103 protein-coding genes (1 of these 103 running past the window's edge) are annotated in these 115,343 nt (G+C 65.0%); 60 read left to right on the forward strand and 43 right to left on the reverse strand.

What is annotated here, in order from left to right; genetic code table 11:
- From ispD to AWC27_RS09080, 12 genes are all read left to right on the forward strand, one after another.
- Positions 1–241, forward strand: the 3' portion of a protein-coding gene (gene ispD, locus AWC27_RS09025) for a 2-C-methyl-D-erythritol 4-phosphate cytidylyltransferase (RefSeq protein ID WP_085670159.1). 437 nt of this gene lie to the left of the window's left edge; only the last 241 of its 678 coding nucleotides appear in the window; its start codon lies beyond the left edge, outside the window; the stop codon is at positions 239–241.
- The gene (ispF, locus tag AWC27_RS09030) at positions 238–717 is read left to right on the forward strand and encodes a 2-C-methyl-D-erythritol 2,4-cyclodiphosphate synthase (RefSeq protein WP_083115949.1); all 480 of its coding nucleotides are present in this window, start codon (positions 238–240) and stop codon (positions 715–717) included. The genes ispD and ispF overlap by 4 nt, the downstream gene beginning before the upstream one ends.
- Positions 718–774: 57 nt before the next feature.
- Positions 775–2,181: a cysteine--tRNA ligase gene (cysS, locus tag AWC27_RS09035; RefSeq protein WP_085670160.1), complete on the forward strand. Its 1,407-nt coding sequence runs from the start codon at positions 775–777 to the stop codon at positions 2,179–2,181.
- Positions 2,182–3,114, forward strand: coding sequence for a 23S rRNA (guanosine(2251)-2'-O)-methyltransferase RlmB (gene rlmB, locus AWC27_RS09040; RefSeq protein ID WP_085670161.1), 933 nt, complete (start codon positions 2,182–2,184; stop codon positions 3,112–3,114).
- Between the two features lie 473 nt (positions 3,115–3,587).
- Entirely contained in the window at positions 3,588–3,887 is a 300-nt protein-coding gene (locus AWC27_RS09045; RefSeq protein WP_085670162.1) for a PE family protein, read from the forward strand.
- 29 nt (positions 3,888–3,916) lie between these two features.
- Positions 3,917–5,128: a PPE family protein gene (locus tag AWC27_RS09050; protein WP_085670163.1), complete on the forward strand. Its 1,212-nt coding sequence runs from the start codon at positions 3,917–3,919 to the stop codon at positions 5,126–5,128.
- Between the two features lie 64 nt (positions 5,129–5,192).
- Positions 5,193–6,410 (forward strand): PPE family protein, encoded by a 1,218-nt coding sequence (locus tag AWC27_RS09055; RefSeq protein WP_085670164.1) that lies wholly within the window; start codon positions 5,193–5,195, stop codon positions 6,408–6,410.
- A gap of 138 nt (positions 6,411–6,548) precedes the next feature.
- Positions 6,549–9,491, forward strand: coding sequence for an AfsR/SARP family transcriptional regulator (locus tag AWC27_RS09060; RefSeq protein WP_085670165.1), 2,943 nt, complete (start codon positions 6,549–6,551; stop codon positions 9,489–9,491).
- A gap of 119 nt (positions 9,492–9,610) precedes the next feature.
- Positions 9,611–12,808 carry a PPE family protein gene (locus tag AWC27_RS09065; RefSeq protein ID WP_245846947.1) on the forward strand — a complete coding sequence of 1,066 codons (3,198 nt, stop codon included), beginning with the start codon at positions 9,611–9,613 and terminating at the stop codon, positions 12,806–12,808.
- Between the two features lie 55 nt (positions 12,809–12,863).
- Positions 12,864–14,420, forward strand: coding sequence for a PE family protein (locus AWC27_RS09070; RefSeq protein ID WP_085670166.1), 1,557 nt, complete (start codon positions 12,864–12,866; stop codon positions 14,418–14,420).
- Positions 14,421–14,514: 94 nt separating this feature from the next.
- Positions 14,515–17,694 carry an adenylate/guanylate cyclase domain-containing protein gene (locus tag AWC27_RS09075; RefSeq protein ID WP_085670167.1) on the forward strand — a complete coding sequence of 1,060 codons (3,180 nt, stop codon included), beginning with the start codon at positions 14,515–14,517 and terminating at the stop codon, positions 17,692–17,694.
- A gap of 24 nt (positions 17,695–17,718) precedes the next feature.
- Entirely contained in the window at positions 17,719–18,954 is a 1,236-nt protein-coding gene (locus tag AWC27_RS09080) for a glycosyltransferase (protein ID WP_085670168.1), read from the forward strand.
- A 26-nt stretch (positions 18,955–18,980) separates the two neighbouring features.
- Here AWC27_RS09080 and AWC27_RS09085 read toward each other — a convergent pair whose 3' ends face one another.
- Genes AWC27_RS09085 through AWC27_RS09100 form a run of 4 tightly spaced genes read right to left on the reverse strand, consistent with a single transcriptional unit; the run spans position 18,981 to position 25,132 of the window.
- On the reverse strand, positions 18,981–22,166 hold the full coding sequence (locus AWC27_RS09085; protein WP_085670169.1) for an ATP-binding protein: 3,186 nt from the start codon (positions 22,164–22,166) through the stop codon (positions 18,981–18,983).
- A gap of 43 nt (positions 22,167–22,209) precedes the next feature.
- Positions 22,210–23,451 carry an SLC13 family permease gene (locus AWC27_RS09090; RefSeq protein ID WP_085670170.1) on the reverse strand — a complete coding sequence of 414 codons (1,242 nt, stop codon included), beginning with the start codon at positions 23,449–23,451 and terminating at the stop codon, positions 22,210–22,212.
- A 2-nt stretch (positions 23,452–23,453) separates the two neighbouring features.
- Positions 23,454–24,374 (reverse strand): MBL fold metallo-hydrolase, encoded by a 921-nt coding sequence (locus AWC27_RS09095; protein WP_085670171.1) that lies wholly within the window; start codon positions 24,372–24,374, stop codon positions 23,454–23,456.
- On the reverse strand, positions 24,374–25,132 hold the full coding sequence (locus AWC27_RS09100; RefSeq protein WP_085670172.1) for a LamB/YcsF family protein: 759 nt from the start codon (positions 25,130–25,132) through the stop codon (positions 24,374–24,376). Before AWC27_RS09100 ends, AWC27_RS09095 begins: the two co-directional genes overlap by 1 nt.
- A 209-nt stretch (positions 25,133–25,341) precedes the next feature.
- Between AWC27_RS09100 and AWC27_RS09105 the strand changes: the two genes are divergently transcribed.
- Positions 25,342–26,247, forward strand: coding sequence for a hypothetical protein (locus AWC27_RS09105; RefSeq protein WP_085670173.1), 906 nt, complete (start codon positions 25,342–25,344; stop codon positions 26,245–26,247).
- 8 nt (positions 26,248–26,255) lie between these two features.
- Here AWC27_RS09105 and AWC27_RS09110 read toward each other — a convergent pair whose 3' ends face one another.
- Genes AWC27_RS09110 through AWC27_RS09125 form a run of 4 tightly spaced genes read right to left on the reverse strand, consistent with a single transcriptional unit; the run spans position 26,256 to position 29,518 of the window.
- On the reverse strand, positions 26,256–26,969 hold the full coding sequence (locus AWC27_RS09110; RefSeq protein ID WP_085670174.1) for a sensor domain-containing protein: 714 nt from the start codon (positions 26,967–26,969) through the stop codon (positions 26,256–26,258).
- 35 nt (positions 26,970–27,004) lie between these two features.
- A complete protein-coding gene (locus AWC27_RS09115; RefSeq protein ID WP_085670175.1) occupies positions 27,005–27,859 on the reverse strand; it encodes a metal ABC transporter permease in 855 nt (284 codons plus the stop codon).
- On the reverse strand, positions 27,856–28,614 hold the full coding sequence (locus AWC27_RS09120) for a metal ABC transporter ATP-binding protein (protein WP_085670176.1): 759 nt from the start codon (positions 28,612–28,614) through the stop codon (positions 27,856–27,858). Before AWC27_RS09120 ends, AWC27_RS09115 begins: the two co-directional genes overlap by 4 nt.
- A 7-nt stretch (positions 28,615–28,621) precedes the next feature.
- The gene (locus AWC27_RS09125; protein WP_211281594.1) at positions 28,622–29,518 is read right to left on the reverse strand and encodes a metal ABC transporter solute-binding protein, Zn/Mn family; all 897 of its coding nucleotides are present in this window, start codon (positions 29,516–29,518) and stop codon (positions 28,622–28,624) included.
- Between the two features lie 91 nt (positions 29,519–29,609).
- Between AWC27_RS09125 and AWC27_RS09130 the strand changes: the two genes are divergently transcribed.
- Entirely contained in the window at positions 29,610–30,689 is a 1,080-nt protein-coding gene (locus tag AWC27_RS09130) for an Rv3575c family transcriptional regulator (protein WP_085670177.1), read from the forward strand.
- On the opposite strand, the gene kstR is transcribed toward AWC27_RS09130, so the two are convergent.
- Positions 30,686–31,285, reverse strand: coding sequence for a cholesterol catabolism transcriptional regulator KstR (gene kstR / locus AWC27_RS09135; protein ID WP_083115182.1), 600 nt, complete (start codon positions 31,283–31,285; stop codon positions 30,686–30,688). The two genes, AWC27_RS09130 and kstR, sit on opposite strands and share 4 nt — an antisense overlap.
- Before the next feature lie 235 nt (positions 31,286–31,520).
- Here kstR and AWC27_RS09140 point away from each other — a divergent pair, with 235 nt between their 5' ends.
- Positions 31,521–33,653: an acyl-CoA dehydrogenase family protein gene (locus AWC27_RS09140; RefSeq protein WP_085670178.1), complete on the forward strand. Its 2,133-nt coding sequence runs from the start codon at positions 31,521–31,523 to the stop codon at positions 33,651–33,653.
- 102 nt (positions 33,654–33,755) lie between these two features.
- The gene (locus tag AWC27_RS09145) at positions 33,756–34,613 is read left to right on the forward strand and encodes an endonuclease domain-containing protein (RefSeq protein ID WP_085670255.1); all 858 of its coding nucleotides are present in this window, start codon (positions 33,756–33,758) and stop codon (positions 34,611–34,613) included.
- A gap of 9 nt (positions 34,614–34,622) precedes the next feature.
- Here AWC27_RS09145 and AWC27_RS09150 read toward each other — a convergent pair whose 3' ends face one another.
- Together AWC27_RS09150 and AWC27_RS09155 are read right to left on the reverse strand one after the other, a co-directional pair.
- A complete protein-coding gene (locus tag AWC27_RS09150; RefSeq protein WP_083115157.1) occupies positions 34,623–35,153 on the reverse strand; it encodes a hypothetical protein in 531 nt (176 codons plus the stop codon).
- Positions 35,154–35,173: 20 nt separating this feature from the next.
- Positions 35,174–36,250 (reverse strand): ferredoxin--NADP reductase, encoded by a 1,077-nt coding sequence (locus AWC27_RS09155; RefSeq protein WP_139836864.1) that lies wholly within the window; start codon positions 36,248–36,250, stop codon positions 35,174–35,176.
- Positions 36,251–36,423: 173 nt separating this feature from the next.
- On the opposite strand from AWC27_RS09155, the gene hsaA reads away from it, so the two are divergent.
- The 4 genes from hsaA to hsaB are packed head-to-tail and all read left to right on the forward strand — an operon-like array spanning position 36,424 to position 39,968.
- A complete protein-coding gene (gene hsaA, locus AWC27_RS09160; RefSeq protein ID WP_085670180.1) occupies positions 36,424–37,608 on the forward strand; it encodes a 3-hydroxy-9,10-secoandrosta-1,3,5(10)-triene-9,17-dione monooxygenase oxygenase subunit in 1,185 nt (394 codons plus the stop codon).
- A gap of 4 nt (positions 37,609–37,612) precedes the next feature.
- Positions 37,613–38,488 (forward strand): 4,5:9,10-diseco-3-hydroxy-5,9,17-trioxoandrosta-1(10),2-diene-4-oate hydrolase, encoded by an 876-nt coding sequence (gene hsaD, locus AWC27_RS09165; protein ID WP_085670181.1) that lies wholly within the window; start codon positions 37,613–37,615, stop codon positions 38,486–38,488.
- Positions 38,485–39,399, forward strand: a complete 915-nt coding sequence (gene hsaC, locus AWC27_RS09170) for an iron-dependent extradiol dioxygenase HsaC (protein WP_085670182.1) — start codon at positions 38,485–38,487, stop codon at positions 39,397–39,399. Before hsaD ends, hsaC begins: the two co-directional genes overlap by 4 nt.
- Before the next feature lie 2 nt (positions 39,400–39,401).
- A complete protein-coding gene (gene hsaB, locus AWC27_RS09175; RefSeq protein WP_085670183.1) occupies positions 39,402–39,968 on the forward strand; it encodes a 3-hydroxy-9,10-secoandrosta-1,3,5(10)-triene-9,17-dione monooxygenase reductase subunit in 567 nt (188 codons plus the stop codon).
- Positions 39,969–40,060: 92 nt separating this feature from the next.
- Here hsaB and AWC27_RS09180 read toward each other — a convergent pair whose 3' ends face one another.
- Positions 40,061–40,744: a hypothetical protein gene (locus tag AWC27_RS09180; protein ID WP_245846948.1), complete on the reverse strand. Its 684-nt coding sequence runs from the start codon at positions 40,742–40,744 to the stop codon at positions 40,061–40,063.
- A 184-nt stretch (positions 40,745–40,928) separates the two neighbouring features.
- Between AWC27_RS09180 and AWC27_RS09185 the strand changes: the two genes are divergently transcribed.
- Complete coding sequence (locus AWC27_RS09185; protein WP_085670184.1) at positions 40,929–41,537, forward strand: hypothetical protein; 609 nt, start codon at positions 40,929–40,931, stop codon at positions 41,535–41,537.
- A gap of 13 nt (positions 41,538–41,550) precedes the next feature.
- Here the strand turns inward: AWC27_RS09185 and AWC27_RS09190 are convergent, their stop codons facing one another.
- Positions 41,551–43,263 carry a GMC oxidoreductase gene (locus AWC27_RS09190; RefSeq protein ID WP_085670185.1) on the reverse strand — a complete coding sequence of 571 codons (1,713 nt, stop codon included), beginning with the start codon at positions 43,261–43,263 and terminating at the stop codon, positions 41,551–41,553.
- A 361-nt stretch (positions 43,264–43,624) separates the two neighbouring features.
- On the opposite strand from AWC27_RS09190, the gene AWC27_RS09195 reads away from it, so the two are divergent.
- The 10 genes from AWC27_RS09195 (at position 43,625) to AWC27_RS09240 (ending at position 53,553) form a co-directional block, all read left to right on the forward strand.
- Positions 43,625–44,434, forward strand: coding sequence for an MlaE family ABC transporter permease (locus AWC27_RS09195; protein WP_139836865.1), 810 nt, complete (start codon positions 43,625–43,627; stop codon positions 44,432–44,434).
- Positions 44,434–45,288 carry an MlaE family ABC transporter permease gene (locus tag AWC27_RS09200; RefSeq protein WP_085670186.1) on the forward strand — a complete coding sequence of 285 codons (855 nt, stop codon included), beginning with the start codon at positions 44,434–44,436 and terminating at the stop codon, positions 45,286–45,288. The genes AWC27_RS09195 and AWC27_RS09200 overlap by 1 nt, the downstream gene beginning before the upstream one ends.
- A 3-nt stretch (positions 45,289–45,291) precedes the next feature.
- Complete coding sequence (locus tag AWC27_RS09205) at positions 45,292–46,257, forward strand: MlaD family protein (RefSeq protein ID WP_085670187.1); 966 nt, start codon at positions 45,292–45,294, stop codon at positions 46,255–46,257.
- On the forward strand, positions 46,254–47,264 hold the full coding sequence (locus AWC27_RS09210) for an MlaD family protein (RefSeq protein WP_085670188.1): 1,011 nt from the start codon (positions 46,254–46,256) through the stop codon (positions 47,262–47,264). The genes AWC27_RS09205 and AWC27_RS09210 overlap by 4 nt, the downstream gene beginning before the upstream one ends.
- A complete protein-coding gene (locus AWC27_RS09215; RefSeq protein WP_245846949.1) occupies positions 47,255–48,268 on the forward strand; it encodes an MlaD family protein in 1,014 nt (337 codons plus the stop codon). The genes AWC27_RS09210 and AWC27_RS09215 overlap by 10 nt, the downstream gene beginning before the upstream one ends.
- A 1-nt stretch (position 48,269) precedes the next feature.
- Entirely contained in the window at positions 48,270–49,412 is a 1,143-nt protein-coding gene (locus AWC27_RS09220) for an MlaD family protein (protein ID WP_085670189.1), read from the forward strand.
- Positions 49,409–50,446, forward strand: coding sequence for an MlaD family protein (locus tag AWC27_RS09225; RefSeq protein WP_085670190.1), 1,038 nt, complete (start codon positions 49,409–49,411; stop codon positions 50,444–50,446). Before AWC27_RS09220 ends, AWC27_RS09225 begins: the two co-directional genes overlap by 4 nt.
- Positions 50,443–51,405 carry an MlaD family protein gene (locus AWC27_RS09230; RefSeq protein ID WP_085670191.1) on the forward strand — a complete coding sequence of 321 codons (963 nt, stop codon included), beginning with the start codon at positions 50,443–50,445 and terminating at the stop codon, positions 51,403–51,405. The genes AWC27_RS09225 and AWC27_RS09230 overlap by 4 nt, the downstream gene beginning before the upstream one ends.
- A gap of 16 nt (positions 51,406–51,421) precedes the next feature.
- Positions 51,422–52,015 carry a hypothetical protein gene (locus tag AWC27_RS09235; protein WP_085670192.1) on the forward strand — a complete coding sequence of 198 codons (594 nt, stop codon included), beginning with the start codon at positions 51,422–51,424 and terminating at the stop codon, positions 52,013–52,015.
- 140 nt (positions 52,016–52,155) lie between these two features.
- A complete protein-coding gene (locus AWC27_RS09240; protein ID WP_085670193.1) occupies positions 52,156–53,553 on the forward strand; it encodes a CYTH and CHAD domain-containing protein in 1,398 nt (465 codons plus the stop codon).
- 78 nt (positions 53,554–53,631) lie between these two features.
- Here the strand turns inward: AWC27_RS09240 and AWC27_RS09245 are convergent, their stop codons facing one another.
- The gene (locus AWC27_RS09245) at positions 53,632–54,048 is read right to left on the reverse strand and encodes a hypothetical protein (RefSeq protein WP_085670194.1); all 417 of its coding nucleotides are present in this window, start codon (positions 54,046–54,048) and stop codon (positions 53,632–53,634) included.
- A gap of 260 nt (positions 54,049–54,308) precedes the next feature.
- Between AWC27_RS09245 and AWC27_RS09250 the strand changes: the two genes are divergently transcribed.
- Positions 54,309–55,160, forward strand: a complete 852-nt coding sequence (locus AWC27_RS09250; RefSeq protein WP_085670259.1) for an arylamine N-acetyltransferase family protein — start codon at positions 54,309–54,311, stop codon at positions 55,158–55,160.
- Here AWC27_RS09250 and AWC27_RS09255 read toward each other — a convergent pair.
- The 5 genes from AWC27_RS09255 to fadD3 all read right to left on the reverse strand — a co-directional run bounded on the left by AWC27_RS09255 (position 55,125) and on the right by fadD3 (position 60,930).
- Positions 55,125–56,291 (reverse strand): pyridoxal phosphate-dependent aminotransferase, encoded by a 1,167-nt coding sequence (locus AWC27_RS09255; RefSeq protein ID WP_085670195.1) that lies wholly within the window; start codon positions 56,289–56,291, stop codon positions 55,125–55,127. The genes AWC27_RS09250 and AWC27_RS09255 overlap by 36 nt on opposite strands.
- A complete protein-coding gene (ipdE2, locus tag AWC27_RS09260) occupies positions 56,284–57,237 on the reverse strand; it encodes an acyl-CoA dehydrogenase IpdE2 (protein ID WP_085670260.1) in 954 nt (317 codons plus the stop codon). Before ipdE2 ends, AWC27_RS09255 begins: the two co-directional genes overlap by 8 nt.
- 75 nt (positions 57,238–57,312) lie before the next feature.
- A complete protein-coding gene (locus AWC27_RS09265; protein ID WP_139836860.1) occupies positions 57,313–58,257 on the reverse strand; it encodes an acyl-CoA dehydrogenase family protein in 945 nt (314 codons plus the stop codon).
- Positions 58,254–59,387 (reverse strand): acyl-CoA dehydrogenase family protein, encoded by a 1,134-nt coding sequence (locus AWC27_RS09270; protein ID WP_085670196.1) that lies wholly within the window; start codon positions 59,385–59,387, stop codon positions 58,254–58,256. Before AWC27_RS09270 ends, AWC27_RS09265 begins: the two co-directional genes overlap by 4 nt.
- Before the next feature lies 1 nt (position 59,388).
- On the reverse strand, positions 59,389–60,930 hold the full coding sequence (fadD3, locus tag AWC27_RS09275; protein ID WP_085670197.1) for a 3-((3aS,4S,7aS)-7a-methyl-1,5-dioxo-octahydro-1H-inden-4-yl)propanoate--CoA ligase FadD3: 1,542 nt from the start codon (positions 60,928–60,930) through the stop codon (positions 59,389–59,391).
- Positions 60,931–60,977: 47 nt separating this feature from the next.
- Between fadD3 and ipdE1 the strand changes: the two genes are divergently transcribed.
- Together ipdE1 and ipdF are read left to right on the forward strand one after the other, a co-directional pair.
- Positions 60,978–62,126 (forward strand): acyl-CoA dehydrogenase IpdE1, encoded by a 1,149-nt coding sequence (gene ipdE1 / locus AWC27_RS09280; protein WP_085670198.1) that lies wholly within the window; start codon positions 60,978–60,980, stop codon positions 62,124–62,126.
- Positions 62,123–62,911: a (5R,7aS)-5-hydroxy-7a-methyl-1-oxo-2,3,5,6,7,7a-hexahydro-1H-indene-carboxyl-CoA reductase gene (gene ipdF, locus AWC27_RS09285; protein ID WP_085670199.1), complete on the forward strand. Its 789-nt coding sequence runs from the start codon at positions 62,123–62,125 to the stop codon at positions 62,909–62,911. The genes ipdE1 and ipdF overlap by 4 nt, the downstream gene beginning before the upstream one ends.
- Positions 62,912–62,927: 16 nt before the next feature.
- Here ipdF and AWC27_RS09290 read toward each other — a convergent pair whose 3' ends face one another.
- The 3 genes from AWC27_RS09290 to AWC27_RS09300 all read right to left on the reverse strand — a co-directional run bounded on the left by AWC27_RS09290 (position 62,928) and on the right by AWC27_RS09300 (position 68,348).
- Entirely contained in the window at positions 62,928–64,562 is a 1,635-nt protein-coding gene (locus tag AWC27_RS09290) for a PPE family protein (RefSeq protein WP_085670200.1), read from the reverse strand.
- 303 nt (positions 64,563–64,865) lie between these two features.
- The gene (locus tag AWC27_RS09295; protein WP_085670201.1) at positions 64,866–66,536 is read right to left on the reverse strand and encodes a PPE family protein; all 1,671 of its coding nucleotides are present in this window, start codon (positions 66,534–66,536) and stop codon (positions 64,866–64,868) included.
- A gap of 132 nt (positions 66,537–66,668) precedes the next feature.
- On the reverse strand, positions 66,669–68,348 hold the full coding sequence (locus AWC27_RS09300) for a PPE family protein (RefSeq protein ID WP_085670202.1): 1,680 nt from the start codon (positions 68,346–68,348) through the stop codon (positions 66,669–66,671).
- A 164-nt stretch (positions 68,349–68,512) separates the two neighbouring features.
- On the opposite strand from AWC27_RS09300, the gene kstR2 reads away from it, so the two are divergent.
- Both kstR2 and fadA6 read left to right on the forward strand, forming a co-directional pair.
- Positions 68,513–69,112, forward strand: a complete 600-nt coding sequence (kstR2, locus tag AWC27_RS09305) for a TetR family transcriptional regulator KstR2 (RefSeq protein WP_085670203.1) — start codon at positions 68,513–68,515, stop codon at positions 69,110–69,112.
- A gap of 54 nt (positions 69,113–69,166) precedes the next feature.
- Positions 69,167–70,327, forward strand: a complete 1,161-nt coding sequence (fadA6, locus tag AWC27_RS09310; protein ID WP_085670204.1) for a steroid 3-ketoacyl-CoA thiolase FadA6 — start codon at positions 69,167–69,169, stop codon at positions 70,325–70,327.
- On the opposite strand, the gene AWC27_RS09315 is transcribed toward fadA6, so the two are convergent.
- On the reverse strand, positions 70,324–70,743 hold the full coding sequence (locus tag AWC27_RS09315) for a nitroreductase family deazaflavin-dependent oxidoreductase (protein ID WP_085670205.1): 420 nt from the start codon (positions 70,741–70,743) through the stop codon (positions 70,324–70,326). The genes fadA6 and AWC27_RS09315 overlap by 4 nt on opposite strands.
- Before the next feature lie 508 nt (positions 70,744–71,251).
- Here AWC27_RS09315 and AWC27_RS09320 point away from each other — a divergent pair.
- Positions 71,252–71,674: a hypothetical protein gene (locus AWC27_RS09320; RefSeq protein WP_211281595.1), complete on the forward strand. Its 423-nt coding sequence runs from the start codon at positions 71,252–71,254 to the stop codon at positions 71,672–71,674.
- A gap of 69 nt (positions 71,675–71,743) precedes the next feature.
- Here AWC27_RS09320 and AWC27_RS09325 read toward each other — a convergent pair whose 3' ends face one another.
- Complete coding sequence (locus tag AWC27_RS09325) at positions 71,744–73,765, reverse strand: fatty acid desaturase (protein WP_085670206.1); 2,022 nt, start codon at positions 73,763–73,765, stop codon at positions 71,744–71,746.
- Positions 73,766–74,058: 293 nt separating this feature from the next.
- On the opposite strand from AWC27_RS09325, the gene AWC27_RS09330 reads away from it, so the two are divergent.
- Positions 74,059–75,120 (forward strand): fatty acid desaturase family protein, encoded by a 1,062-nt coding sequence (locus AWC27_RS09330; RefSeq protein ID WP_085670207.1) that lies wholly within the window; start codon positions 74,059–74,061, stop codon positions 75,118–75,120.
- 13 nt (positions 75,121–75,133) lie between these two features.
- Here AWC27_RS09330 and AWC27_RS09335 read toward each other — a convergent pair whose 3' ends face one another.
- The 5 genes from AWC27_RS09335 to echA20 all read right to left on the reverse strand — a co-directional run bounded on the left by AWC27_RS09335 (position 75,134) and on the right by echA20 (position 80,332).
- On the reverse strand, positions 75,134–76,732 hold the full coding sequence (locus AWC27_RS09335; protein ID WP_085670208.1) for a PPE family protein: 1,599 nt from the start codon (positions 76,730–76,732) through the stop codon (positions 75,134–75,136).
- 174 nt (positions 76,733–76,906) lie between these two features.
- Complete coding sequence (ipdC, locus tag AWC27_RS09340) at positions 76,907–77,974, reverse strand: (3aS,4S,5R,7aS)-5-hydroxy-7a-methyl-1-oxo-octahydro-1H-indene-4-carboxyl-CoA dehydrogenase (RefSeq protein WP_085670209.1); 1,068 nt, start codon at positions 77,972–77,974, stop codon at positions 76,907–76,909.
- Complete coding sequence (ipdB, locus tag AWC27_RS09345; protein WP_085670210.1) at positions 77,974–78,717, reverse strand: cholesterol ring-cleaving hydrolase subunit IpdB; 744 nt, start codon at positions 78,715–78,717, stop codon at positions 77,974–77,976. Before ipdB ends, ipdC begins: the two co-directional genes overlap by 1 nt.
- Positions 78,714–79,592 (reverse strand): cholesterol ring-cleaving hydrolase subunit IpdA, encoded by an 879-nt coding sequence (gene ipdA, locus AWC27_RS09350; protein ID WP_085670211.1) that lies wholly within the window; start codon positions 79,590–79,592, stop codon positions 78,714–78,716. The genes ipdB and ipdA overlap by 4 nt, the downstream gene beginning before the upstream one ends.
- Complete coding sequence (gene echA20 / locus AWC27_RS09355) at positions 79,589–80,332, reverse strand: (7aS)-7a-methyl-1,5-dioxo-2,3,5,6,7,7a-hexahydro-1H-indene-carboxyl-CoA hydrolase (protein ID WP_085670212.1); 744 nt, start codon at positions 80,330–80,332, stop codon at positions 79,589–79,591. Before echA20 ends, ipdA begins: the two co-directional genes overlap by 4 nt.
- Positions 80,333–80,383: 51 nt before the next feature.
- Between echA20 and AWC27_RS09360 the strand changes: the two genes are divergently transcribed.
- Together AWC27_RS09360 and AWC27_RS09365 are read left to right on the forward strand one after the other, a co-directional pair.
- Positions 80,384–81,163: an SDR family oxidoreductase gene (locus AWC27_RS09360; RefSeq protein ID WP_085670263.1), complete on the forward strand. Its 780-nt coding sequence runs from the start codon at positions 80,384–80,386 to the stop codon at positions 81,161–81,163.
- Positions 81,164–81,183: 20 nt separating this feature from the next.
- Positions 81,184–82,089 carry an SDR family oxidoreductase gene (locus tag AWC27_RS09365; protein ID WP_085670213.1) on the forward strand — a complete coding sequence of 302 codons (906 nt, stop codon included), beginning with the start codon at positions 81,184–81,186 and terminating at the stop codon, positions 82,087–82,089.
- A gap of 82 nt (positions 82,090–82,171) precedes the next feature.
- On the opposite strand, the gene AWC27_RS09370 is transcribed toward AWC27_RS09365, so the two are convergent.
- From AWC27_RS09370 to AWC27_RS09380, 3 genes are read right to left on the reverse strand one after another with little or no spacing between them, the layout of a single operon-like run.
- Positions 82,172–82,624 carry a nitroreductase family deazaflavin-dependent oxidoreductase gene (locus tag AWC27_RS09370; protein WP_085670214.1) on the reverse strand — a complete coding sequence of 151 codons (453 nt, stop codon included), beginning with the start codon at positions 82,622–82,624 and terminating at the stop codon, positions 82,172–82,174.
- Positions 82,625–82,633: 9 nt separating this feature from the next.
- Entirely contained in the window at positions 82,634–83,020 is a 387-nt protein-coding gene (locus tag AWC27_RS09375) for a DUF8021 domain-containing protein (RefSeq protein ID WP_085670215.1), read from the reverse strand.
- Between the two features lie 6 nt (positions 83,021–83,026).
- Positions 83,027–84,190, reverse strand: a complete 1,164-nt coding sequence (locus tag AWC27_RS09380; protein ID WP_085670216.1) for a steroid 3-ketoacyl-CoA thiolase — start codon at positions 84,188–84,190, stop codon at positions 83,027–83,029.
- Positions 84,191–84,347: 157 nt separating this feature from the next.
- On the opposite strand from AWC27_RS09380, the gene AWC27_RS09385 reads away from it, so the two are divergent.
- The 7 genes from AWC27_RS09385 (at position 84,348) to AWC27_RS09415 (ending at position 91,275) form a co-directional block, all read left to right on the forward strand.
- A complete protein-coding gene (locus AWC27_RS09385) occupies positions 84,348–85,607 on the forward strand; it encodes a cytochrome P450 (protein WP_085670217.1) in 1,260 nt (419 codons plus the stop codon).
- Positions 85,607–86,671: an acyl-CoA dehydrogenase family protein gene (locus tag AWC27_RS09390; protein WP_085670264.1), complete on the forward strand. Its 1,065-nt coding sequence runs from the start codon at positions 85,607–85,609 to the stop codon at positions 86,669–86,671. The genes AWC27_RS09385 and AWC27_RS09390 overlap by 1 nt, the downstream gene beginning before the upstream one ends.
- Entirely contained in the window at positions 86,671–87,834 is a 1,164-nt protein-coding gene (gene fadE29, locus AWC27_RS09395; protein WP_085670218.1) for an acyl-CoA dehydrogenase FadE29, read from the forward strand. The genes AWC27_RS09390 and fadE29 overlap by 1 nt, the downstream gene beginning before the upstream one ends.
- Entirely contained in the window at positions 87,831–88,766 is a 936-nt protein-coding gene (locus AWC27_RS09400) for a bifunctional MaoC family dehydratase N-terminal/OB-fold nucleic acid binding domain-containing protein (RefSeq protein ID WP_085670219.1), read from the forward strand. Before fadE29 ends, AWC27_RS09400 begins: the two co-directional genes overlap by 4 nt.
- Complete coding sequence (locus AWC27_RS09405) at positions 88,763–89,152, forward strand: MaoC family dehydratase (RefSeq protein WP_085670220.1); 390 nt, start codon at positions 88,763–88,765, stop codon at positions 89,150–89,152. The genes AWC27_RS09400 and AWC27_RS09405 overlap by 4 nt, the downstream gene beginning before the upstream one ends.
- Positions 89,152–90,312: a lipid-transfer protein gene (locus AWC27_RS09410; protein WP_085670221.1), complete on the forward strand. Its 1,161-nt coding sequence runs from the start codon at positions 89,152–89,154 to the stop codon at positions 90,310–90,312. Before AWC27_RS09405 ends, AWC27_RS09410 begins: the two co-directional genes overlap by 1 nt.
- Positions 90,313–90,429: 117 nt before the next feature.
- Positions 90,430–91,275 carry a hypothetical protein gene (locus AWC27_RS09415; protein WP_085670222.1) on the forward strand — a complete coding sequence of 282 codons (846 nt, stop codon included), beginning with the start codon at positions 90,430–90,432 and terminating at the stop codon, positions 91,273–91,275.
- A gap of 38 nt (positions 91,276–91,313) precedes the next feature.
- Here AWC27_RS09415 and AWC27_RS09420 read toward each other — a convergent pair whose 3' ends face one another.
- Together AWC27_RS09420 and kstD are read right to left on the reverse strand one after the other, a co-directional pair.
- Positions 91,314–92,174 (reverse strand): MaoC/PaaZ C-terminal domain-containing protein, encoded by an 861-nt coding sequence (locus AWC27_RS09420; RefSeq protein WP_085670223.1) that lies wholly within the window; start codon positions 92,172–92,174, stop codon positions 91,314–91,316.
- A 1-nt stretch (position 92,175) separates the two neighbouring features.
- Positions 92,176–93,858: a 3-oxosteroid 1-dehydrogenase gene (kstD, locus tag AWC27_RS09425; protein WP_085670265.1), complete on the reverse strand. Its 1,683-nt coding sequence runs from the start codon at positions 93,856–93,858 to the stop codon at positions 92,176–92,178.
- 83 nt (positions 93,859–93,941) lie between these two features.
- On the opposite strand from kstD, the gene AWC27_RS09430 reads away from it, so the two are divergent.
- The 8 genes from AWC27_RS09430 (at position 93,942) to AWC27_RS09465 (ending at position 102,078) form a co-directional block, all read left to right on the forward strand.
- On the forward strand, positions 93,942–94,727 hold the full coding sequence (locus AWC27_RS09430; RefSeq protein ID WP_085670224.1) for a 2-keto-4-pentenoate hydratase: 786 nt from the start codon (positions 93,942–93,944) through the stop codon (positions 94,725–94,727).
- A gap of 8 nt (positions 94,728–94,735) precedes the next feature.
- Positions 94,736–95,650: an acetaldehyde dehydrogenase (acetylating) gene (locus AWC27_RS09435; RefSeq protein WP_085670225.1), complete on the forward strand. Its 915-nt coding sequence runs from the start codon at positions 94,736–94,738 to the stop codon at positions 95,648–95,650.
- Between the two features lie 11 nt (positions 95,651–95,661).
- On the forward strand, positions 95,662–96,696 hold the full coding sequence (gene dmpG / locus AWC27_RS09440) for a 4-hydroxy-2-oxovalerate aldolase (RefSeq protein ID WP_139836866.1): 1,035 nt from the start codon (positions 95,662–95,664) through the stop codon (positions 96,694–96,696).
- A gap of 112 nt (positions 96,697–96,808) precedes the next feature.
- Positions 96,809–98,575 (forward strand): PPE family protein, encoded by a 1,767-nt coding sequence (locus AWC27_RS09445; protein ID WP_085670227.1) that lies wholly within the window; start codon positions 96,809–96,811, stop codon positions 98,573–98,575.
- A 63-nt stretch (positions 98,576–98,638) separates the two neighbouring features.
- Positions 98,639–98,923 carry a hypothetical protein gene (locus AWC27_RS09450; protein WP_085670228.1) on the forward strand — a complete coding sequence of 95 codons (285 nt, stop codon included), beginning with the start codon at positions 98,639–98,641 and terminating at the stop codon, positions 98,921–98,923.
- Positions 98,924–99,014: 91 nt separating this feature from the next.
- The gene (locus AWC27_RS09455) at positions 99,015–100,154 is read left to right on the forward strand and encodes a hypothetical protein (protein WP_085670229.1); all 1,140 of its coding nucleotides are present in this window, start codon (positions 99,015–99,017) and stop codon (positions 100,152–100,154) included.
- Positions 100,151–100,933 (forward strand): SDR family oxidoreductase, encoded by a 783-nt coding sequence (locus AWC27_RS09460; RefSeq protein WP_085670230.1) that lies wholly within the window; start codon positions 100,151–100,153, stop codon positions 100,931–100,933. Before AWC27_RS09455 ends, AWC27_RS09460 begins: the two co-directional genes overlap by 4 nt.
- Complete coding sequence (locus tag AWC27_RS09465) at positions 100,933–102,078, forward strand: sulfotransferase family protein (protein ID WP_085670231.1); 1,146 nt, start codon at positions 100,933–100,935, stop codon at positions 102,076–102,078. Before AWC27_RS09460 ends, AWC27_RS09465 begins: the two co-directional genes overlap by 1 nt.
- A gap of 136 nt (positions 102,079–102,214) precedes the next feature.
- On the opposite strand, the gene AWC27_RS09470 is transcribed toward AWC27_RS09465, so the two are convergent.
- Together AWC27_RS09470 and AWC27_RS09475 are read right to left on the reverse strand one after the other, a co-directional pair.
- A complete protein-coding gene (locus AWC27_RS09470) occupies positions 102,215–102,658 on the reverse strand; it encodes a hypothetical protein (protein ID WP_085670232.1) in 444 nt (147 codons plus the stop codon).
- A 5-nt stretch (positions 102,659–102,663) separates the two neighbouring features.
- On the reverse strand, positions 102,664–103,821 hold the full coding sequence (locus AWC27_RS09475) for a 3-ketosteroid-9-alpha-monooxygenase, oxygenase component (RefSeq protein WP_085670233.1): 1,158 nt from the start codon (positions 103,819–103,821) through the stop codon (positions 102,664–102,666).
- Between the two features lie 127 nt (positions 103,822–103,948).
- On the opposite strand from AWC27_RS09475, the gene AWC27_RS09480 reads away from it, so the two are divergent.
- Positions 103,949–104,476, forward strand: coding sequence for a gamma carbonic anhydrase family protein (locus AWC27_RS09480; protein WP_083116255.1), 528 nt, complete (start codon positions 103,949–103,951; stop codon positions 104,474–104,476).
- 3 nt (positions 104,477–104,479) lie between these two features.
- Here AWC27_RS09480 and AWC27_RS09485 read toward each other — a convergent pair whose 3' ends face one another.
- The gene (locus tag AWC27_RS09485; protein WP_085670234.1) at positions 104,480–106,255 is read right to left on the reverse strand and encodes a PE family protein; all 1,776 of its coding nucleotides are present in this window, start codon (positions 106,253–106,255) and stop codon (positions 104,480–104,482) included.
- Positions 106,256–106,410: 155 nt separating this feature from the next.
- On the opposite strand from AWC27_RS09485, the gene AWC27_RS09495 reads away from it, so the two are divergent.
- A complete protein-coding gene (locus AWC27_RS09495; RefSeq protein WP_139836862.1) occupies positions 106,411–106,785 on the forward strand; it encodes a hypothetical protein in 375 nt (124 codons plus the stop codon).
- Positions 106,786–106,798: 13 nt separating this feature from the next.
- On the opposite strand, the gene AWC27_RS09500 is transcribed toward AWC27_RS09495, so the two are convergent.
- Genes AWC27_RS09500 through AWC27_RS09520 form a run of 5 tightly spaced genes read right to left on the reverse strand, consistent with a single transcriptional unit; the run spans position 106,799 to position 111,350 of the window.
- Positions 106,799–107,218: a nuclear transport factor 2 family protein gene (locus tag AWC27_RS09500; protein ID WP_085670237.1), complete on the reverse strand. Its 420-nt coding sequence runs from the start codon at positions 107,216–107,218 to the stop codon at positions 106,799–106,801.
- Positions 107,215–108,096, reverse strand: coding sequence for a TIGR03619 family F420-dependent LLM class oxidoreductase (locus tag AWC27_RS09505; protein ID WP_085670266.1), 882 nt, complete (start codon positions 108,094–108,096; stop codon positions 107,215–107,217). The genes AWC27_RS09500 and AWC27_RS09505 overlap by 4 nt, the downstream gene beginning before the upstream one ends.
- Before the next feature lie 8 nt (positions 108,097–108,104).
- Positions 108,105–109,283, reverse strand: a complete 1,179-nt coding sequence (locus tag AWC27_RS09510) for a thiolase domain-containing protein (protein WP_085670238.1) — start codon at positions 109,281–109,283, stop codon at positions 108,105–108,107.
- Complete coding sequence (locus AWC27_RS09515) at positions 109,283–110,341, reverse strand: thiolase domain-containing protein (protein WP_085670239.1); 1,059 nt, start codon at positions 110,339–110,341, stop codon at positions 109,283–109,285. The genes AWC27_RS09510 and AWC27_RS09515 overlap by 1 nt, the downstream gene beginning before the upstream one ends.
- Positions 110,342–110,357: 16 nt before the next feature.
- Positions 110,358–111,350, reverse strand: a complete 993-nt coding sequence (locus AWC27_RS09520) for a Zn-ribbon domain-containing OB-fold protein (protein WP_085670240.1) — start codon at positions 111,348–111,350, stop codon at positions 110,358–110,360.
- An 82-nt stretch (positions 111,351–111,432) separates the two neighbouring features.
- On the opposite strand from AWC27_RS09520, the gene AWC27_RS09525 reads away from it, so the two are divergent.
- Genes AWC27_RS09525 through AWC27_RS09535 form a run of 3 tightly spaced genes read left to right on the forward strand, consistent with a single transcriptional unit; the run spans position 111,433 to position 114,434 of the window.
- Complete coding sequence (locus AWC27_RS09525) at positions 111,433–112,464, forward strand: LLM class F420-dependent oxidoreductase (protein ID WP_085670241.1); 1,032 nt, start codon at positions 111,433–111,435, stop codon at positions 112,462–112,464.
- 45 nt (positions 112,465–112,509) lie between these two features.
- The gene (locus AWC27_RS09530; RefSeq protein ID WP_085670242.1) at positions 112,510–113,226 is read left to right on the forward strand and encodes an acetoacetate decarboxylase family protein; all 717 of its coding nucleotides are present in this window, start codon (positions 112,510–112,512) and stop codon (positions 113,224–113,226) included.
- Positions 113,227–113,237: 11 nt separating this feature from the next.
- On the forward strand, positions 113,238–114,434 hold the full coding sequence (locus AWC27_RS09535; RefSeq protein ID WP_139836868.1) for a cytochrome P450: 1,197 nt from the start codon (positions 113,238–113,240) through the stop codon (positions 114,432–114,434).
- Here the strand turns inward: AWC27_RS09535 and AWC27_RS09540 are convergent.
- Positions 114,409–115,296: a hypothetical protein gene (locus AWC27_RS09540; protein ID WP_085670244.1), complete on the reverse strand. Its 888-nt coding sequence runs from the start codon at positions 115,294–115,296 to the stop codon at positions 114,409–114,411. The genes AWC27_RS09535 and AWC27_RS09540 overlap by 26 nt on opposite strands.
- Positions 115,297–115,343 lie beyond the last annotated feature (47 nt).

Genomic DNA, 115,343 nt, shown 5'->3' on the forward strand with positions numbered 1-115,343 from the left:
CGGCGTGGTGCTGGGCACCCCGGAGCGGGCCGGCCTGCGGGCCGTGCAGACCCCGCAGGGGTTCGCCACCGAGCTACTGGTGCGCGCCTATCGGGGCGCCGGCACCGCCGATTTCACCGACGACGCGTCTCTCGTCGAGCACGTCGGCGGCCAGGTTCAGGTGGTCGACGGCGACCCGCTGGCGTTCAAGATCACCACGCCGCTGGATCTGTTGCTGGCCCAAGCGATCGTGCGCCGATGATGGATCTGCCGCGCGTCGGGCTGGGCGTCGACGTGCATCCGATCGAGCCGGGGCGGCCGTGCTGGCTGGTGGGGTTGCTGTTCCCCAGCGCAGACGGTTGCGCCGGCCATTCCGATGGTGACGTGGCCGCGCATGCGTTGTGTGACGCCGTCTTGTCGGCCGCGGGGCTCGGCGATATCGGCGACGTGTTCGGGGTCGACGATCCGCGCTGGCAAGGCGTCAGCGGGGGCGAGATGCTGCGTCATGTCGTCGGGTTGCTCAATCAGCATGGCTATCGGGTCGGCAATGCTGCCGTGCAGGTGATCGGCAACCGGCCCAAGATCGGGTGGCGCCGACTTGAGGCGCAGGCGGTGCTCTCGCGCCTGCTCAATGCGCCGGTGGCGGTATCGGCCACCACCACCGACGGGCTCGGACTTACCGGGCGTGGCGAGGGCCTGGCGGCCATCGCGACGGCGTTGGTGGTTTCGCTTCGGTAGCTCACACACGCTTGTGCTCGGCGGCACGCGGCAATAGGCCAGGTAAGCTGGCACGTCGTGACCGATCGCGCCCGCTTGCGGCTCCATGACACGGCGGCCGGCGTCGTGCGTGATTTCGTCCCGCTTCGCGAAGGGCACGTCTCCATCTACCTGTGTGGCGCCACGGTGCAAGGGCAGCCGCACATCGGGCACGTCCGCAGCGGGGTGGCCTTCGACATCCTGCGCCGCTGGTTGCTGGCCCGCGGCTACGACGTCGCGTTCATCCGCAATGTCACCGACATCGAAGACAAGATCCTCAACAAGGCGGCCGCGGCGGGCCGGCCGTGGTGGGAGTGGGCGTTCACCCACGAACGCGCTTTCACCGCGGCTTACGACGCGCTGGACGTGTTGCCGCCGTCGGCGGAGCCACGGGCAACCGGCTTCATCACCCAGATGGTCGAGTTAATTGAAAGGCTGATCGAAACCGGCCACGCTTACGCGGCCGACGGCGACGTCTACTTCGACGTGCTGAGCTATCCCGAGTACGGTCAGCTGTCCGGGCACCGGGTGGACGACGTTCACCAGGGTGAAGGTGTGGCCACCGGAAAGCGGGATCAGCGCGACTTCACCCTGTGGAAGGGCGAAAAGCCCGGCGAGCCGTCGTGGCCGACACCATGGGGCCGCGGCCGCCCGGGGTGGCACCTGGAGTGCTCGGCGATGGCTCGCACGTATCTCGGGCCCGAGTTCGATATCCATTGCGGTGGAATGGATTTGATCTTCCCGCACCACGAGAACGAAATCGCCCAGAGCCGCGCGGCCGGCGACGGGTTCGCCCGTTACTGGCTGCACAACGGCTGGGTGACCATGGGCGGGGAAAAGATGAGCAAGTCGTTGGGCAACGTGTTGTCCATACCGGTGATGCTGCAACGGGTTCGGCCGGCCGAACTGCGTTACTACCTGGGCAGCGCGCACTACCGGTCGATGCTGGAATTCTCCGAGACGGCGCTACAGGACGCGGTCAAGGCCTATGTCGGGGTGGAGGAGTTTCTGCATCGGGTGCGCAGCCGGGTGGGTGCGGTCTGCCCCGGCCAGTGGACCCCGCGCTTCGCCGAAGCGCTCGACGACGACTTATCGGTGCCGATCGCGCTGGCCGAAATTCACCAGACCCGCGCCGACGGCAACCGCGCACTGGACGCCGGTGACCACGAGGGCGCACTGCAGAGCGCGTCCGCGATCCGCGCGATGATGGGCATCCTCGGCTGTGATCCGCTTGACGAACGCTGGGAATCCCGCGATGAAACCTCGGCCGCGCTGGCCGCCGTCGACGTGCTGGTGCAGGCCGAATTGGAAAACCGGGAAAAGGCACGCGAGCAACGCAATTGGGCGCTGGCCGACGAGATTCGGGATCGCCTGAAGAATGCCGGCATCGAAGTCACCGACACCGCTGACGGGCCGCAGTGGATGCTGGGCGGCGACGGCAAATAGATGGCCGGTAACTCTCAGCGCCGGGGGGCGATACGCAAATCCGGCACCAAGAAGGGCCCGACCGTCGGGTCGGGCGGCCAGCGCCGTCGTGCCCTGGAAGGGCGGGGCCCCACCCCGCCGGCGCACATGCGTCCCAACCATCCCGCCGCCAAGCGGGCCCCCGCCCCGCAACAACGCCGCCCCGCCAAACGTGTTGACGAGACCGAGAACGTGCTGGGCCGCAACCCGGTGCTGGAATGCCTGCGTGCCGGTGTTCCGGCCACCGCGCTCTACGTTGCGCTCGGCGCCGAGGCCGACGAACGTCTCACCGAATCGGTCTCGCGCGCAGCCGATTTGGGCATCAGCATCCTCGAGGTGCCGCGTAGCGATCTGGACCGGATGACCGCCAACCATCTGCATCAGGGCATCGCGCTGCAGGTGCCGCCATACAACTACACCCATCCCGACGATCTGATCGCGGCCGCCCTCAAGTCGCCGCCGGCCATGCTGGTCGCGCTGGACAACATCTCCGACCCCCGCAATCTCGGTGCGATCGTGCGCTCGGTTGCGGCGTTCGGTGGCCACGGGGTGCTGATTCCACAGCGCCGTTCGGCTTCGGTGACCGCGGTCGCGTGGCGCACCAGCGCCGGGGCTGCCGCCCGGATCCCGATCGCGCGCGCTACCAATCTCACTAGGACACTGAAGGATTGGGCCAATCGCGGCCTTCAGGTGGTGGGCCTGGACGCCGGCGGTGACACCGTGGTGGATGACTTGGACGGCCGCGACCCGATGGTGTTGGTAGTCGGTTCGGAGGGCAAGGGGCTGTCCCGATTGGTGCGGGAGAATTGCGACACGGTGGTGTCCATTCCGATGGCGGGTAAGACCGAGTCGCTGAACGCCTCGGTGGCCGCCGGAGTGGTGCTCGCCGAAATCGCGCGGCAACGCCGCAACTGATCGGAATAGCCGCCGGCGGTGGTGCTCGCCCGGCATCTTCCTGTGAACTTTCACAGTAACCGTGCTACTCGGCCCGGCCATTCCTGTGAACTTTCACAGGAACTGGGGTCGGCATAGGGAACTCAAGAGTCGCGCGATTAACCAATGGCAACGCATCTGATCAAAAATCCCGACTATTTCTGCAGGTCGCTGCGAGTTTGGCGATAATTAGTTGAACACAGGTTGAACAACAGTGTGCGCCGAGTGAATTGTTGGCGCTATCGGTTTCTGTGTAACAGCTTTCAATCTACTGTCTTCCGCATGAGACTATCTGAGATATATAGACAAATAGAATTTGTGAAGGTATCATCCGAATCTTTTTGATATCGAGCCGAGCGATTGCCCTCAGACAGCGTCTCAAACCAGCGGTAGTCCATAGCCGGACGCAGCCAAATCGTCTACCCCGTCCCACTTATCTCGCCGGAGGAATTCTCATGTCTTATGTGCGTACCTATCCTGAGCACTTGGCGGCTGCCGCCAGCAACCTGCAGTCACTGGGCGCGGCCTTGAACGTGGGCTGCGCGGCAGCCGCCGGGCCGATTACCGGCGTTGTTCCCGCAGCTGTCGATGAGGTGTCGATCCTGACCGCGGCACAGTTCGCGAGCCACGGTCAGCGGTTTCAGGAACTGAGTGCGCAAGCGTCCAGGATCCAGGCGATGCTCGCGGCGACGTTGGCGACCAGCGGGGGTTCCTACGCCGAGACCGAGGCGGCCAACGCCGCATTGGCGCACTGAGCGGCCGGGGCGAAAGGGAGTTATAGGCAATGGTGGACTACGGATTGTTGCCGCCCGAAATCAATTCGGCGCGCATCTACGCCGGGCCCGGAGCGGCGTCGCTGGTGTCGGCAGCGGTGGCCTGGAACGGTTTGGCCGCGGAATTTCAGGCCGCGGCTTCGGGGCACCGTTCGGTGATTGAGGTACTCACCAGCGGGCCGTGGCTGGGTCCGGCTTCAACGCAGCTGGTTTCGGCCGTCGCACCGTTCATCACCTGGCTGAGCGGTAGTTCCGAGCGGGCCGCCGAAGCCGCGAGCCAGGCCGCCGCCGCGGCGGCCGCCTACGAGCGCGCGTACGCCGCCAGTGTCCCGCCGCCCCTGATTGCGGCCAACCGCACACTGCTGCAGGAATTGATCGCCACCAACGTGCTCGGCCAAAACAGTTCCGCCATCTCGATGCTGGAGGCGCAGTACGCCGAGTTCTGGGCCCAGGATTCGGGCGCGATGTACACCTATGCCGGCAGTGCGGCGGCGGCAACCAACGTGACGCCATTGGCGCCACCGGCCGAGGTGGTGGACCCACTCGGGGTGGCCGAGCAGGCGATCGCTGTCTTGGAGGCCGGGGGTCAAGGCCTGCAGACCCAACTCAATACTCTGCATACGCAGTTGGGCACGCGAGTGAGCGACGTGGTGAAGGCCTTGGCCACGCCGCTCAATGGCCAGGGCGCGGCGCTTGACGCCTGGATTGTGGCCAACACCGCGTTCGACGACATCGTTCCGCTCTACAGCAAGTACCTGTCGCCGTATATGAACTCCATGGCGGCCATGATTCAGTCGACGCAGACCATCGGACAGAACACCAGCGGTTGGTCGGGCATCGGCAACCTTTGCAACACCCTGTTCAAGCCTGCCGCTCCGGCGGCCGCGAAGGCGGTCGAAGGCGCGGCGCAGGCAGCCGCCGGCGCCGGGCAGGCCGCGACCGGCGCTGCAGGCAACCTCGGAGCGGGTCTTGGCGGAATCAGCGGCAGCTTGGGCAAGGCCGTGGGGATCGGAGGTTTGTCGGTGCCCGCAAATTGGGTCCCATGGCACGCCACCACCAATCCCGGTGTGGCCGCGGCGATTCCGGCCGCGGCCGAAAGTGCCAACAGCTTCCCGATGGCCCCGCCGCTCGGGCAGTTCGTCAACGGCGGTGGTTACGGCCGAAATCTCCCGTCCTACGGCTTCAAGCCCTTAATCATGGCCAAGCCGCCGGCCGCCGGTTAACCGGCGAGATCACCGCAACGGCCACATAGCTGAGCTGTCAACAGGCATCAGGGGATAACGCGCGATGGTCGACTATGGTCTTTTGCCGCCCGAGATCAACTCAGGGCGCATATATGCCGGTCCTGGAGTCGGTCCGATGCTGGCCGCCGCAGGGGCCTGGAGCGGATTGGCAGCAGACTTTCAAGCCGCCGCGGCGGGACATCGGTCGGTGATCTTGGAGCTGACCAGTGGCCCATGGGTGGGGCCGGCGTCAGCGGCACTGGTTGCGGCCGCGTCACCGTTCATTAGCTGGATGGACGGCGGCGCCGAGGATGCCGGGCAGGCGGCAAGCCAGGCATTCGCGGCCGCGGCCGCATATGAGGTGGCGTTCGCGGCATCGGTTCCCCCGCCGGTGATCGCGGCCAACCGGGCACTGCTGGCGGTATTGGTCGCCACCAACTTCCTCGGGCAGAACACGCCGGCGATCGCCGCGACCGAAGCGCTCTACCTCGAATTCTGGGCTCAGGACGCCGCGGCTATGTACAACTATGCGGGCAACTCGGCGGCAGCGACTCAGTTGGCCGAATTGCCCGAGCCGGCCGAAGTGGTGGACCCTGGCGGGTTGGCAGATCAAGCTATCGCGGTACTCAAAAGCGCGGGTCAAGCGGTTCAGGCTCAAATCAACAGCGTTGGAGCGCAGCTAATGCCGCGAGTGGGTGACGTCCTGCAGACGCTGTCTTCGCCGTTGAATGGTCAGGGCGCGGCAATCGACCAATGGATTATGGCCAACACGCCGTTCGACGACCTCGTCCCGCTCTACAGCAAATACATCTCGCCGTACATGAACTCAGTAGCGTTCGGGTTTCAAGACACGCTCTTCGTCGGTGACGAGACGGCCGGCGTCGCCAAACTGGGCAGTCTTGCGTGTGATTTGGGCACCGCTGCGCAGGCCGCCGGGCAGGCGGCGCAGGCCGCTGGTCAGGCCGCGGCCGGCGCCGGGGCAAACGTCGGGGCCAGCCTGGGCGGCGGCGTCGGCGGGATTGCAGCAGCTCTGGGTAAGGCCGTTCCCCTTGGTAGCGGGCTGTCAGTCCCGGCGAGCTGGGCATCGGCTAGCGGCGCGGGTGGACCCGGTGTGACAGCCATCGGTAACGCGACCTCGATTTCGGCCGCGGCCGAGGGCGCCGCCAGTAATGTGCCGGTGGCTCCACCGTTCGGGCAGTTCGTCAATGCCGGCAACGGCCGCAGAACTCCCGCTTACGGACACCGGCTGACATTCGTGGCGAGGCCACCGGCTGCCGGCTAACAGCGGGCCAGGCCCGGGCTTGGTTAGGGCTGGGGGTGACCGCCGGTGCCGACCCTCCCGAATCCTGGTTGCCGGACGTAAGCTAACCCCCACCAGACATGCTGCATTCGCTGCGCTGTGCGGGGAGGGTTTGCTGGGATGACGGTCGAGTTCCGTGTGCTCGGCGACATCGAAGCCCGAGTCGACGGGCGGCGACTGGAAATCGGTCATGCCCGGCAACGGTGTGTCCTGCTGGCATTTCTGATCGACGTAAACCGGCCCGTGTCGATCGACCAGCTCGTTGATCGCGTGTGGTCGGACAGACCACCGCTGCGTGCCCGTAACGCGCTTGCTGGATACGTCTCCCGGTTGCGGAATCTGCTTGCTGAGACTCAGGAAGTCGCGATCTCGCGTGAACCGGGGGCATACGTGCTTAGCGCCGACCCGCTATCTGTGGACCTGCACCGATTCAGGTCCATGGTGGCGAAGGCACGCGGCAGTGCCGACCCGCGGGAAGCCGCGCGGTGGTACGAACAAGCGTTGGCGATCTGGTCAGGTGAACCTTTTCCCGCCCTGGATACGCCCTGGATCAACGACGTCCGCAATGCTTTGGCGGCCGAACGGCTTTCGGTGCAATTGGACAGCAACGACGTCGGTTTGCGCATCGGCCGGCACGCTGAGCTGCTGGGTCAGATCACTACGGCGCAGTCGGCCAGCCCGCTCGACGAACGTTTGGCCGCACAGTTGATGCTGGCGCAGTTCCGCACGGGCAGGCAAGCCGATGCCCTGACCACCTACCGGCGGATACGCGAGCGGCTGGTCGAGGAGCTCGGCGTCGATCCGGGCTCGGCGTTGCAGCAGGTGCATCAGCAAATCCTCACCGGCGAGGCGGCCGATCGGGAGGACGCCCCCGCGAGAGCGCCGGCACCGGACCAGCTGGTGCCGTCACGTCCTCCCGTCTTCCAACGGCCGCGTTCGGGACAATTGCGGTGCGCCACTAGCTTCGTCGGACACCAGCGCGAACTGGATCGCGTCATCGAAGCGCTGGGTGCCGGCCCGCTGGTGACCCTGACCGGGGTTGGGGGCGTGGGTAAGACGAGGCTCGCGCTCGAGGTTGCCGGCCGCGAAGACGAGCGATTCAGCGAAGGCGTGTGGATCTGCGAGCTGGGCCCGCTCGAGCACGGGGACGCGGTGGTGCACACCGTCGCGGCGAGTGTGTGGCTGCGACAACAGCAAGGCATGGATATCGAGACCAGCGTGATCGAGTACCTGCGCGAGCGCGAGGTCTTGTTGGTCTTCGACAACTGCGAGCACGTGCTGGAGACTGTCGGGCGGATCATCGACCGGATCGTGCGGCATTGCCCGCGGGTGTCGGTGCTGGCGACCAGCCGGCAGCCGTTGGGCATCCCGGGTGAGCGGATCGTCAACGTGCCACCTTTGCGTGAGGAGGACGCCACCCGACTGTTCGCCGAGCGTGCCCGGGCCAGCCGCCCGGACTTCGCGCTGGAGGACCAGCCAATGGGTGCCGTCGCCGAGATTTGCCGCCGGGTCGATTGCCTGCCCCTGGGCGTGGAGCTGGCGGCGGCGCGGATGCGGGTGATGAGCAGCCTCGACGTGGCCCGGCGCCCGGATTACCTGGGACTGTTGCGGGGTGGGGCGCGCAACGCGCTGCCCCGCCAGCAGAGCCTGGCCGAGACGATCGCGTGGTCCTACCGCTTGCTCACCGAGCCAGAACAGTCGCTTTTCGCCCAAATATCGGTCTTTGCGGGATCTTTCGACTTGGAAGCGGCGCACAGCGTGTGCGGCGCGCACGGGTCCGGCGAGGATGACACCCTGGAATTGCTGACCTGCCTGGTAGACAAGTCCATGGTGGTGACGCGCACTGTCGAGGAACGGACGCGCTTCTGCTTCCTGGAGACGCTGCGTGCTTACGGGCGAGAGCGCTTGGGGGAGAACGGGACTGGCGAGCAACTCGCGATGCGGCATGCGGCGTACTTCACCGAGCTCGCCGAACGTGCCGGCGCGGCTATGCGTGAGGCTCAGGAGCAGGAATGGGTTGAGCGGATGCTGCCCGACTACGACAATCTGCGTGCGGCCTTCGAGCATGCGATGCAGGCGCAGAAGATCGATCTGGCACTGCGATTGGTCGCGTCGGTGCCCGAGTTGATCGGCTGGCGGATCGGCTACGAGATAGCCGAGTGGGCCGAGCGGGTCATCGCCGTCGCCGATCATGATCATCCGTTGTTCCCCGCCGCGGTGGGAACGGCCAGCCGGGTCGCCTGGAACCATGCCGAGTTCGACCGCGCGAAATCCCTTGCGGCGCTGGCGCAGGGGAAGGCGCCCGCGCGCGGGAGTCCACGCGTCGTGTACCCCGCGGATGTGCTGGCAGACGTCGCTCTCTTCGAGGGCGAACCGTTGCAGGCGCTGGCCTACTGGGAGTCCGAGGCCGCGTGCGCCCGGCAGGAATCCGACCCGATCCGGCTGGGGTGGGCGCTTTTCGTGGTCGCCATCTGCCACGGCGTCATGCGCAACGACGACGTCGCCGTGCCCACTGCGCAGGAGGCGGTCGCCGTCGCCGAGCAGACGGGCAATCCGACCGCGCAGTCGATGGCATATTTCTCGCTGGGCTACTTGCTCAGGAAATCCGAGCCGGAGCGTGCGCTGGCTTTGTTCGACGATGCGGCGCGACTGGCCGCCGAGGTGCAGAACTTCTGGGTCTACGGGAGCGCGTTGATGGAAGCCGCGGCGACACGTTCCCTGTACGGGGACCCGGGTGCCGCGGCGCAAATGTTCATCACCGTGCTCGAACTGTGGGACCGGTTCGGCGATGTTACGCAGCAGTGGCTGGCGCTGCGCTACGTCGCGCGGTTGTTGATCCGGCTTGGCGGCCATGAGGATGCCGCCTTCCTCTACTGGGCGTTCGTGAACGCGGGAAAGCCGCCGCCGCTCACCGCCGAGCAGATCGAGGTGCTCGCCGACCAGCTGGGCCCGGCCCGCCTCGATGTGCTGCGGGCGCCACCCATCGGCGTCGCCGCCGTGGTGGCGCGAGCGCGATCGAGCTTGCTGTGGCACTACGAACGAACCGCCGTACCAGCCTCCTAGCCGGCGCGTCGTTGCGCCGCTAAAACCGCGGCGAGCAGCGCATTTCATGATTCGCGAAGCCTTACCGAAACTCCGCTCGGCACAGTCTGCTGCGATAGCGACGACGGGCGGTGGGCAGCGTGACCAACTTTTCGGTATGGCCGCCGGAGGTCAATTCCGCGCGCATTCTCGGCGGGGCGGGTTCTGCTCCGATGCTGCAGGCGGCGAACGCCTGGAATGGGTTGGGCGCCGAACTACGCTCGGCGGCAACATCATTCCGGTCGGTGGCCCTCGGGCTGGCGTTGGGGGCGTGGCAGGGTTCGGCGGCGACGGCGATGGCCGACGCCGCGGCTCCCTATCTGGGGTGGCTGCAATCGGCCGCGGCCCACGCAGAGCAGGCCGCAAGTCAGGTCAAAGCGGCGGCCGGCGTCTACGAGGCCGCGCGCGCCGCGATGGTGCATCCAGCCATCATCGCCGCGAACCGTTCGGAACTGGTGTCGCTGGTGATGTCGAATCTCTTCGGGCAGAACGCGCCGGCGATCGCCTCGGCAGAGGCCAGCTACGAACAGATGTGGGCGCACGACGTGGCCGCGATGGTCGGTTATCACTGCGGCGCTTCGGCGGTCGCGTCGGCGTTGACGCCATTGGCCGGCCTGACCGGCGGCGCCCCTGCGGCCGAGGCGGCGTTGCGTCCGTTAGGTCTGTCGAGCATCTTCAACCTTGGGTTCGCCAACATGGGCAGCCTGAATCTGGGCAACGCAAACGTCGGCGATTTCAACCTGGGTAGCGCAAACGTCGGCAGCCTCAACTTCGGCAACGGAAACCTCGGTGACCTCAACATCGGCTTGGGCAACCTGGGCAGTGGCAACTTCGGTCTGGGCAATCTGGGCAGCAGCAACCTCGGCTTCGGCAATACCGGTAACCACAACATCGGCTTCGGTAACACCGGCGACTACAACATCGGCTTCGGCAACACCGGCAACGGCAATATCGGCCTGGCCAACACCGGGAACGGAAACTCGGGCATCGGCTTCACCGGCAGCGGTCTGGTGGGCTTCGGCGGGCTCAACTCCGGCACGGCCAACACCGGCCTGTTCAACTCGGGCAGCGGAAATTCGGGCTACTTCAATTCGGGCACCGGAAATTTCGGCATCGGCAATGCCGGCAACTACAACACCGGTCTATTCAACGCCGGAAAGGCGAATACCGGCTTATTCAATGCCGGCATCTTCAACACCGGCTTCGCGAATGTCGGCAGCTACAACTCGGGAAGCTACAATGTCGGAAATTTCAACACGGGCAGCTTCAACCCTGGCGACACCAACACCGGCTTCTACAACCCCGGCGACATAAATACCGGTGTGGCCAATACCGGTGATTTGAATACCGGGGCATTCAACACCGGCACCATGAATAACGCCTTCTTCGCCCGCGGCAACGGCCAGGGCACCGTCGGGTTCTCGTACGGCATCACGATTCCGCGGATCCCGCTGGATCTGCCCTTGAACGTACCGCTGAGTATTCCGGTCGGGGGCGCCGTGGGAACCATCAGCCTGCAACCATTCACCATTCCAAAGATCAACCTTGGCCCGCTCAAAAACCTGAGCGGCTCCGTCGGGCCCATTGAGTTGCCATCCATCGTCGTCGACGGTCCAACGATCTCCATCCAAGTGGGTGGACCAGAGACGTTCATCGGCGTAAAGGTCAGCGGCGGCATCGGGCCGATCAGCATTCCGGTGTTCGATATGCCGGCCGGGCCCGGGTTCGGAAATAGCACCACAGCGCCGTCATCGGGTTTCTTCAACAGCGGTGCGGGCGGCACATCGGGGTTCGGCAACCTGGGCGCCGGCAATTCGGGTTTCGTCAATGCGTCATCGGGCAGCTTCGGCAATTCGGGGCTGTTCAATGTCGGCGCCCTGCAATCGGGCTTCCAAAACCTGGGCACCCCCGGGTCGGGCTACCGCCACCTCGCTGGGGGCTTAGCCAACGCCGGCGGCCTCAACCTGGGCAGCGCCAATGTCGGCGACCTCAACCTGGGCAGCGGCAACATCGGCGGGCTCAACTTCGGCAGCGGGAATTTCGGCAGCCTGAACGCCGGTTTGGGCAACCTGGGCAGCGGAAACATCGGATTCGGCAACCTGGGCAATGTCAATTTGGGTTTCGGCAACACCGGCAGCCACAACATCGGTTTCGGCAACACCGGCGACTGGAACATCGGTTTCGGCAACACCGGCAACGGCAACATCGGCTTTGCCAACACCGGCAACGGCAACTGGGGAATCGGCTTCACCGGCACTAACCTCGTCGGGTTCGGCGGCGTCAACTCGGGCACCGACAACACCGGCTTGTTCAACTCCGGGTCCGGCAACGCCGGCTTTGCCAACTCGGGTCACCGCAACTGGGGACTGGGTAATACGGGCAGCTTCAACACCGGCCTGTTCAATGCCGCGGTCGGCAACACCGGCATCGGCAACGTCGGCAGTTTCAATACCGGTTTGTTCAATGCCGGCAGCTACAACACCGGCGCATTCAATATAGGCGACGTCAACACCGGAAGCTTCAATCCGGGCACCGCCAACACCGGTTTCTACAATATTGGAAACACTAATACCGGCGGTTATAATTCAGGCAACCTGAACACTGGCGCATTCAACTCCGGTACCGGTAACAACGGCTTCTTCTGGCGTGGCGATAACCAGGGCCGAGTGGGCTACGACTACACCCTTGCGATCGGTGGAATTCCGTTGAACCTCGCCGCGGATGTGAATCTATCAATACCGGTCACCGGATCCATTACCGGGCTTAAAGTTCACGCGTTCGATATTCCCGTCCCGGTGGACGCAAAATTCGACATCAGCTTCGGTGACCTCGGCACCGCCCATGTCCCGATCTCGGGAGACTTAAAAGTCGAGGTTCCCGACATCATCATCAATCACATCCCACTCGAGATCACCGTGGGGCCCGCTAAATTACACATACCGATCGTCAACACCGTCGGCCCTATCACCGTCCCGGTAATTCATTTCGCCCCGACCCCCGGCTTCGGCAACGCCACGGCCGGTCTGTCCTCGGGTTTCTTCAACGCCGGAACCGGCGGCAACTCGGGCTTCTTCAATTCCGGTTCGCTGACCTCGGGGATGTTCAATGCGGCCCACGAGCTCGTCTCCGGTTTCAGCAACGTCGGAGCCATGGCCTCCGGGGCGGCCAACCTGGGCGCCGGCATTTCGGGCCTGTACAACACCGGGCCCCTGGGCCTGGTGGCCGCTGCCTTCAATTCGGGCATCGGAAACGTCGGCGGCGGGCTGTCCGGTTTCTTCGCCACCGGCATCCGCTACTGAGTCGCAGGTGCCCGCCGCAGTTCACGAAATTTTGCAGAGGTAATGGAGGGCTCAGATGTCATTCGTATTCGCCACACCGGAATTCTTGGACGCCGCGGCAGCGGAGCTTTCGAATATCGGCTCGACGATCCATCGGGCCAATGCGGCCGCCGTCGCTGCGACCACAACTGTCGCCGCTGCCGGTACCGACGAAGTGTCGTCGGCGATTGCGGCATTGTTCGGATCGCATGCCAAGGAGTACCAGGCAATCAGCGCCCAGGTGGCGTCCTTTCATGACCGGTTCGTGCAAAACATGCGGGCAGGGACCGGCCTGTACGCGAATGCCGAGGCGGTCAACGCGGCGGCGGCCGCGCAGCAACAGCTGCTCGACGCGATAAACGCACCGGCGCAACTGTTGACCGGGCGCCCGTTGGTCGGCAACGGTGCCGATGGGAAGGCTCCCGGCCAGGCCGGTGGCGACGGCGGGTGGCTATGGGGCAATGGGGGCAACGGTGCCGCCGGGGCTGCCGGTCAGGCCGGCGGCCGCGGTGGCAACTCCGGATTGATCGGCAACGGCGGACGTGGTGGACAAGGGGGAGCCGGAGCCGTCGGTCAGGCCGGTGGCGCCCCACAAGCCGGCGGAGCCGGCGGGGCCGGCGGTAACGCCTGGCTCTACGGCAACGGCGGCAGCGGTGGTGCGGGTGGTCTCGGTGGCGACGGCGGCTACACCTTCAAACCCATCGACGGCGGTGCCGGCGGGATCGGCGGCGACGGTGGCAAAGGCGGGCTGATCGGCGCCGGCGGCGCCGGGGGCATCGGCGGTGGCGGTGGCGGCGCGAACAACGCTTACCCGGGCAGCATCAGCGGCACCGGCGGGCACGGCGGTAGAGGTGGACACGGCGGCGATTCGGGTCTGATCGGACTGGGTGGCGCCGGCGGCGCCGGCGGGATCGGGGGCGACGGCCAGTACACCTCGGCGAGCAATTCTGGGCACCCGGGTGGCGGGGGTGCCGGGGGCGATGGCGGCGCCGCAGGGCGGTCCTGGCTCTTCGGCGATGGTGGGATCGGTGGAGCGGGGGGAGCCGGCGGCGACGGCGGGCGTACGCAATTCGGCAGTCCGGGCGGTGTGGGCGGAAACGGTGGTGCCGGCGGCACGGGCGGGCTGCTGGGTGCCGGCGGGGCCGGCGGAATCGGCGGTGCCGGCGGGCGTGGCGGCGACGGCCTGTTCTTTGCCGGCTCCGGCGGCCACGGCGGAGCCGGTGGTGCCGGGGGTGATACGGGGTGGATCGGTCCGGGCGGCGCCGGCGGGATGGGCGGGATCGGTGGCCGGGGTGGCGACGGGGCCCCCGGCACCGGCGGTGTGTCCTACGACGGCGACGGCGGTCAGGGAGGCAGCGGCGGCGCCGGCGGTGCCGGCGGGCTGGGGTACGGCAACGGCGGCAGCGGCGGGTTCCTACGGTACAACGGCGGTGACGGCGGCGATGGCGGCGCCGGCGGCGACGCCGGCGGCCTCCTCGAGTCTGCCGCAATCCCCGGCCGGCCCGGTAGCGGCGGCCTCGGGGGTAGCGGCGGAGATCTCTACGGTCACGACGGGCACGTCGGTATAGCGGGGCAGCAATCACCGCATAAGTAGCAGCGCTCGCGCCCGATCGCCTGAATCCCAGTACCGTTGCACGGCGGTATGGGCGATTATGAGGAGGCCAATCGAGGGGCGCAGGAGATCGCGGATGCTCAGCCAGGCCACGGAGGCCACCGGCCAGTGTGGGTCGTGCGGTAATGACCTGCGCGCCAAGGCCAGGTTCTGCGATGTGTGCGGCTCACCCGTCTCGCCCAGACCGGCAACTGGCGAACACAAGCAAGTAACGGTGCTGTTCGCCGATGTCGTCGGCTCGATGAAGCTCGCGGCGGCGGTGGACGCCGAACGGCTGCAAGAGATCATGAACGAGATGTTCAACCGTGCGGCGGCGGTGGTGCAGCGCTATCACGGGACCGTCGACAAGTTCACCGGTGACGGCTTGATGGCACTCTTCGGCGCGCCGGTAGCCCTCGAGGATCATGCACTGCGGGCATGCATTTCAGCCCTGGAGATCCACTCCGCCACCAATGAGCTTGCCGCCGAGGTGTTTCGCTGCGACGGTGTTTCGCTGCAGCTCCGGGTGGGGCTCAACTCGGGCGAAGTGATCGCCGGCGAAATAGGTTTCGGTCAAGGCAGATACACGGCGGTCGGCCATCCCGTCGGAATGGCGCAACGCATGGAGGCAGCGGCGCCGCCGGGCGGAGTGATGTGTTCGCTGTCCACCGCCCGCCTCGTCGAGGACGCCACCCGGCTGGGATCCGTCGAATACGTTGCGATCAAAGGCGACGACGAGCCCGTGCCCGCACGACAGCTTTTCGCCATGGAGTCCGAGCGGACGGTGCTGGGGCGTGACGAAGGCCTGATGTTGGGCCGCGACGCGGAAATGCATCGGTTGCAGGATTTGTTCGGTAGCCGTCGCGGCTGCCTCGTCGGCATCGTCGGCCCGCCGGGGCTGGGCAAGAGTCGCCTGCTCAGAGAGTTCACTACGATCGCCGAGCGCGCCGGCGCTGAGATTGTCGTGGGCCGCTGCGAAGCCCACACCAGCACGCTTGCGTTCCGTGCGTTATCTCGCCTGCTGCGCGCCATGTTCAGCGTGGAAGGGCTGGGCGCCAGCGACGCCCGCGAACAGGTTGCGACACGATGTGCGCAGCTGTTCCCGCCGCAGTCCGCGGACGCGCAGATCCTGTTCGAGGCCATGGGCATCGCCGACGCCGCGGCGCCTCCCGTGCAACTCAGCGTCGAAGGCCGACGCCGCCGGCTCGTCGAAACACTGACGCGGGCGGTTGGGTCACACTCCACGCGAATCGTGTTCGCCCTCGAAGACGCCCATTGGGTCGACGAGTCCAGCGACGGCATCCTCGCCGATCTCGCCTCCGCACTCGACGAGACGACGTCGATGTTCGTCATGACGTACCGCCCAGAGTTTCACGGCGCGCTGCACCAGCGATCACGCCAGACGATAACGCTGCGGCCACTTACCGAGTCGACGTCGGTCCGCCAGGTCGGCCACTTGCTCGGGGGTGACCCGTCCCTGCGGGGCCTGGCCGAGCGAATCGCGGCCGCAGCCGCGGGCAATCCATTCTTCGCCGAGGAGATCGTCCGGGACCTGGGCGGCCGCGGGGTACTGTCGGGCAGTCGCGGTCGCTACCAGCTGACCGGCGATGTAGATGAAATCACCGTTCCCGCAACGGTTCAGGCGGTGCTGGCGGCCCGCATCGACCGGCTGTCGGCAGCCACGAAGTCGATTCTGAACGCCGCAGCGGTAATCGGCAACCATTTCGACGTGGACACGTTGCGGGCGCTGCTGACCGAAAGCGTGTCGACGTGTCTGGCCGAGCTGGTGTCGGCTGAGTTGATCGACCAGGTCGAATTCGTTCCGCGACAACGATATTGCTTCCACCATCCGCTGGTGCGAACGGTGGCGTACGAATCACAGCTGAGCGCCATCCGAGTGCAGGCGCACCGAACGCTGGCCGCGGCCATCGAGGCGCGCGACTCGGGTGCCGCCGACGCCAACGCGGAATTGATTGCCACGCACTTGGAGGCGGGCGGCGAACCCGCCCGGGCGTACCGCTGGCATCTGCGCGCAGCGGAATGGCTTCGGCCCCGCGATATGCGCGCCGCCCGCGCGGCATGGGAGCGCGCACTCTGTCTTGCTGACGGGTTACCCGACGACTATGACGGCGTAATCGCCATGCGAATCACCCCACGCGCGATGTTGATCTCGACAGCGCTCTATGTCACCGACGCGGCGGGCGCCGAGGCGCGCTATCAGGAGCTTCGGGATCTCACGATGCGCTCCGGTGACCTCACCCCGCTTGCGCTCGCGACCGCCGGACGCGTCTGGTCCTTCAGTATCAACGACATCCGCATTCCCGAGGCCGCGACGCTGGCATCGGAGCTGGAAGACATGCTCGGCCGCGTCGAGTGCGAGGCGACGACAAGGGCCATCATTCTTAATGCGATAGCTTTCACACGGTTCGTCGACTGCGAATTCGACGCCGCGTTGCGGGTCATCGACGCGATATTGGCATTGCCCGAAGAGATACCGGCGAATGAAGTGATTGCCGCGCAGGTCCTGCGCGCAGTCATCGAGATGTGCATCGGTGACGCCGAGCTGGGCAGGCGACATTTCCATGAAGGCGTCGAACAAGCACACTCACTAGCTCCCCTCAACTACGTGATGGTCTCGCACTACTCGGGAACCGTTGCGCTGCTGGGCATGTGCAAGGCTGATGACCTGCTCGACGAGACGCAAGAGGCGCTGAGGTGCGCGGAGTCCCTGGGCGACATCAGCGGCATCATCGCTACGCTATGGGCTCGTGGAACGGTCCTGCTGCGCGCCGAAAGCGCGTCAGACGCCGAGGCGATCGGCCTGCTCGAGCGCGCACGCACCCTGATCGAGAAGCACAAGCTACACGTCCTCGCATTGACGACCATCGGTGCTGAGCTGGCGATCGATGCCGCACGAAAGGGGCAACGGGATGAAGCGATCGATGATCTTCGCGCCTCTTTCTCGCTACACATCGACAGTGGTAGCCGAGTTTTCATCGGATACATGGGTGAGGTACTCGTCGAGCTGCTCATCGAGCGGAATGCGATCGACGACCTCGCCGAAGCCCACCGAATCGTTGATCGCTGGCGGGATGAGGAAACTGACGTCACGGCGGTGGATCTTTGGTGGCTGAGATCCCGCGCGCTGCTGGCCAAGGCGGAAGGCGACTTCGCTGACTATGCCGAGCAAGCCAACCAGTATCTCGCTCGCTGCGAGAAGCTCGAAGTCGTCGGCCGCCTGGACGAAGCGCGTCGAATGGTCAATGCCACCATTTGATCTGCCCAGGCAGAGCTGAAGACGATGGCAACGGTACTGGCATATACCTCGCCCGCACTCGGTCATCTGCTGCCGATCAGCGCGCTGCTGGCCGAGCTGTCCCGCCGTGGCCACACGGTTCACCTACGCACACTTTCCACCGGTGTGGAAATCGGTCGACAGTTCGGCTTCACCACGGATGCGATTGATCCGCGGATCGAAGCGATCGAACTAGACGACTGGAAGGCAACCAATCCCCGCGGCGCGCTGCAGATGGGGCTCGCGGCGTTCGGCCGCCGCGGCGTGCTGGAAGTGGCCGATTTCGCCGACGCGGTAGCCCGTGTCCGCCCGGACGCATCGCTGGTCGATGTGAACTGCTGGGGTGCGCTGTCGGCAGCAGAGGCCGGTAATTTGCCGTGGGCTTCTTTCTCGCCGTACACGCCGCCGCTGCACGCTGACGGGGTGCCCCCGTTCGGGCCGGGTCTGCGGCCACTGCCCGGATTATTGGGGCGGATGCGCGACGCCGCCCTGCGCCCTATCGTGATCGGCTCGCTGGAGAAGCGAATATTGCCGCTGATCAATACGATTCGGGCGGAAGTCGACATCCCGCCGGTCACGTCGATAGACCAGTTTCTGCGCCGGCCGCCATTGATGCTGGTCGCGAGCGGCAAGCCATTCCAGTACCCACAAACGGATTGGGGTGACGCGGTCCAGATGATCGGGCCCTGTGTGGCCGATCCGGGGCCGGGCACCGTCCCCGATTGGCTGGCGTCGATCGACCGGCCGATCGTGCTCGTCACAACGTCATCGGAGAAGCAAGCCGATACCAACCTCGTCCAGACCACTATTACCGCGCTGAGCGATGACCCGGTACATGTGGTCGCAACCCTGCCGGCCGGACGCCTGGACGACGTAGTCGCTTCGCGCAATGCGACTGTGCTGCAATTCGTTCCGCACGGCCCGGTACTGGATCGCGCGGTGTGTGCGGTGACCCACGGCGGGATGGGAGCGACCCAAAAGGCGCTCGCCCGCGGCGTTCCGGTGTGCGTCGTGCCTTACGGGCGTGACCAGCTCGAGGTCGCGCGGCGCGTCGAGGTGGCCAAGTGTGGCACCCGCCTGCCGGCCGCGAAGCTCTCGCCGTCGCGGCTGCGCAGCAAAGTGCGCCAGGCGATGGCTATGACGGACGGCGCCAAACGCGTCGCGGCCGGCTTCGAGGCCACCGGCGGGACGGCCCGCGGCGCAGATCTATTCGAGCAGCGCGTGCTTGGCCGCAACGGCTGAACACTGCAGTCCTAGTGCGGCCGGCGTCACCTCATTGCGTCGGCCAGCTCGATATGTCCTGCCAAGCCAAAGGTTTTCGCCAGTTCGCGGTAACGGTCCCGCAATAGTGCGTATGCTGCCGTATCGCCGTGCGCCCGGGCCAGCATGGCGCGTAGCCGTAGCAGCAAGACATCGCGTACCGCCAAACTGCCGTCGGCAGCCGCTGCCGCCAACCGGTCTATCGCGGCTTCGGCTTGGGCTCGGTCGGCCGCAGGGTCGCCAGCAGGGCCGCTCGCAGAGTCGCCATCGGCCGCACGGTCCAGCAGCGTCTCCACCAGAACACCGGTAGCGGGAATGCCCCAGGCCAGCAGCTGCCCCTCACGAACCAGGCTTTCGATGGATGCGCACATCAGCTGAATCGCCTCGTCGCGATCGCCACGCCGAGCCAATTCGCGCGCCACGTACACGTCGACCAAGGGTCGATCGCCGAGGTTGTGGGCATGGCGTCCAAACGCGTCGCTGACCTGGGCCAAAAGCGTGTGACCGCGATCGCGCTCGGCCGTTGTTCGACGGTGCACCAGCGCGAAACCCAGCGCCACTCGGGCAAAGGCCAACGCCGTGTCGTTGCCGGATCGTTCGGCAATTCGCAGTGCCGCCTTGATCTCATCTAGCGCGCTATCGTCGGCGACCAGTGCGCCATTCAACACTCCGGGGAAGTAACCCCAGGCGACGACCGCAGCGTAAGTCAGGGGGTCGGCACCGCGGGCCATGGCCAGACCATGCCGCAGGTCGTCGCGCCATTCGGGGCGTCCAAGGCAGTAGCGGGCCATAGCGCGCGACGTGAAGGCGAGTGCTAGCGGAGACCCGAAAATGAAGTTGCCTTTAGCCGGATCCCCGGCTGCCAGATCGATCGCATTCTGCGACCAGTGCAGCACGTCATGCCATTCCCCAGACTCGATTTTGGCGTAGATTGCCGGAAACGACAGTCCCACAGTCAATGTCGGATCACCGAGCGACTCGATCAGAGCCACGGCCTCAGATGCCAGGCATGACGCCTCACGGATCCGGCCTTGATACGCGTGATCCATGACCATCCCGGCCATCGCGATGGCCAGCGACGCCTTGTCGCCCGCCGAGTTGCACAGCTGCCTCAATTCGTCAAAGTGGGCGTCGGCAACGTTTACCCGGACTCGATAGGTGGTCGCGCACAACATGGTGCGCGGTGCGATTCGCATCGCTGGCTGGTTTGGATCCTCATTGGGTCCCCCATTTGGCAGCGAGTCGGCGATCGCTCTGGCGCGTTCCCAACTGCTTCGGGCGGCGACGATATCGCGACTGGTCAACCAGGTGGCCGCGCGCATGTGGCAGGCGTACGCGGCATGCAGGTCGTCGGCGGCTTCGAGATGTTCGGCGATCAGCGCCGAGTTCTGGTCGGCCGATTCCGGTTCCCTCGCTTCGATCGCGGTTGCCAGCAGACGATGCAACCGGGCGCGATCGGACTTCAGTTGCGATTCGTAGGCCACGGTGCGGATCAACGGATGGCGAAACCCGTATTCGGCGGGCGGGGTGAACCGCAGTTGATCGACGAGTTCGGCGTCGATCAGCTCGTCGAGAACCGGGTCGACCTCCAGGATGGTCAGCAGATCGCGGCTGAAGCGAGACCCGACGACGGCGGCCGCGCCAAGCGTATGTTTGGCCGGCGGGCTGAGCCGGTCAATACGTGCACCGATGGTTGCCTGCAACGTCGCGGGCACGCTGACTTCAGCGACGTCGGTTTGGCAGACATAGTTGCCGCGTTCACCGACAAGCACGCCGCGCTCGGCGAGCTCACGAGTGATCTCCTCGGCGAAAAAGGGATTTCCGGCCGCGCGTGCGGCGATGATCTTGCCGATCTGGTCGACGGTCGGATCGTGGCCCAGCATCTCAGCGAGCAATGTAGCGGTTTCCGAATCGCTAAGCGGCGCAAGAGGGATGGTCTGCGCGCCGGACAGAGCCGTGAGTGCTCCGTGATACTCGGTGCGATACGTGACGAGCACCAGTGCGGGTGTCTGCGTTACCACCGAAAGGAATTCGGCGAGCATGGATTCGCTGACGGCGTCGATCCAGTGCGCATCCTCGATGATGAAGACGGCCGGCTCGGTGCGGGCCAGCTGAGCCGCATTGATGAGTGCGGTCAGTCGCCGTCGGCGCGCATCGGGATCGATCTTGGGCAACTGCATATCGGGATCGGCCGTGCCCAACAGATCGTCAAGCAGCAGCAGGTCCTGGGGATCGGCGTCCGGAACAAGCGGTTCCAGCGGGCCGGTCGCGCTCAGCAGGCGTGCCACCACATGGAACGGCACATCGGTGGCGTGTGACTCACAGAAGGTGGAATACACTGCGACGCCACGGCTTTTCGCAAGTGCGGCGGCTTCGGCGATCAGCCGGGACTTGCCGATACCGGGAGGACCAACCACGCCGATCACACATCCGCGGCCGGTCATCGATCGATCGAGCATCGCCGATAGCGTGGCGAGCTCCCAGTCACGGCCCACCAGCGTCGAATACGTGGCACCGCTGCGCTGCAATCGCGTGGCTATGCTGCGCAGCCGGCGCGCCGGCACGCGGTCCGCGACGCCCTTGATGTGCACCAATTGCGGCTCGTCGAGCACCGCGACGCCCTCGACCAGGCGTGCCGTGGAATTGCTGAGCATCACACCGCCTGGCGGCGCGACCGACTCCATCCGCTGGGCCATCCCGACTTGTTCGCCGATTGCGGTGTAACCCAAAGCGGCGGAGCCGATCTCACCGGCAATCACCTGGCCGGAGTTCAGCCCTACCCGCAGGCGCAGATCGATGCCGTCACGTTCTTCGAACTGTGTTGCCAAGCTGATGACCTCGGCCTGAATGCCTAGCGCCGCAAGGCAGGCCCGCAACGCATGGTCTTCCAAGGCGCTCGGTGCGCCGAACACCGCCATTACGCCGTCGCCGGTGAATTTGTCCACCGTGCCGCCGTATCGCTGCACCACCGCCGCCGTATGCGTGACAAGTTCGGCCATGATCTCGCGCAACCGCTCTGCGCCGACTGCCGCGGCGATCTCCATCGAATGGACCACATCGGCGAACAGCACCGTAACTTGCTTGTATTCCGCGGGCGGGCCTGACGCCGCGCTCGGTGAGCCGCACTCGCCGCAGAACTTCGCGGTGGGGCGCAAGACTGCGCCACACCGCGGGCACGTCAACACCGCAGTCATCGGGATCAGAATAGGACGCCCCGCTGCGGAAATTCGCCAACGATTAGACACCCAACACGCGCACGCTCAACCACAACGCCAGCACCGACGTCACGAGGGCCGTCGGCACGGTGTACAGCCCCAGACGGGTGTACTCACCGACGCTGGCGGGCACCTGATGCTGGCGCAACACGCGCCGCCACAACAGATTGGAGAGCGAACCCACGTAGGTCAGGTTGGGGCCGATGTTAACCCCGATCAGCACCGCCAGCACCGCGGCCGGCCCACTGGCCGCCACCAGCGGCACCAGCACCAGAGTCGCCGGCAAGTTGTTGACCACATTGGCCAATAGCGCGGCCATCGCGGCGATACCGAGCAGCGCCGCCAGGCCCGAACCCGTCGGCAACCAGGCACACATTCGGGTGGCCATGCCGTTGATCATCACCGCTTGCACCACGATGCCCAGCGCCAGAACGAACACCAGAAACGACCCGTTCACCGAACGCGCGATAGCCAGCACCGAGGTGTGCCGCCGCCACAGCGCGCGCACCGCCAATACCGACGCGCCGACTATCGCGGCCCAGGCAGGGGCTATCCCCAGCGACTCGGCGATGGCGAATCCGGCCAGCGTCAGCGCCACCACCACCAGTACGAACACCGGTGGTCGCGGTGGTGGGCCGAGTTCTTCGCGATCGGGTTCGGTGCGCAAATCCTTGGCGAAGAAATAGCGGAAGACCAGATACACCGCGGCCACCGCGGAAAGCCACGGCAACGCCATCACCATCGTGAACTTGACAAACGAGATGTTGGCGACGTGATAGCCGAGCAGGTTCGTCAGGTTCGACACCGGAAGCAGCAGCGAGGCCGCGTTCGCCATGTGGGCAGTGGCGTAGGCGTAGGGGCGCACCGGGGTTCGCAACCGGCGCACCGTCACCAGGATCACCGGCGTCAGCAGTACCGCTGTGGCGTCCAGACTCAGTGTCGCGGTGATGACCGCGGCGATGACGAACACCTGCCGCAGCAGGCTGTGCGGACCGGAGCTGGTCCGCGCCATCGCCGCGCCTGCCGCCTCGAACAGACCTTCGTCGTCACACAGTTTGGCCAGCACCAATACCGCGCCCAGGAATGCGACCACCCCAGCCAGCCCGCTCACCTGCGCCATCGCCTGCTGCGGCGAGATCACCCCACTGATGATCAGGATGCCGGCCGCCGGGACTGCCGCCAGCGCTTCGGGCCATCCTCGTGGACGCGCAACGGCAAACCCGAGGACGAGGCCAAGCAGGATCAGCGAAAGGGCCAGTGCCAAAGCTAAACCCAGGGGTCCTCGCGCTGCCATACTGTCGGCAGCTGCAGTGCGACACCGTCCTGCGCGGCCAGCTCGTCGAGGATGCGGATGGACACGTCCAGGTCGTCGCCCGCATATGGCAAGGCCCGCAACGGCTTTGACAGCGGGCGGAAGAAATCGTCCCAATGTATGAGAATCACGCGGCGCGCGCCCACCGCACGCACGACCTCAGTCCAGTACTCGACCAGATACGACCGCGGTTGCAGACCCAATTGGCCGACGCTGAGGTAAACCGCATCGGCGCGCCGGCCGGCCAGCGCGCCCTTGACGTAACCGGCGCTACCCTGAATCAGCAGCCGACGTCCGGACGGCCGGTGATGAATCAGCGTCGACCAGGCTTCGCCGCAGCGGTAGGCCGACGCCCGAACCGGCGGTTGTACCGGCGCGCCGATCACCCCGGGGAACCGGTCGGGTGGACAGTGGTGTGATTCAATCAGCGTTACCTCGAAGGCGCCCAACGCAATTGGTTCACCGGATGTTGCGATGACCAAACGATCTTCGGCCAGTCCGTATCCGCGGCCCACATTGGCCGCGGATTCGCCGCCGACCAAGTGCGCGCCGGTACGGTCGGCCACCAGCGCGGAATCCAGCACATGGTCGATGTGGGTGTGCACCGGAATGACCGCGGACAGCCGGGACACCTTGGCCCGCGCCAGGCAGCCGTCGACGCGCGCCGCCGACGGGGCCACCTTGCCGACCGCCACCTGCGCGAGACTGGGCCGGGAGAAGTAGCCATCGGTCATCAGCGCTTCGGAGCCGTCATCGAGCAGTACCGTTGCCACGCCCAGCCAGGTCGCCGCTAGCGGTGCATCAGGCGCCGCTGCCGGTACGCTGAAACGGCCGGAATAGCGCTCGATATCTGGACGACCCAACTTCAGCCGCATCAGCAGAATGCCTTGATCTCGGTGCCGGCGGACTTGAGCTGATCGCGTACCGCAGCGGCGATCTGCACCGCGCCCGGTGAATCACCGTGTACGCAAACGGATTCCACGGGAATGGCAACCCGGGTGCCGTCGATCGCGGTGATCTCCCCGGTGGTCACCATGCCCAGAACCCGCCGGGCGATCGCGCCCGGATCGTCAAGCACCGCGCCCGGTTCGCGACGCGAGACCAGCTGCCCGTCGGGTTGATAGGCGCGATCGGCGAACGCTTCGGCGACGGTGCGCAAGCCAACGCGCGCGGCCTCTTCAAAAAACACCGAACCGGCCATGCCCAGCACCGGCAGCGTGTTGTCCACGATGGCCACCGCCTCGGCTACCGCGGCGGCCTGCTCGCGATTGGTCACAATCGTGTTGTACAGCGCGCCATGGGGTTTGGCGTAGACCACCGCGGAGCCGCAAGCCTGTGCGATCGCGTGCAAGGCGCCGATCTGATACACCACGTCGGCGAACAGATCTTCGGCGGTCACGTCGATGAAGCGTCTGCCGAACCCGGCCAAGTCGCGATAGCTCAACTGCGCGCCGATCCGAACCCCGCGTTCGGCCGCCGACCGGCACACCCGCAACAGCCCTGCGGGATCGCCGGCATGAAAGCCGCACGCCACATTGGCGCTGGTGACAATCCCCAGCATGGCGTCGTCGTCGCCGAGGCGCCAGACGCCGAATCCCTCGCCCAAGTCGGCATTGAGGTCGATAGAAGCCACGCATGCCAGCTTATTGCGGGATCCTGGCGATCACCTGATCGAGGCGGCTCCCGACATGCGGTGCGGTGCTGCGCGGTGCGGCCGAGTTCTGCATACATTTCTCATTTCCGCCCACGTCGCGAGCGTGATCCTGGTAGAGATTCACCTAGCCTGCCGGTAAGGCCGCGCTGACGGGGAGCTGCGGCTTTGGTTGCGCGAGAGGATGCATCGTGGATGTAGATCAAGCCTGCCGAAATGCGCATGCACCGTGGAGTGTAATTGTCTCAGCGACGCTGAATGCGAACCTGGCGACCGTACTGGCGGGCTTCACGATTACCGCGATTGCATTCTTGCTCGGCAGAAAACGCTCAGAAGAGAAAGCCTTGCACGCAGTTGCGTTGTTTGCGCCCGGAGTGCTGGTCCTCGCGCTCGCATCCAATTTATTCGGCAGCATAGCGGCGATCGCGCCGCCGGTGCGTAATGGCCAGGTACCGCCCGACGGACAATATGTCTGCGGTGTTGCCCTGACTCAAAGCCAGGCGGCTAATGGCATGCTGGGCGTGGGTTTCGTTATTATGGTCGCCGGCTTGTCCTGGACAATGGCGCACGCCGCGGATGCGGATACGCGCGACCGCAAATCTCTGGTGCATCTCGGCAATTCGCTGGTGCTCATCGCAATCGTGACGGTCTCGCTGCTGTTGACCCGCAATTCGCTGAACTATGTCGCTCGCATGCACGAATTTGGCGTACATCTACCGGGGCAATTGGACGCCGCGCTGTGGTCGATATTCGGCTTCATTGCAGTGGTTAGTGCCGTCATCATCGGAATAAGGATGCTGCGGTACTATCGCGGTCTAGCGGCGGGCAGGCCGTTGGCTGACGAAGAGACCGTCATGGCTCGGCGGCTTCGGCGCATTCCGTTCGTCAGCGTAATTGTGTTGACGGCGCCCATGGCATTCTTTGGATCGCTGTGTTGCATAGTCATTGGTCAAGAAACCTCGACGCCTGGCGGTTTGGCAGCCTTTTTCGCCTTGGCCGTAGGTGTCTTCCTGCCGTACCTGATATTTCTATTGATCGCCTCTTCGGTACCCGGGCCGGGCTTCTTTTACTGGGCGCCGGCGAAAAGCGAGAAGTAGGCCGACACCTACAGCTTGGCGATCTTGGTAGCTATCTGGGTAACGATATCGGTTGCCACTGCACTCTTTTGGTTATAGGCGCAGGTGACCACATCGATGGCGATGTTGTTGCGCACCGTCAGCGCACGCTGACAGGCCCAGCCGTCGCCACCCTCCTGCACCTGCGAGGTGCTCAGCGTGCCGTCGTTGTCGGTCGCCCCGGCCACCGTCCACACTGTGTCCGGCTGATTGGGGCTGACATCGTTGAATCGGCGGTTGGAACACGAATTCCAGCTCTGCACTTGGCTGTTGTAGAACGAGTTCGCGTCCTTGGCGCTCGGGAAGGCAACGACCGCCTGAATGGCATAGTGCTTGCGGTTCTTCGAGTCGTCCACGCTGTCGTCGAGACGCTGGCCGCGCATGGCGGTCCATCCGGTGCCTGCGTAAACCTTGTCCTGGGCGGGGCCGTCGACGGACAGACAGTTCTTGTCGGGCACGTTCTGGCTCCAGTCCCACATCGCTTTGGCGTTGAACCACACCTTCATCGAGGTGGCGCCGAGCTCGGTATTGATCTCACCGGTGTCGAGCAGCAAGCTGTCCAGCGCGGATACCGGAATCGGCGGCTGGTTCAGCGGTCCCGAGGTGTCGGCGGCAGTGGCGTGGCCATCGACCATTTTGGTGCAACCCACCACGAGCAAACACGTACCGGCCAAGGCGGTGATCGCGGCGATGTGCTGGCGCACTGGTTCCTCCCCTAATTGTGTGCACCAGCTTAGTGTTAGAGCCGCCGATGGCGCCCGAGCAGCCAACAGATCAGGTAGATCACGAACGAGATGGTGGCCACGAACACCGACACCGGGACCCCCGGGGCCAGTGACAGCACGATGCCACCAACCGCGGCCACTTCGGCGAATGCCACCGAGGTCAGGATCGCGGCAACCGGCGCGGCAACCAGCCGGGCGGCCGCGGCCGCCGGGGTGATCAGCAACGACATCACCAGCAGGGCCCCGACGATTTGCACCGCCTGAGCCGCCACCACACCGACCAGCGCGGCAAACACGATGCCCAGGGTGCGCACCGGCACGCCGTAACCCGCCGCCACCTCAGGATCGACGCTGGCGAACAGCAGCGGTCGGTAGCAGACCGTCAGTACGGCGACGACGAGCATGCACACCACCGCGAGCATGGCCAGTCCGGAGTAGCCGACGCCGACGATCTGGCCGGTCAGTAGCGCGAAGCTGGTTCCGGTCCGGCCTGGGTAGAGGTGGATGAACAGCACCGCCAGGCCCAGCCCGAAGGCCAGCACCACGCCGATCACCGAGTCGCGCTCGCGGGCCCGCTGGCCCAGAATGCCGAACAGCGCGGCGGCCAGGGCACTGCCGATGAGTGCACCCGCCCCCACGTGAAACCCGGCCAGTAGCGCGAAAGCGGCTCCGGTCAAAGACAATTCGCTGGATCCGTGCACGGCGAACGACATCTGCCGCATCACGATGAATGGCCCGATCAGTCCGGCTACCAATCCCAGTAGCGCGGCCGCCACCAGCGCCTGCTGAACGAAGTCGTGCCGCAGCAGATGGACGGTCAGATCGAAGGAGAACAGGTGGTCGAGCATGTCGGTCAGCCGGGTGTTCATGAGGACTCCCCGACAACCACGTAGCTGCCCTTGACGCGTACCACTTCGATGTCGGTCCGATACAGCGCCGAGAGCGTCGCCGAGGTCATTACCTCCTCGACGGTGCCGATCCGGAACCGGCCGTCGACCAGATAGAGCACCCGATCCACATACGGCAGGAACGGGTTGACCTCATGGGTGACCACGATGATCGCGGTGCCGGCCTCCCTGCGGCGACGGTCGATCAGCGCCGCGACCAGCCTGGCATTGGCGGGATCGAGGGCCAGTAGCGGCTCGTCGCACAGCATCAGCGCCGGGTCGCTGGCCAGGGCCTGGGCGATGCGCATCCGCTGCAACTCGCCACCGGACATGAGCCCGACCCGCACATCGGCCAGCTGTTCCCCGTTGACCTGGTGCAGTGCCCGTCGCACGGCCGCGTGCCGTCGGGCCCGCTCATCGGCTCGTAGCGGCATGGCGCCCCAGCGCCGCCCGTCGACGCCGAGCCGAACCAGGTCGGTGCCGCGCAGCATAACCTCGCGGTCGATCGGATTGTGCTGCGGCACATAGCCAATTCGTTCACTGACCAGTGCGGTGCCGGCGCTCAGTGCCAGCTGGCCGAGCAGCACCCGCAGGAGTGAGGTCTTACCAGACCCGTTGGGCCCCAGTACCGCAATGAATTCACCGGGTGACACCGTCAGATCGAGGTGGTCCCAGAGCACACGATCGCCGAATGCCAGCCGGGCACCGGTGAGCGCAACCGCGTTATCGAGGTCCACCAGCGGATCAGCGGTTCGACCGCAGGGCGGCGGTCAGCTGGTCGACGGTGTCGCGTTGCCAGGTCAGGTAGTCGGTGCCATGCGGCAATGTCTCGGTGACCTGAGCGACCGGCACCCCGGCGCGCCGGGCCGCGGCTTGCAGACCGTTGATGGCCGCGCTCGAGGTCTGCGGGTTGATCAGCAACGCCGAAACTTCCCGCCGGTCGATCAGGTCGAGGATGCAGGCCATGTCGGCGGGGGAGGGGTCGTCGTCGTTTTCGTCGGCCTCGGTGAAGGTACTTGGAGCGCGGTTGATCAGACCGGACGCCGCCAACAGGTAGTTCACCACCGGCTCGGTCGCGATGACGCCCGCGGCGGGGTAGGTGGTGGCGATGGCGTGTTCGGCGGTCGCGACGGCATCGGCTCCGCGACCGAAATCCGCCGCGTTGGCTTGGTAGTAAGCCGCGTTGGCGGCGTCGATGGTTGCCAGCCGGCCGGCGATCGCGACCGCGACGGCCTTGACGACGCTCAGGTTGTAGAAGACGTGTTCGTCGGGGCGGCCGGCGGTGGCACCCAGCAGCGAATAGGCGTCGATCGACTGGATGTCGGGGTGGCCGGCGAGCACCCGGTTCACCCATGGGTCGTAGCCGCCGCCGTTGTAGATCACCAGTCGCGCGTCGGCGATCGAGGCGGCATCGGCCGGGCTGGCCTGGTAGGAGTGTGGATCGGCCTGGGCGCCGGTAAGGATGGACCTGACGGTGAGACGGTCGCCGGCGACCGCGCGTGCCACACTGCCCCAGACGTCGGTGGAGGCCACCACGGTAGTAGCGCCGGGATGAGCCGGGCCGTCGGATCCGCAGCTCGCCAGGACGGGTGCGCCGAGGACGTAGACAACGCTGAGCGCCGCGACAAACACCTTTCGCACGGCTTGATAATAATGAAAACCGTTTCCATTAGAAAGCGGGGTTCCGGAGTCGCGTAGCCGTGCCCGCGCACCCGCTGTAGCCTCACCGAACGTGAGTCCAACACCGCGCAGGCGGGCGACTCTGGCGTCGTTGGCGGCCGAGCTGAAGGTGTCGCGCACCACCGTCTCTAATGCCTTCAACCGGCCGGACCAGCTCTCCGCCGATCTACGCGAACGGGTACTGGCCACGGCGAAGCGGCTGGGTTACGCCGGCCCGGATCCGGTGGCTCGATCCTTGCGGACCCGCAAAGCCGGCGCGGTCGGCCTGGTGATGGCCGAACCGCTGACCTACTTCTTCAGCGATCCGGCGGCGCGCGATTTCGTTGCTGGAGTTGCGCAGTCCTGTGAAGAGCTGGGTCAGGGGCTGTTGCTGGTGGCAGTCGGCACCAGCAACAGCCTCGAGGACAACACCGCAGCCGTGCTGGCGGCCGGAGTGGACGGCTTCGTGGTGTATTCGGTGTGCGACGACGACCCATATCTGCAGGTGGTGTTGCAGCGGCGACTGCCCGTCGTGGTGGTCGATCAGCCCAAGGGCCTGGCCGGAGTGTCGCGGGTGGGCATCGACGACCGCGCTGCGATGCGCCAGATCGCCGATTACGTGCTGGGGTTGGGGCATCGCGAGATCGGGTTGTTGACCATGCGGCTGGGCCGGGACCGGCGCCAGGACCTGGTGGACGCCGAGCGGCTGAAGTCGCCGACCTTCGATGTGCAACGCGAGCGCATCATGGGCGTCTGGGATGCGATGACCGCAGCCGGCATTAACCCCGATTCGCTGACCGTGGTGGAAAGCTACGAGCACCTGCCCACGTCGGGCGGCGACGCCGCCAAGGTGGCGTTAGAGGCGAACCCGCGGATAACGGCTCTCATGTGCACCGCTGATATATTGGCCCTTTCCGCCATGGATTACCTTCGGGCACATGGCATTTACGTGCCCGGTCAGCTGACCGTCACCGGGTTCGACGGGGTCCCCGAAGCGATCAGCCGGGGGCTGACCACCGTCGCGCAACCGAGCTTGCAAAAGGGGCGCAGGGCCGGAGAATTGCTGCAAAAACCGCCGCGCTCCGGCCTGCCCGTGGTCGAGCTGCTGGACACCGAGCTGGTGCGCGGCCGTACCTCCGGACCGCCCGCCTAGCTGGCTTCGCTGTCGCCGATCAGCAGGCGCACGGCCAGGTCCAGTCGCTTGCTGACGTCGGTGGCCGACGCGCGCCGGGTGAGCCATGCCAGCAGATTCGACAGCCACACGTCCGAAATCACCCGGGCGATGTGGTACTGGTCCTCGGTGGGTTCACCGTCGCTCATGGCGCGGGCGAACATGCTGTCGATGAGCTTCTCGACCTGATCGACCTCGCTGGCCGCCGACGCGTCGGCGAAAACGTAGGCACGCGTCATCGCCTCGGTGAGCAGCGGGTTGCGCTGCATCGCGCGGTTGAGCTTGCCGACCATGAAATTGAGCCGCTGAAAAGGAGTCCCGCCGAGTACCGCAGAGCGGTCGGTCTTGGCGTCGATTCGACTGAACTCCCGGCCGAGCGCCGAGACCAGCAGATGCACCTTCGACGGAAAGTAGCGGTACAGCGTGCCGACCGCGACATCGGCCCGGTCGGCAACGGCCCGCATCTGAACCGCCTCGTACCCGCCTTTGGAGGCGATGGCCATAGTGGCGTCCAGGATGCGCTTGCGGCGTTCCCGCTGTGCTTCCGAGCCCAGCTCGGATTCAGCCAGTACCGCCACGTTCATGACCTCGCGCGGTTGTGACATGTAGCGGGCAGCTCCTCTTCCGGGCGGTATGTTCGCAAACGATACGCATTCGCGGAGTTAATCTTCCACCTCCCCGCTGCCGGGACAACGGCGTGTACTGGCGTAATAGGTGTCAACTTGACGGTTGGTCGTTTGCACTATTAGAACACGTTCTAGTGGACAGGAAAGGTTTCTTGTCCTGTGAAATTCACGACGGGGAGGTCCGCAGGTGGTAGCGACCGTCATTAAAGGGCAGGCCGAACAAGTCGCGGCGCGGGAATTGGTGCGTGACTGGGCCCGCACGTCGGCAGCGGGAGCGGCGGCGACGGCCGCTAGCCGCAAGATCGAACAAGGCGATCCCGACGCCTGGCGCCCGGTGTTCTCCGGCCTGGCCGACCTGGGATTGTTCGGCGTCGCCGTTGCCGAGGACCGTGGCGGGGCGGGCGGCAGCGTCGAGGACCTGTGCGCCATGGTCGAAGAGGCGGCCAAGGCGCTGGTGCCGGGGCCGGTCGCGACCACCGCACTGGCCACCCTCGTCGTCGAGGACGCCGACCTGCTGGCTGCGCTGGTCTCCGGAGACCGGTTCGCCGGGCTGGCGCTGGAAGCCGACGTGCGATTCGCCGGCCGGACCGCGTCGGGGACCGTCGAATTGGTGCTCGGTGGCGCGCCCGGTGGCGTCGTGCTGTTGCCGGCCGGCGGGGACTGGCTACTGGTCGACACCGAGGACGACGGCGTGCGGCTGGAGCCGTTGCGGGCCACCGACTTTTCCCGTCCCCTGGCACGGCTGGTACTGACGGATGCGCCCGCGGTTGCAGTAGCGGGGCAGCGTGTGGTGGATCTCGCCGCGACGGTATTGGCCGCCGAGGCGGCCGGGGTGACCCAATGGGCGCTCGACACCGCGGTGGCCTACGCCAAAGTGCGCGAGCAATTCGGTAAGCCGATCGGCAGCTTCCAGGCCGTCAAGCATCTGTGCGCGGAGATGCTGTGCCGTGCCGAGCAGGTTGAGGTGGTGGCATCCGATGCAGCGCGCGCGGCCGGCTATTCCGACGGCGAGTCTGACGCGGCGCAATTCTCCATCGCGGCCGCCGTCGCCGCCAGCCTCGGTATCGCCGCCGCGAAGGCCAACGCCAAAGACTGCATCCAGGTGCTCGGCGGGATCGGTTGCACCTGGGAGCACGACGCGCATTTGTATCTGCGCCGCGCGCACAGCATCGGGCGATTTTTGGGTGGCGCCGAGCACTGGTTGCGCCGCGTCACCGCGCTGACCCAGGCCGGTGTCCGTCGCCGCCTCAGCTTGGATCTCTCCGAAGTGGAGGGCCGCCGGACCGAGATCGCAGCGGCTGTCGCCGAGGTTGCCGCGCTGCCCGTAGCGAAGCGCCAGGTTGCCCTGGCCGAGGACGGGCTGCTGGCCCCGCACTGGCCCGCGCCCTACGGACGCAGCGCGACGCCGGCCGAGCAGCTGCTGATCGATCAGGAGATGGCGGCGGCCGGGGTGGTGCGGCCGGACTTGGTGATCGGCTGGTGGGCCGCACCGACCATCCTCGAGCACGGCACTCCCGAACAGATCGAGCGCTTCGTGCCGGCCACCCTGCGCGGTGAATTCCTTTGGTGTCAACTATTTTCCGAGCCGGGTGCCGGGTCGGATCTGGCGTCGCTGCGTACCAAGGCGGTGCGGACTGACGCAGGCTGGCTACTCACCGGGCAGAAGGTCTGGACGTCGGCGGCGCACAAGGCGCGCTGGGGCGTGTGCCTAGCCCGCACCGACCCGGATGCGCCAAAGCACAAGGGCATCACCTACTTCCTGATCGACATGAAATCGCCGGGCATCGAGATCCGCCCGCTGCGTGAGATCACCGGCGACTCGCTGTTCAACGAGGTCTTTCTGGACAACGTGTTCGTTCCCGACGAGATGGTCGTCGGCAACGTGAACGACGGCTGGCGGCTAGCGCGCACCACGCTGGCCAACGAGCGGGTGGCGATGGCGACCGGAACCGCGCTGGGCAACCCGATGGAAGAGCTGCTCAAGGCGCTGTCGCAGCTGAATCTCGATGTCGCACAAGAGGATCGGCTGGGGCGGATGATCCTGCTGGCTGCGACCGGTGCGCTGCTGGACCAGCGGATCGCTCAGCTGGCTGTGGGTGGTCAGGATCCGGGCTCGCAGTCCAGCGTGCGCAAACTCATCGGCGTCCGGTACCGGCAGGCGCTGGCCGAATTCATGATGGACGTCTCCGAGGGCGGCGGCCTGGTGGAAAACACTGCGGTGCACGACTTCCTGAACACTCGCTGTCTCACCATCGCGGGGGGCACCGAGCAGATCCTGCTGACCGTGGCCGCCGAGCGATTGCTGGGCCTGCCTAGATAGGGGTCTGTCGCCGAGCCTGCAATTTTGCAGGCCTCTACTCGCACTTTGCCTGCAGATTTACAGGCTCGGCGAGTTGTCGGTGCCATGGCCCACCATTTGGCGATGTCGGTGGTGGTGTTTAGAGGCGGCGAAGCTCTGGCGCATGGCCAAGTGACGCGACACGAGCTGCAACGGTGGTATCGACCAATCTTCCCGGGCGTGTATGCGCCCAGGCAGCAAGAGCTTTCGTTGCGACACAGAACTGAAGGCGCGTGGTTGTGGTCAAGGCGCGGGGCCGTCATCGCCGGTGTCGCGGCCTCGGCACTACACGGGGCCAAGTGGGTGGACGGTGACGCCTCGATCGAGTTGATCTGGTCTGGGACTCGGCCGCCAAGCGGGATAGTCGCGCGTGACGAGGTCCTGGACGACGACGAAAGCACGCGGGTCGTGGGTCTACCAGTAACCACTTTGGCTCGTACGGCATACGATCTGGGCCGTCATTTGCCGCGTAACCAGGCGGTTGCTCGTCTCGATGCGCTGATGCGAGCCACGGCGGTTGCCGTCGACAAAGTGTTGTTGCTGGCCGACCGTCACCCAGGTGCCCGCGGCGTGCGACACCTGCGTGCCGCGCTGGCGCTTGTCGACTCGGGTGCGGCGTCGCCACGAGAAACATGGCTGCGACTTCTGCTCGTCGACGCCGGCTTGCCAACACCGACCACGCAGATACCGATAAACGACAACTATCGAGCATTGGCGATGCTCGACATGGGCTGGCCGGAGTTCGGCGTTGGCGTCGAGTACGACGGCGATCACCACCGCAGTGACCGGCGCCAATACGCCAAGGACCAGCGGCGGCTGCGCAGGTTGGAGGAGTTGGGCTGGATCCTCATCCGGGTGATCGCTGAGGACAAACCCGCCGAGGTCATCCAGCGCGTGCACAACGCACTGCTCGCCAGGGGATGGCGCCCGTCGGTGGATTAGCTCGGCGGATTAGCCGAAGTTGGCCTGTGCGCAGGTGCTGGGCGTGGTGAGGTTGACCCCGGTGTAGATCACCTGCATGTGGGTGCAGACGATGACGTTGGCGTTGGTCATCGGCTGCCCGGTCGACCAGCTGGTCGCGTCGATGACGCCGGTCGTCTGGTACTTGTCCGGCGGACCCTCGCCGAAGTACACGGTGGTGATGACGTCGGACCCGCCCTCCTTCATGACCCGCTCGAACTGGCTGGTGGCGTGCGCATCGAGATACATCAACCGGTTCGTGGGGCGGATCTCGGTTGTTTGCCGGGCCCACAGACTGGGCGGGAAGCCGGCCGGGCCGTCGGGGGTGCGCAGATTGGTGCCGGCGACGAAGTCGCAGCTGCCGTTCGGGTGGCAATTGAGGAACGTGTGCGTCTCGAGTTGGGTAGCGTCGTCGACCGGGAACAGCGTGGTAGCGGTATTGCTCCCGGCGGCCGAGATCGGGGTGGGCAGCAACATGAGCATCAGGCCCACAACTGCGAAACCAGGAACCAGCCGCTTCATCCCGCTCCCCTTACTCGCGACTACTCGTCGTAGGTCACCTCTACCGAATCAGATTCCGGGTGAGATTGACAGGCCAAAATTAGCCCGTCGTCGAGATCCTGCTGCTCCAGTACGTCGTTGACTTCCATGCTGACTTTGCCGCTGCGCAGCGTGCACGCACATGCCCCGCAATGGCCTTCGCGGCAGGAGAACGGCGCGTCCAGGCCCTCGGCCAGTAGTACGTCAAGCAGTTTGGCACTACGCGGCCACTCCACGGTGTGCGTCTCGCCGTCGAGCTCCACCACCGCGGTGGCGGGCGGCTGGTCACCGGTGTCCTCGATCTTGACCGCGGCGAACGGGTCGGAGTCCAGTGACTTGAACACCTCGATGTGTACTTGGCGCGCAGGCACTTTCAGCGTCTCCAGGGCAACGCGGGCCGCCTGCATGAACGGGCCCGGCCCGCAGATGAACGCCGGCCGGTCGGTGCACGGTTCGGCCAGCTTGGCCAGTGCGGTCGCGCTCGGGAGGCCCTGCAGCGACTCCAGCCAGTGCACCACGGTGAGCCGGTCGGGGTATTTGGCGGCCAGCTCGCGCAGCGCGTCGCGAAAGATCACCGAGCGATCATCCCGGTTCGCATAGATCAAGGTGATCTGCCCGCTGCCTTCGGCCAGCGCAGACTTGCAGATCGCCATGATGGGGGTGATGCCGCTGCCCGCCGCCAGCAGCAGGAAGTCGTCGTCGAGGGTGTTGGGGACGAAGTTGCCCGACGGGGCCAGCACATGGATGCGCATGCCTTTATGGGCGTTGTCGCACAGCCAGTTCGACGCGTATCCGTCCGCGGTTCGTTTGACCGTGACGGTCAGCGCGTCGTCGGTGAACGGCGAGCTGCACAGCGAATAGCAGCGTGCCACCGACCCGGTGCGGTCGCTGGGGACGCGCAGCGTCAGGAACTGGCCGGGTGCGTAACGCAACCGGTCCGCCGGAATGGCTGGATCGTTCGGCCCATCCGGAACGGCGAACACCAGCGACCGGGCATCGTCTGTCTCGGCGACGACGTCGGCGATCTGCAGCTCGAGGACGTGGTCGCCGAGCGGTTCGTCGGGAACGGCCCCGCCAATATCTGCCGTCAAGAAGCGGCCTACCTTTCTCGTAACTAGAACATGTTACAGAAAACCCGATTCGTATCGCTACCAGCCGCAGGAATACCCTGCTCGACACAAATCGGAACGTGTTCTAGTCTTTCCTTAAGCCAATCACGAGCCCAATCACCTCTCCCAGGAGGCAAACGTAAGTGACGTCCATTCAACAGCGTGATGCGCAGTCGGTTCTTGCTGCCATCGATGATCTGCTGCCCGAGATTCGGGACCGGGCGCAGGCAACCGAGGACCTGCGCCGAATCCCCGACGAATCCATCAAGGCGCTCGACGACGTCGGCTTCTTCACCCTGTTGCAGCCCGAGCAGTGGGGCGGCCTGCAATGCGACCCCACCCTGTTCTACGAAGCGACACGGCGGCTGGCCAGCGCGTGCGGTTCCACCGGCTGGGTGAGCTCGATCGTCGGTGTGCACAACTGGCACCTGGCGCTGTTCGATCAGCAGGCTCAGGAAGAAGTCTGGGGCGAGGACACCAAGACGAGAATCTCGTCGTCGTACGCGCCGATGGGCGCCGGCGTCGTCGTCGACGGCGGCTATCTGGTCAACGGGGCCTGGAACTGGTCGTCGGGGTGTGACCACGCCACCTGGACCTTCGTCGGTGGTCCGGTCATCAAAGACGGCCGGCCGGTCGACTTCGGCAGCTTCTTGATCCCCCGCACCGAGTACGAGATCGACGACACCTGGTTTGTGGTCGGGCTGAAGGGCACCGGCAGCAATACTTTGATGGTCAAGGATGTCTTCGTGCCGCGGCACCGGTTCTTGTCCTACAAGGCGATGAACGACCACACCGCCGGCGGGTTGCGGACCAACACCGCTCCGGTCTACAAAATGCCTTGGGGCACAATGCATCCCACCACCATTTCGGCGCCGATCGTGGGCATGGCTTACGGAGCATACGACGCACATGTCGAGCATCAGGGTAAGCGGGTGCGCGCGGCGTTCGCCGGGGAAAAGGCCAAGGACGACCCGTTCGCCAAGGTTCGCATCGCCGAGGCGGCCAGTGACATCGACGCGGCCTGGCGTCAGCTGATGGGCAATGTCGGCGACGAGTACGCATTGTTGGCCGCCGGCAAGGAGATTCCGTTCGACCTGCGCGCTCGGGCGCGGCGTGACCAGGTGCGTGCCACCGGGCGCGCGATCGCTTCGATCGACCGGCTCTTTGAGGCATCTGGTGCTACCGCACTGGCCAGTGACGCACCGGTGCAACGCTTTTGGCGTGACGCACACGCTGGCCGGGTGCATGCGGCCAATGACCCAGAGCGGGCGTACGTGATCTTCGGCAACAACGAGTTCGGGTTGCCGCCCGGCGACACCATGGTTTAACCCCATGACAGCTACCGAGGAGCTGACGTTCGAATCCACCTCGCGTTACGCGGAAGTGGATGTGGACGGGCCGCTGAAGCTGCACTACCACGAGGCCGGCGCAGGCAATGACCAGACGGTGGTGCTGCTGCACGGCGGCGGTCCCGGCGCGTCGAGTTGGACGAATTTCTCGCGCAACATCGCGGTGCTGGCCCAGCACTTCCACGTGCTGGCCGTCGACCAGCCCGGCTACGGGCATTCGGACAAACGGGCCGAGCACGGGCAGTTCAACCGCTATGCCGCCAGGGCTTTGCAGGGCCTCTTCGAACAGCTGGGCCTGAGCCGGGTTCCGTTGGTGGGCAACTCCTTGGGCGGGGGTACCGCGGTGCGGTTCGCGCTGGACTACCCGGACCTGGCCGGGCGCCTGGTACTGATGGGCCCGGGCGGACTGAGTATCAACCTGTTCGCGCCGGACCCGACCGAAGGCGTGAAGCGGCTCGGCAAGTTCTCCGTGGAGCCCACCCGGGAGAATCTCGAGGCTTTCCTGCGGGTAATGGTCTACAACCAGAAACTGATCACGCCCGAATTGGTGGACCAGCGATTCGAGCTGGCGAGCACGCCGGAATCGCTGACCGCGACGCGCGCCATGGGAATGTCGTTCTCGGGGGCCGATTTCGAGCTCGGGATGATGTGGCGTGAGGTGTACCAGCTGCGCCAGCCAGTGCTGCTGATCTGGGGCCGCGAGGACCGGGTCAACCCACTGGACGGCGCGCTGGTAGCGCTCAAGACGATCCCGCGTGCGCAGTTACACGTGTTCGGGCAGTGTGGACATTGGGCTCAGGTGGAGAAGTTCGACGAATTCAACAAGCTGACCATCGATTTCCTGGGAGGTGCGAGGTGAGCATCCGGTCACTGGGCTATCTGCGCATCGAAGCCACCGATATGGGCGCGTGGCGGGAGTACGGCCTGAAAGTTCTCGGCATGATCGAGGGCTCACCTAGGTCGCAAGGCACCATCGAGGGCGCGCTTTACCTGCGGATGGACGATTTCCCGGCCCGGCTGGTCATCGTGCCCGGTGAGCATGACCGGCTGGCGGAGGCCGGCTGGGAATGCGCGAATGCCGAAGGTCTGCAAGAGATCCGGCAGCGGCTCGATGTGGAGGGCACGCCGTACAAGGAGGCCACCGCCGCGCAATTGGCGGAGCGGCGAGTCGACGAGATGATCCTGTTCTCCGACCCGTCGGGCAATCCGCTGGCGGTCTTTCACGGCGCCGCGCTGGAACACCGGCGGGTGGTGAGCCCCTATGGGCACAAGTTCGTCACCGCCGAACAAGGCCTGGGACACGTGGTGCTGACCACCCGCGACGACGCCGAGGCGTTGCACTTCTACCGCGATGTGCTGGGATTCAAGCTGCGCGACTCGATGCGGCTGCCGCCGCAGATGGTGGGACGGCCCGCAGACGGTGCCCCGGCTTGGCTGCGCTTCTTCGGCTGCAACCCCCGGCATCATTCGCTGGCGTTCCTGCCGCTACCCAACCCCAGTGGCATCGTGCACCTGATGGTCGAGGTGGAGAATGCCGACGACGTCGGTCTGTGCCTGGACCGGGCGCTGCGGCGCAAGGTGCCGATGTCGGCCACCCTCGGTCGCCACGTCAACGACCTGATGCTGTCGTTCTACATGAAGACGCCCGGCGGTTTTGACGTCGAATTCGGTTGTGAGGGTAGACAAGTCGACGATCACGACTGGATCGCCAGGGAAAGCACCGCTGTCAGTCTGTGGGGCCACGACTTCACCGTCGGCATGCGCGGCTAGCCATGGCTGGGGCGCCGATCGACCCGCGCACATTCCGTAGCGTGCTGGGTCAGTTCTGCACCGGGATCACGATCATCACCACCGTGCACGACGACGTGCCCATCGGCTTTGCCTGCCAGTCCTTTGCGGCGCTGTCGCTGGACCCGCCGCTGGTGCTGTTCTGCCCTACCAAGGTGTCGCGGTCCTGGAAGGCCATCGAGGCCAGCGGCCGCTTCTGCGTCAACGTGCTCACCGAGCAGCAGAAAGACGTCTCGGCCCGGTTCGGGTCCAAGGAACCCGACAAGTTCGCCGGAATCGATTGGCACCCTTCTGAACTCGGGTCACCGGTGATCGACGGCTCGCTGGCCTATATCGACTGCACGGTGGCATCCGTGCACGATGGTGGCGACCACTTCGTGGTGTTCGGCGCGGTCGAGTCGCTGTCGGAAGTCCCCAAGATCAAACCGCGCCCGCTGCTGTTCTATCGCGGCGACTACACCGGCATCGAGCCGGACAAGACCACGCCGGCGCAATGGCGCGACGACTTGGAGGCGTTTCTCACCACCACCACTCAGGACACCTGGCTTTAGCCGGGTATCGCGCCGGGGTTGCCCACTCGAATTGCCAACGCGATACAGCCGGCGATATCGCCTTTCGAAGAGCAACATGGCTGACCGCACCGCTAACTGCGCCGGGCGCCGGGCCAAATCGCACGCGCCGCCGGTGATGCACAGAAAGTGTCCTGTGCCGCAACAACATCCATATCGATCGCGTGCAATCCGTCTTCCTGGTGCGCCCGGCACGTGACGGCCAGAACCCGCTGGGTGCCGGGGTCCAGCTGCTCGGCTTCGATGGTCAATACCACGACGAGCGTGAACCCGGCGCCCGTCGGCAAATAGAAGGCGAGGTCTCGACTGCCGGGTGAGCCGCCGTTGGCCACGACATAGCCGTCTCCGCTGGGATACAGCGCCTGGCCGTACATCTGGGTGCGCTCGAAATGGGTGCCGTCGCCCACGGCACGCCACACCGAGAACCGGGTATTGCGGCTGCCGTTCCAAACACGCTGGGCGATAGGAATGATCAGCTCTTCGCGGCCGTCGCCGTCCACGTCCTGCAATCCGACGCCGCTCGGGCTGGACGGCTCCAGCAGTTCGTCAATGGTTTGGACGGCCGTCCCGGACGCGTCGGAGACGACGATCTTGACCGCCCTGGGGCCCGGTGCTTCGGGCACGCTGAAGTAGCTCACGTCGAAAGTCGCACCGACGCGATCGCTCGAATGCAGGTGGGAATCGGCGGCCGCGCTGGGACAAATCACTGCGACGACGGCGATGCCAAGCACGGCGCCGATTAGTGTCGCGCATTTCATGCGGCAGCACACTACCGTTACTGATGGGAGCCGCCAATGGCGAATATATTTGTCAAGAAATTTGACACGCATTGTCAAATATTTGTACCGCTTGACCTGCGCAAACAATTTATCGAAAAGCGGTTCACAGACGCAGTTCGCGGCGTTAGCATCTGGGAGTCCTGACCACAGATAAGGGTGAGAAATGTCAATTCAAACAGCAGAATCTCGCGTTTCCGAGCTGCGAACCCGCGACGCCGCGGACGAGGCCTGGCAATGGATTGTTGATCTCAAAGAGCTGGCGAAATCCAACAGCGCGGGCGCCGAGGCGCAACTCAACGCGATCTTCAAACTCGGAACCGCGCCGGCAAGTCTCGACGGTCCGACTAACGGCATCCTCGTCATGACGACGACGAACCCGTTGGTAGACGCGGCTGTGCGGTTCGTCACCGGCCTGTGGATGCCCTGGCAGGGAAAGCGATTCGACTCTGAGGCTCACACCGGTGACAACCGGATGATCTCCGCGGCGAAGCTGCCGTCAAAGCTGCTGTGGCCGTTGTACAAGATGAAGGACGGCGCCGACGGCAAACTCGCCTTCGACTTCAAGACCTATAGGGACGCCGGCAAGTGCGATCCGGACGTGGAGGTCATGGTCATCGACTACTCCGACGTCAAGGAGAACCCCTACCTCATCATCAGGAGCATCCGCGACGAACTGGTCGAGGTGGTGCCGGGAACGTATCTCGGCAAAATCCTGTTCAAGGTGCCGCGCGGCGGCTACGAGATGATCGGCTTCTTCGCCTTGCGCACTTAGCTTTTCACCGGGGCTAGGCCCGGTCGTCGGCTTCGACGGCCGGGTCATAGCCTGGTAGGCCGAGTTCTTCGCGCAGCAGCTCGGCCGTGCGTTCGGCGAACATCGAGATGGTCAGGAATGGGTTGACGCCGAGCGCCCGGGGGATCACCGACGCGTCGCACACGTAGAGCCCGTCGTAGGTACCGCCGTCGGGCCGGAAAACCCGGCCGGCGTGGTCGACGACACCCGCGTCGACATTGTCTGCAGTCGCGCACCCACCCATCGGGTGCGCGGTGATCAGGTGCTTGCCGAGAAGCCGTTTGTCCCAACGTGGGTTCTTCATGTAGGTGCCGCCGATCGCCTCGACCGCGGGCTGCATGATCGCATCGACGTCGCGGTAGATCCGCTCGGTCGGCGCCCCTGGCCAATCGATCTTCACTGTGCCGTTGTTGCGTAGCACCAGTTCGCCATCGGAGTTGTCGTGCAACATGATCAGGAATCCGAGCGAGTGGTTCATCGCTCCGTCGGTGTTGAACGTGATGTCGCGGCTCCATCGCTCGAGCTTGGCTCTGCGAAAGTCGCGATAGCTGGTGGCGGCCAGGCCCATCAGGCCGAACCGGATGCTGTCGGTGAGCGCTCGGGGCAGCGAAAGATCCTGCACCGTGAAGCGTTTGCGCAAATCGGACTGTTCGGCGCCGAAACGCATCACGGCGGTGATGCTCGGTCCGCATGCCAGTTCGCAGCGCGGCGGCCCGTCGGTGGTGGCCCAGGTTTGGGTGTCGGTTCGCATATCGGTGTTGTAGGCGATGCCGAAGTTGTCGCCGTTGCCGCTGAAGTTCCTGCCCAGCCGCGTCGACAGCTGCAGCCCGGCCTGACTCGAGCGCAGCAAGATCGCATTGCTGCCCAGCGTGCCCGCGGCGACCACCACGCGGCGGGCCGTGACGACAACCTCGGTCTGTGCGCCGGTGCGTCGCGCGATCACCCGCCACCTGCCATCGTCGGTCGGTTCGATGCGTTGTGCTTCGATGCCGGGGAACAACTGGACGCCGAAATGCGCGGCCATGGGCAGGTAATTGGTCATCAGCGTGTTCTTCGAACCCGTGTTGTCCCCGGTGCCGTCGCCGCCGTGGTTAGGGCAGCGGCGACGCTGCACGCCGTACTTGGTGATCCGATCCTCGGTGCTGACTGTGATGTCGAGGATCTGCATTTGTGCGCCGGCGTTTTTGGCGATCTGAGTGAATGCTTCGACGCGGCGCAACGGCACGTCCTCCGCGTAACGCACCGCACCGAGCATTCGCCGCGCCCGCGCGTAATACTCCTGCAGACCGCCTACGCCGTCGGGCTGCCGCTCGACCAGGTCGCGAAACTCCCGGGGCCACGCTGCCAGAAACACTTCCCGGTCGGGCACGATCGCGACGTTGAAGTTGATCAGCGAGGTGCCGCCGAGGCCGTTCGCGTGGATTACGTCGATGCTCTTGAACCGCTCAATCTCGATAAGGCCCAACGGATTCAACGGTGAACGGAGTTCGTTGAGTGCGGCCGCCTCGGACTCGGGGAAGCTGCCGGTCGGATGTTCGGCGCCGCGTTCGAGCACTGCGATGTCGAGCTTGCGGCCCGCGGCGGCGTTCGCCACCCCCAGGCGTGCCGCGGTAATGGCGCCGCCGTAGCCGGAACCGAGGATCACCACGTCGTATTCGCTGCGCAGCGCATCCATTGATGTAGCGAGAGCCTCGGCCGATTCCGCCATGACAGCAACCTCCGTTTCCTGAATAAGTACCGGAGCGTAGACCTTTATCGGGAATTTCGGGAGATGTCCCGCAAAGTAAGTGAGGCGCTAATGTCAATTCGATTTACACGGAAGGCATTGGCTCCGCCATTGATTAACTATGTCGATCGCATTTACGCGTTTGGCCTGCAGCGATGGCCCGAATCACTTTATAACGATTAGATAACGATCCGATATTGATCGGTGTGTTCAGGCGGGAAATCAATAGCATCCGTAAATCCACCCCGTGAGCAAGGAAGCCGTAATGTCGCTTTTGTTTACAAGGCCAGATTCCCTGGTCGAGTCGGCGGCAGACGGGCAGGCTCGCGAGCCATTGGCCGAGATGGTCACCAGGCCGCGGCGCTACATTGTGCGGCAGGCCGACGGCTCGCTCCAGACCCTCGGCCGGTTCTTCGAGTTGGCCGCGCAGTCTGCCGTATACCTGATCACGGACCTCGTCCGGTTGCGCCATCCATGGCGCGACACCCTCAACCAGGCGTCGTTCATCGTCGGTGTCACCGCGATTCCGGCGTTGCTGATCTCCGTCCCGTTCGGAGTCATCGTCGCGGTGCAGGTGGGCAGTGTTATCCAGCAGGTGGGTGCTACGTCGATCTCAGGGGCCGCCGGCGGCCTCGGCGTCATCCGGCAGGCCGCGCCGATCGTCGCCGCATTACTGCTGGGCGGTGCGGCCGGTGCGGCGATAACCACCGACCTGGGCGCGCGCAGCATCCGCGACGAGGTTGACGCGCTGCGCGTCATGGGCATCGATCCGGTGCAGCGGCTCGTCACGCCGCGGCTGGCGGCGATCCTGCTGGTGGCACCGGCGCTGTGCATCTTCATCATCTTCATGGGCCTGTCGGCCGGTTACGTAATCAACGTGGGCTTCCAATCCGGCACTCCCGGAAGCTATATCGCCTCGTTCGGATCGTTCGCCACCGTCGCCGACGTGGTGGTGGCGCTGGTCAAAACCTGGCTGTTCGGCGTGATCGTGACCCTGATCGCCTGCCAGCGTGGTCTGGAAACCAAAGGCGGTCCACGCGGCGTCGCCGACAGCGTCAACGCGGCCGTCGTTCTCGGCGTGGTCACGGTGTTCGTGCTCAACCTGGTGATCACCGAATTCGTCACCCTGTACATGCCGGCGAAAGTCGGCTGATGGCAACACCTTCGCGGTATCTACCCGCCGGACTGGCCACCTCCTTGCGGGTGGCCGGTCGGGGCGGCGCGGTGTTCGAACGCCTCGGACACCAGGCCACCTTCCTCGGTTTGGTGCTTGCTGGGATACCGCGCACCGTCGCACGCTACCGCCGCCACACCGGAGCGATTCTGGTCGACATGATCTGGGGCAACGGTTCGCTCGTCGTCGGTGGCGGCACCATCGGTGTACTGGCGTTCATGGGTGCGGCGATCGGGGGCTCGGTCGGGGTCGAAGGCTATGCGGTGCTGGACATGGTCGGCATGGGTCCGCTGACCGGCTTCATCTCCGCCTACGCCAACACCCGGGAGATGGCGCCGATGATCGCGGCGATCGGATTCGGAGCTCAAGCCGGCACCCGGATGACCGCCGAGATCGGCGCCATGCGCATCGCAGACGAGATCGACGCGCTGGAAGCCCAAGGCATCCCGTCGATTCCGTACGTGGTGACCCCTCGCGTCATCGCGGGCATGATAACCATCGTTCCGCTCTACCTGCTGGCCCTGGCCCTGAGCTACCTGTCCTGCGCGCTGGTGGTCAAGCTGCATCAAGCGTCGGGCACCTACTACCACTACTTCGACTCATTCATAAAGCCGTCGGACGTGGCCTTCTCGGTGCTCAAGGCGATAATCTTCGTCATCCTGATGGTCGGGATCCATTGCTACGAGGGCTATTACGCCGGCGGCGGGCCGGAGGGGGTCGGCCACGCTTCGGGGCGGGCGATCCGCGCCAGCCTGATCACCGTCGTCATCGCCGACATGATGCTCACCTTATTGTTCTGGGGCGACAATCCCGGACTGAGGTTGTCGGGGTAGCCAATGACAGCACCCAGTTCGAAATCCCTTCGCATCCGGGGCCTGATCGTCGCCGCGGTGCTGGCCGTCGTCGGCGCCGTCCTCTACCAGGCCGCCACCGGCAACTACGACGACACGTTCAAACTGACCGTGGTCGCGAACGCGATCGGCGAGGGTTTGGCGCCCGGTGCCGAGGTCAAGTTTCATGGGCTGGCCATCGGGTCGGTCAAGAACCTGGAAGCCACCGGATACAACAAGCAGACGATGACGGTGCTGCTCGACCCGCGCCAAGCCAAGGTCCTGACCGCCGACACCATCGCCAGGTTCACCTCGTCGAACGTATTCGGCACCGCGGCAGTCGAACTCGTCAGCGAGGGCAAGGGTCCACCCTTGCGGCCGAATCAGACACTGGTTCTGCGCACCGACGCCGACGCTGCGTCGGTGACGGGGTTGTTGCGTCAGGGCCAGCGAATCAGCCGCGTCCTCGACACGCCGGAATTCGACCACGTCATCGAGGTACTTCGCCGGCACGCCGGCATCGTGGAGCCGACGGCCAGGGCCGGCCTTGACCTCGCCAAGGCCTTGGCCGACGCGCGGACAATCTCTGTCTCACAATCGCTTTCGGTGCTGGCTTCGTTCCTAGGCGGGTTGGGCGCGGCCCTGCCCGCAGTGGGGCTGGCAACCGGCATGCTCGATGCGCTCGACCCTCTGGTGGCGCCAGGAGGGGTGGCGCGCACGAATTTGGTTATGCGCCAGACCGGTCAGCTGTTACGCGATGCCGGTCAGATCGCCGTTCGCAACAATCCATGGCTCAGCCAGCTGCTCGGCGCCATTATGAACGTCGACGTCCCGGCGATGTACGCCATGGGCAGCCTGGCGCCGGCTTATGACCGGCTCTCCGGTCTGCTCGACCGCACCAGCACCGCTTTCCCGATCATCAACGGCGAAGTCCAGATGCGCACCGAGGTCATCCTGGAGGGTGGCCGATGAGGAAGGTGTCGCGCTCGGTGCTGTGGCTGACGGTGTTCACCACGGTCGCCACGGTGTGCGCGGTCATCGTGCTCACGGCGCTGCGCAGTCCGGTCAGCGGGCCGGTCTCGCACTACACTGCTACCTTCACCGACGTATCGGGTCTGGACGTGGGCAACGACGTTCGCATTTCCGGCGTACAAGTCGGCAAGGTCGATGCCATCCGGCTGGACGGCCGTATCGCAAAGGTCGGCTTCACCGCGCTTGATGATCACCCGGTGTATCGCAATACCGTTGCCGCCGTGCGCTTTCAGAACCTGCTGGGTCAGCGTTATCTAGAACTTGTGCAGTCTGCGGCCGGTGGGGAACGGCTGCCCGCGGGCGGCGCGATCGCGATCGGACAGACCGTTCCGTCGTTCGATATCACCAAGCTGTTCAACGGCTTTCGACCGGTTTTCCAGACGCTCGATCCCGCGCAGCTCAACCAGTTCGGCGAGAACCTGCTGCGGCTGATTCAGGGCGACGATTCCGGCTTGGGACCGGTGCTACGCGATCTGGACGCGATCGCCAAGTTCGCCGTCAACCGACAAGCCGCGATCACCGTGCTGATCCGCAACCTCAGCGAGATTTCCGGCGACATGGGCGGCAAGTCGCAGCAGCTGTTTCATCTCATCGCCACGCTGAACGACTTGCTGGCGAAGTTCACCTCCAAGGCAGACGATTTTCGCGCCTCGATCGACATCGAGTTGCCGCTGCTGCGCAGCCTCGTTCATGTTCTGGAGTATGGCGAGCACACTTTCGACGGTTCGACGGTCCCGCTGTACGACCTGATGAGCCGGATGTTCCCGCAGACGCCGACCATCGTCGCCGGGCTGTCGTTGGTGCCCTCCCTGGTTCAGGGGTTGCGCGATTCACTGGCCGACGACCAGCAGGCCACCCCGGTGTTCACCTGCTCGCACGGCCAAGTCCACCTTCCCGGCATCGGCGAAGTGTCTTTCGCTCAGCAGGATTTGGTGGTGTGCAGGTGATCTTCGGCCGGTACCATCGCGCACTCGACGAGTGCGCCGCGGCGGCACGCAGCCGCAGGCAGGGCATCGTGGGCATATTCGCCATAGTGGTTGTGCTGGCCACCACCGGCGTGGCGTACCTGAATCCGGCGGGGCAAACCGGTTACACCGCAACCGCCGGTGCCTCCGGCGGTGTCCGCGCGGGCGACGAGGTTCGCATCGCCGGTGTGCGGGTCGGCAAGGTCACCGGTGTCCGGCTGAACCGGACGCTGGTCGAAATCAAATTCGAGGTCAAGCGGTCAATTCTGGTCGGCTCAATGTCCACGCTGGACATCAAGCTGCTCACGCCATTGGGTGGCCATTACGTCGCACTCGATCCGCAGGGCGGTACGCCCCTGGGCGGCAACGTGATTCCCCCGCAACGCGTCAAGTCGCCCTACGAGGGCAGCGACATGATCCAGGAGGTGACACCCTTCATCAGGGAGGTCAACGGCCAGGTCATCCACGACACGTTCAGCGAAGTCGCACACGCCGTCGACGAATATCCCGATGCGCTGCGCGACATCCTGCGGTCGGCCGGCGAATTGACCGGGTTGTTGAGCAAGATGACCGGCGACCTGCATCGCGGTCTGGACTTCGTCAACAACTCCAGCGCTGCCCTGGCTGCGGGGCGCAAGCAGCTGGTCGCACTGATCGAGCAGTTCGCTCTGGTCGGGCAACGCTATACATCGAAGTCCGTTGACATCGTCGAGTTCTTCACGCTGCTGCGCGAACTGACCCGAATTCTGGACCGGGTCCTGGTGTTCTACCAGCGCGAGGTCGCGCCCACCATCAATGGCATCGACGACATCTTCGACACCCTGTTCACCCACCCCGACCGGATCGGCAAGGCAGCTGAGGGCGTCGGTCAGATCCTCAACATCGTGGGGCCGATGTTGAGCGGTAACGGTGTCGTGCTGGACGAGAGCCACCGGTTGGTACCCGGGCAGGACCTGTGTCTGCCGAACATCATGAGGCACTGCTGATATGACGAAAAAGCGCGCCATGATCGCCGCGGCCGGGGCCTTGGCCATCGGGGTCATCGGGACTGTCGGCTTCGCCGGTACCAGAGTGCTGCTGCCCGAATTCGACGACACCCGGCCCATGTGCGCCGAATTCAGCGACGCGGCAGGGCTCTACCCGGGCAATAAGGTGCAGCTGCTGGGCATCGAGGTGGGCTTGGTGACGGCGGTGTCCAACAAACCCGACCACGTGCAGGTCGATTTCACTGTGTCCAGGGATCTCGAGCTGCCGGCCGATGTCGGGGCCGTCACCTACTCGCAGTCGATCGTGAGCGACCGGCATGTCGAACTCACCAAACCCTATGCCGGCGGCCCGAAGTTCAGCGGATCTGGCTGCATCAAGCTGGCAGCAACCAAGACTCCCATCGGTGTCAGCGAAACCTTCGCCGCGGTAGACAAACTCGCCAGCACCGTGTTGGGAGCCGAAGCAGGGAAAGACCCATCGCAGGCGCCGGGCGCACAGGCGATCAACGACAGCCTGCTCGCGGCCAGCCGCTCGCTGGACGGTACCGGATCAGAGCTCAACCGGACGCTGCGTGAACTCGTCGCCGTCATCGGCGACCCCTACCAGGCCGATGCCGAATACCGCCAGCTGATCGAGAACACCGAGATCCTCACCTCGACGGTGCTGCAGCACTGGGACACCGTGGCATCCGTGGTCGCGACCCTGCCCGGCAGCCTGCGCATGATCGAGGGACTGGCCGACGGCTTCGGGGCCTCGCTGCACCATCTCACGCACTCGTTGCCGATCCTGGTCGAGGCGTTGAATCGGTTCGCGCCCAGGGTGTATCACAACATCACCGACAAGCTGATTCCCTGGATCCGCGACGTCCTCAATGCCTTCACGCCGCAGATCGTCGGCGCGATCAACGCCCTGCCCCCGGTAACCGATTGGCTCGCCGCTAAATACGAGCCGGCCTGGGGGACGCACAACGTCACGTATCTGCCACCCCAGGTTGCCATTTCACCGTCGCAGGCTGGTGCGATCTGTGATGTGTTGCGCCAGCGCAACACTCCCGGCAGTCAGATGGCGTGTGCGGCCGGTGCCGCCTCCGACCCCGTGACGCTGGGCCTGACCGATCTCATCCTGGGGGCCGCGGTCCCATGAGCCGACGATTGATCGCCGCATTGCTCGGCGTCGCGGTGGTCGGGCTGACCGCAGGATGTTCGCTTGATCCGACGCGGTTGCCAGTACCGGGTTCGTATGTCCCGGGCGACAAGTACACCATTAAGGTCGAGTTCTCCAGCGTGCTGAACCTGCCGGGCAGAGCCAAGGTGGACTTCGGCGGAGTGCGGGTGGGCGTCCTGGACCGCGTTCAGCTGGTCGGCAGTACCGCGGTGGCTTACGTAGACGTCGCTAAAAACATTCTGCTGCCGCAGAATACCCGCGCCGAGCTACGGCAGGCCACCGTCCTCGGCGACATCTACATCGCGCTGCTGCCGCCCGACAACCCGGCACCGGGTGCCCTGCGAGACGGGGACACCATTCCGTTGCGCAACACACTGCCGGCCGACAACGTCGAAGACATCTTGCGCGGGGTATCGAACCTGGTGTCCGGCGGCGCGCTGAATACCTTGCAGGAAACCGTGATCAACTTCAATAAGGCCTTTCCGAAAGACCCTGCCGAGCAGGAGCGGATCCGGACGAAATTGGCCGGCGTGCTGCGCGACTTGGCGGCCAACCAGGCCGCTATCGACGAAATACTGTCCAGTGCAGAAAATCTCAGCAGCGGCGTGATCGACGACACCGGTGTCGTCGAGAGGTTGCTCAGCGAAGGCCCGGGCAAACTCGAGGCGATGACCGGCGTGTTGCCGGACATAATCCAGCTGCTCGTCGATTTCCAGGACCTCGGCCGCAGCGGTGCACAGTTGCTGGTCCCCAATGCGCCCGACTTCATCCAGATGCTCTCCTACATAACGCCGTTGGTCGGATCGGTCGCGACGGCCGACACTACGGTTCCGGTGATCGCCGACAAGCTGGTCGGATTGGTACGCGACAAGCTCATTCCGTTCTTCGGCAACGGTGGACCGAAGTTCAGCGTCTCCGAGGTGCATCCGCCGCAGGGAAACCCCGGAGTGGATCCCGCTGACAAGGCCGATCAGGCCGTCTCGGCGATGCGGGCGATGGGAATGCTGCCGTGAAGTTCAGTGCCGCGGCGACTTTGGTGATCCTGGCGGTCATGACCGTGCTTGGCGTCGGCTATCTATCGCTCGGTGTACTTGGCACGGACCCGACCGCGAAGCCGACCCGGATCACCCTGATGCTGGACAGCTCGGGTGGGCTACTGCCCACCTCGCAGGTGACGATGCGCGGGATTCGGGTGGGCCGGGTGACTGGAATCCGCACCACCGCAACCGGCCTGAAGGTATCGATCGATCTCGACCGAGCGTATCCCGTCCCCGTCGACAGCGTTATCAGTGTGCAGAACCTCTCACTCGTCGGTGAGCAGTACATCGACTTCAAGCCCAAACACGTAGCGCCGCCGTACTTCAGCGACGGCTCGGTGATTCCCGCCGACCGAGTGGCGGCGGCGGTTACCGTGAGCGACCTGCTGGCCCGAGCCAACGCGCTACTGTCTGCGCTCAATCCGGCTTACGTCCGCACCATAGTGGCGAACGTTTCGCAGGCGTTCGCCGGCAATGACGACACCCTCGACGCGCTGGCCACGTCAGCGGGTTTGGTCGCCAAGCTGGAGTGGGAGAACCGCGAGCTGCTCACCACGCTGTTCGGCAATGTCTCCACGCTGACCGCCGACCTGGACCAACTGCATGCCGGGGCGGTGCTGAGCGAGGCCGGCAACCTGCTGCCGGGTGCGCTGTCGGCGTTGAGCGGGCTGGTCCGCGATACCGACGAATACACCCGTGCGGGTGACGGAGCCTTTGCGCCGGGCACGCCGATTTCTACACTCGTGGCCAACCTCGGTGAGTACCTCGACACGTTGGCTGGACCCTTGAGCACCTTCGCGACGGTGCTGGAGCCGGCGACGGCGCCGTTGCGCGGCTGCAAGGTCAACGCCGGGCACTGGCTGGATTTCTGGGAGTCAACCTTCAATGACGCCGGTGGACTGCGGGTGCAGGTGAATGTGCCGGAGGGGCACTGACAGTGAAGGATCCAACATGACCATCGACACGATCGAGAAGAGCGACGACACCGATAGCGACACCGCCGACACCGCGGCCGACGGCGCCCAGCCGCGGGCCAGGAAGCCCCGGCGGTGGGTTCTGCTGCTAGCCGCGGCAGCGCTGATCGTCGCCGGCATGTTCGGGTACGACAAATACCGCAGCGTGACCGACGAGCTGGCGGCCCTGCGCCAGGCCAATTCCGATCACGACGCGGTGGCCAAGCTCGCCAAGGAGTACGCGCTGAAGTCGCTGAGCTACAGCTTCGAGGATCCCGACGCCTTCTTCCGGTCGGTGGAGGGCGGCGTTTCGCAAACGCTCAAAGACAAGTACGTCAACGCCACCGAGCTTCTCAAGGGCGTGATGCTGCAGGCACAGGTCACCTCGACCGGTGAGGTGCTGGCGACCGATGCCGTCGCCCAACCCGGCCAGGTCTACCAGGTAGTGGTGTCGGCCACGCAGACCACACGCAACATGCAGAACCCGAAGCCGCGGGTATCACTGATTCTGCTGCAGGTGACGGTCAACAAAGTCGGCGACGGCTGGCAGGTATCCGATATCGGACCTAAGACCGGGAGCCACGCTCCGTAGCCGCTTCCGGCCCGAGCGTAACGCCACCGAGGATTCCGGCTGGATTTCTTGCGGGGGCCTTACGTTCGCCACAAAGCCTTACGTTCGCCACAAATAAGGCTCGACGTTTGACCGCTGCCGTAAGCGGAAATGCCTTCTGAATGAACGGCACGCTCGAACGTCACGCCGCATGGGACGTTGACGATCGATTCGTGCTACCCGCGCCGAATGGCCTGCTGGGTAAGCGGGTGCGCCATGACAGCGTCGACGAGACCGTCGTGTACTACGACACCCCAGGGCACGACCTGCGCGCTTTCGGGGTTTCGCTACGTCGCCACGACGGCGACTGCGAAGCCGGCTGGCGGCTCGAGATCCCGGCCAGCGACGGTCGAAACGAATTATGTTGGCCGCCTTCGGATCAGCCTCCAGCCGAGGCGATCGGCCTGCTTACCGGCCTGACTGGTGGCGAGGGCCTGGTCGATATCGCAAAGATCCATACCCTGCGCGAGCGTTATCGCCGAACCAAGCCACGTCTTGAAGTCGACGACGATCGGGTTCGGGCCTCAGTCGGTGCGCACCTGCTGGCCTGGCGTGAGATCGAGGTGGACGCCGACGGGCGGGACCGGTCGGCGGCCAAGCGGATCGGTAAGCGGCTGCGCGCCGCGGGCGCCCGGCGTTCGCGGTATTCGTCGAAGCTCGCACATGTCGCACCGGCCGAACGAATAGCCACTGGCCGGGCGGCAGCGGCGTTCCTCAACTACCTGCACGCGCAGCTCGATCAGATAGCCGCCGGTGACATCGGGTTGCGGCGGGGGCGAGACCCGATCCACGACACCCGCGTCGCGATCCGCCGGTTACGTAGCACGCTGCGAGTATTCGCACCCGTACTCGACGAGTCGGTCGGCGACATGGACGGTGAGCTCAGGTGGTTCGCGGGGCTGCTCGGCGACGTCCGCGACTGCCGTGTCCAGCAGCACCGCTTCGGCGACGCCATCGATGGGCTTCCCGACGAGCTGGTCCTGGGACCGGTCAAGGCACGCATCGGCAAGGATCTGCAGGCCGTCGAACTTCCGGCGCGCGCTGCAGTACGTGAGGCTATGGATTCCGAGCGCTACCTGGCCATCATGGCGGTGCTGCGGCGCTGGCGGACCGACGCGCCCGTCGCCGCGGACATCACCACCGCCAAGCTACGCAAGCGGCTGCGGCGCGCTCGGCGCAAGGCGGATCGGAGGCTGGTGACCGCGCTTGGATCCCAACCGCAATCCGGACAGGACCACCTGCTGCACCGAGCGCGCAAAGCCGCCAAGCGAGCCCGCTACGCCGCCGAGCTGTGCCAGCCGCTGCACCCGGCGGCAAAGCGAAAGATCAAGAAGTACAAGCACATTCAACGCGTCCTTGGCGATCATCAGGACACCGTGGTCGCCACCGAAGCACTGCGCAAGATGGCGATAGCGGCGGGAACGACTCCCGGGGAGAACGGCTTCACCTACGGCATGCTCTACGCGCGCGAGCGGCAGATAGCCGAGCAATGCCGTCGAGAAGCCCGGCAACTCGGGTAGGCGCGCCGGGATGGCCCGTTGAGGGGGCGGGCCATCCCGGCCTACGCGGGTCTACTTACCCGTCTACTTACCCAAGGGTTAGCCGTTGGGCGTGCGCCGCCCGGCAGTCGGCTGGTCCTCGATTTCGCGGATTTCGCGCCGGTCTTCGCTGACGGTGGGGTCGATGCCGTCGGCGCGGTCCCACTGTTGCTGCAGTTGTTCGCGCGATGCCGACAATTCGTTCTCGTGCGCGGTCGCCCGCTCCTGCAGCCGGGCGGCCTCGGCGGCCTTTACCTCGGCCTCGGCCTGGGCGGCCCGCGCCTTGGCGGCTGTTTCATCGGCGAGTGCCTGACGGCGTTCCACTTTGGCGGTCTGCAGCCGGGCCTGCTCGCGGATTTCTTCGGCCTGGCGCTGTTTGCGACGCCGCTGACCTCTGTTGACGGCCACGGCGAGGACGACGATTAGCAGAATCGCCACTACCGCGACGATCACAATCCATATGGCGCTGGTACTCATGATGAGCTCCGTCGATAGATCGGTCTGGTTGTACTGCAGCCCGTGCCTACCGAATCCCCATATTCAACAGATATAAAACAAGCCCGTTGGCCGGGCGCAGTGTCGAGCTCGGTAGGTAGGCCGATCCGCCCTGGGACATGAAGGTATGCCGCCGCCTCATGATCGGCCCGATGGCATGGTCATCGAGGGCGATCCCGGACCTTGCCCCGGGTGTCAGCTAACCGTGCGGGGTCCTGGCCGCGCTTGCCAGAATGGACTGCATGACCCTGGATCTGACCGGATACTTCAACCGCATCAACTACGGCGGCCCCACCGAACCGACCCTTGATGTGCTGCAGAATCTGGTGACGGCCCACACCCGAACGATTCCCTTCGAGAATCTCGATCCGTTGATGGGAGTTCCGGTGGACGACTTGGGGCCCGATGCGCTCATTGACAAACTAGTCCGCCGCCGCCGGGGCGGCTACTGCTTCGAACACAACGGGCTGATGGGTTACGTGCTGGCGCAGCTCGGGTATCGGGTGCGCCGTTTCGCCGGCCGGGTGGTGTGGATGCGCCCACCGGAGGCGCCACGTTCTGCGCAGACGCACACCATGCTGGCGGTCACGTTTCCCGGATCTCAGGGGTCTTATCTCGTCGACGTAGGCTTCGGCGGCCAGACGCCGCCGTCGCCGCTGCGCTTCGAGACCGGCGGCGTGCAACAGACGACGCACGAACCGTACCGGCTCGAGGACCGCGGCGACGGGCTGATCCTGCAGGCGCAGGTTCGCGGCGAGTGGCAGACCCTGTACGAGTTCACCACTGAGGTCCGCCCGCAGATCGACCTCACGGTCGGCAGCTGGTACACCTCGACCCACCCGGCGTCGCACTTCGTGACCGGCCTCATGGCGGCGGCGGTGACCGAGGACGGGCGCTGCAACCTGTCCGGCGGCACCCTGGCCGTGCACCGCCCCGATGGTACCGAGAAGGTTCTGCTCGAGGATGCCGCCGCGGTAGTCGATACGCTGGCCGATCGCTTCGGTATCAACGTCGCCGATCTCGGCGAGCGCAGTGCGCTGCAGGCGCGGATCGACCGGCTACTGTCCGGGCAGCCAGTCGCCAATTCGGCGTAGGGCTTCTTCGATGTCGCTGGTCGGCCCGGCGAACGACAGGCGGACAAACGAATTTCCCCGGGTGGTATCGAAGTCGATGCCCGGTGCAATGGCAACACCGGTGTCCGCCAACAACTTTGAGCAGAACGCCAGGGAATCGGTGGTGAAGTCGGAAACGTCGGCGTAGACGTAGAACGCACCGTCGGTGGGCGCCAGCCGCTCAATGCCGATCTCGCGCAGGCCACCGAGTAACAGCGACCGGTTGATCGCGTAGTGCGCCAGGTTGCCGTCGGCTTCCGCGGTCGCCTCCGGGGTGAAGGCCGAAACCGCCGCGATCTGGGATAGCACCGGCGGGCAGATGGTGAAATTGCCGGTGAGGCAATCCACTGCGCGGCGCAATTCGGCCGGCACCAGCAGCCAACCCAGTCGCCAGCCGGTCATCGCGTAGTACTTGGAAAAGCTGTTGACCACTATCGCGTTTCGTGATGTCTGCCACGCGCAGCTGGTTTGTGGCGCTCCGTCGTAGACCAGGCCGTGGTATACCTCATCGCTGATCAGCCGGACTCCGGAGGCATCGCACCAAGACGCTATCGCGGCCAGCTCTTCCGGCGGGATCACCGTGCCGGTGGGGTTGGCCGGGCTGGCGACGATCACCCCCTGCACCGGCGGATCGAGTTCGGCGAGCATCTGCGCGGTGGGCTGAAACCGGGTCTGCGGGCCACATGGGATCTCCACGACCTCACATCCCAACGCGGACAGGATGTTCCGGTAGCAGGGGTAGCCGGGGCTGGCCATTGCCACCCGGTCGCCTACGTCGAAGCACGCCAGGAATGCCAGCAGGAATCCGCCCGAAGACCCCGTGGTGACCACCACCGCATCGACGTCGACGGAGATGCCGTGCTGGCGCTGGTAATCCGCCGCGATTGCGCTGCGCAACTCTGGAATGCCCAGGGCCACGGTGTAACCCAATTGGTTGAGGTGTAGCGCGGCGGCCGCGGCCGCCCGTACCGGCTCGGGGGCGCCCACGCTCGGCTGGCCCGCCGAGAGGTTCACCAGATCACCATGGCTGCGCTGGCGCTCGGCGGCTGCCAGCCAGACATCCATCACATAGAACGGTGGGATGCCGGCGCGCTGTGCGACACGCTCATTCACTGGGGGCGAGCACCTCTGCTTCCAGTCGGCGCAGCAGTTCACGCGGCGACTCGAGCAGCTGGGCGCTGCCGTGCGCGCGTTTGAAATACAGATGCATGTCGTGTTCCCAGGTGATCGCGATGCCGCCGTGCAGCTGAATGCCTTCGGCCGCAACCTTACTCAGCGCTTCGCTGGCCGCCAGCCGCGCGGTGGCGGCATTGGCGGAGGTGGGTTGGTTGCAGGCCTCGTTGACCACAGCTTTGGCCGCGGCGACCATCACGTACAGGTCGGCCATCCGGTGCTTGAGTGCCTGAAAGCTGCCGATCGGGCGCCCGAATTGCACTCGGCTCTTGGCATATTCGACGGTCAATTCCAGGCAGCGTTCGGCGGCGCCGATCTGCTCGGCCGCCAGCAGGACCGCCGCGGTGTCGGCTAGGCCGGGGTCCGCGCCGACGGATTCGGTTCCTTCCGGCTCGACCCGCGCCAGCCGGCGGGTGGGGTCCATGGTGGTCACGGGGTGCGCGCTGAACCGAATCCAACGGCTCAGCCGGCCGTCCGAGGCGGCGACGACGACGTCGGCGATGTCGCCGTTGACCACGTAATCGGGGTCGAGGACCAGTGCTCCGATCGAGGTTCCTTCGGCGAGTGCGCCCAGCGTTTGCGCGTCGGGCTCAGCAGCGGTGAGCAATGCCAGTTCCGCCAGGGTGGTGCCCAACAGGGGAGAAGGGACCAGCCCGCGGCCCAGCTCTTGTAAAACCGTTGCCGCATCGGCCAATTCGCCGCCGGCGCCGCCCAGTTCCTCGGGGATAACCAGCGCGGCGGCGCCGACCTGCTCGCACAGCAGCTGCCACAGCGACTCGTCATAACCGCAGTCGGACTCCATCGCCGCGCGCACCGCCGTCGGGCTGGCATGCTTGGTTACCAAGGCGGCGACGGTCTCCCGCAGCAATTCCCGTTCATCAGTCATGGCGCCGCTCATCCTCATCGCTAGCGGGAGGTGCCCCCACATTGTTCTTCCGCTCTGCCTCGTCGCCGGCGCTAGTCATGGCAAAGCCTCCAATACCCGCCGCCGGTGCTGCTCGGGGGTGCCCCACGCCGACCGTAATGCCTGCACCCGCAACAGCAACAACGACAGGTCGTGTTCCTGGGTGAACCCGATCGCGCCGTGGGTTTGCAACGACGACCGCGCCGCCAGCAGGGCCGCCTCACCCGCAGCCAATTTGGCCGCGCTGACGTCGCGGGGTTGCATTGACAATGCGGCGCCGTAGACCAGGGGTCGAGCCAATTCGATGGCGATGTGGACGTCGGCGAGCTTGTGCTTGATCGCCTGATATGAGCCGATCACCCGGCCGAACTGAGTCCGTTGCTTGGCGTAATCGACGGTCGCGTTCAGCAGTGCCCCGGCGGCCCCGACCAGCTGTGCCGCGGTCGCCAGGGCGCCGAACTCGTAGGCGCGCTTGGTGTCCGCCTGCCACGGCTCGCCGATCGCGGTCACCTCGTAGAGGCGACGGCAGGGGTCGACGGACTCATGCTCGTCACCGGGCTCGGCTCCTCTGACGCCGCTTTCGTCGGCCAGCAGCACCAGCCCGGCGGTATCGGCATCGACCGCATACGGTACCTGCGGCGGTAGTGCGAGCGTGGCGATCAGCTCACCGCTGGCCAGCCCGGCGCTGCGCTCATCTTCGGTCAGCAAAACCGGTGCTACAGCAATGGATTCGGTGACAGGGCCGGGCACGCACCAGTGCCCAAGACGTTCCAGAGCGACCACAAGGTCGACCGGGTGAGCGTCGATCCCGTCGTATTCTTCCGGTACCGCCAGTGCGGTGACGCCGAGGTTGGCCAGTTGCTCCCACACCTTGCGGCCGGGTGCGACGTCGCCGGCGGCCCAGGACCGGACCGCGCCGGGAAGATCCGCGGCACCCAGAGCCGCGTCGATACTGGCCGCGAAGTCGCGTTGCTGTTCGTCGAGTACGAATTCCACGGTCACTTCTTCTCTCGCGGCAGACCCAGCAGGCGTTCGGAGATTATATTTCGCTGGATCTCGTTGGTACCGGCGTAGATCGGCCCGCCGAGGGCGAACAGCAGGCCTTCGGTCCACGGCCCCGCAAGCTCGCCGTCGGCGCCCCGGATGTCAAGTGCGGTCTGATGCAACGCCACGTCCAGGTCAGACCAGAACACCTTCGTCACCGACGACTCCGCGCCCAGCTCACCGCCGGCGGCCAGTCTGGTGACGGTGCCGAACGTCTGCAGCCGGTAGGCCTGTGCCTTGATCCAGCCGTCGGCAACCCGCTCGGCGAACTCCGGTGGCGAGCCGCTTTCCCGCCACAGTCGCACCAGTCGTTCCGCGGCCGCCAGGAATCGGGCCGGGCTGCGCAGCGACATGCCGCGTTCATTGCTCGACGTGCTCATGGCCGCGCGCCAGCCGTCGTTGGGGGTACCGATCACGTCCCGGTCGGGCACGAAGACGTCGTCGAGAAAGATCTCGCCGAAGCCGGTGTCGCCGCCCAACTGGACGATCGGCCGGACCGTGATGCCCTCGGCCTTGAGGTCGAACATGAAGTAGGTGAGTCCGTGGTGCCGTTCGGCCGTGGGGTCTGACCGGAACAGTCCAAATCCCATGTCGGCGAACGGTGCTCGCGAGCTCCAGATCTTCTGTCCGTTGAGCAGCCAGCCGCCGTCGGCCTTGGTGGCGGTCGAACGCAGCGACGCGAGGTCGCTGCCGGATTCGGGTTCCGACCAGGCCTGCGCCCAGATCTGTTCGCCGCTGGCCATTTTCAGCAGGATCCGGTCCAGCTGTTCTTCGGTGCCGTGCGCGAACAGCGTCGGCGCCAGCATCGAGGTGCCGTTGGCGCTGGCCCGGCCCGGCGCCCCGGCGCGAAAGTACTCCTCCTCGTACACCACCCAGTGCAGCAGCGGCGCATCACGGCCGCCGTACTTCTTCGGCCAGTTGATCACCGACAGGCCGGCATCGAACAGCACCCGGTCCCAAACGCGATGCTGAGCAAAGCCTTCGGCGTTGTCATACGACCTGGTCGGTATGGACTCGCGGTTGGCGGCGAGGAAATCGCGCACCTCGGCCTGGAAGGCCAGCGTCTCTTCGTCGAAGTTCAGATCCAATTCAGGCCAACTCTCGCAGTTGTGGTTTGACCACCTTGCCGGCGGCGTTGCGCGGCAAGGTGTCGACGAATCGCACCGATCGCGGCGCCTTGAAGTTCGCCAAATGCTCACGGGTATAGGCGATTACCGATGCCTCATCGAGGTTGGCTCCGGGCCGGGCGACGACGAAGGCCCGGCCCACTTCGCCCAGGCGCTGGTCGGGTACGCCGATCACCGCGGCGTCGGCCACGCCGTCCATCCGGGCCAGCACCTGCTCGATCTCGGCGGGGTAGACGTTGAAGCCGCCGCAGATGTACATGTCCTTGAGCCGGTCGGTGATCCGCAGATTGCCGGCCTGGTCAACGGTGCCGATGTCGCCGGTGTGCAACCAGCCGTCGGAATCGATTGCGGCGGCGGTGGCTTCGGGGTCGTCGAGGTAGCCCAGCATGACATTGGGCCCGCGCAGCAGAACCTCTCCCGTCTCCGAACCGCCGTCGGCTATGCGCAGTTCGAAGTCGGCGAACGGGCGCCCGCAGGTGGTCGCCACCGTTACCGCGTCGTCGTCGGCGCGGCACATCGTGCCCATGCCATTGGCCTCGGTCAGGCCATAAGCCGTGAGCACGATGTCGATATCGAGCTCGGACTGCATGCGTTCCACCAGGACCACCGGAACCGTCGCTGCTCCCGTCACCGCGAACCGCAGTGAGCTCAGGTCGTACTCGGCGCGGGCCGGGTGATCGAGCAGGGTCTGATAGATGGTCGGCGGCCCGGGCAGCACGGTGATGCGGTGTTGCTCGATGGCCTGCAGGGTGCGCAACGGGTCGAACGTCAGGTGTGGGATCAGCGTCGCGCCGGTCTGCAGGCAAGCCAGGATGCCGGCCTTGTAGCCGAAGTTGTGGAAGAACGGGTTGATGCAGAGGTAACGGTCGTCGCTGGTGATCTTGCCGTTGGCCGCCCACGACGCCGACGCCCCCAGCGACTGCCGATGGGCACACAGCACGCCTTTGCTGCGGCCGGTGGTGCCGGACGTGAACAGGATGTCGCTGATGTCGTCGGGCGTGACGGCGGCGGCGCGGGCGGGTACAGCCGCGACGCCGGAACCGAGGGCGACGAACTCATCCCAGCTGCCGGCCCCCGTCTCCGGCGTGTCGATCGGGATGCGGACGATGTGACGCATTGCGGGCAAAGCGGCGCGGTCGAGGTCGGCGGCACGATCGTTGCCGAGGAACCGGCCCGCCGCGAACAGCACCGGCGTATCGGTTCGAGCCAGGATGTCGGCGGCCTCGCCCGCGGTATAGCGGGTGTTCAGCGGCACCATCGCAGCACCGGCGTGGTGGATGGCCAGGCAGGCCACCACCCAGTGCCAGGTATTCGGCGACCAGATGGCGATCCGGTCTTGAGGCTCGACTCCCAGCGCGATGAGCGCGGCGGCGGCGCGGTAGATCTCGTCGCGCAGCTCAGTGGCGGTGAATGTCCGGTCCTCGGTGATCAGAACCTGGTGATCGGGGAGCTGGGTCACGAGACGATGCAGCGCCGCGGGCACGGTGCGGGGATCGTCGGACATGGCACTAGGCTAACAAAGCAAGTGCTTGGTAGGTTAGCCTACAGGTCATGCAGGACGTCGAGGAGTTCCGGGCGGAGGTCCGCCAATGGCTCGCCGACAATCTGGTCGGCGAGTTCGCAGCACTCAAGGGTCTCGGCGGGCCGGGACGCGAGCATGAGGCGTTCGAAGAACGCCGCGCATGGAACCAGCATCTGGCCGCCGCGGGGCTGACTTGTCTGGGATGGCCGGTCGAGCACGGCGGGCGCGGGCTGTCGACGGCGCACCGGGTGGCGTTCTACGAGGAGTACGCGAAAGCCGACGCCCCGGACAAGGTCAACCACTTCGGCGAAGAGCTGCTGGGTCCGACACTGATCGCGTTCGGCACTCCAGAGCAGCAACAGCGCTTCCTGCCACGCATTCTCGACATCACCGAACTGTGGTGCCAGGGCTATTCGGAACCCGGCGCCGGCAGCGACCTGGCCAACGTCTCGACCACGGCCGAACTTGACGGCGACCAGTGGGTGATCAACGGCCAGAAGGTGTGGACATCGCTGGCGCACTTGTCACAGTGGTGCTTCGTGGTCGCGCGTACCGAGAAGGGTTCCAAGCGGCATGCGGGACTCTCGTATCTGCTTGTGCCCCTTGATCAACCGGGCGTGCAGATCCGGCCGATCGTTCAGATCACCGGCACCGCCGAATTCAACGAAGTGTTCTTCGACGATGCCCGCACCGACGCATCCTTGGTGGTCGGCCAGCCCGGCGACGGCTGGCGGGTTGCGATGGGAACACTGACCTTCGAACGCGGTGTCTCCACCCTGGGCCAGCAGATCGTTTATGCCCGTGAGCTTTCCAACTTGGCCGAGCTGGCGCAACGAACCGGCGCCGTCGACGACCCGTTCATCCGGGAGCGACTGACCCGGGCCTGGACGGGGCTGCGCGCGATGCGTTCCTACGCCCTGGCCACGATGGATGTAGAGCAACCCGGTCAGGATAATGTGTCAAAGTTGTTGTGGGCCAACTGGCATCGCGACCTGGGCGAGCTGGCCATGGACGTGATCGGCAAGCCCGGGCTGGTGCTGACCGATGGCGAGTTCGACGAATGGCAGCGGCTCTACCTGTTTACCCGCGCCGACACCATCTACGGCGGATCCAACGAGATCCAGCGCAACATCATTGCCGAGCGGGTGCTCGGCCTGCCCAGGGAGGTGAAGGGGTGAGCTTGTCTGAAGCACCCAAAGAGGTTGCCGGACACGGACTTCTGGACGACAAGGTGGTCGTGGTGACCGCAGCCGCGGGTACCGGCATCGGCTCGGCCACCGCGCGGCGGGCGCTGCTCGAAGGCGCGAATGTCGTCATCTCCGATCACCATGAACGGCGGCTGGGGGAGACCGCGCACCAATTATCCGCGCTGGGTCTGGGACGAGTCGAAAGCGTCGTCTGCGACGTGACATCGAGCGTGCAGGTCGATGCTTTGATCTCGTCCTGCACGGCCCGGTTCGGGCGGCTCGACGTGCTGGTGAACAACGCCGGGCTGGGCGGGCAGACTCCGGTGGCCGACATGACCGACGACGAGTGGGACCGGGTCCTGGACGTGTCGCTGACATCGGTATTCCGGGCCACGCGGGCGGCGCTGCGCTACTTTCGCGATGCACCGCACGGCGGGGTGATCGTCAACAACGCCAGCGTCCTGGGCTGGCGGGCCCAACACTCGCAGTCGCACTACGCCGCAGCCAAGGCCGGGGTTATGGCGTTAACACGTTGCAGCGCAATAGAAGCCGCAGAATACGGCGTCCGGATCAACGCGGTGTCGCCCAGCATCGCCCGGCACAAGTTTCTGGACAAGACGACATCGGCTGAGCTGCTCGACCGGCTTGCGGCGGGCGAGGCATTCGGGCGCGCTGCCGAGCCCTGGGAGGTGGCGGCCACCATCGCGTTCCTGGCTAGCGACTACTCGAGTTACCTCACCGGAGAAGTGATTTCGGTATCAAGTCAGCATCCGTGAGCCAGCTACGGCGCCGTTACGGCAACAGCCGGCTCAGGTTGAACAAGCCCGATACCCCAGTGCCCATATTGAAAAAGCCCGAGTCAACGCCGGCAGTGGTGGTGCTCAACGCGGTATTCAAAACCCCGACATTGCCAATGCCGGAAATTCGGGCGTTAGAAAGCGTGCCGCCGCTAACCGAGTTGAAGAATCCGGACATATCGCCGTGGAGCACGCCACCGGTGGCGGAGTTGAAGAACCCGGAGACTCCATTGCCAGTGTTGCCGTAGCCCGAGTTAACGGCGCCGCTGTTGGTGGTGGCTCCGACGGTCGTGTTCGTATTGCCCGAGTTGAAGAAGCCCGTGTTTACGTTCCCCGAGTTCCCCGCACCGGTGTTGTCGCTGCCTGCGTTGTCGAAGCCGGTGTTGACGTTGCCAGAGTTCCCGAAGCCGGTGTTCTCGGCGCCCGAGTTACCGAAGCCGGTGTTGAAACTGCTCGTATTGCCGAAGCCGGTGTTGCCGACACCGGAGTTGCCGAAGCCGACGTTGCCGGTGCCCGAATTGCCGATGCCGAGGGCGTTGAGATGGCCCGGCTGAAGAGCGTTGACACCTGAGTTGAAGAAGCCGATGTTGCCCTGGCCGGAGTTGAAGAAACCGATGTTGCCGGCACCGGAGTTTCCGATGCCGATGTTGTTGACACCCGAGTTCAGCCCGCCGAACGTGAACTGGCCGGTGGCCGAGTTGTAGAAGGTGTTCCCCACACCGATCAGGTTGTTGCCGGTAAGCCCGAAACCGGTGTTGTTGTTACCGGTGTTAGCGGCACCCATGTTGCCGTTGCCGGTGTTTCCGCCGCCGGTGTTGTTGTTGCCCTGGTTTCCGAAGCCGAAGTTGCTGTTGCCGAGATTGCCCATGCCCACGTTCAGGCCACCATTGAGGCCGACGCCGGTGTTGCCCAATCCGATGTTTCCGTTGCGGAGGTTGCCGAAGCCGATGTTGCCGTTACCGCGGTTACCGCTGCCGCCGTTGCTGTTGCCGATGTTTCCGCCGCCGACATTGGTATTGCCGTTGTTTCCGTTGCCCAGGTTGCCGGTGCCCTTGTTGCCGCTGCCGACATTGGCCGCGGTGTTACCGACGCCCAGGTTGGGCAGGCTCATCAATAGTTGCTCAAAGGGGTTTAGTGCCGCTGCCGCCGACGAGGCTCCGGCGTGATAGCCGAACATCGCCGCGACGTCGGTTGCCCAGAACTGCTCATAGATGCCTTCGGCGGCCGCGATCGCAGGTGCGTTGAGCCCGAACCAGTTTGAGCGCACCAGCTGCAGGAATGCGTTGCGATTGGCGGCAATCTCCAGCGGATGAATGGTAGCCGCCTTGGCGGCTTCAAACGCGCTGGCGACCGCTTTGGCTTGGGAGGAGGCGGTGATCGCTCGCGTTGCGGCAGCCCGCAGGAAACCCGCGTACGGGCCGGCGGCGGCCAGCATCGCCTTTGCGGCCTGCCCCTGCCAAGCGTGGCCGGCCAGGTTGGACGTCAACGACCCGAAGGAATCGGCTGCGGCGCTGAGTTCCTCGGACAGCCCGCCCCACGCCGTTGCGGCTTCCAGCATCGGGGCCGAACCCGCCCCGAGGGACATTTGCAACGAGATGACTTCCGGCGGCAACATCGCAAAACTGACCATGATGACCTCCTACCCGACTCCACCGATCGCCATCGAAGCGACCAGTGCCCGAATGGAATCGAGCGATTCACCGTCAGATGCTACGACGCTGCTGGTACCGGCATTGCGTTTTCGCCGCAAAGGGTTTGAGCGGGGTTAAGCCGTCGCCAGGGCGGGTGCAAACGCGGACGGATCCTACGACCTTGTCGCCGCGGCGGCGGCAAAACGCATCGGCCTCGCACGAAATTGCGGCCCTTTGGCGGTACGAATACCACCAAAGGGCCGCCGTCCCCCGACGCCTAACCTGCCAATTGCGTTGTGCGGCTACAGATTCTGCAACAGCTTTGTGATGCTGAAGAAGCCGGCAAGCCCCGTGCCGTTGTTGAACACCCCGGAGTTGAAGCCACTCAGAACTCCAGAAGGATTTCCAAAGATCGGGCCCGAGACGCCGGTATTGAAAAGCCCCGAGCTAAAGCCGTTCAGACCTGAACCGCCGGAGGCGGTGTTTCCAATGCCTGACATGGCGCCCTGCGCCGCGCCGCCAGTGGCTGAGTTGAAGAAGCCCGACATCTCTACACCGGTGTTGCCAAAGCCCGAGTTATCAGCCGCGGTGTCGGTGGTGGCGCCGAAACCGGTGTTCACGTTGCCCGAATTCCAGAGGCCCGTGTTTGTGGTCCCCGAGTTGCCAGCGCCGGTGTTTCCATCACCGGAGTTGAACCAGCCGGTGTTACCTCCGGTCAAGGTGGCTCCACCCGCGTTTCCTCCGCCGGTATTGAAGCTGCCCGAGTTGCCCCAGCCCGTATCGAGCGTTCCGGAGTTTCCGAAGCCGAAGTTTCCGATGCCCGTGTTGCCGAACCCGATTGAACCGATGCCCGAGTTCCCGAAGCCAAGGCCATTGGGGTGGCCCGGCTCGAGGAGGTTGACGCCGGTGCTGAAGGCGCCGTAGTTGCCCTGGCCGGAGTTGAAGAAGCCGATGTTGCCTGCGCCGGAGTTGCCGATGCCGATGTTGTTGACGCCGGAGTTCAGGCCACCGAAGTTGAATTGGCCGGTTGCGGTGTTGTAGTAGGTGTTGCCCAGGCCCACCAGGTTGTTGCCGGTCAGGCCGAAGCCGATGTTGTTGTTGCCGGTGTTGCCGCCGCCGATATTGCCGTTGCCGGCGTTGCCGCCGCCCCGGTTGCTGTTACCGGCGTTCCCGAGGCCGATGTTGCTGTTGCCGTGGTTGCCCATGCCCCAGTTCAGGCCGGGGGCCGAACCGGTGCCGGTGTTTCCGAAGCCGACGTTGCCATTGCCCCTGTTTCCGGCGCCGATGTTGCCGTCGCCATGGTTTCCGGCGCCGCCGTTGCTATTGCCGATGTTGCCGCCGCCGACGTTGCCGTCGCCCTTGTTGCCGCTGCCGACGTTGGAGCCACCGGTGTTGCCGTTGCCGATGTTGCCGGTGCCGCCCTTGTTGCCGATGCCGATGTTGGGCAGGGCCTGCAGTAGCTGGGCGAAGGGGTTGAGCTGGGCGGCTGCCGCGGCAGCTCCGGAGTGGTAGCCGAACATCGCGGCCACGTCGGTTGCCCAGAACTCTTCGTAGATGCTTTCAGCGGCCGCGATCGCCGGTGCGTTGAGCCCGAACCAGTTCGAGCGCACCAGCTGCACGAACGCGTTGCGGTTGGCGGCGATCTCCAGCGGGTGGATGGTGGCCGCCTTGGCGGCCTCGAATGCGCTGGCTACCGCTTTGGCCTGGGAGGAGGCGCTGATCGCTCGCGTTGCGGCTGCCCGCAGGAACCCCGCGTAGGGGCCGGCGGCGGCCAGCATCGCCTTTGCGGCTGGTCCCTGCCAGGCCTGGCCGGCCAAGTTGGAGGTCAGCGATCCAAAGGAGTCGGCTGCGGTGCTGAGCTCCTCGGATAGACCGCTCCAGGCCGCCGAGGCCTCCAGCATCGGGGTAGAGCCGGCACCGATGGACATTTGTAAAGAGATGATCTCCGGCGGAAGCACCGCGAAATTCACCACTGTTGACCTCCGGTTTGCGCTGACATTTCTGAATCGTCCGAAACGCTACAACGAGGAACCGGCGAATGTTGCTGTTTCGTCGGCATGTCGGATTGGGTTAGATCCGACTAACCGGGCAGTTCCGCTGCGGTATTACAGGTTCTGCAGCAGCTGAGTGATGTTGAAGAAACCTGCAGCACCCGTCCCCGAGTTCAATAATCCAGTGTTAAAGCCGCTCACGAAACCTTTCGGGAGTCCGGCGATCGCCGCCGACACACCGGTGTTAAAGAAGCCCGACATGTTTCCGTTCAAGAGGGAGCCACCGGAGGCCGTGTTTCCAATGCCCGAGATTAGGCCGTTCGTGGTCAAAATGCCGCCACCGCTGGCTGAATTGTTAAAGCCCGATATCCCTTTCCCGGTATTCCCAAACCCGGAGTTATCCGCGGCGGTGTCGGTGGTGGCGCCGAAGCCCGTGTTCACATTTCCTGAGTTCCAGAAGCCGGTGTTCGTGTTCCCCGAGTTTCCAATGCCGGTGTTCACCGTGCCGGAGTTGAACCAGCCCGTGTTGCCACCCTGGAAGAAAGCTCCGCCGGAGTTGCCGCCGCCGGTGTTGAAGCTGCCCGAGTTACCCCAGCCGGTGTCCAAGGTTCCGGAGTTTCCGAAGCCGAAGTTGCCAAGGCCCGTATTGCCGGCGCCGATGGCCCCTATGCTCGCGTTGCCAAAGCCGACGCTGTTGGGGTGACCCGGCATCAGGCTGTTGACGCCGGTGCTGAAGGCGCCGTAGTTGCCCTGGCCGGAGTTGAAGAAGCCGATGTTGCCTGCGCCGGAGTTGCCGATGCCGATGTTGTTGACGCCGGAGTTCAGGCCACCGAAGTTGAATTGCCCGGTTGCGGTGTTGTAGTAGGTGTTGCCCAGGCCCACCAGGTTGTTGCCGGTCAGGCCGAAGCCGATGTTGTTGTTGCCGGTGTTGCCGCCGCCGATATTGCCGTTGCCGACGTTGCCGCCGCCTCGGTTGCTGTTACCGGCGTTCCCGAAGCCGATGTTGCTGTTGCCGTTGTTTCCCGCCCCCCAGTTCAGGCCGGGGGCCGAACCGGTGCCGGTGTTTCCCACGCCGACGTTGCCGTTTCCGATGTTTCCGGCGCCGATGTTGCCGTTGCCGTTGTTTCCGGCGCCGCCGTTGCTATTGCCGGTGTTGCCGCCGCCGACGTTGCCGTCGCCCTTGTTGCCGCTGCCGACGTTGGAGCCACCGGTGTTGCCGTTGCCGATGTTGCCGGTGCCGCCCTTGTTGCCGATGCCGATGTTGGGCAGGGCCTGCAGTAGCTGGGCGAAGGGGTTGAGCTGGGCGGCTGCCGCGGCAGCTCCGGAGTGGTAGCCGAACATCGCGGCCACGTCGGTTGCCCAGAACTCTTCGTAGATGCTTTCAGCGGCCGCGATCGCCGGTGCGTTGAGCCCGAACCAGTTCGAGCGCACCAGCTGCACGAACGCGTTGCGGTTGGCGGCGATCTCCAGCGGGTGGATGGTGGCCGCCTTGGCGGCCTCGAATGCGCTGGCTACCGCTTTGGCCTGGGAGGAGGCGCTGATCGCTCGCGTTGCGGCTGCCCGCAGGAACCCCGCGTAGGGGCCGGCGGCGGCCAGCATCGCCTTTGCGGCTGGTCCCTGCCAGGCCTGGCCGGCCAAGTTGGAGGTCAGCGATCCAAAGGAGTCGGCTGCGGTGCTGAGCTCCTCGGATAGACCGCTCCAGGCCGCCGAGGCCTCCAGCATCGGGGTAGAGCCGGCACCGATGGACATTTGTAAAGAGATGATCTCCGGCGGAAGCACCGCGAAATTCACCATTGTTGACCTCCCATGACTCAATCGCCCATGACCGAGCACGCCCTCGACTGACAGGACCATACGGCCCGATTTGACCGAGCATGTGCGTTTTCGCGAAATCGTGACTGCACATTTTGGCGCTCCGCTGGTTGGCCGAGCAAGCGCTTGGTTGATAGTCTGATCGGGTGGATCGAGCGACCGGTCAGGCTAACAGCCGCCGAGACGAGTTATTGGAGCTCGCCGCCATCATGTTTGCCGAACGCGGCCTGCGCGCGACCACCGTGCGCGATATCGCCGACGGCGCCGGCATCTTGTCCGGCAGCCTCTATCATCACTTCGCTTCCAAAGAGGAAATGGTCGACGAGCTGCTGCGCGGCTTCCTTGATTGGCTCTTTACCCGCTACGAGGAGATCGTCGAAAGCGAACCCAATCCATTGGAGCGGCTCAAGGGCCTGTTCATGGCGTCGTTCCAGGCGATCGAACACCGCCACGCGCAGGTCGTCATCTACCAGGACGAGGCTCAGCGGCTGTCGTCGCAGCCTCGCTTCTCCTATCTCGAAGACCGGAACAAGCAGCAGCGAAAAATGTGGGTCGACACACTCAATCAGGGCATCGAGGAAGGTTATTTCCGTCCCGACCTCGACGTCGACCTGGTTTACCGATTCATTCGTGACACCACGTGGGTGTCGGTGCGCTGGTATCAACCCGGCGGACCGCTCACCGCTGAGCAAGTGGGACAGAACTACCTCGCCATCGTCCTTGGCGGAATAACCAAAGAAGAGTGATATGGCCCGTGTCGGCGACGATGCAGGACGAAGTCATGAGGAGGAGCGACGCTAATGGCACAGGCGTACGTAATTGACGCTGTACGTACCGCGATCGGCAAGCGCAACGGCGCACTGGCCGGGATCCATCCCGTCGACTTGGGCGCCTTGGGCTGGCGTGGACTGCTCGACCGAGTCGACGTCGACCCTGCTGCCGTCGAAGATGTGATCGCCGGTTGTGTCGACGCGATCGGCGGACAGGCCGGCAACATCGCACGGCTGTCCTGGCTCGCCGCCGGGTATCCCGAAGAGGTTCCCGGCGTCACCGTGGATCGGCAGTGCGGATCCAGCCAGCAAGCCATTTCTTTTGGTGCACAAGCGATCTTGGCCGGTACAGCCGACCTCATCGTGGCCGGTGGTGTGCAGAATATGAGCCAGATCCCGATCTCGTCGGCAATGACCGTCGGCGAGCAATTCGGATTCACCTCTCCGACGAGCGAATCCAAGCAGTGGCTGCATCGCTACGGGGACCAGGAGATCTCACAGTTCCGCGGCTCGGAGTTGATCGCCGAGAAGTGGAACCTGTCCCGCGAGGAGATGGAGCAGTACGCTCTGACCAGCCACGAGCGTGCCTTCGCAGCGATTCGGGGCGGCCACTTCGACAATGAAATCATCACTGTGGAAACCGAATCCGGGCCGTATCGGGTCGATGAGGGGCCGCGCGAGTCGTCGCTGGAGAAGATGGCGGGCCTGAAAACCCTGGTCGAAGGTGGCCGGCTGACGGCGGCGATGGCCAGCCAGATTTCCGACGGCGCCAGTGCGGTGCTGCTGGCTTCCGAGCGGGCCGTCAAGGACCACGGGCTGACTCCCCGCGCCCGTATTCACCACGTCAGTGCCCGCGCCGCCGATCCGGTTTTCATGTTGACCGGGCCCATTCCCGCCACCCGCTACGCGCTGGAAAAGACCGGGCTGTCGATCGAGGACATCGACACCGTCGAGATCAACGAGGCGTTCGCACCGGTAGTTATGGCCTGGCTCAAGGAGATCAAGGCCGACCCCGAGAAGGTCAACCCAAACGGCGGTGCGATCGCGCTGGGTCACCCGTTGGGTGCTACCGGGGCGAAGCTGTTCACCACCATGCTCAACGAGCTGGAGCGTATTGGCGGCCGCTACGGGCTGCAGACGATGTGCGAAGGCGGCGGTACGGCCAACGTCACGATCATCGAGCGGCTCTAGCTTCGCGCGTCGGTCACCTGAAGGAACCGCTCGACGCCGACGCGCGCATAGGTGCGGCCGTGCTCAGCGGGGACCAAGGGCAGTGCCTGCGCGGCCTCGACCACCTTCGGCTGCACCACATCTCGGGTTTCACCGTGACACTTGACGCTGGCCCGTCCGGCGGCGAGCACGTTGCGCACCCAGTCGGTGTCGGTGCCGTAGGGCAGCGGGATCAAGAACCCGTCCGCCACGCGCTCAGCGACCACGGGTGTGACGTATTGCTTGCCTGATCGTCTGCCGGTGTGCCGAATAGCCGACGCGTACCAGTATTTGCGGCCGGCCAGCAGTGCCATGAGCGGATTGAGCAGATACTTGTTGGAAGTTCGGATCCCGTTCAGAAGGGGTTTCGGCCAGGATTCCGGCGCCATTGCCATCATCGCTCCAGCATGCACCTGTTGTTTAGCGGTGGCGCGTCGAGTGTGAGGCGGGCGATGCTGCAGCGGCGTGTCGCGTCGGGAGATTCACACTCGGTAGGCTGTCGGGGGCCGGCGGCATGGTCTGGCCGTGCTGGAGCTGGAATGGCTCTTCCCTTACGCACCCGTCTATCCCGGCGTGTACGGGCCGTCGGGCATCGAGTTGAGGGCCGTACAGCGGGCTCGCGCTGCCTGGTCATGTCGCGGCGGCAGGCGGTGGTCGCGGGCAATTCGGTGGCGCTGCTCGGGGCGAAATGGGTGGACCCGGTGGCCCGGCGTCATTGGTGTACGACAACCGGCGCCCCTAACGGCATCACCGTGCATACCGACACGCTGCTGGACGGCGACGTTGTCGAGCTGGGCGGTATGGCCGTAACCAGTGCGGCGCGAACGGCTTTCGACATCGCTCGGCACGCACTACGACTACTTGCAGTGCGCGGTTGGACGCGCTGGCGAACGCCACCGATGCAAGATGCTGGATGTGGAGGCGGTCGTCGTGCGCCACCCGTGTGCTCGCGGAGTAAGGCGCCTGCACCAGATCCTGCCTCTAGTCGGCGGAGGGGCGGAGTCGCTACCGGAGAGCTGGAACCGGTTGGCGTCAGTCGATGCCGGATTTCCCGTTCAACGCACACAGATCGTGATTTGCGGCCCCGCAAGCTATCTCATCGCCCGTCTCGATATGGGGTGGGAGCAGTGGCGGGTCGGTGTGGAATACGACGGCGCTTACCGTTGGACGGATCCGGGGCAGCGGACGCGCGACATCGACCGCTGGGCCGAGGTCGCCGATAGCGGTTGGACGATCATCCGGGTGAGCAACGACCTGCTCAGATACCGTCAGGCAACGCTGGTGCAGCGCGTCGGCGCGGCGCTGACCGCCGCGGGGTGGCGAGAATGACCACCGACTGTGAACGACGCGACGGCTAGGCGGCGTGTCGCGTCGTGAAATTCACACTCGCAGTGGAGATTACGCGTCGTAGTCGACGGACACGAACGGCGTGGTCGGGTGGGATTGGCAGGTCAGGACATAGCCGGCATCGAGTTCGGCCTGCCCCAGCGCGAAGTTGTGGTCCATCTCCACGTTGCCCTCGATGAGTTTGGCCCGGCAGGTGCCGCAGGCGCCGCCCATGCAGGCATACGGCGCATCGCTGCGAACCTGCAGCGCGCCTTCGAGAATCGAGTCGCCGGGCGTCAGGTCATAGGTCCACTGGTGCCCCGACAAGGTGAAGGTCACCGTAGCGGCCTCGTAGCTGCGCTCGGCCTCCGGTGCGCTGTCGTACCCATAGAACAGCTCGAGGTGAATTCGTTCGGAGTCAACGAGATGCTCGACCAGCATCTCGCGCACCGAGGTGGTCATTTCCATTGGACCGCAAATGAACCACTCGTCCACGCTATCGGGCGTCAAGGTGCTGGTCAGCCACAGGTTGAGCTTTTCACGATCGATCCGGCCGCGCAGTTCGGGAGTGTGCAGCGGCTCGCTGGACAGCACGTGCAGGACCTCGAGCCGATCGGCATAGCGCGACTCGAGGCGGTCGAGCTCGGCCCGGAACATCGTCGATTCCCTGGTGCGGTTGCCGTAGACGAGCGTGAACCGGCTCTCGGTCTCGATTTCCAGCGTGGTCGCCACGATGGACAGCACCGGGGTGATTCCGCTGCCGGCTACTAAGCCCACGTAATGCTTGCGGTTCAATGGATGCAGCGGGGTGCCGAAACGACCGGTCGGCGTCATCAATTCCAATACGTCGCCGGCCTTGAGGTCGTTGGCCACGAAGGTTGAAAATGCCCCGCCGGCAATGTGTTTGACCGCGATTCGAAGCTGGGCCCGGGTCGCAGGCGCGCAGATCGAGTAGTTGCGGCGAATGCCTTGGCCGCCAAGGTCGGTGCACACCGTCACGTGCTGGCCCGGCTCGAAGCGAAATGCGTCCTGCAACGCTTCGGGCACCGCGAAAGTGACCAGCGTGCTGTCGGCGGTGATGGGGTCCACCGAGGCCACTGGTACGCGATGCAGTGTTCCGTGCGGCGAGCTCGACCTGGTCGGCATCCGCACCGGCAACAGCCGCGCGAGCCGGCCGTTGAGTTCTTTCCACTCCCGGAACTCATCCGGGTTCAGTTGCTGGCCAAAGACTGTGGAGATGGCGGCATTACGTTCCAGATAGGCCTCTTCGTTGCGTTTCCACGTTCGCAGGTAGCGGTAGAACGGAACCGACGGGTGCAGGTGATGCACCAGGTGATAGTTCTGCGACAGCAGCACCGGGGTGAACAGCCACTCCGCGCCGACGCGATTGCGGGTGGCCCGGTAACGATTGCTGCGCTGGGTGTCTGCCAGCCCGTGGTGGGGCAGCCAGTCGAACCACCATGCCAGCACGGTGAGCCCGATGCGTTGCGGGATCAAGAAGACCACTGCCAGCGTCCAGAAGTTTCCGGTGACGATCGCAACGACAAGGCCGGTGAGGCTCAGGGCCATCATCACCAGCGTCTCGGCGACCTCTTTAACGGGACGGCTGCGTGCACGCGGGAGGTAGTACTTGAGATAGAAGTACTCGACCATCGGCCAGCGCAACGGCAGTTGCCACCACTTCCCGTGCGAGGCGAACGTGTCCGGATCCTGGTCGTCGTCGTTGGAGTGGCGGTGGTGCTGGATATGAATGAACCCGAACGAGGGGAAGGCCACCACCGGCCCGACGAAGAGCCAGGCCAATCGTCCCATCAGTCCGTTCACCCAGCGGGCTGAGCTGATCGAGTAATGCGACGCGTCGTGTACGACGGTGAACATCACGAAGGTCACCGTGGCGTTGATCGGGATCGTGGCCCAGAACGGCATCCATCCGTTGACATAGCCGATCGTTGAGAGCACGAAGGCAGTCAATGAAGCAAGGAAGATCCCTATGGTTGGCAGCGCCAGCTTGGGTACCGATTCACCGGGATCGGGTAGCGCGTGGTGGGCGGGGGCTTCGTGTGCCGCTTGGTCTACTGCGTCGATGGTCGACATAGCTGGCATAGCCTAGTCGACACGCGTCAACTGGCGTAACGGCCCTGTGTGATGCAACTCGCATTCAAGCTTCGCTCAACCGGCGTGTGTCAGCGTTTCTCAGACCGCGCCCGAGCCCGCTCACCAGGCGGATCGGCCCTTGATCGACCTGCATCTCCACGGTGGGCCGATTTGATAAGTGTGCTAATTAATCGCTTGTTCACAGGGATCGGCAAGGTCGCTGATGCACATTGATGACTGATGTAGCCGCGTCGGCGGGGCTGCGACAGCACCGACGCGAGAGGAGGATTGCGATGGCCCGGTCCATGGTCACGTCCGTGCCCGCTGGCCGCTCCGGGGTCAAGGGCAGCGACTTCGCGCCATTGCTCCGCGAGATCAAGGCGGCTGGCCTGCTTGAGCGGCGGACGTCGGCGTATGTGGTGGCGATCGGAGTCAACTTGGCTCTGATGGCCGCGACGTGGGCCGGGATGGTTGTCCTGGCAAGTTCGTGGTGGGTGTTGCTCTTGGCGGTCCCGATGGGCATCTTGTCCACCCGGGCCGCATTCTTCGCCCACGACGCCGGCCATCAGCAGATCGCGAGCTCCCGCAAGTTGCACGACTGGATCGGCCGGGCACACGGCGGCCTGCTGCTGGGGATGAGCTACGACTGGTGGAACGACAAGCACAACCGCCACCACGCGAACCCGAACCACGTGGACAAGGACCCCGATGTCGGAGGCTCATTGGCGTTTACTCCCGAGCGGGCCAGGGGCCGCACCGGCCTTATCGGCTGGCTGACCTGCTACCAGGGACGGCTGTTTTTCCTGCTGCTCACGGTTGAGGGCTTTCACCTCAAATACTGGGCCTTTCGCTTTCTGCTCGCTCGGCCGCGCCGCGAGTCCCGGCTCGAGTTCGGCCTGATCGCACTACATCTGGTCCTGTACTTCGGTGCCCTATTCCTCGTCTTGTCGCCGGGCAAGGCGGTGCTGTTCGCGCTGATCCATCACATGGTTTTGGGCGTTCATCTGGGCAGCGTGTTCGCGCCGAACCACAAGGGCATGGAGATGCACCACGGTGAGGCTCAGTGGGGCTACATCGAGAAGCAGGTGCTCACCTCGCGCAACGTCGATGGTGGCCCGATCACCGACTGGATGATGGGCGGGCTGAATTATCAGATCGAGCACCACCTTTTCCCGAGCATGCCCAGGTCCAACCTGCGCCATGCCCAGCCGATCGTGGCGGAGTATTGCAGCCGGATCGGCATTTCGTATTTGAGCACCGGCCTGATCGAGTCCTACCGGATCGGTCTGCGCCATCTACACGAGGCCAGCAGCGAACTCCGAGCGCATCGAGCGTTAGTCCGACACCAGAGCTGATCCTTTTGCCTGCTTAAAGATTGAACGCACCCGAGTGCAGACTGCCGGTGTTGAGCAGGCCCGAGAGTTGGCCGGCAAACGCTGGGACGCCGCCCACCGCCCCGGTATTGCCGATGCCCGAGATAAAGCCGTTCAGTGTGCCTCCGGCGGCCTTATTGAACATGCCGGAAATCGTGCCACCCGCGCCGGTGACGGTGTTGAAGAAGCCGGAAACTCCGGTACCCGTGTTGCTGAAGCCGGAGTTAGGTGCGGCCACATTCGTGGTGGACCCGATGCTCGTATTCACATCGCCGGAATTCCACAAACCCGTGTTCGTGTCACCCGAATTCCCGAAGCCGGTGTTGGTATCGCCCGAATTCCAGAAGCCGGTGTTGTAGCTGCCCGAATTCCCGAAGCCGGTATTCAGTTGGCCCGAGTTGAAGATGCCGGTCTGCAGCGTGCCGCTGTTGCCGAAGCCTGTGTTTCCAGCGAACGAGTTCCCAAAGCCGAAGTTGCCGGCGCCCGCGTTCGCGATGCCGATGTTGCCCAAGGCACTGGGCGAGGCGGAGCTGGCATTGAAGATGCCTACGTTCCCATGTCCGGAGTTGAAGAAGCCGATGTTGTCGGTACCCGAGTTGCCGAAGCCGATATTGCCGCTACCGGTGTTTAGCCCGTTGAAAACGAACTGACCGGTTGCCGAGTTGAAATATGCGTTTCCGAAACCGACCAGTTTGTTACCGGTAAGACCGAAACCCACGTTTCCGTTGCCGTTGTTTCCGGCGCCGACGTTCTCGACGCCGATGTTTCCGATGCCGAAGTTTCCGTTGCCGTAGTTGCCTATGCCGAAGTTAACGCCTGGGTTGGAGCTGGTTAGGGGATTACCGGTGTTTCCGAAGCCGATGTTTTCGTTGCCGGTGTTCCCGCTGCCAAAGTTGCTGTTGCCGATGTTTGCGCTGCCGATGTTGTTATAGCTCGGCTTGGCCGCGGAGCCGTTTCCACCGCCGAAGTTTCCGCCGCCGGTGTTGCCGCTACCGACGTTGGCGGTGCCGGTGTTGCCGTTGCCGATGTTCCCGGTGCCGCCCTTATTGCCGATGCCTATGTTCGGCAATGCCTGCAACAACTGCGCGAATGGGTTCAACTGGGCTGCTGCCGCCACGGCACCCGCCTGATAGCCCGTCATCGCCGTGACATCGGCGGCCCACATCTCCTCGTACTGGGCCTCGGCGGCGGCGATTGCCGGCCCGAAAAGCCCAAGGAAATTCGACCGGACCAGCTGCACGAATGCGGTGCGGTTCGCCGCCACCGCGAGCGGGTGGATCGTCGCGCTCCGCGCAGCTTCGAATGCGCTGGCCACCGCCTGGGCCTGGCCGGCTGCTCCGGCAGCCCGCGCCGCGGCGGCGCTCAGCCACCCCGCATAGGGAGCGGCGGCGGCCGCCATAGCGGCCGCCGCTGGTCCTTGCCAGGCCTGCCCGGCCAGCCCCGAGGTCACCGAGGCAAATGAGTCCGCCGCCGCACCCAACTCATCGGCAAGTCCATTCCATGCCGCAGCAGCCTGCAGCATCGGCGCGGAGCCCGCACCGCTGAACATCCGCAGCGAATTGATCTCCGGTGGCAATATCGGAAAATTGACCATCGTTGGCCTCCTGCATAGTCCGCGGTCGCCACCGAGTCGGCCGTTGCGCGAATGGGACCGAGCGATTCTGGACAGATGCTATGGCGATGGCGGGGCGGGAACCGCGTGCTTTCGCCCCCCATATCGAGGACCAAAGTCACATTGCCGAGCAGCGTTCGATGGCTGGTTTGGTAACTACTCCACCAGTGCCGAGGCCGACTGCAGGTGGGCGATCGCGTCACGCACGATCGACTCGATCAACTCTTTGCACGACGGCAGGTCGTCGAGGATGCCAGCGACCTGACCGGACGCCAAAACGCCGGCGTCGGTGTTGCCCTCGACCAGTCCGGCCTTGAGCAGCATCGGGGTATTGGCCGCCATCACCACTTGTGACCAGGTCAGCTCCTTGCCGTGCCGCATGGCCAGGCCGTCTTGGATCATCGAGCGCCACGTCATCTGGGACATCTGCTTGAACTTGGCGGCGTTGCGCACCGCGGCGGTGAAACCCCTTGCCCGCGAGCCGCTTTCCAGCTTCTCCACCAGCCCGGTGCGCAATACCCGGTGCGGCATGCCGTCGACTCGGGTGGTGACGACGGTGCCGTCCAGTGCGGCCGCCAGATACCTCTGCTTGACCGCCTCGGGCACGGTCGAATCCGAAGTGAGCAGAAACCGGGTGCCCATGGCCACGCCGGCCGCGCCGTAGGACAGCGCCGCGGCCAGGCCGCGCCCGTCGAAGAACCCGCCCGCGGCGATCACCGGAATGCCGGTGCCCTCGACCGCATCCAGGACCGACGGCAACAGCAGTGTGGTGGCAACCGGACCGGTGTGGCCGCCGCCTTCGCCGCCCTGCACGATCATTGCGTCGGCGCCCCAGCCGGCGACTTTGCGTGCGTGCTTGGCCGCGCCGATCGACGGAACGACCACTGCGCCAGCCTCTTTCAGCCGGGCGATCAGTTCCTGCTTGGGGGCCAGCGCGAACGAGGCAACCTTGACGCCCTCGCGGATCATCAGCTCGACGCGATCGCCGGCGTCGGCGGCATCGGCGCGGATGTTGACACCGAACGGTTTGTCGGTGGCGGCCTTGACCTTCTTGATAGCGGTCGCCAGCTCGTCCAGCGTCATGGTGGCCGACGCCAGGATTCCCAGCCCGCCGGCGTTGGCCGTCGCCGATACTAGCCGTGCCCCGGCCACCCAGCCCATCCCGGTTTGCACCACCGGGTGCTCGATGCCGACCAGATCGGTCAGCGGCGTCTTCAGCCGCACTATCGGATCTCCCTGTCGCGCAGGGCCTTTGGATCGATCACTTCGCGGATGAGCCGCAGCTCGTCCGTGGTGGGCAGCCGGCTTTCACCGGCTTCGTCCAGGCCGTGCACCTCGAACGAGGTGGCCTCGCGAACCTCGTCGGGCGCCACCCCGGGGTGCAGGCTCAAGGCCCGCATGGTGCGCTCGGGGCCGCCGAAGTCGAACACGCCAAGATTGGAAATCACGCGGTAGACATTGACGAACCGGAACGCCGGGTTGTTCGCGTCCACCTTGTCGTAGCCGATGCCGGAGACGACGTCGACGGTTTCGGTGAAGACCCGCTTGGAATGGTTGCCCACCCAGTAGCTGGTCGCGTGGTTGATGGTGTTGCCTGGTGAGCCGCGGACGCCGAACATCTGCCGGGTCGGTTGTTGCAAGGGTCCGAACGCCGAAATGTTCTGGTTGCCATAGCGGTCAACCTGATTGGCGCCCATCACCACGTGCCGGCGGCCCCAGGCCAGCGTCTCGAACACCCGGCCAAACGGCATCCAGCCTTCGACCGCCCCCGTCTTGCCCAGTGCCGGGGTATCGGCCAGGAGCTGGGCCTCGCCGTCGGTCAGCAGGATGTCGGGGGAGAAGGTGAGTCGGGCCAGCCGGGCGCCGACCGACGCCATGTTGGTCATCGGGCTGATCATGATTTCGCCTGCGTCGCGGAATAATTCGGCGCAGGCGACAGCGCATATCTCGGCTCGGGTGCTGGTCATTTCGCGGCCTCCTCGGCGAACTTGCGCACGGCCGCCTGGTAGTCGTCTTCACTCCCGGACAGGTAGGTCTGGACGAACTGTTGCCAACCTTCCTCGGAACCGGCGGCTTCTGCGTAGTGCCGTTGGAACTTCTCGTCGCGACCGTAATCCGGCGCGGCGGTGGTGAAGTGGGCACCGTTGGGCGCTTCGACGACGGCGTCGACCATCATCCGGTTGATCAGCAGCGCTTGCGGGGGTACCGCTTTGACGAGTTCGTCGGTGGACACGACCTTTTCCACGGAGAGGAATCGCTTCCCGGCGGCCATCAGGAAGAGATCGTCGAAGTAGGGGTCAATGCCCGTGTAAGCCGCATTGCCTTGCGCGTCACCGAGATTGAGGTGCGCGAAGGCCGCGTCCAGGCGCAGGGCCGGCATGGCGATGAGCGTCTCGTGTCCGCCGTCGGTGGGGTATGGGCTGGTGACGGTCTGTAGCTCGCCTTCCCAGAAGTCCAGCACCGAGCTGCCCAGCCCGGCGCGAATCGGCAAGAACGGCAGCCGTTGTGCCGCGGCCTGCAGTCCACAGCGCAGCATGCCTTCGTCCATCTCCCGGGCCTCGATCGCACCCGTGGTGCGGGCCTTGGCGAACCACGGGTCATAGAAAGGCGGCGAATCCAGCGATACGAAGCCGTAGTAGACGCGCTTCACCTTGCCGGCTGAGCACAGTAGGCCCAAGTCCGGTCCGCCATAGGTGACTATCGTCAGGTCGGTGATGTCGGTGCGCAGCAGCGCACGGACGAAGGCCATCGGCTTGCGACGCGATCCCCAGCCGGCGATGCCGATCGTCATGCCGCTTTGTATCTGTGCGACGGCTTCGTCGAGGGTAGTCAGCTTGTTCATGACTTCTTCACAAACGCGTCGCGGTGCTCGTCGGAAACGCCGGCGAGGTTCAGTTCGAACGTAAAGCCTTGTTCCATCCGGTAACTCGAGTTGACCCGTTGCACGTCGATCAGGTTCAGCGCCTCTTTGGCGGCCCGGATGACGCGGGTGTCCTTGGCGGCGATATCGCGTGCGACCCGTAGCGCGGCCTCGTCGAGTTCGCCTCTGGGGACCACCTCGTGTACCGAGCCGAAGTGGTGCAGGGTGGCGGCGTCGACGGTGGCGGCGGTGAAGAACAGCCGTCGCATCATGTGCTGGGGCACCAGCCGGGACAGGTGGGTGGCGGCGCCGAGCGCGCCGCGCTCGACCTCCGGCAGACCGAAGGTGGCATCGTCGGAGGCGACGATGACGTCGGCGTTGCCGACCAGCCCGATGCCGCCGCCGACGCAGAACCCGTTGACCGCGGCGATCACCGGTACCGCGCACTCGTAGACCGCACGGAAGGCTGCGAAGCAGCCGCGGTTGGCGTCGATCAGTGCGGTGAACCCCTCGGTGCGTTGCATCTCCTTGATGTCCACACCGGCGTTGAAGCCGCGGCCCTCGGCGCGCAGAATCACCGCGTGGGTATCCGGGTTCCGCCCGGCCGCAGTTATGGCGTCGCCGAGCTCGAACCAGCCTGCCGACGGAATGGCGTTCACGGGTGGATAGTCAACGGTGACCGCGACTATCCCTGGCTCGGGATTGGTGGAGGTGATCGTCATCGAGACTCCTAGGTACCGAAGCAAGCACTTGCTTGGTACACTACCACAGTGCTGTCAGCGTCCCCATCTGGAGAAGCCATCAATCTTGGGTTAACGGGGCGAGTGGTGTTGGTGACGGGGGGTGTTCGCGGCGTAGGGGCCGGCATCAGTTCAGTTTTCGCCGAGCAGGGCGCGACCGTCATTACCTGCGCGCGACGACCTGTCGACGGTCTTCCGTATGAGTTTCACAGCTGCGACATTCGCGACGAGGATTCGGTCAAGCGGCTTTTCGGCGCAATGACCGAAAAGCATGGGCGTCTGGACGTATTGGTCAACAATGCCGGCGGCTCCCCGTACGCTTTGGCCGCCGAAGCCACGCATAACTTTCACCGCAAGATCGTCGAGCTCAATGTCCTTGCGCCATTGCTGGTTTCGCAGCATGCACATGCGTTGATGCAAGGCCAGCCGGGCGGCGGGTCGATCGTGAATATTTGCAGCGTCAGCGGCCGTCGGCCCACTCCGGGCACCGCCGCATACGGCGTTGCCAAAGCGGGTTTCGAAAACCTCACTACCACACTGGCGGTGGAATGGGCGCCCAAGATTCGCGTCAACGCGGTGGTGGTCGGCATGGTGGAAACCGAACAGTCCGAACTGTTTTACGGTGACGCCGAGTCAATAGCCCGGGTGGCGGCGACCGTTCCGCTGGGCAGGCTGGCCAAGCCGGCCGACATCGGCTGGGCCGCAGCGTTTCTGGCTTCCGACGTCGCTTCCTATATCAGCGGAGCGACGCTCGAGGTGCACGGCGGCGGCGAGCCGCCGCCATACTTGGCCGCTTCGAGCGCCAATAAGTAACGAGTAGAGGAGTAGTGGGTATGGGCTTGCTGGACGGCCGTGTCGTCATCGTCACCGGAGCGGGCGGCGGGATCGGCCGCGCGCACGCGCTGGCCTTCGCGGCCGAAGGCGCCCGCGTCGTGGTCAACGACATCGGGGTGGGACTGGATGGTTCTCCTGCCGGCGGCGGGAGCGCGGCCCAGGGCGTGGTCGACGAAATCACCACTGCCGGAGGCGAAGCCGTTGCCAACGGATCCGACGTATCGGACTGGAACCAGGCCGCGAGCCTGATCCAAGGTGCCGTCGACGCGTTCGGCCGGCTGGACGTTCTGGTCAACAACGCCGGTATTGTGCGCGACCGCATGATGGCCAACACCAGCGAGGAAGAGTTCGACGCCGTGATCGCCGTGCACCTCAAGGGCCACTTCGCCACCATGCGGCACGCTGCTGCGTATTGGCGGGCACTGTCCAAAGAGGGCAAAGCTGTTGAGGCGCGTATCATTAACACCAGCTCCGGTGCCGGATTGCAGGGCAGCGTCGGGCAGGGCAACTACAGCGCCGCCAAGGCGGGTATCGCGGCCATGACGCTCGTGGCGGCTGCCGAGATGGGTCGATACGGCGTCACCGTCAACGCCATCGCGCCGTCGGCGCGCACCCGCATGACCGAAACTGTGTTCGCCGAGATGATGGCAACCCAGGACCGGGAATTCGACGCCATGGCACCGGAAAATGTTTCGCCACTGGTGGTTTGGCTGGGCAGCACCGCATCGCGTGACGTCACCGGGAAGGTGTTCGAGGTCGAGGGCGGCAAGATTCGCGTCGCCGAAGGCTGGGCGCACGGACCGCAGATCGACAAAGGTTCACGGTGGGATCCCGCCGAGTTGGGGCCCGTCGTCGCCGACCTGCTGGCCAAGTCGCGCACGCCGGTTCCGGTTTACGGGGCTTAAGCCGGCGTTTCGCCGGCCCGAGCGTGCGCAAATGTACGCCTGATACGGCGTGTCGCGGTACAGACACGCACGCTCGCGGTAATTAATCGCAGATGACGATCGGAATCTTTCGGTCGGTCCAGGACTGGTAGTCGTCGTAGCCCGAATACATCTCCACCAGTTTCGGCCAATAGTGTGCGCGTTCTTCCTCGGTGGCGTCCCGCGCGGTGAGCTCCAGCACTTCTTTCTTGATCTGCACCTGCACTTTGGGATTTGCCTTCAAGTTGAGGTACCACAGTGGGTTTTTCGATGATCCGCCCCGGGACGCGGCCACGATGACCCGGTCGCCGTCGCGCAGGAAATACAGCGGGCTGACTCGAGGTTCGCCGGTCTTGCGGCCGGTGGTGGTGAGCAGGGCAACGGGAATGTTCTGGAACGTGCCGCCGATGCCTTCGCCCCCGTTGCGGCGGTACATCCAGGTGTTGAGGCGCGACATCCATTTGATGAAGAAATCGCTGAAGGGCGAATTCAGAAACCGCGGCGGTGATTTCGGCATGGTCACACCCTAGCGCTGGATGAACGGACGGAAACGAACCCTGATGTGCTGGATCTCCGCTCTGCCGGTTGGGCTGTCCGCGGGAATCACGAAGGTTTCGGCTACCCGCGAGGCGATCCGGCGGCGGCCGAACACCGCCTTGGTCAGCACGTCGTAAGCGGCGTGCACTTCGTCGCCGACAATGCGATATTGCGGTGGCGTGGTATCGGCGATGACGCGGTACTGCGGCCCGCGATTAAGGCTGCGCCGCAAGTGATTTCCGGAGAATCCGTTCTTGACGCCCTGCTCGATTCTGGTGCAGCCGGACGCGAACGGGACCGTGTCGCCGTCGTGGCTGACCAGGGCATCGATGTATGCCTGCGCGGCCGCGATACGGCTCTCTTCGGAGACGACCACCCTGAGTTAGATGCGTTCGATGATGGTGCCGGTGGACAGCGCGCCGCCCGCGCACATGGTGATCAGCGCGGTGCTTTGATCGGTGCGCTCCAGCTCGTGCAATGCCGTGGTGATCAGCCGGCTGCCAGTGGAGCCGACCGGGTGGCCCAGCGCGATCGCGCCGCCGTTGACGTTGACCTTGGCCATGTCCGGCTCGTGCACCCGCGCCCAGGACAACACCACCGATGCGAAGGCCTCGTTGATCTCGGTGATGTCGATGTCGCCCATCTTCATCCCGGCCTTCTCGAGCACCCTGGCCGTCGACTGCACCGGCCCGTCCAGGTGGTAGTAGGGCTCGGCGCCGACGAGGGCCTGGCTGATGATCCGGGCCCGGGGCTTGAGGCCGAGGGCCTTGGCTTTGTCTTCGTCCATCCACAACACCGCCGCCGCGCCGTCGGAAATCTGGGAGGACGTGCCGGCCGTGTGGATGCCGCCCTCCATCACCGGCTTGAGCGCGCTCAGGCCGGACAGCGTGGTGTCGCGCAAACCCTGGTCGCGGCTGATGGTGACGCGCTCGGAGGTCGGTTGCTTGTTCTCGTCGAGTGCCGGCGCCACGATGGGCGAGATCTCCCGGTCGAAGCGGCCCTCGATCCAGGCCTGCTTGGCTTTGGCCTGCGACCCGTACCCGAACTCGTCGATGTCCTCGCGGGTGATGCCGCGTCGTTTGGCGATTCGCTCGGCGGCCTCGAACTGGTTGGGCATGTCGATGTCCCAGGACTCGGCGCGGATCGCGGCACGGTCCGGGCCGGCATTGGCGCCCAGACCCACCCGGCTCATCGCCTCGATGCCGCACGCGATGCCGATGTCGATGGCGCCCGTCGCGATCAGGCCGGCAATCAGGTGGTTGGCCTGCTGGCTACTGCCGCACTGACAATCCACGGTGGTGGCGCCGACGTGCTCGGGCAATCCGGCGGTCAGCCAGGCCACCCGGCTGATGTTGTTGGATTGTTCGCCGAACTGGGTAACACATCCCCCAATGACCTGCTCGACGTCGCCAGGGTTGATCCCGGCTTTTTCCACTAGGGCCTTTTGCACCGCGCCCAGGAGCTCGGTGGCGTGCAGTCCAGACAGCCATCCATTGCGTTTGCCGATAGGGCTGCGGGTGGCTTCAACGATTACCGGGTTACCCATGTGGCAAGGCTAGAACACGTTTCATTACTATGACAAGCAAGGATACTCTGGCGCCTTTTGTCTGCGGTAAAGGCATGTTTTACTGGCATCAGAAGATCACTAGGACAGCTAGTGCTTGTATCGCCGGTCAGCGAAGACTGCATTAAGGAGAAGTACCGTGCCCAGCCCTAACATTCCGCCCGGGTTCGATTTCACCGACCCCGATATCTATGCCGAGCGGATCCCAGTAGAAGAGTTCGCCGAGGTGCGCGCCGCCGAGCCGATTTGGTGGAATGAGCAGGCTGAGGGGCAGGGTGGCGGCTTCCACGACGGTGGCTTCTGGGCCGTCACCAAGCTCAACGACGTCAAAGAGATCTCCCGGCGCAGCGACGTCTTCTCCAGCTTCGAGAACGGTGTGATCCCGCGGTTCAACAACGACATCGCCCGCGAGGACATCGACGTTCAGCGCAGCGTCATGCTGAACATGGACGCTCCGCACCACACCCGGCTGCGCAAGATCATCTCCCGCGGGTTCACGCCACGTGCGGTCGGGCGCCTACATGACGAACTGCACGAACGCGCCCAGAAGATCGCCGCGGAAGCCGCCGCCGCGGGGTCCGGCGACTTCGTCGAGCAGGTCTCCTGTGAGCTGCCGTTGCAGGCCATCGCCGGTCTGCTCGGGGTTCCGCAGGAGGACCGCGGCAAGATTTTCGACTGGTCGAACGAGATGACCGGCAACGACGACCCCGAGTACGCCCACATCGACCCGAAGATGTCGTCGTTCGAGTTGATCAGCTACGCGATGAAGATGGCAGAGGACCGGGCCAAGAACCCCGGCGACGACATCGTGACCCAGCTGATCGAGGCCGACATCGACGGCGAAAAGCTCTCCGATGACGAGTTCGGTTTCTTCGTGGTGATGCTGGCCGTAGCCGGTAACGAGACCACCCGCAACTCCATCACCCAAGGGATGATGGCTTTCGCCCAGTTCCCCGACCAGTGGGAGCTCTACAAGAAGGAGCGCCCGGAGACCGCTGCCGACGAGATCGTCCGCTGGGCCACCCCGGTCACCTGCTTCCAGCGCACCGCGCTCGAGGACTACGAGTTGAGCGGCGTGCAGATCAAGAAGGGCCAGCGGGTGGTGATGTTCTACCGCTCGGCCAACTTCGACGAAGAGGTCTTCGAGGACCCATACACGTTCAACATCCTGCGTAACCCCAACCCGCACGTGGGCTTCGGCGGCACGGGTGCGCACTACTGCATCGGGGCCAACCTGGCCCGGATGACGATCAACCTGATCTTCAACGCGGTGGCCGATCACATGCCCGATCTGACGTCGATTTCGGCGCCCGAGCGGTTGCGGTCCGGGTGGCTCAACGGCATCAAGCACTGGCAGGTCGACTACACCGGCACCGGCAAGTGCCCGGTGGATCACTGATGGATTTCGATCTCTCCGCTGAACAGCAAGCGGTTGCCGACGTCGTTACGTCGGCGCTGAGCCGGGATTTCAGGTCGGCGACGATGCGGGCCGCGCAGCGGCCCGAGGAGGAGTCGGGCAAATCCAGCCCAAGCTGGGCCGCCTTGGTCGACGGTGGCGTGACGGCGCTGGCGGTGCCCGAGCGCCTGGGTGGTGACGGTGTGGGCCTGGCCGAGGTGGGGACGGTGCTGACCGAGATTGGGCGCCACGGCTTGGTGGCGCCGGGGTTGGCCACGCTGGGCTTCGGTGTGGTGCCGCTGCTCGAGTTGGCATCCGATGAGCAACAGGATCGGTTTCTGGCCGCAGTGCCCAAGGGTGGCGTGCTCACGGCGGCGCTCAACGAGCCGGGTGCGGCGCTGCCGGACCGGCCGTCGGTGGTCTACGCCGACGGACGGTTGTCGGGCACCAAGGTCGGTGTGGCGTATGCGGAGTCCGCGGATTGGCTGATCGTGACGGCCGATGGTGCGGTTGTTGTGGTGTCGCCGCGGGCCGACGGCGTGCAGCTGGTCCGCACGCCGACGTCGAACGGCTCGGACGAGTACGTCGTCACGTTCGATGGTGTTGCGGTCGCTGATTCCGATGCCTTGGCCGGTGCTTCGGTGCGACGCGTTAACCAGTTGGCGCTGGCGGCAATTGGCGCGTACGCCGACGGGCTGGTGGCGGGCGCCTTGCGGCTGACCGCCGACTACGTGGCCGCGCGTAACCAATTCGGCAAGCCACTGTCGACCTTCCAGACGGTGGCCGCGCAGCTTGCGGAGGTCTACATCGCTTCGCGCACCATTGATTTGGCGTCAAAGTCGGTGATCTGGCGGCTGGCCGAAGGGCGCGATGCCGATTCCGACCTGGACGTGCTGGGGTACTGGATTACCTCGCAGGCGCCACCGGCGATGCAGCTTTGTCATCACCTGCACGGCGGGATGGGGATGGACATCACCTATCCGATGCACCGGTACTACTCCACAATCAAAGACTTGACCCGGCTACTGGGCGGGCCTTCTCATCGTCTCGACCTGGTGGGAGCGTAATGTTCATCGACCTGACTCCGGAGCAGCGGCAGCTGCAAGCCGAGATACGGGAATACTTTTCGAACCTGATCTCCTCCGAGGAGATGAAGGAGATGGAGAAGGACCGGCACGGTGCGGCCTACCGCGCGGTGATCCGGCGCATGGGTCAAGACGGCAAGCTGGGTGTCGGGTGGCCAAAAGAATTCGGCGGCCACGGTTTTGGACCGGTCGAGCAGTCGATATTCGTCAACGAGGCGCATCGGGCCGATGTGCCGTTGCCCGCGGTGACGTTGCAGACGGTCGGTCCTACCCTGCAGGTCTACGGCAGCGAATTGCAGAAGAAGAAGTTCCTGCCGGCAATCCTGGCCGGTGAGGTGCACTTCGCGATCGGCTATACCGAGCCAGAAGCGGGCACGGACCTGGCATCCCTGCGGACCACGGCCGTCCGCGACGGCGATCACTACATCGTCAACGGCCAGAAGATCTTCACCACCGGGGCCCATGACGCCGATTACATCTGGCTGGCCTGCCGCACCGACCCCGAAGCCGTAAAGCATAAAGGCATTTCGATCCTGATCGTCGACACCAAGGACCCCGGCTACTCCTGGACACCGATCATCCTGTCCGACGGCGCCCACCACACCAATGCCACGTACTACAACGACGTACGGGTGCCGGCCGACATGCTGGTCGGTGAAGAGAACGGCGGGTGGCGGCTGATAACCACGCAGCTCAACAACGAGCGGGTGATGCTCGGCCCGGCGGGGCGAGTCGCCGGAATCTACGACCGCGTGCACACCTGGGCGTCCAAACCAGGCGGCGACGGTGTCACGCCCATCGATCACGACGACGTGCGGCGTGCACTCGGCGAGATCTATGCGATGTGGCGGATCAACGAGTTGTTGAACTGGCAGGTGGCAGCAGCTGGCGAGGATATTAACGTCGCGGATGCGGCATCCACCAAAGTCTTTGGCACCGAGCGCATTCAATACATTGGCCGGCTGGCCGAGGAGATCGTTGGCAAATACGGTAACCCGGCCGAATCGGACACCGCCGAGCTGCTCGAGTGGTTGGATTCCCAGACCAAGCGCAATCTGGTGATCACGTTCGGCGGCGGGGTGAACGAAGTGATGCGGGAGATGATCGCCGCTTCTGGTCTCAAGGTGCCCAGGGTGCCGCGATGACTGATATTCACGATGCTGTCGCCCAGATCAAGGCGGCCGGCAGCAGTAAGGCGCGTGCCGCACGGGACCCGGTCAACCAGCCCATCATCAACAACTGGGTGGAGGCCATCGGCGACCGCAACCCGATCTATGTGGACGAAGCAGCGGCCCAGGCCGCCGGTCATCCCGGAATTGTGGCCCCTCCGGCCATGATTCAAGTGTGGACGATGTTCGGTCTGGGCGGGGAACGTCCCAAGGACGATCCGCTGGGGCCGATCATGCAACTGTTCGACGACGCGGGCTACATCGGTGTGGTGGCCACCAATTGCGAGCAGACCTACCACCGGTATCTACGGCCGGGCGAGCAGGTGAGCGTCACCGCTGAGATGGGCGACGTCGTGGGGCCCAAGCAAACTGCGCTTGGCGAGGGCTTTTTCGTCAACCAGCACATCGTGTGGCGGGTCGGCGACGAGGATGTCGCCGAAATGAATTGGCGCATTTTGAAATTCAAGCCGGGAGCCGCCGATTCCAGTTCCGCGGCTGTGCCCGACGACCTCGATGCGGATGCCATGATGAGGCCGTCGTCGTCGCGGGATACCGCCTTCTTCTGGGAAGGTGTTGCGGCGCACGAATTGCGGATTCAGCGTCTTGCCGATGGCAGTTTGCAGCATCCGCCGGTGCCGGCAGTGTGGCAGGACCCCGCTGCACCTGTGGACTATGCAGTGTCCAGCGGCCGCGGCACGGTGTTCAGTTTCGTGGTACACCACGCTCCGAAAGTGCCCGGCCGCACACTGCCTTTCGTTATCGCGTTAGTGGAGCTCGAGGAAGGCGTGCGGATGCTGGGCGAGCTGCGCGGGATCGACCCCGCTGCGGTGCAGATCGGCATGCCGGTGCGGGCGATGTACATTGACTTTCCGGACTGGTGCCTCTACGCGTGGGAGGCTGACGAATGACGGTCGTTGGCACGGTGCTGCCGGAACTGAAACTGTATGGGGACCCGACGTTCATCATCTCAACGGCGCTGGCCACCAGGGACTTTCAAGACGTCCACCATGACCGGGACAAGGCCGTGGCGAAGGGATCGAAAGACATCTTCGTCAACATCCTGACCGACACCGGACTGGTGCAGCGCTATGTTACCGACTGGGCCGGGCCGTCGGCGTTGATCAAGTCGATCGGGCTGCGGTTGGGGGTGCCCTGGTATGCCTACGACACCGTTACGTTCTCCGGTGAGGTTGTGTCGGTAGAGGATGGTTTGATCACGGTTAAAGTGTTTGGCCGCAACAGCCTTGGCGATCATGTGATTGCAACGGTGACGCTGACGAACGGGGATGTTTAGTGTTGTCGGGTAAGGCCGCGATTGTGGGCATTGGCGCGACTGATTTCTCGAAGAATTCGGGACGGTCCGAGCTGCGGCTGGCGGCCGAGGCGGTGCTGGATGCGCTTGATGACGCCGGTCTTTCGCCGTCGGATGTCGACGGGCTGACGACGTTCACGATGGACACCAACACCGAGATCGCCGTCGCGCGTGCGACCGGTATCGGTGAGCTGAAGTTCTTCTCGAAAGTTCACTATGGCGGTGGCGCGGCATGTGCGACCGTGCAGCACGCGGCGATGGCGGTGGCGACCGGCGTGGCCGATGTGGTGGTGGCCTACCGGGCGTTTAATGAGCGCTCCGGCATGCGATTTGGCCAGGTGCAGACCCGGCTGACCGAAAACGCCGACTCGACGGGTGTGGACAATTCGTTCTCGTATCCACACGGGCTGTCGACGCCGGCGGCGCAGGTCGCGATGATCGCCCGGCGGTACATGCACCTGTCCGGCGCTGCTAGCCGAGATTTTGGCGCGGTGTCGGTGGCCGATCGCAAGCATGCCGCGCGCAATCCGAAGGCGTACTTCTACGAGAAGCCGATAACCATTGAGGACCACCAGAATTCGCGGTGGATCGCCGAGCCGCTGCGGCTGCTGGACTGCTGCCAGGAGACCGACGGCGCGGTGGCGATCGTGGTGACATCGGCGGACCGCGCGCGGGATCTCAAGCATCGTCCGGCGGTTATCGAGGCGGCGTCGCAGGGGTCGAGTCCCGACCAGTACACGATGGTCAGCTATTACCGGCCGGAGTTGGATGGTCTGCCCGAGATGGGTTTGGTGGGCCGGCAGTTGTGGGCGCAATCGGGTTTGCAGCCGACTGACATTCAGACGGCTGTGCTGTATGACCACTTCACGCCGTTTACGCTGATTCAGTTGGAGGAGTTGGGATTCTGCGGCCGTGGAGAGGCTAAGGATTTCATTGCCGACGGCGCGATTGAGTTGGGCGGGCGGCTGCCCATCAACACTCACGGCGGTCAATTGGGTGAGGCCTACATCCATGGCATGAACGGCATCGCCGAGGGGGTGCGGCAGTTGCGGGGGACTTCGGTGAACCCAGTGCCCGACGTTGAGCATGTGCTGGTTACCGCGGGGACGGGCGTGCCTACTTCTGGGTTGATCCTGGGCTAGTTCCTTTGCTTGGCGGGCGAGCGTGAAGCTAGCTTCACGCTCGCTGCCCACCGTGAAGCTGGCATCAGCTTCGTTGACTGAAGTGACGGTGGCGTCGCGGCATGTAACGCTGCTGCGGTGCTCGGAGAGCCATTCATCGGCAGCGAGGCTATCGCCGACGGAGTGCTTACCAAGAATCAGCTGTTCACCAGATATGCGCGGATATTCCGTGATGTATACGTTGATCCGGACCTTGAAGTCACGGCAGTGCTGCGCGCGAAGGCTGGCTGGTTATGGGCGGGGCGTCGCGGCGTAATCGCCGGGTTTTCAGCCGCAGCGTTGCATGGCAGTAAATGGGTTGACGCCACCAGGGCGGTGGAGCTGATCCACGATAGCCGACACCCGCTGCCGGGAATTCTGACGCGTGGAGACCGCATCGGGGAGGAAGAGATCGAAGTTGTCGATGGTCTGCCTGTCACATCGCCGCCCAGAACCGTGCTCGATCTTGGCTGCTGGTATCCGACCATGACCGCAGTGGCAGCTATCGACTCGCTTGCTCGCGCAACGGATGTTAAGGCGAAGGATGTTGACCTGCTGATTGGCCGATACGGCGGGCGCCGCGGCATCGTGCAAGCGCGTCGCGCGGTCGAGCTTTTCGACTCCGGCGCGCAATCGCCGAAGGAGTCCTGGTTGCGGGTGGTGCTCGTGCAGGCCCGGTTGCCGCGACCAGCAACGCAGATTCCGGTATGCGATGAGTTTGGTGAAGCGATCGCCTATCTCGACATGGGCTGGGAAGATGTGAAAGTGGCCGTCGAGTACGACGGCGATCAGCACCGCAACGATAGGAACCAGTTCGCTTGGGATGTAAAGCGATTGGAGATGCTACAGCGGCGAGGATGGATCGTCATCAGGGTACTCGCCGGCGACAAGCCGGCGGAGATCGTCCGACGGGTGCGTGCGGCATTGGCTGCCCGGCGAGCGTGAGCTTGGCTTCACGCTGGAGCTCGAGCGTGAGGCTCGCTTCACGTTCGGCGCAGCTCGACGCCGCTCAACACGACGGCGTTGTCGCGCGAAGGCGCGACAACGCCGGCCAAGAAGCGGCCGTTGTCCTTCCACACGTTGACTCGCAACGTTTCCCCCGGATAAGCCACACCCGCGAAGCGCGCGCCGTACGCCGATACGGCCGTGGCATCGCCGTCGAGCAATGCGTCGGTGATGGCTTTGCACGTCATGCCGTAGGTACACAGACCATGCAGGATAGGGGCGGGAAAGCCTGCGGCAGCCGCGAATTCGGGGTCTGAGTGCAGGGGGTTGCGGTCGCCGCAGAGCCGGTAGAGTAGCGCCTGCTGCGGCAGAATCGGCATCGCGAGCTCCAGGTCGGGTGCCCGATCCGGCGCCGCTTCCGAACCCGACGGCCCCCGCTCACCGCCGAAACCGCCCTCGCCGCGGGCGAAGATCGATCGCTTCTGCGTCCACAACAGCGCGCCGTCGGGTGCGGTGACGGTCGTCTCGCTCCAGATGACCGCCGCCTTGCCCTTGTCCCAGATATCGGTGAACCGGGTGACGGCCCGCGCCGAACCCGAAGGTGGCAGCGGCGCAGGCACTTCCACGCGTTCAGACGCGTGCAAGACCTTGCCCAGCTCGATGTCGATGCCGGGAAACCTTACGACCGGCGGCTTGGTGGCGTGAAAGGTGGCGGCAACGTTGCCGAAGGTCGGCAAAACCTGCGGCGTGTCATCGATCAGATAGCGCAGCTCGCGTGGGTCCAGTGGATCGGCGCCGGCACCCAGACCGAGGTGGTAGAGCTGGATATCGCTGCTGTTCCAAGAGAATTCGATGGGATCCAGCTCGGCGGCCAGCGCTTCTTCGACGTTGATCGGCATATCAGCGGCTCTCCGCGATGTGCAGGGCGGCCAGGTAGCCGAAGGTCATCGCCGGCCCAATGGTGCCGCCCGGCCCGGGGTAGGTGTGGCCCATAACTGGGGCGCTGACATTGCCGGCGGCGTAGAGACCCTCGATGATGCTGCCGTCGTCGCGCAGTGCGCGTGCGTGGACATCGGTGCGGATGCCGCCTTTGGTGCCCAAGTCGCCGGGTACCATCTTGGCCGCGTAGTAGGGCGCCTGGCTGATTTCACCGAGGTTGGGGTTGGGCTTATTGGTGGGGTCGCCGTAGTACCGGTCGTAGGCGCTTTCGCCGCGGTGGTAATCGTCGTCGACCCCGGCGCGTGCGAAGCCGTTGAAACGCGCTACGGTCGCCATGAATTCGCCGGCCGGAAGCCCGGCCTTGTCGGCCAGTTCCTCAAGCGTATCGGCCTGGATGATCACGCCGGAATCCATCCACTTCCGTGGAATGCGTTGCCCGGCTTGCAATCCGGCAAAGATGTAGCGGTCCCGGTACCGCTGGTCGAAGACCAGCCAGGCGGGAATGTTCTCGCCGGGGCCGGGCCCTTGACCGTATTCGCCGCCGTACATGTGATGGCATGCCTCGACGTAGGGCATCGATTCGTTCATGAAGCGCTTGCCGGACATGTTGACGATGATGGAGCCGGGGGAGTTGCGCTCGGACAGGGCGAACCACGGTGCGCCGACCAGCGGCACCGTCGGGCCCCACCACGCGTCTTCCATCACATCCAGTGCGGCGCCGAGCTTTTCACCGGCGATGATGCCGTCACCCGTGTTGGCTTTGGCTCCCACGGTCCACTCGGTGGTGATGGGTGCGCGCTGGTATTTCACCCGCATCTGTTCGTTGTGCTCGAATCCGCCGGAAGCGAGAATGACCGCGCGCCGGGCCCGGATCAGCTGCGGGTCAGCGGATTCCGATGCAGTGGTGTCACGGACGTAGACTCCGCGCACCACGTTGTCCTCGACGTACAGGTCGGTCAACGCGGTGTTGAGCTGGACCGGGACGCCGGCACGCTGCAAGCCGATCCGCAACGGCCCGATCAGTGCGCGGCCCATGCCGACGAGGTTTTTGCCGGTCGACTTCGCCCACATGGTGCGTGCGCCGACCTTCAAGCTGCGCAGCACGCCGCGCGGGTGTCGCTTGAGCTGATTGAGTCGCACGTAATCCTGCTGCATAACAACGACATTCAGCGGTACTTTGCCGTAAGCGGGCTCCAAACCGGCCTCATCGGGGCCGAGCTTACGGGCGTTGAACGGCTTGGGCTCGATGGAGCGGCCGTGCGCACGGCCGCCGGGAGCCTCGGGGTAGTAGTCGGAGTACCGCGGCACCCAGCACATTTTCAACGGTGTGTTCTTCAACACGAACGACAGCATCTCCGGCCCACGCTCGAGGTAGGTGTCGATGCGCTCGGGTTCAACGACATCGCCGATGATGCCGTGCAGGTACGTGCGTGCCGCCTCGGGGCTGTCCTTGACGCCGTCGCGCTTGAGGACCTCGTTGTTGGGAATCCAGACGCCGCCGCCGGAGCGCGCGGTGGAGCCGCCGAAGTGTGCGGCCTTTTCGATGACTAGTGTCGAGAGGCCGCGGTGCGCGGCGGTGAGGGCAGCCACCATGCCGGCGCCGCCGCTTCCGACCACGACGACGTCGTACTCCTGTGCTGTCATGTAGAACACGTTATAGAATTGCCAGGGTCGGGCGCTACTGGCCCGGTCACCACGAGGGCGGAAAGACAAGGGGACTTCGGTAAATGCTCCATGTTGCGATCCGCGACGAGCTTGCCGCCGACTTGGCGCAAGCTGAGCGCAGCCGGGAACCGATCACGCCGCTGACGGCCGACTATCCCGATATCGATGTCGTCGACGCTTACGAGATTCAGCTGATCAATATCCGCCAACGAGTCGCCGAGGGCGCTCGGGTGCTGGGCCATAAAGTCGGTCTTTCATCGAAGGCGATGCAGCAGATGATGGGCGTCGACGAGCCGGACTATGGTCATCTCCTCGACGAGATGCAGGTCTTCGAAGACACCCCCGTGAAGGCGGCCAACTACCTGTATCCGCGGGTAGAGGTGGAGGTGGCCTTCATCCTGGCCGGGGATCTGCCCGGGGCGGATTGCACCGAAGAGGACGTGCTGGCGGCGACCGAGGCGCTGGTTCCGTCCATCGAGCTGATCGATACCAGGATCACCGACTGGAAGATCGCGCTGTGCGACACCATTGCCGACAATGCCTCGTCGGCGGGATTCGTGTTGGGCAAGGCGCGGGTGTCGCCGGCCGATATCGACATCAAGGCAATTGAGGCGACGTTGACCCGCAACGGTGAAGTGATCGCCGAGGGCCGCAGCGATGCGGTGTTGGGTAATCCCGTGACGGCCGTGGCCTGGCTGGCGCGCAAAGTGGAGAGCTTCGGGGTGCGGCTGAAGGCGGGTGACGTGGTGCTTCCCGGATCGTGCACGCGGGCCATAGATGCCCGTGCCGGCGACGAATTCGTGGCTGATTTCACGGGTCTGGGCGCAGTTCGATTGTCGTTCGAATAAGGAGCAACATGCCGGCTAAGGCAAGTGTGGCGATCGTCGGGTCGGGAAACATCAGCACTGACCTGCTGTACAAACTGCTGCGCTCGGAATGGCTGGAACCGCGCTGGATGGTCGGCATCGACCCGGAGAGCGAAGGCCTGGCGCGGGCCCGCAAGCTCGGCCTGGAGACCAGTCATAAGGGGGTCGACTGGCTGTTGGAGCAGCCAGAGAAGCCCGATCTGGTATTCGAAGCGACCAGCGCCTACGTGCACAAGGACGCGGCTCCCAAGTATGAGGCCGCCGGAATCCGCGCCATCGATCTGACACCGGCCGCCGTCGGCCCCGCCGTCATCCCGCCGGCCAACCTGCGTGCGCACCTGGACGCGCCGAACGTCAACATGATCACCTGCGGCGGGCAGGCGACGATTCCGATCGTCTATGCCGTTTCCCGGGTCGTAGAGGTTCCCTACGCCGAGATCGTCGCCTCCGTCGCGTCGGTGTCGGCAGGCCCGGGTACCCGGGCCAATATCGACGAGTTCACCAAGACCACCTCGCGCGGTGTGCAGACGATCGGTGGCGCCGCACGTGGGAAGGCGATCATCATTTTGAACCCTGCCGACCCGCCGATGATCATGCGCGACACCATCTTCTGCGCTATCCCCGAGGACGCCGATCGGGAAGCGATCGCGAAATCCATCCACGACGTAGTAGCCGAAGTTCAGACCTATGTGCCGGGATACCGGCTGCTCAACGAGCCGCAGTTCGACGACCCGTCGGTGAACTCCGGCGGCCAGGCGCTCGTCACCACGTTCATCGAGGTGGAAGGGGCCGGCGACTACCTGCCGCCGTACGCCGGGAATCTGGACATCATGACCGCGGCGGCCACCAAGGTCGGCGAGGAGATCGCCAAGGAGACCCTCGCGGTGACGGGAGGCGCACGATGAGCGGCCACATTCTGCAAGGCGCGTGGGACGTTCGGATCACCGACACTTCACTGCGCGACGGATCGCACCACAAGCGCCATCAGTTCACCAAAGACGAGGTCCACGCGATTGTCACGGCCTTGGACGCGGCCGGGGTGCCGGTGATCGAGGTGACCCATGGCGACGGGCTGGGCGGTTCGTCGTTCAACTACGGTTTTTCGAAAACCCCTGAGCAGGAACTGATTAAGCTCGCCGCCGAAACGGCGAAAGAAGCCAAGATCGCCTTCTTGATGCTGCCCGGCGTGGGCACCAAGGAGGACATCAAAGAGGCGCAGGACAATGGCGGGTCGATCTGCCGGATCGCCACCCATTGCACCGAGGCCGACGTGTCGATTCAGCACTTCGGGCTGGCCCGGGAACTGGGTCTGGAAACCGTCGGGTTCCTGATGATGGCCCACACCATTCCGCCTGAGAAATTGGCGGTCCAGGCGCGGATCATGGCCGACGCGGGCTGCCAGTGCGTGTACGTCGTCGACTCGGCGGGCGCACTTGTGCTCGACGGGGTGGCCGACCGGGTATCGGCACTGGTCGCCGAACTCGGTGACGACGCCCAAGTCGGTTTCCACGGACACGAAAACCTCGGCCTGGGCGTGGCCAACTCGGTGGAGGCCGTGCGCGCGGGCGCCAAGCAGATCGACGGCAGCGTGCGGCGGTTCGGCGCAGGCGCGGGCAACGCGCCGGTCGAGGCGCTCATCGGGGTGTTCGACAAGATCGGCGTCAAGACCGGCATCGATTTCTTCGACATCGCCGACGCGGCCGAAGACGTGGTGCGGCCGGCGATGCCGGCCGAATGCGTGCTCGACCGTAATGCCTTGATCATGGGGTACTCCGGCGTGTATTCGAGCTTCCTCAAGCACGCGGTCCGCCAAGCCGAGCGCTATGGGGTGCCGGCACATCAGCTTTTGCACCGGGCCGGACAGCGCAAGCTCATCGGCGGCCAGGAGGATCAACTCATCGATATCGCTTTGGAAATCAGGCGCGAGCTTGATAGCCCCGCGACGCGTTGAGAAATCGGTCCCGGTGATCCCGCTGTTCGGCGAATTTGACCGAAAGGCAAATTACCGGAGCGGGTTGCCCTAGCGTTCTCCACACCAGCCGGAGTCGGGAACGGGGTGTGGGATGAACTTTGCGGTTTTGCCGCCGGAAATCAATTCGCTGCGGATGTTCATTGGCGCCGGGTCGGCGCCGATGTTGCAGGCGGCAGTGGCGTGGCAAGGATTGGCCGACGAGCTCGGGTCGGCGGCGGCGTCGTTTGCGTCGGTGACTTCCGAGCTGACCGCCCAAGCGTGGCAGGGCCCGGCCGCGGCCGCGATGGCAGCGGTCGCGGCGCCGTATGCGGGGTTCCTCAGTTCGGCGGCGACGCAGGCCTCGGGGGCCGCCGGGCAGGCCAAGGCGGTGGCCGGGGCCTTCGAGGCGGCCAAGGCGGCCACGATTCACCCGCTGACGGTCGCGGCCAATCGAAATGCATTTGTGGCGCTGGTGCGGTCGAACTGGTTGGGGCTCAATGCGCCCGCGATCGCGGCCGCCGAGAATTTTTACGAGCAGATGTGGGCCGCTGATGTCAGCGCCATGGCGGGCTATCACGCAGGGGCCGCCGCTGCGGCCGCGCAGTTGGCGCCCTGGGCGCAGGCGCTGCAAGACCTGCCTAATTTGGGCGTCGGCAACATCGGTAAAGCCAACCTGGGCAGTGGCAATACCGGGGACACCAACATCGGCAGCGGCAACTTCGGCAATTCCAATCTTGGCAGCGGCAATGGCCTTTCGTTCGGCCTGACCGGTAGCGGAAACATCGGCAGCGGCAACATCGGCAATGGAAACCTCGGTAGCGGCAACTTCGGCGACAACAACTTCGGCTCTGGCAACGGCTCATTTGCCACGGGCAAGGGCAATGCGAACCTGGGCAACGGGAACTTCGGCAGTATCAACATCGGCAGCGGCAATTTCGGCAACTCCAACATCGGCTTCGGCAACACCGGTGACGGCAACATCGGCAATGGCAACGCCGGCGGCAGCAATCTGGGCAGCGGCAACACCGGGAGCTTCAACCGTGGTTTCGGCAACACCGGCATCGGCAACATCGGTTTCGGCAACACCGGCCACCACAACTTCGGTATCGGCCTCACCGGTGACAATCAGGTCGGGATAGGCGGCCTGAATTCAGGCACCGGCAACATCGGGTTGTTCAACTCCGGCACCGGCAACATCGGATTTTTCAATTCCGGTGACCACAATTTCGGCATCGGCAACTCCACCAGTTTCAACGTCGGCATCGGAAACTCCGGCGCGGACCAGGGCCTGCCGGTAGGTCACAACACCGGATTCGGCAACTCTGGCAGCCTTAACACCGGGGCGGGCAACGGCGGCTTCTTGAATACCGGAATCGGCAATGGTGGGTTCGCGAATTTCGGTATAGGCAACGGTGGCGAGTTGAACACAGGCAATTTCAACGCGGGAATTCTCAACACGGGCAACTTCAACGGCGGGGGCTACAGCACCGGCGACTTCGGATCCGGAATATTCAACACCGGCTGGGCGAATTCCGGCTCGACGAACACCGGCCTGTTCAACGCGGGCACGCTCAACACGGGCGCCGGATTCATCGGAACCGGCACCTCATTGAGCTCGGGATTCGGTAATACCGGAACTGGGAGCTCGGGCTTCTACAACGCGGGCGACGGCACCTCGGGCATCCAGAACGGCGGCTCCAACGAGACCGGGTACTTCAACGCCGCCAGCGCGCTCGGCTCGTCAGGCATTGCTAACCGGGGCTTCAACAACGCGGGCTTCGGTAACTCCGGTGTGCTCGTCACGGGTTTCGCCAACGCGGGTGAGAACAACTCGGGCGGCTTCAACTCGGGTGATGATCAGTCGGGCTTCGGGCACTGAAGGTAGCGGTCCCGCGCGCGTAGGCTCGAATGGGACATCTGCGCTGCGCAAAGGAGCAATCCGATGACCCTGACTGCCAAGATCTGCGGCTTCCTTGCCGCTGCCACCGCCGCCGTGGCGATCGCGATGCCCGTGGCCGGCGCGGCTCCGGGGCAGTGCAACACCACTTTCGGCCAAACCGCGTCCGAACAGGTTCAGGGCTACCTTGACCGGCATCCCGACGTGAAGGCCGAGCTGACGGCAAGATCACAGGCTGACGGATCTAACGGCAACCTGATCGACTACCTCAACCGGCATCCCGATGTGCGCCAGGCACTGATCACGCTGGCCAACCAATGCACCTCCTGAGGTGATCGGGCTTCGTTCGTGAGCGCCGCTGACGACGCGCGCAAATGTTCGCGGTTGACTCAAAACAGGAACACGTTCTAGCGTCGAGGGCGTGTGCGCCACTCCCGTTTCAAACCCGCTGACCGAGGCGATCGCGGAGGCCGAGAAATTGGTGGCCGCCGCACCGTTCATCGAAACCGAAGCCGACTTGCTGGAAGGGCTGCAGTATCTGGCCGGTTGTATCGCGGGCTGTATGCATCTGGCATTCGACTACGAACGCGACCACCCGTTCCTGCAGTCGGGCACCGGGCCGTTCACCAAGATGGGCCTGGACAACCCCGACACGCTCTACTTCGGCACCCGCGTGCACGCCGACCGCGACTATGTGGTGACCGGCCGGCGCGGCAGCACCACCGACCTGAGCTTCCAGCTGCTCGGCGGCGAGTACACCGACGCCAATGTGCCGCCGAGCCAGGCCGCATTCGACGACCGCGAACTCGAGATCGCCGCCGACGGCAGCTTCGAATGGCGGGTACGCCCGACTAGCCCTGGTCAGCTGGTGATCCGCGAGGTGTACGGCGACTGGTCGGCGCAGCGCGGCACCCTGGCCATCTCCCGGCTGGACACCGCCGGTACCGGTCCGCCGCCGCTGACGCGGCAGACCGTCGAAAAGCGTTATGCCACAGCCGGAAAGCAATTGGTAAACCGGGTGAAGACCTGGCTGCAGTTTCCGCAGTGGTTCTATCTCGACATCCCGGTAAACACGATGGTGGCTCCCCGACTGACTCCGGGCGGGCTGGCAACCCAGTATTCGTCGGTGGGACATTTCGAGCTACGTCCGGATCAGGCGCTGGTGATCACGGTGCCGGTGTCCGATGCGCCCTACCTCGGTTTCCAGTTGGGCAGCATGTGGTACATATCGCTGGACTACATCAACCACCAGACGTCGCTGAACAACACTCAGGCGCAAGCGGATCCGGACGGCAAGGTTCGCATCGTCGTCGCCGACCAGAATCCCGGCGTGACAAACTGGGTTGAAACGCTTGGCCATCGGCGCGGGATCCTGCAGTTCCGCTGGCAGCGGGTGTCGCGCGAGTTGACCGAGGCCGACGGGCCCACGGTCGAGCTGGTCGATTTCGACACCATACCGGCGACATTGCCGCATTTTCAACACAACAAGATTTCCGAGGAGGACTGGCGCGCTCGAATTGCCATGCGCCAGCAGCAAATTGCGGCCAGGATGCTGGGGTGACCGAGATGCTCAAGCGAAAAGTAGTGGTGATCAGCGGTGTCGGTCCGGGGCTGGGGACCACGTTGGCGCAGCGGTGTGCGCGCGACGGGGCCGACCTGGTGCTGGCGGCTCGCAGCGCCGAGCGTCTCGACGATGTGGCCAAGCAGATCACCGACATTGGCCGCCGGGCGGTGGCGGTGCCGACCGACATCACCGACGACGATCAGGTGAGTAACCTAGTCGACGCCACCATGGCGGCCTACGGCAAGGTTGACGTGCTGATCAACAACGCTTTCCGAGTGCCGTCGATGAAACCATTGGCCGGCACCACGTTTCAGCACATCCGCGATGCAATAGAGCTCAGTGCGCTGGGTGCGTTGCGGCTCATTCAAGGATTTACGCCGGCTTTGGCCGAGGCGCATGGCTCTGTCGTCAACGTCAACTCCATGGTGATCAGGCACTCTCAGGCCAAGTACGGCGCCTACAAGATGGCCAAGTCCGCCCTGCTGGCGATGTCGCAATCGCTCGCCACCGAACTCGGCGAGCAGGGCATCCGGGTGAATTCGGTTGCGCCTGGCTACATCTGGGGCGACACGTTGCAGGGATACTTCGAACACCAGGCCGGCAAGTACGGCACCACGGTGGACCAGATCTACCAGGCCACCGCGGCGAACTCCGACCTGAAGCGGTTGCCCACCGAGGACGAGGTGGCTTCGGCGATCCTGTTCTTCGCCAGCGATCTGTCCAGCGGCATCACCGGGCAGACCCTGGACGTCAACTGTGGGGAGTACCACGTCTGATGGCTGACCGGACCGATATCGGTACCGTCGACGAACTGCACGCCTCGGCCACCAAGCTGGTGGGGCTCGACGACTTCGGCACCGACGAGGACAACTACCGCGAAGCGCTGGGCGTGCTATTGGACTCTTATCGGCGGGAAGCGGGCCTGACGGTGTTGGGCAGCAAGATGAATCGGTTCTTTCTGCGTGGTGCGCTGGTGGCGAGGTTGTTGTCCGAGGCGGCCTGGAAGCAGTATCCGCAGCATGCCGACGTCGTGATTTCGCGTCCGATTTTCGTTACCGGTTTGGTGCGTACCGGCACCACTGTGCTGCACCGAATGCTGGGCGCCGACCCGATGCATCAGGGCCTGCACATGTGGCTGGCCGAGTTCCCACAGCCCCGGCCACCGCGCGACACCTGGGATTCACATCCGTTGTACCGCCAGCTCGATGCGCAGTTCACCCAGCACCACGCCGAAAACCCCGAGTACACGGGACTGCATTTCATGGCCGCCTACGAGCTGGAGGAGTGCTGGCAGCTTTTGCGGCAGTCGCTACATTCGGTGTCCTACGAGACGCTGGCACACCTGCCCAGCTACGCGCAGTGGCTTTCTGGTCAGGACTGGACGCCGTCGTATCAGCGGCACCGCCGCAACCTGCAGCTGATTGGGCTCAACGACGCCGAAAAGCGTTGGGTACTCAAGAATCCCAGCCATCTGTTCGCATTGGACGCGTTGATGGCAACGTACCCCGACGCGCTGGTGATACAGACGCACCGGCCGGTCGAGACGATCATGGCGTCCATGTGCTCGCTGGCCCAGCACACCGCCGAGGGGTGGTCGACTTCGTTCATGGGCGCCCAGATCGGTGCGGACGCCATGGAAACCTGGTCGCGCGGGCTGGAGCGGTTCAACGCCGCACGGGCGAAATATGATTCGGCTCAGTTCTACGACGTCGACTACCACGACTTGATCGCCGACCCACTGGGCGCGGTGGCCGACGTCTACCGGCACTTCGGCCTAACGCTGACCGATGAGGCGCGAAAGGCCATGGAAGACAGCCACGCCGAAAGCCAGACCGGGGCGCGGGCGCCCAAGCACAAGTACTCGCTTGCGGACTACGGGCTTACCGTCGAGGCGGTCAAGGAACGGTTCGCCGGGCTGTAATTGGTCTCAGGCGTCACATGCGTATCTGTGTTCGGGTATAACACTTTTGCCCGCCTCTGAGCGACGGCTTGTGCCGTCGCTGTGAGGCGGGCAAAGAGGGCGCCAGGTCGGAGAGGGGCCGCTGGGGCGGACGGGATTAATCCGGCTCGTGGTGGTCCAGGTAGCCTTCGGCCACCGCGTGTTCGATACTGTCGCGCAGCTTCGGACACGCCTTGGTGCGGGCGGTATCTCCTCCGGAGGCGCGCACTTCGGCGAAGTGCGCGCAGCGCTGTGCCGCGTCGGAATTCCATTGCACCGCAGTGTGACCCGGTCCCAGACGTCTGACGCTCACGGTGACGTGGCAGAATCGGCAGTCCACTGGCTGCAGTCCAGCCGACAGGTAGCGTTCACGGTCGGCGCGCGAGGCTTCCCGAACGGCGGCCGCGCGTTGCGGATCGTCGGCGAAATCCCTTGATTTCGACCAGTTTCCGGAGCCGTCACTGGATGACGGCGCGTCGTCGTGATCGTGCTGATCGCCGTGCAGGAGCAGCATCGACCGGACCAGCCGATCGACGTCCGGGATCTCCTGATCGTCGGACATGTGCGTTAGTGCTGCTCGGCGGGCACTTCGTCGGCCGCTTTGGCCTTGAGATTCTCAGCGACCTCGGCATTCCAGTATTCGTTGGCGCGCGTGGTGTCGACCTCAATCTCGAAGCGCTCCACCATTTCTGGTTTGATGTCGGCCACATCGACATAGAACTGCTCATACCAGCGACGCAGTTGATAGACCGCGCCGTCCTCCTCGACCAGCAGTGGGTTGTCGATCCTGGTCTTGTGTTTCCAGATCTCGACGTCTTGCAGGAAGCCCTTGCTGACACCGTCGGTGAACACTCGCGACAGCTTTTCAGTCATCTTTTCGTCCATGCCCTTGGGCTTTTCGACGATGACACCCCACTGCAGCATGAATGAGTTCTGGGTGACCGGGTAGTGGCAGTTGATCAGGATCGACTCGGCCTTGTAGCCGCCATAGCTGTTGTGCAGCCAGTTGATCATGAAGGACGGCCCGAAATACGACGCTTCGGAGTCCAAGTGCGCTTCACCGTACGAGGTGCCCAGGTCGTCCACGTCGGGCCGGCCCACATTGTGCAGATACTGCGAGGCGATGTGGCCCTCGAAGACGTTCTTGAAGTATGTCGGCAACCCGAAATGGATGTAGAAGAAATGCGCCATGTCGGTGACGTTGTCGATGATGTCGCGGCAGTTAGAACCCTCGATGAGGATGCTGTTCCAGCGCCAGTCGGTCCATTCGTCGCTGCCGAACTCGGCCAGCTCGGGAATCCGGACGGCGGGGTCCGGCGGATTGCCTTCGTGATCGTGCCAGACGAACAACAGGCCGCTGCGTACATCGGTGGTCCAGGACCGGGTCCGCGCGGTTTTGGGAGTGCGCTTGGCGTATGGCACTAGCTTGCAGCGACCGTCACCGCCCCAACGCCAATCGTGAAACGGGCAGGCGACCTCGTCGCCCTTGATGGTGCCCTCGGACAGGTCTCCACCCATGTGCCGGCAGTAGCCGTCCAGAACCTTCAGTTCCCCGTTGGAGTCGGCGAAGACCACCAGTTTGGTGCCAAATGCGTTGACGGCGTGCGGTTTTCCGTCCCGGAAGTCCTTCGCGACACCCAGGCAATGCCAACCTCGGGCATACCTCGTCGGTAAGGTGCCGGCATCGATCTCCCGGACGCCGACGCCGTGTGTGTCGGTACTCACCCTGTCACCTCCAGCTCACCGGGCCTCTAACTAGAACACGTTACAGTTTTGTGCCGGGAGAGCGCAACGAAGGCGACCCTGGCTGTGTTAACTGGGGGGCGTGTGCAGCTTGCGGTATATGTAAACGATGCCGCTGTTTGCATTCGAAGGTCGCGCACCGCGGGTCGACCCCACCGCGTTTGTGGCCCCGACCGCAACCCTGATCGGCGACGTCACTGTCGAGGCTGGCGCGTCGGTCTGGTACAACGCCGTGCTGCGCGGCGATTACGCGCCGGTGGTCGTGCGAGAAGGCGCCAACATCCAGGACGGATCGGTGCTCCATGCACCGCCGGGAATTCCGGTGGATGTCGGTCCGGGCGCGACGGTTGCGCACCTGTGTTGCATTCACGGGGCCCATATCGGAAAAGAGGCGTTGATCGCCAACCACGCCACGGTGCTCGACGGCGCGGTGATCGGCGCCCGCTGCATGGTTGCGGCCGGGGCGGTGGTGGTGGGCGGCACCCAGATTCCGGCCGGGATGCTGGTGGTGGGCGCGCCCGCCAAGGTGAAGGGGCCGATCGAAGGGACCGGGGCCGAGATGTGGGTCAACGTCAACCCGCAGGCCTACCGCGACCTGGCCCAACGCCATCTGGCAGGGCTGGAGCCGATCGAGTAGCGGCTAAGTAAGGCCGGGAGTCCCGGGGGAGCCGAACAGCAGCCCGGCGGTGCCACCGGTACCTGGGCTGCCTTTCAGGCCGACACCGACGTTGCCGCCGTTACCGCCGTTACCAATGAACTGGGCGTTGCCGCCGTTCCCGCCGTTGCCGCTGAGGCCCTTGGTGGAATCGCCGCCGGCGCCGCCAGTGCCACCGGAGCCGATGATTCCGGCTTTGCCGCCGTCGCCGCCGGCTCCACCGAGCAGTGCGCCGGCCCCGCCGCTACCTCCGGCGCCACCGTCTCCGTTGAACATTCCGCCGATACCGCCGCGACCGCCCGCGCCTCCCACGACGGGGCCAAGACCACCCCCGCCACCGGCGCCGCCGGTGCCGAACAGCTGCGCCGCGCCGCCAACGCCGCCGTCGCCGCCGGTGTTCGCCGCTGAAGCCCCGCCGGAGCCGCCCGCGCCGCCGGCACCGAAGTACCCGGCCAGGCCACCAGCGCCACCCGTCCCGCCGGCGGCGCCATTGGAAAGTCCACCGGTGCCGCCGACGCCGCCGTTGCCCGAAAGCATCGCCCCGGCGCCACCAGCACCGCCCACGCCGCCGCCGGCAGCCTGCGAGAAGCCGCCGGCACCGCCGGCCCCGCCGTTGCCGGAAAGGATGCCTGCGGCACCACCTGCGCCGCCGGCGCCACCCTGACCGCCGGTCGCGGCCTGCGACAAGCCACCCGTGCCGCCGACCCCGCCGTCACCGCCGAGTACCCCGCCTGCGCCGCCGACGCCGCCGGCACCGCCGGCGCCGCCGGTGATGCTGGTCGAAGTGCCGCCGACCCCGCCCGCGCCGCCGGCACCGAACAGCCCGGCATGCCCGCCGCTGCCACCGGCGCCACCTGCAGTGCTCAGTGACAGGCCGCCGGTGCCGCCGGCCCCGCCGGCGCCGAACAGCATGCCGCCGGCCCCGCCGGCCCCGCCGGCACTGCCGACGTCGTTGGAGGACACACCGGCGGCGCCGCCGGCGCCGCCGGTGCCGAACAGCCCGGCCTGGCCGCCAGCGCCGCCGGCGCCGCCGACGGCGCCGGCGGTTCCACCGAGCCCGCCGCTGCCGCCGTTACCGACGAGCATGCCGCCCGCGCCGCCGGCCCCGCCGGCGCCAGCGGAGTTGACCGAGAACCCACCAGCGCCACCGGCTCCGCCGGTGCCGAAGAGACCGGCCGCGCCACCAGTTCCGCCGGCACCGCTGGGCGCAGTGCCGCCCGTCATGGCCCCGCCGTTGCCGCCGGCTCCGGCGGTGCCGCCGAAGAGCCCGGCCGCCCCGCCGTTACCTCCTTTTTGCCCCGCTGCGCCGGAACCGCCGTTGCCGCCGTTGCCGAACAGGATTCCGCCGTCGCCGCCGTTGTTGCCACTGCCCGGTGCGCCGTTGGCGCCGTTGCCGATCAGTGGCCGCGCGAACAGGATCTGGGTGGGCGCGTTAACCGCGTTGAGCAGATCTTGTTCCAGGGTCTGCAGCGGCCCCGCGCTGGCTGCTTCGGTGCTGCCGTAAGAACCTGCTGCCGCGGCCAAGGTGCTCACGAATCTGTCGTGGAACGCCTTTGCCTGCGTGCTCAGTGTTTGATAGGCCGCGCCTTCGTTGGCGAAAAGTGTTGCGATGGCTGCGGATACGTCATCGGCGGCGGGTGGCAGCACGCCGGTGGTCGCGGCTGCGGCCGCCGAGTTCGCCTGGCTGACGGCCGTCCCGACGCTGGCCAAGCTTGCCGTCGTCGCTGCCATCACGTCCGGCATCGTCACCAAGAAGGACATGCCACACCTCCGCGCTAGCGGGTCGAACTGACGATCAGCCGGTTATCGGGCCGTCGCGCAACGTAACAAGCCAGCGCCCGCTGGTCTTGGCTTTCAGCTAATCCGAAGGTAATTGCCAGGTAGCTCAGGGTGGGCACAAGCATCTGTTCCAAGAATTGGGCAAGGAAACGGCAAGTGCGGCGGCCGATGGTGGTGGCGCCGAAAGGTTCGGCAACGCAAGCGAACACACAATCGAGGAGTCATCCACCATGCCCAATTCATCAACACTGCCACTCGAAGACGACGGGCCGGCATCGCGGATCGGCGATGTCGAATTGCGGCACCCCGCAACGCTGATCACCGCACAAGAGGTCCTGCTGGCCAGCGCGGTCGCGCTGTCGTCAGCGCCTCGCCGGCGCGGTGTTCTCGCGACCATCCGGAGCCTATTCGTCGCCTCCGCGGATTCGCCGGGTCGGGAGCGGCGTCACTACCCGCCCCGGCATGCGTTCCTCGAGGACTCGCGCATGGCGCGCGAAATGCACCGGCTGTGACTGATGGGCCCGTTCAGACCCGCGCGGCGCTGGCGGCCGCGCGGTCTAGTTCCCAATAGGCGCGTAGGGCCACCAGCTGTCCGGTTTCGTTGGCCCGGTAAGTGAATACGCCTTCCGCGGTGATCTGATAGTCGCCCGTGGTGATGAGGATATGCCCGACGTTGGCCTCCTCGTTGCCACACTGATAGGTCTTCTGAAAGAAGAACTCGATCGTGTCGGTCGGTGCGATGGCCATGTCCCAGAAGGCCGATATCGCTGCCTTGCCTCGGTGTCCCTTGCCTTCGGGATCGAAATGAGATGGGCCGATGGGGTCTTCGACGATAGCGTCGTCGGCGAACACTGCCAGCCAGGCTTCCTTGTCACGTGCTTGCACCGCGTCGCGGGAGCGGCGGCCGGCCTCGTGGGCGGGATGCTTGACTTCGACGGTGGTCATGCGTCCTGCCAGCCGGAGTGAATGTAGGTGTCGGCGAAGCGTTTCAGCGAGTCCTGCTTCTTGTCCAGCGGCGCGTCAAAGCCCAGGCCTTCGAAGATCCACGGAATGGTGATGTAGTCGGTGACGCCGATCTGGACAAGCTCGCGATGCCCGTCCACCCCGAACTTGTCCATGCATACGGCCTGGAACTCGAAGGGCTGGTCGGCCTTTCCGTACCCGGTGCGCAATTTGTTGATCTTCCCGATGGTTTCGGACAGCTGGTCGCCGGTCATCATGGCGCTGGTCCAGCCGTCGCCGATGCGAGCCGCGCGCTTGAGCGCCACGTCGGTGTGGCCGCCGACGTAGAACGGAACCGGCTTGCTGGGCGCCGGGCTCATCTGCAGGCGGTCGAAATCGTAGAATTCGCCGTGGAATTCGACCATGCCGCCGGCCAGCACCAGCTTGATGACTTCGATCATCTCGTCGACACGCTTGCCGCGGCGCGCGTAAGGAACCCCGCACCACTCGAATTCTTCTGGCGCCCAGCCGATTCCAACGCCGAAGCCGAAGCGGTTGTTGGTCAGGTTTGCTACCGACCCGACCTGTCGGGCCACCAGCAGCGGATTTCGCGATCCGAGCTTCATCACGTTGGTGTAGAACCGCAGGGTCGAGGTGACCGCGCCCATTGCCCCCGCCAGGATCAGCGGGTCTACCCAGGGTGTGTTCTCATCGAACATTCGCTTGCCGTCGGCGGTGTACGGATAGTCAACGGACTGTTTCTCGAAATAGAAGATCGAATCCGGTAACGCGATCGAGTCGAACCCGACTTCCTCTGCGGTCTTGGCTAGATCGATCATCTGCTCGATCGGCCCCATCGCAATGCTGAGGGTGTATTTCATCCGGCCGGTCACGGCTTGTCCTTTCCGACAACCCACATCGAGTAGTACTGCGAGCCGCCGCCGTAGGCGTGCCCTAGCGCCTTTCGCGCATTGGGCACCTGATGGTCGCCGCCCTTGCCCATCACCTGAATTGCCGCCTCCGCGAAGCGAATCAGGCCGGAGGCGCCGATCGGGTTCGAGGAAAGCACGCCGCCGGACGGGTTGACCGGTAGCCGTCCGCCGATCGCGGTCTCACCCTTTTCGGTCAGCTTCCAGCCTTCGCCCTCGGCGGCAAATCCCAGGTTTTCCAACCACATCGGCTCGAACCAGGAGAACGGCACATAAATTTCGGCGGCGTCGATCTCGTCGATCGGACTGGTGATGCCGGCCGCTTTCCACAGCGCTGCCGCAGCGTCCCGGCCCGCCTGCGGGCTGACCTGGTCGCGTCCGGAGAACGCCAGCGGCTCGGTGCGCAGCGCGGTGGCATGGATCCAGGCCACCGGATGTCCTTGGGCCAGGCGGGCATCGGCGATCTCCTCGTTGCCGATCACCACCGCGCAGGCACCGTCGGAGGACGGGCAGGTTTCGTCGTAGCGGATCGGGTCCCACAGCATGGGCGACTGCATCACCTTCTCGACGGTGATATCGGGCTGATGCAGGTGCGCCAGGGGGTTGCGGGCGCCGTTGAGCCGGTCCTTGGTCGCGACGATGGCGCCGATGTGGGTCGGCGCCCCGGAGCGCCGGATGTAGGCCCGTACATGCGGCGCGAAGTAGCCACCGGCGCCCGCTCCAACCGGCTTGATGAAGGGAATCGGAATCGACAACGCCCACATGGCGTTTGATTCCGACTGCTTCTCCCACGCCATCGCCAGCACCCGGCGGAACTTTCCGGACTGCACCAGGCTGGCTGCCACCACGCCGGTGGATCCGCCGACTGAACCCGCGGTATGCACCCGGATCAGCGGCTTGCCGGTGGCGCCCATGGCGTCGGCCATGAACAGCTCCGGCATCATGACGCCTTCGAAGAAGTCGGGGGCCTTGCCGACGACGACGGCGTCGATGTCGTCGAAGGTGGACCCGGAATCTTCCAATGCCCTATCGATGGCCTCACGCACCAAGCCGTTCATCGAAACGTCTTGGCGCTTGGCGACATACTTCGTTTGGCCGGTGCCGAGTACCGCGGCGAGCCGTGCCGTTGCGCCGGCCATCAGATCTGTCCTTCCATGACCGCGACCAGGTTTTGTTGCAGCGCAGGACCGCTGGTCGCATGGGCGAGCACCTTGTTCGCGGACCCGTTCCAGATATGTTGTGCGGCAAAGCCGATTCGCTCCAGGCCGGCGACGAACATTGGATTGGCAGCCAGCGCACCGCCGGACGGATTGACCTTTGTCTGGTTGGTGAGGCCGATGGCTTCGGCGAGGATCAGGTGCTGGTGGGTGAACGGCGCGTGGATTTCGGCGACGTCGATACCGGTATTGGCACCGGCGGCTTTGGCCGACGCCGCGGTGGACGTCGAGACCGTGAGGTCGCGCACGCCGAGCGACGGGGATTCGATGCGGTGCTCGATTCCTGTTATCCAGGCGGGCTTTTCGCGCAGCTCCCGGGCGCGATCGTCGGCGGCGAGCACGATGGCGGCGGCGCCGTCGGTGATCGGTGCGATGTCGTGCCGGCGCAGCGGGTCGTTGAAGAACGGGCGGGCGAGCAGCTCGTCGATGCTCTTGGCCGGCTTCTCGGAGTCGTTGCGTTCTGAGTACGCAAACGAGTCGAGCGCTACTTGCGCCATTTGCTCGGGTGTCCACTTGCCTTGGTCCAGGCCGATGCGGGCCTGCAGACCGGCCATCGACACCGAGTCCGGCCACAGCGGCGCGACGGTATACGGGTCGGTCTGGCGGGACAGGATCTGTCTCAAGATTCCCGCCGAGGACTTGCCGAAGCCGTACACCAGCGCGGTGTCGACTTCGCCGGTGAGGATCTTGATGTAGGCCTCGTAGAGGGCCCACGCGGCGTCCATCTCGACGTGCGATTCGTTGATCGGCGGGACGGCGCCGATCGAGTCGATGGCCGAGATGAACGAAAATGCCCTTCCAGCAAGGTAATCCGACGATCCGGAGCACCAGAAGCCGATATCCTTCTGGCGGATGCCCAGTTCTTCGTAGAGCTGGGCGAAGCAGGGCATCAACATCTCGACACCGTTGGTGGTGCCGTCGGTGCGGCGGACATGCGGGGCGTGGGCGAAGCCGACCACCGCGACATTGCGAGTGCTCATATTGCTGTGGGGCCCCTTACAGGTGGTGTTTGTAGGTGTCGTACTCGGCGTCCGGTTCGCCGGTGGGCCGGAAGTATTCGATGTTGTCGATGCCAAAACCCCATTCCTCGCGGGGTTTCCATACCGCTTCGACGCGCATGCCCATCCGGACCTCGTGCGCGTCGACGTCGGCGACCAGGTGCAGGACCGGGATGTCGGCGCCGTCGAGCAACACGTAGGCGGCCACGTACGGCGGCTTGATGCGCTGGCCCTGGAACGGGATGTTGATGATGGCGAACGTGGTGACCGTGCCCTTGTCCGACAGTTCGACGAACTCGGTGGTCGGCTGGCCGGTGGCCGGGTCGGCACCGTGCGGCGGGAAGTAGACCTTTCCGGCTTCGCCAGTCCTGGCACCGAGCAGCTTGCCCTCGGCGATGGCGCGTAGATAGGCGCTTTCCTCGTGGGAGGCGGTGTGCTGGATGGTCAGCTGGATCGGGGTGACGATCATGGTGACCGGATCCTGGTCCTGGCCGGGCTCGGGGACCGGTTCGGCTTCCTCGCCCAGCTTGAAGTAGGCGATGTCGGTGATGGCGCCCTGGGGCTCGTCGGCCCAGTGCACATGTACCCGGGCGCCGGTGTTGATCGCCTCGGGTTTTCCAGCGTCTACGGCATGCATGAGCAGCGTATCGGCGCCGTCGAGCTTGATCAGTGCCCAGGCGAAGGGCTTATCGAGCGGCTGGCCCGGTAGCGGGTCGGGTTGCCACGTCCACGATGCGACGGTGCCGACGCTGGCCACCGGTACCATCTCGCCCAGCGGTTCGTAGCTGACCGGGTCGTATTCCGCCGGCGGCACATGCACTCGGCCATCGGTTCCGCGGACACCCAAAATGCGGCGCTCCCGCAACGCGGTGAAGAACTTGCCTAGGGTGGGACCTACCGAACGGGTGTAGTCGAAGGACAACGTCAACGGCGCGGAGAGAGGCGGCTCAGGGTGATCGATCAGGGTCGGGCCGCTCGAACTGGCTGTCACGCCTTCGAGTAGAACAGGTTCTAAGAATCGTTTCAACATCCGCATATAGAAGGCCCTTCGCGGGGGCCTCGAGGAGGCAGCTATGAAGCTCGGACTGCAACTCGGCTACTGGGGCGCGCAGCCGCCGGACAACACCGCCGAGTTCGTCGCCGCCGCCGAAGACGCCGGATTCGATGCCGTGTTCACCGCCGAAGCGTGGGGATCGGACGCCTACACACCGCTGGCCTGGTGGGGTTCGTCGACTTCCCGGGTGCGGCTGGGCACGTCGGTGGTGCAGCTGTCCGCGCGCACCCCGACGGCCTGCGCGATGGCCGCCCTGACCCTGGATCACCTCTCCGGTGGCCGGCACATCCTGGGACTGGGTGTGTCGGGGCCGCAGGTGGTCGAAGGCTGGTACGGCCAGAAATTCCCCAAGCCGCTGGCCCGCACGCGCGAATACATCGACATCATCCGGCAGGTGTGGGCCCGTTCGGCGCCGGTTACCAGTGCTGGTCCGCACTACCCGTTGCCGTTGACCGGTTCTGGGACAACCGGACTGGGCAAGGCGTTGAAGCCAATCACCCATCCGCTGCGCCCCGACATCCCGATCATGCTGGGCGCCGAGGGGCCCAAGAATGTCGCGCTGGCCGCCGAGATCTGCGACGGCTGGCTGCCCATCTTCTATTCGCCGCGGATGGCCGACATGTACAACGAATGGCTTGACGAGGGGTTCGCCCGGCCGGGCGCGCGGCGTTCGCGCGAGGACTTCGAGATCTGCGCTACCGCGCAGATCGTCGTCACCGAGGACCGATCCGCGGCGTTTACCGCGATCAAGCCGTTCCTTGCGCTGTACATGGGCGGCATGGGTGCCGAAGACACCAACTTCCACGCCGACGTCTACCGCCGCATGGGCTACGCGGAAGTGGTCGACGAGGTCACCGCTTTGTTCCGTTCGCAGCAGAAGGACAAAGCCGCCGAGGTGATTCCCGACGAACTTGTCGACGACGCGATGATCGTCGGCGACCTGGACTACGTGCGTAAGCAGATCGCGGCCTGGGAGGCGTCGGGCGTGACCATGATGGTGGTGGCCGCTCGTAGCGTTGATCAGGTACGCGACTTGGCGGCGCTGGTCTAGCGCCGGTCCTTGCCAGGGCGGTAGAACGCGTTCTAGATTGGCTCGATGGCAGCGTCACAACACACCATCGCGGGCACGGTACTCACGATGCCGGTGCAGATCCGCAAGGCCACTCAGCACATGGCGATGTTTTCGGTGGACGCCAACGCCGCCCAGCGGATGATCGACTACAGCGGTCTGCAGGTGGCCCGGTTTCTGCCGGGGCGCGCCGCGGTGGTTCTGGTACTCGCGCATTTCATCGACGGCGACCTGGGCGAGTACCACGAGTTGAGCACCAATGTGATGGTCAATCAGCCCGGTTCGGGTGCGTCGGGGTTGCGCGCGCTGCAGTCCGCCTTCGTTCATCACATGCTCGTCGACCAGGCATTCACTTTGGAAGCGGGACGAACGATTTGGGGATTCCCGAAAGTGATGGCCGAGTTCGCGATTCGTTCGGGCGGTGAGCTGGCCTTCGAGGTGCGCGCCGACGGTCGGCTCGTGGTCGACATGGAATTTGCTCGCGCGCTGCCGATTCCGTCGGTGCTGGATTCCCGCGAGCAGCAGCTGCGCTCTTATGCGCACCGTGATGGCCATACGTTGGAGACGGAATACACGATGACTTCTTCGGGTTCACGCTACCGGCCGGGCGGTGTTCGGCTGCGGCTCGGGGATCACCCCTACGCCAAAGAGCTTGCCTCGCTGGGCCTTCCGAAGCGCGCGATGGTCTCCAGCTCCGCTGCCAACGTACAGATGACCTTCGGTGACGCTCAGGAGATTTCATGACCTTGACTGAACTGCAGACCAGGCCCGACGTCGATCTGACCGACGGCACGTTCTACGGCAGCCGTGAGGCGCGCGCGGCATATCGTTGGATGCGCGCGCATGAGCCGGTGTTTCGGGACCGCAACGGGCTGGCTGCGGCTTCGACCTACCAGGCCGTGATCGACGCCGAACGGCAGCCGGAGTTGTTCTCCAACGCCGGCGGCATCCGGCCCGACCAGGACGCCCTGCCGATGATGATCGACATGGACGACCCCGCACATCTGTTGCGGCGCAAGCTCGTCAATGCCGGTTTTACCCGCAAGCGAGTGAAGGACAAGGAAGCTTCGATCAATGCGCTGTGCGACACGCTGATCGACGCGGTGTGCGAACGCGGCGAGTGCGACTTCGTGCGCGACCTGGCCGCGCCGCTGCCCATGGCGGTGATCGGCGACATGCTCGGGGTGCGTCCAGAGCAGCGGGAAATGTTCCTGCGCTGGTCCGACGATCTGGTGACATTCCTGAGTTCCCATGTGTCCGAAGAGGATTTCCAGGTCACCATCGACGCGTTCGCGGCCTACAACGATTTCACCCGGGGCACGATTGCGGCACGCCGGGCTGAGCCGACCGACGACTTGGTGAGCGTGCTGGTCAGTTCTGAAGTCGACGGGGAGCGGCTGTCCGACGACGAGCTGATCATGGAGACGTTGCTGATTCTGATCGGCGGCGACGAGACCACCCGGCACACGTTGAGCGGCGGTACTGAGCAATTGCTGCGCAACCGCGATCAGTGGGAGCTGGTGCAGCGCGACCCGTCGTTGCTGCCCGGGGCCATCGAGGAGATGCTGCGCTGGACGGCGCCGGTGAAGAACATGTGCCGGATGCTGACTCGGGATGCCGACTTCCATGGCACGGCGCTGCGCGAGGGCGAGAAGATGATGCTGCTCTTCGAGTCGGCGAATTTCGACGAAACCGTGTTCGATCAGCCGGAGAAGTTCGATGTGCAGCGAAACCCGAATAGCCACTTGGCGTTTGGCTTCGGCACGCATTTCTGCCTGGGCAATCAGCTGGCCCGGCTGGAGCTGTCCATCATGACGGGCAAGGTGCTGCAGCGGCTTCCGGACTTGCGGCTGGCCGTTGCTGATTCGTCCTTACCGCTGCGGCCGGCGAACTTCGTCTCCGGTTTGGAATCGATGCCGGTGGTTTTCACGCCGACCGCGCCACTGGGCTAGTTCGGCTGGTCTGGCTGGCTCGGCGCGCCCAGGCCGTCGCCACCCGTCCTCGGACCCCGCCCGGGGTGTCCTCGGCCGTCACCCGGATGACGATCCACCCCAGGTCCGAGAGCGCGTCGAAGCGTGCGATGTCCCGGTTGAATTGGCGTCGGTCGGTTCGATGGTGGTCGCCTTCGTACTCCACCGCAATCTTGAGGTCTGCCCAACCCATATCGAGCACGGCGATCTGCTCGCCGTAGTCGCCGTACACCGGGATCTGGGTTTGCGGCCTTGGGTAGCCGTCATCGATGAGCAGGAGCCGCAGCCAGGTCTCTCTTGGTGATTCGGCACCGGCGTCCACAAGGGTGAGGGCGTGTCGTGCCCTTCTGATGTTGCGGTGGCCTTTGTAGCGGTCGGTCAGTTGCTTGGCTGCCTCGATGTCTTGCTTAGTGGCTCGGGTAAGGGCGTCGATGGCCGCGACTGCTTTGCCGAGTGGGTAGCGGCCGGCCAGATCGAATGCGGTGCGGGCCGGTGTGGTTGCGGGTAGGCCGGACACGAGCTGGATTTCGTCCGGCGCCAGGCGATCCGACCAGGTTGTGATGCCCTGCGGTGGACGGCGGTATGCGTACAGCAGCTGAGCCGGCTGGCGTGGGTCGACCCATTTCGCGCCGTGCAGTGCTGCCGCGGATTCTCCCGCGATCACGCCACGCCGGCGCGACCACAGCCAGGCCGCGTGGGCCCGGGTGATGGCGGTCAGTCCGGCGTCGGGGGAGTCGGGGGAGAGGTAGACGTCGGGATGCAGGGCACGGTATCGGCTTCTCAGTTGATACGGCGTCAGGGCGCCGGATGCGACGGCTTCGCTGCCGATAAACGGTTCATGCATGGGGGCAGTGTGGCGCTGGGCGCCGACAGCTTCGCCGAACGTGCGCT

Origin of the sequence: Mycobacterium szulgai (genome assembly GCF_002116635.1) — a bacterium.
Lineage (GTDB): Bacteria > Actinomycetota > Actinomycetes > Mycobacteriales > Mycobacteriaceae > Mycobacterium > Mycobacterium szulgai.

Coding starts and splice junctions, on each gene's coding strand:
- ispF (WP_083115949.1), top strand. CDS start 238: ATGATGGATCTGCCGCGCGTCGGGCTGGGCGTCGACGTGCATCCGATC.
- rlmB (WP_085670161.1), top strand. CDS start 2,182: ATGGCCGGTAACTCTCAGCGCCGGGGGGCGATACGCAAATCCGGCACC.
- AWC27_RS09045 (WP_085670162.1), top strand. CDS start 3,588: ATGTCTTATGTGCGTACCTATCCTGAGCACTTGGCGGCTGCCGCCAGC.
- AWC27_RS09050 (WP_085670163.1), top strand. CDS start 3,917: ATGGTGGACTACGGATTGTTGCCGCCCGAAATCAATTCGGCGCGCATC.
- AWC27_RS09055 (WP_085670164.1), top strand. CDS start 5,193: ATGGTCGACTATGGTCTTTTGCCGCCCGAGATCAACTCAGGGCGCATA.
- AWC27_RS09060 (WP_085670165.1), top strand. CDS start 6,549: ATGACGGTCGAGTTCCGTGTGCTCGGCGACATCGAAGCCCGAGTCGAC.
- AWC27_RS09070 (WP_085670166.1), top strand. CDS start 12,864: ATGTCATTCGTATTCGCCACACCGGAATTCTTGGACGCCGCGGCAGCG.
- AWC27_RS09075 (WP_085670167.1), top strand. CDS start 14,515: ATGCTCAGCCAGGCCACGGAGGCCACCGGCCAGTGTGGGTCGTGCGGT.
- AWC27_RS09080 (WP_085670168.1), top strand. CDS start 17,719: ATGGCAACGGTACTGGCATATACCTCGCCCGCACTCGGTCATCTGCTG.
- AWC27_RS09085 (WP_085670169.1), bottom strand. CDS start 22,166: ATGACTGCGGTGTTGACGTGCCCGCGGTGTGGCGCAGTCTTGCGCCCC.
- AWC27_RS09095 (WP_085670171.1), bottom strand. CDS start 24,374: ATGCGGCTGAAGTTGGGTCGTCCAGATATCGAGCGCTATTCCGGCCGT.
- AWC27_RS09115 (WP_085670175.1), bottom strand. CDS start 27,859: ATGAACACCCGGCTGACCGACATGCTCGACCACCTGTTCTCCTTCGAT.
- AWC27_RS09145 (WP_085670255.1), top strand. CDS start 33,756: ATGTCGGTGGTGGTGTTTAGAGGCGGCGAAGCTCTGGCGCATGGCCAA.
- AWC27_RS09150 (WP_083115157.1), bottom strand. CDS start 35,153: ATGAAGCGGCTGGTTCCTGGTTTCGCAGTTGTGGGCCTGATGCTCATG.
- hsaD (WP_085670181.1), top strand. CDS start 37,613: ATGACAGCTACCGAGGAGCTGACGTTCGAATCCACCTCGCGTTACGCG.
- hsaB (WP_085670183.1), top strand. CDS start 39,402: ATGGCTGGGGCGCCGATCGACCCGCGCACATTCCGTAGCGTGCTGGGT.
- AWC27_RS09180 (WP_245846948.1), bottom strand. CDS start 40,744: ATGAAATGCGCGACACTAATCGGCGCCGTGCTTGGCATCGCCGTCGTC.
- AWC27_RS09185 (WP_085670184.1), top strand. CDS start 40,929: ATGTCAATTCAAACAGCAGAATCTCGCGTTTCCGAGCTGCGAACCCGC.
- AWC27_RS09190 (WP_085670185.1), bottom strand. CDS start 43,263: ATGGCGGAATCGGCCGAGGCTCTCGCTACATCAATGGATGCGCTGCGC.
- AWC27_RS09195 (WP_139836865.1), top strand. CDS start 43,625: ATGGTCACCAGGCCGCGGCGCTACATTGTGCGGCAGGCCGACGGCTCG.
- AWC27_RS09200 (WP_085670186.1), top strand. CDS start 44,434: ATGGCAACACCTTCGCGGTATCTACCCGCCGGACTGGCCACCTCCTTG.
- AWC27_RS09205 (WP_085670187.1), top strand. CDS start 45,292: ATGACAGCACCCAGTTCGAAATCCCTTCGCATCCGGGGCCTGATCGTC.
- AWC27_RS09210 (WP_085670188.1), top strand. CDS start 46,254: ATGAGGAAGGTGTCGCGCTCGGTGCTGTGGCTGACGGTGTTCACCACG.
- AWC27_RS09220 (WP_085670189.1), top strand. CDS start 48,270: ATGACGAAAAAGCGCGCCATGATCGCCGCGGCCGGGGCCTTGGCCATC.
- AWC27_RS09225 (WP_085670190.1), top strand. CDS start 49,409: ATGAGCCGACGATTGATCGCCGCATTGCTCGGCGTCGCGGTGGTCGGG.
- AWC27_RS09235 (WP_085670192.1), top strand. CDS start 51,422: ATGACCATCGACACGATCGAGAAGAGCGACGACACCGATAGCGACACC.
- AWC27_RS09240 (WP_085670193.1), top strand. CDS start 52,156: ATGAACGGCACGCTCGAACGTCACGCCGCATGGGACGTTGACGATCGA.
- AWC27_RS09245 (WP_085670194.1), bottom strand. CDS start 54,048: ATGAGTACCAGCGCCATATGGATTGTGATCGTCGCGGTAGTGGCGATT.
- AWC27_RS09250 (WP_085670259.1), top strand. CDS start 54,309: ATGACCCTGGATCTGACCGGATACTTCAACCGCATCAACTACGGCGGC.
- ipdE2 (WP_085670260.1), bottom strand. CDS start 57,237: ATGACTGATGAACGGGAATTGCTGCGGGAGACCGTCGCCGCCTTGGTA.
- fadD3 (WP_085670197.1), bottom strand. CDS start 60,930: ATGTCCGACGATCCCCGCACCGTGCCCGCGGCGCTGCATCGTCTCGTG.
- ipdE1 (WP_085670198.1), top strand. CDS start 60,978: ATGCAGGACGTCGAGGAGTTCCGGGCGGAGGTCCGCCAATGGCTCGCC.
- AWC27_RS09290 (WP_085670200.1), bottom strand. CDS start 64,562: ATGGTCAGTTTTGCGATGTTGCCGCCGGAAGTCATCTCGTTGCAAATG.
- AWC27_RS09300 (WP_085670202.1), bottom strand. CDS start 68,348: ATGGTGAATTTCGCGGTGCTTCCGCCGGAGATCATCTCTTTACAAATG.
- fadA6 (WP_085670204.1), top strand. CDS start 69,167: ATGGCACAGGCGTACGTAATTGACGCTGTACGTACCGCGATCGGCAAG.
- AWC27_RS09315 (WP_085670205.1), bottom strand. CDS start 70,743: ATGATGGCAATGGCGCCGGAATCCTGGCCGAAACCCCTTCTGAACGGG.
- AWC27_RS09320 (WP_211281595.1), top strand. CDS start 71,252: ATGCTGGATGTGGAGGCGGTCGTCGTGCGCCACCCGTGTGCTCGCGGA.
- AWC27_RS09325 (WP_085670206.1), bottom strand. CDS start 73,765: ATGTCGACCATCGACGCAGTAGACCAAGCGGCACACGAAGCCCCCGCC.
- AWC27_RS09330 (WP_085670207.1), top strand. CDS start 74,059: ATGGCCCGGTCCATGGTCACGTCCGTGCCCGCTGGCCGCTCCGGGGTC.
- AWC27_RS09335 (WP_085670208.1), bottom strand. CDS start 76,732: ATGGTCAATTTTCCGATATTGCCACCGGAGATCAATTCGCTGCGGATG.
- ipdB (WP_085670210.1), bottom strand. CDS start 78,717: ATGACCAGCACCCGAGCCGAGATATGCGCTGTCGCCTGCGCCGAATTA.
- ipdA (WP_085670211.1), bottom strand. CDS start 79,592: ATGAACAAGCTGACTACCCTCGACGAAGCCGTCGCACAGATACAAAGC.
- echA20 (WP_085670212.1), bottom strand. CDS start 80,332: ATGACGATCACCTCCACCAATCCCGAGCCAGGGATAGTCGCGGTCACC.
- AWC27_RS09365 (WP_085670213.1), top strand. CDS start 81,184: ATGGGCTTGCTGGACGGCCGTGTCGTCATCGTCACCGGAGCGGGCGGC.
- AWC27_RS09370 (WP_085670214.1), bottom strand. CDS start 82,624: ATGCCGAAATCACCGCCGCGGTTTCTGAATTCGCCCTTCAGCGATTTC.
- AWC27_RS09380 (WP_085670216.1), bottom strand. CDS start 84,190: ATGGGTAACCCGGTAATCGTTGAAGCCACCCGCAGCCCTATCGGCAAA.
- AWC27_RS09390 (WP_085670264.1), top strand. CDS start 85,607: ATGGATTTCGATCTCTCCGCTGAACAGCAAGCGGTTGCCGACGTCGTT.
- fadE29 (WP_085670218.1), top strand. CDS start 86,671: ATGTTCATCGACCTGACTCCGGAGCAGCGGCAGCTGCAAGCCGAGATA.
- AWC27_RS09400 (WP_085670219.1), top strand. CDS start 87,831: ATGACTGATATTCACGATGCTGTCGCCCAGATCAAGGCGGCCGGCAGC.
- AWC27_RS09405 (WP_085670220.1), top strand. CDS start 88,763: ATGACGGTCGTTGGCACGGTGCTGCCGGAACTGAAACTGTATGGGGAC.
- AWC27_RS09420 (WP_085670223.1), bottom strand. CDS start 92,174: ATGCCGATCAACGTCGAAGAAGCGCTGGCCGCCGAGCTGGATCCCATC.
- kstD (WP_085670265.1), bottom strand. CDS start 93,858: ATGACAGCACAGGAGTACGACGTCGTCGTGGTCGGAAGCGGCGGCGCC.
- AWC27_RS09430 (WP_085670224.1), top strand. CDS start 93,942: ATGCTCCATGTTGCGATCCGCGACGAGCTTGCCGCCGACTTGGCGCAA.
- AWC27_RS09435 (WP_085670225.1), top strand. CDS start 94,736: ATGCCGGCTAAGGCAAGTGTGGCGATCGTCGGGTCGGGAAACATCAGC.
- AWC27_RS09445 (WP_085670227.1), top strand. CDS start 96,809: ATGAACTTTGCGGTTTTGCCGCCGGAAATCAATTCGCTGCGGATGTTC.
- AWC27_RS09450 (WP_085670228.1), top strand. CDS start 98,639: ATGACCCTGACTGCCAAGATCTGCGGCTTCCTTGCCGCTGCCACCGCC.
- AWC27_RS09465 (WP_085670231.1), top strand. CDS start 100,933: ATGGCTGACCGGACCGATATCGGTACCGTCGACGAACTGCACGCCTCG.
- AWC27_RS09470 (WP_085670232.1), bottom strand. CDS start 102,658: ATGTCCGACGATCAGGAGATCCCGGACGTCGATCGGCTGGTCCGGTCG.
- AWC27_RS09480 (WP_083116255.1), top strand. CDS start 103,949: ATGCCGCTGTTTGCATTCGAAGGTCGCGCACCGCGGGTCGACCCCACC.
- AWC27_RS09485 (WP_085670234.1), bottom strand. CDS start 106,255: ATGTCCTTCTTGGTGACGATGCCGGACGTGATGGCAGCGACGACGGCA.
- AWC27_RS09500 (WP_085670237.1), bottom strand. CDS start 107,218: ATGACCACCGTCGAAGTCAAGCATCCCGCCCACGAGGCCGGCCGCCGC.
- AWC27_RS09505 (WP_085670266.1), bottom strand. CDS start 108,096: ATGAAATACACCCTCAGCATTGCGATGGGGCCGATCGAGCAGATGATC.
- AWC27_RS09510 (WP_085670238.1), bottom strand. CDS start 109,283: ATGGCCGGCGCAACGGCACGGCTCGCCGCGGTACTCGGCACCGGCCAA.
- AWC27_RS09515 (WP_085670239.1), bottom strand. CDS start 110,341: ATGAGCACTCGCAATGTCGCGGTGGTCGGCTTCGCCCACGCCCCGCAT.
- AWC27_RS09525 (WP_085670241.1), top strand. CDS start 111,433: ATGAAGCTCGGACTGCAACTCGGCTACTGGGGCGCGCAGCCGCCGGAC.
- AWC27_RS09530 (WP_085670242.1), top strand. CDS start 112,510: ATGGCAGCGTCACAACACACCATCGCGGGCACGGTACTCACGATGCCG.
- AWC27_RS09540 (WP_085670244.1), bottom strand. CDS start 115,296: ATGCATGAACCGTTTATCGGCAGCGAAGCCGTCGCATCCGGCGCCCTG.